This is a genomic window from Streptomyces sp. NRRL B-1140 (genome assembly GCF_001280065.1).
Taxonomy (GTDB): domain Bacteria; phylum Actinomycetota; class Actinomycetes; order Streptomycetales; family Streptomycetaceae; genus Streptomyces.
In genome coordinates, this window is sequence record NZ_LGEA01000099.1 from 57672 (window position 1) to 173014 (window position 115343).

93 protein-coding genes, 2 tRNA genes and 3 pseudogenes (2 of these 98 cut by a window edge) are annotated in these 115343 nt (G+C 72.2%); 49 read left to right on the forward strand and 49 right to left on the reverse strand.

Annotated features, from left to right (window positions below; translation table 11 throughout):
- Positions 1 to 574, forward strand: the 3' portion of a protein-coding gene (locus ADK65_RS19145; protein WP_234352913.1) for a flavin reductase family protein. It extends 56 nt beyond the left edge of the window; only the last 574 of its 630 coding nucleotides appear in the window; the start codon falls outside the window, past its left edge; its stop codon occupies positions 572 to 574.
- 113 nt (positions 575 to 687) lie between these two features.
- Complete coding sequence (locus tag ADK65_RS19150) at positions 688 to 2181, forward strand: 4-hydroxyphenylacetate 3-hydroxylase family protein (RefSeq protein WP_053671623.1); 1494 nt, start codon at positions 688 to 690, stop codon at positions 2179 to 2181.
- Between the two features lie 86 nt (positions 2182 to 2267).
- On the opposite strand, the gene ADK65_RS19155 is transcribed toward ADK65_RS19150, so the two are convergent.
- Positions 2268 to 2972 (reverse strand): O-methyltransferase, encoded by a 705-nt coding sequence (locus ADK65_RS19155; RefSeq protein WP_053671524.1) that lies wholly within the window; start codon positions 2970 to 2972, stop codon positions 2268 to 2270.
- A 192-nt stretch (positions 2973 to 3164) separates the two neighbouring features.
- On the opposite strand from ADK65_RS19155, the gene ADK65_RS19160 reads away from it, so the two are divergent.
- The 7 genes from ADK65_RS19160 to ADK65_RS19190 all read left to right on the forward strand — a co-directional run bounded on the left by ADK65_RS19160 (position 3165) and on the right by ADK65_RS19190 (position 11000).
- Positions 3165 to 3674 carry a VOC family protein gene (locus ADK65_RS19160; RefSeq protein WP_234352914.1) on the forward strand — a complete coding sequence of 170 codons (510 nt, stop codon included), beginning with the start codon at positions 3165 to 3167 and terminating at the stop codon, positions 3672 to 3674.
- Positions 3671 to 4627, forward strand: a complete 957-nt coding sequence (locus tag ADK65_RS19165) for a hypothetical protein (RefSeq protein ID WP_053671525.1) — start codon at positions 3671 to 3673, stop codon at positions 4625 to 4627. Before ADK65_RS19160 ends, ADK65_RS19165 begins: the two co-directional genes overlap by 4 nt.
- A gap of 75 nt (positions 4628 to 4702) precedes the next feature.
- Positions 4703 to 5662 carry an LLM class flavin-dependent oxidoreductase gene (locus tag ADK65_RS19170; protein ID WP_107092330.1) on the forward strand — a complete coding sequence of 320 codons (960 nt, stop codon included), beginning with the start codon at positions 4703 to 4705 and terminating at the stop codon, positions 5660 to 5662.
- Entirely contained in the window at positions 5659 to 6519 is an 861-nt protein-coding gene (locus tag ADK65_RS19175; protein WP_053671526.1) for a PhzF family phenazine biosynthesis protein, read from the forward strand. The genes ADK65_RS19170 and ADK65_RS19175 overlap by 4 nt, the downstream gene beginning before the upstream one ends.
- Positions 6520 to 6586: 67 nt before the next feature.
- Positions 6587 to 8380 (forward strand): gamma-glutamyltransferase family protein, encoded by a 1794-nt coding sequence (locus ADK65_RS19180; protein WP_053671527.1) that lies wholly within the window; start codon positions 6587 to 6589, stop codon positions 8378 to 8380.
- Between the two features lie 63 nt (positions 8381 to 8443).
- A complete protein-coding gene (locus ADK65_RS19185) occupies positions 8444 to 10747 on the forward strand; it encodes an ATP-binding cassette domain-containing protein (RefSeq protein ID WP_053671528.1) in 2304 nt (767 codons plus the stop codon).
- Positions 10748 to 10799: 52 nt separating this feature from the next.
- Positions 10800 to 11000, forward strand: a complete 201-nt coding sequence (locus tag ADK65_RS19190; protein WP_053671529.1) for a tautomerase family protein — start codon at positions 10800 to 10802, stop codon at positions 10998 to 11000.
- A gap of 68 nt (positions 11001 to 11068) precedes the next feature.
- On the opposite strand, the gene ADK65_RS19195 is transcribed toward ADK65_RS19190, so the two are convergent.
- Complete coding sequence (locus ADK65_RS19195; RefSeq protein WP_053671530.1) at positions 11069 to 12253, reverse strand: FAD-dependent monooxygenase; 1185 nt, start codon at positions 12251 to 12253, stop codon at positions 11069 to 11071.
- Between the two features lie 167 nt (positions 12254 to 12420).
- On the opposite strand from ADK65_RS19195, the gene ADK65_RS19200 reads away from it, so the two are divergent.
- On the forward strand, positions 12421 to 14325 hold the full coding sequence (locus tag ADK65_RS19200; RefSeq protein ID WP_053671531.1) for a chorismate-binding protein: 1905 nt from the start codon (positions 12421 to 12423) through the stop codon (positions 14323 to 14325).
- A gap of 25 nt (positions 14326 to 14350) precedes the next feature.
- Here the strand turns inward: ADK65_RS19200 and ADK65_RS19205 are convergent, their stop codons facing one another.
- Positions 14351 to 15799, reverse strand: coding sequence for a flavin monoamine oxidase family protein (locus ADK65_RS19205; protein WP_053671532.1), 1449 nt, complete (start codon positions 15797 to 15799; stop codon positions 14351 to 14353).
- 650 nt (positions 15800 to 16449) lie between these two features.
- Between ADK65_RS19205 and ADK65_RS19210 the strand changes: the two genes are divergently transcribed.
- Both ADK65_RS19210 and ADK65_RS19215 read left to right on the forward strand, forming a co-directional pair.
- Positions 16450 to 18657, forward strand: a complete 2208-nt coding sequence (locus ADK65_RS19210; protein ID WP_159038803.1) for a hypothetical protein — start codon at positions 16450 to 16452, stop codon at positions 18655 to 18657.
- Positions 18658 to 18766: 109 nt separating this feature from the next.
- The gene (locus tag ADK65_RS19215; protein ID WP_053671534.1) at positions 18767 to 19171 is read left to right on the forward strand and encodes a hypothetical protein; all 405 of its coding nucleotides are present in this window, start codon (positions 18767 to 18769) and stop codon (positions 19169 to 19171) included.
- 186 nt (positions 19172 to 19357) lie between these two features.
- On the opposite strand, the gene ADK65_RS19220 is transcribed toward ADK65_RS19215, so the two are convergent.
- Positions 19358 to 19945 (reverse strand): TetR/AcrR family transcriptional regulator, encoded by a 588-nt coding sequence (locus ADK65_RS19220; RefSeq protein WP_053671535.1) that lies wholly within the window; start codon positions 19943 to 19945, stop codon positions 19358 to 19360.
- A 58-nt stretch (positions 19946 to 20003) separates the two neighbouring features.
- Between ADK65_RS19220 and ADK65_RS19225 the strand changes: the two genes are divergently transcribed.
- Entirely contained in the window at positions 20004 to 20948 is a 945-nt protein-coding gene (locus ADK65_RS19225) for a patatin-like phospholipase family protein (RefSeq protein WP_053671536.1), read from the forward strand.
- Entirely contained in the window at positions 20945 to 22417 is a 1473-nt protein-coding gene (locus tag ADK65_RS19230; RefSeq protein WP_053671537.1) for a flavin-containing monooxygenase, read from the forward strand. Before ADK65_RS19225 ends, ADK65_RS19230 begins: the two co-directional genes overlap by 4 nt.
- A gap of 48 nt (positions 22418 to 22465) precedes the next feature.
- Here the strand turns inward: ADK65_RS19230 and ADK65_RS19235 are convergent, their stop codons facing one another.
- On the reverse strand, positions 22466 to 22918 hold the full coding sequence (locus ADK65_RS19235; RefSeq protein WP_053671538.1) for a DUF1569 domain-containing protein: 453 nt from the start codon (positions 22916 to 22918) through the stop codon (positions 22466 to 22468).
- 116 nt (positions 22919 to 23034) lie between these two features.
- Positions 23035 to 23247 (reverse strand): MbtH family protein, encoded by a 213-nt coding sequence (locus tag ADK65_RS19240; protein ID WP_053671539.1) that lies wholly within the window; start codon positions 23245 to 23247, stop codon positions 23035 to 23037.
- Between the two features lie 93 nt (positions 23248 to 23340).
- On the opposite strand from ADK65_RS19240, the gene ADK65_RS19245 reads away from it, so the two are divergent.
- On the forward strand, positions 23341 to 24447 hold the full coding sequence (locus ADK65_RS19245) for an alpha/beta hydrolase-fold protein (RefSeq protein WP_053671540.1): 1107 nt from the start codon (positions 23341 to 23343) through the stop codon (positions 24445 to 24447).
- 105 nt (positions 24448 to 24552) lie between these two features.
- Here ADK65_RS19245 and ADK65_RS19250 read toward each other — a convergent pair whose 3' ends face one another.
- From ADK65_RS19250 to ADK65_RS19285, 8 genes are all read right to left on the reverse strand, one after another.
- Positions 24553 to 26253, reverse strand: coding sequence for an ABC transporter ATP-binding protein (locus ADK65_RS19250; protein WP_053671541.1), 1701 nt, complete (start codon positions 26251 to 26253; stop codon positions 24553 to 24555).
- Positions 26243 to 37150: a non-ribosomal peptide synthetase gene (locus ADK65_RS19255; RefSeq protein WP_053671542.1), complete on the reverse strand. Its 10908-nt coding sequence runs from the start codon at positions 37148 to 37150 to the stop codon at positions 26243 to 26245. Before ADK65_RS19255 ends, ADK65_RS19250 begins: the two co-directional genes overlap by 11 nt.
- Positions 37151 to 37207: 57 nt before the next feature.
- Positions 37208 to 38995 carry an ABC transporter ATP-binding protein gene (locus ADK65_RS19260; RefSeq protein ID WP_053671543.1) on the reverse strand — a complete coding sequence of 596 codons (1788 nt, stop codon included), beginning with the start codon at positions 38993 to 38995 and terminating at the stop codon, positions 37208 to 37210.
- A gap of 4 nt (positions 38996 to 38999) precedes the next feature.
- A complete protein-coding gene (locus ADK65_RS19265; RefSeq protein ID WP_053671544.1) occupies positions 39000 to 40058 on the reverse strand; it encodes an iron-siderophore ABC transporter substrate-binding protein in 1059 nt (352 codons plus the stop codon).
- Positions 40059 to 40149: 91 nt separating this feature from the next.
- On the reverse strand, positions 40150 to 41004 hold the full coding sequence (locus ADK65_RS19270) for an ABC transporter ATP-binding protein (RefSeq protein WP_053671545.1): 855 nt from the start codon (positions 41002 to 41004) through the stop codon (positions 40150 to 40152).
- Positions 41005 to 41044: 40 nt separating this feature from the next.
- The gene (locus ADK65_RS19275) at positions 41045 to 42106 is read right to left on the reverse strand and encodes a FecCD family ABC transporter permease (RefSeq protein ID WP_053671546.1); all 1062 of its coding nucleotides are present in this window, start codon (positions 42104 to 42106) and stop codon (positions 41045 to 41047) included.
- On the reverse strand, positions 42103 to 43164 hold the full coding sequence (locus ADK65_RS19280; RefSeq protein WP_053671547.1) for a FecCD family ABC transporter permease: 1062 nt from the start codon (positions 43162 to 43164) through the stop codon (positions 42103 to 42105). Before ADK65_RS19280 ends, ADK65_RS19275 begins: the two co-directional genes overlap by 4 nt.
- Before the next feature lie 128 nt (positions 43165 to 43292).
- Positions 43293 to 44648: a lysine N(6)-hydroxylase/L-ornithine N(5)-oxygenase family protein gene (locus ADK65_RS19285; RefSeq protein WP_053671548.1), complete on the reverse strand. Its 1356-nt coding sequence runs from the start codon at positions 44646 to 44648 to the stop codon at positions 43293 to 43295.
- A gap of 250 nt (positions 44649 to 44898) precedes the next feature.
- Here ADK65_RS19285 and ADK65_RS19290 point away from each other — a divergent pair, with 250 nt between their 5' ends.
- Both ADK65_RS19290 and ADK65_RS19295 read left to right on the forward strand, forming a co-directional pair.
- Positions 44899 to 45846 carry a methionyl-tRNA formyltransferase gene (locus ADK65_RS19290; RefSeq protein ID WP_053671549.1) on the forward strand — a complete coding sequence of 316 codons (948 nt, stop codon included), beginning with the start codon at positions 44899 to 44901 and terminating at the stop codon, positions 45844 to 45846.
- 160 nt (positions 45847 to 46006) lie between these two features.
- Positions 46007 to 46486, forward strand: a complete 480-nt coding sequence (locus ADK65_RS19295) for a MarR family winged helix-turn-helix transcriptional regulator (protein ID WP_053671550.1) — start codon at positions 46007 to 46009, stop codon at positions 46484 to 46486.
- Here the strand turns inward: ADK65_RS19295 and ADK65_RS19300 are convergent.
- The 4 genes from ADK65_RS19300 to ADK65_RS19315 all read right to left on the reverse strand — a co-directional run bounded on the left by ADK65_RS19300 (position 46468) and on the right by ADK65_RS19315 (position 51383).
- The gene (locus ADK65_RS19300; RefSeq protein WP_053671551.1) at positions 46468 to 47169 is read right to left on the reverse strand and encodes a response regulator; all 702 of its coding nucleotides are present in this window, start codon (positions 47167 to 47169) and stop codon (positions 46468 to 46470) included. The genes ADK65_RS19295 and ADK65_RS19300 overlap by 19 nt on opposite strands.
- Complete coding sequence (locus tag ADK65_RS19305) at positions 47166 to 48794, reverse strand: sensor histidine kinase (protein ID WP_107092331.1); 1629 nt, start codon at positions 48792 to 48794, stop codon at positions 47166 to 47168. The genes ADK65_RS19300 and ADK65_RS19305 overlap by 4 nt, the downstream gene beginning before the upstream one ends.
- A gap of 95 nt (positions 48795 to 48889) precedes the next feature.
- Entirely contained in the window at positions 48890 to 49393 is a 504-nt protein-coding gene (locus ADK65_RS19310; RefSeq protein WP_078956053.1) for a hypothetical protein, read from the reverse strand.
- A gap of 94 nt (positions 49394 to 49487) precedes the next feature.
- Positions 49488 to 51383: an ABC transporter ATP-binding protein gene (locus ADK65_RS19315; RefSeq protein ID WP_107092332.1), complete on the reverse strand. Its 1896-nt coding sequence runs from the start codon at positions 51381 to 51383 to the stop codon at positions 49488 to 49490.
- A gap of 216 nt (positions 51384 to 51599) precedes the next feature.
- Between ADK65_RS19315 and ADK65_RS19320 the strand changes: the two genes are divergently transcribed.
- On the forward strand, positions 51600 to 52583 hold the full coding sequence (locus ADK65_RS19320) for a lysylphosphatidylglycerol synthase transmembrane domain-containing protein (protein ID WP_420709052.1): 984 nt from the start codon (positions 51600 to 51602) through the stop codon (positions 52581 to 52583).
- 240 nt (positions 52584 to 52823) lie between these two features.
- Positions 52824 to 53882: pseudogene (locus ADK65_RS19325) on the forward strand (mechanosensitive ion channel family protein); the annotation flags it as partial.
- Between the two features lie 141 nt (positions 53883 to 54023).
- Here ADK65_RS19325 and ADK65_RS37255 read toward each other — a convergent pair.
- Positions 54024 to 55433, reverse strand: a pseudogene (locus tag ADK65_RS37255) (M1 family metallopeptidase); the annotation flags it as partial.
- Positions 55434 to 55620: 187 nt separating this feature from the next.
- Here ADK65_RS37255 and ADK65_RS19340 point away from each other — a divergent pair.
- From ADK65_RS19340 to ADK65_RS19365, 6 genes are all read left to right on the forward strand, one after another.
- On the forward strand, positions 55621 to 57840 hold the full coding sequence (locus tag ADK65_RS19340; RefSeq protein WP_053671555.1) for an NADP-dependent isocitrate dehydrogenase: 2220 nt from the start codon (positions 55621 to 55623) through the stop codon (positions 57838 to 57840).
- Between the two features lie 147 nt (positions 57841 to 57987).
- Positions 57988 to 58776 carry an N-formylglutamate amidohydrolase gene (locus ADK65_RS19345; RefSeq protein ID WP_053671556.1) on the forward strand — a complete coding sequence of 263 codons (789 nt, stop codon included), beginning with the start codon at positions 57988 to 57990 and terminating at the stop codon, positions 58774 to 58776.
- Between the two features lie 426 nt (positions 58777 to 59202).
- The gene (locus tag ADK65_RS19350) at positions 59203 to 60453 is read left to right on the forward strand and encodes a cation:proton antiporter (RefSeq protein WP_053671557.1); all 1251 of its coding nucleotides are present in this window, start codon (positions 59203 to 59205) and stop codon (positions 60451 to 60453) included.
- Between the two features lie 55 nt (positions 60454 to 60508).
- Positions 60509 to 61507, forward strand: a complete 999-nt coding sequence (locus ADK65_RS19355) for a hypothetical protein (protein WP_053671558.1) — start codon at positions 60509 to 60511, stop codon at positions 61505 to 61507.
- On the forward strand, positions 61504 to 62589 hold the full coding sequence (locus tag ADK65_RS19360; RefSeq protein WP_053671559.1) for an ATP-binding protein: 1086 nt from the start codon (positions 61504 to 61506) through the stop codon (positions 62587 to 62589). The genes ADK65_RS19355 and ADK65_RS19360 overlap by 4 nt, the downstream gene beginning before the upstream one ends.
- A gap of 47 nt (positions 62590 to 62636) precedes the next feature.
- Positions 62637 to 64913, forward strand: coding sequence for a hypothetical protein (locus tag ADK65_RS19365; RefSeq protein ID WP_053671560.1), 2277 nt, complete (start codon positions 62637 to 62639; stop codon positions 64911 to 64913).
- On the opposite strand, the gene ADK65_RS19370 is transcribed toward ADK65_RS19365, so the two are convergent.
- From ADK65_RS19370 to fxsA, 3 genes are all read right to left on the reverse strand, one after another.
- Positions 64891 to 65892 carry a hypothetical protein gene (locus ADK65_RS19370; protein ID WP_053671561.1) on the reverse strand — a complete coding sequence of 334 codons (1002 nt, stop codon included), beginning with the start codon at positions 65890 to 65892 and terminating at the stop codon, positions 64891 to 64893. The genes ADK65_RS19365 and ADK65_RS19370 overlap by 23 nt on opposite strands.
- 41 nt (positions 65893 to 65933) lie before the next feature.
- Positions 65934 to 69560 (reverse strand): FxSxx-COOH system tetratricopeptide repeat protein, encoded by a 3627-nt coding sequence (fxsT, locus tag ADK65_RS19375; RefSeq protein ID WP_053671562.1) that lies wholly within the window; start codon positions 69558 to 69560, stop codon positions 65934 to 65936.
- Positions 69561 to 69685: 125 nt separating this feature from the next.
- Positions 69686 to 69880: an FxSxx-COOH cyclophane-containing RiPP peptide gene (gene fxsA, locus ADK65_RS19380; protein ID WP_053671563.1), complete on the reverse strand. Its 195-nt coding sequence runs from the start codon at positions 69878 to 69880 to the stop codon at positions 69686 to 69688.
- A gap of 257 nt (positions 69881 to 70137) precedes the next feature.
- Between fxsA and ADK65_RS19385 the strand changes: the two genes are divergently transcribed.
- A complete protein-coding gene (locus ADK65_RS19385; RefSeq protein ID WP_053671564.1) occupies positions 70138 to 71361 on the forward strand; it encodes an FxsB family cyclophane-forming radical SAM/SPASM peptide maturase in 1224 nt (407 codons plus the stop codon).
- Positions 71358 to 72725, forward strand: a complete 1368-nt coding sequence (locus tag ADK65_RS19390; protein ID WP_053671565.1) for an aKG-HExxH-type peptide beta-hydroxylase — start codon at positions 71358 to 71360, stop codon at positions 72723 to 72725. Before ADK65_RS19385 ends, ADK65_RS19390 begins: the two co-directional genes overlap by 4 nt.
- Before the next feature lie 103 nt (positions 72726 to 72828).
- Here ADK65_RS19390 and ADK65_RS39945 read toward each other — a convergent pair whose 3' ends face one another.
- The 3 genes from ADK65_RS39945 to ADK65_RS19400 form a co-directional block, all read right to left on the reverse strand.
- Complete coding sequence (locus tag ADK65_RS39945) at positions 72829 to 72906, reverse strand: 50S ribosomal protein bL37 (protein WP_370443954.1); 78 nt, start codon at positions 72904 to 72906, stop codon at positions 72829 to 72831.
- Between the two features lie 230 nt (positions 72907 to 73136).
- Positions 73137 to 73210 (reverse strand) — tRNA-Pro (locus ADK65_RS19395).
- A gap of 73 nt (positions 73211 to 73283) precedes the next feature.
- Positions 73284 to 73535, reverse strand: a complete 252-nt coding sequence (locus tag ADK65_RS19400) for a hypothetical protein (protein WP_159038804.1) — start codon at positions 73533 to 73535, stop codon at positions 73284 to 73286.
- A 266-nt stretch (positions 73536 to 73801) separates the two neighbouring features.
- On the opposite strand from ADK65_RS19400, the gene ADK65_RS19405 reads away from it, so the two are divergent.
- A complete protein-coding gene (locus ADK65_RS19405; RefSeq protein ID WP_053671567.1) occupies positions 73802 to 74146 on the forward strand; it encodes a cupin domain-containing protein in 345 nt (114 codons plus the stop codon).
- Positions 74147 to 74159: 13 nt separating this feature from the next.
- Here the strand turns inward: ADK65_RS19405 and ADK65_RS19410 are convergent, their stop codons facing one another.
- Positions 74160 to 75158 (reverse strand): LacI family DNA-binding transcriptional regulator, encoded by a 999-nt coding sequence (locus tag ADK65_RS19410; RefSeq protein ID WP_053671568.1) that lies wholly within the window; start codon positions 75156 to 75158, stop codon positions 74160 to 74162.
- Between the two features lie 111 nt (positions 75159 to 75269).
- Between ADK65_RS19410 and ADK65_RS19415 the strand changes: the two genes are divergently transcribed.
- Entirely contained in the window at positions 75270 to 76433 is a 1164-nt protein-coding gene (locus tag ADK65_RS19415; protein WP_053671569.1) for a Gfo/Idh/MocA family protein, read from the forward strand.
- Here ADK65_RS19415 and ADK65_RS19420 read toward each other — a convergent pair.
- The gene (locus ADK65_RS19420; protein WP_078956054.1) at positions 76417 to 77043 is read right to left on the reverse strand and encodes a TMEM175 family protein; all 627 of its coding nucleotides are present in this window, start codon (positions 77041 to 77043) and stop codon (positions 76417 to 76419) included. The two genes, ADK65_RS19415 and ADK65_RS19420, sit on opposite strands and share 17 nt — an antisense overlap.
- 63 nt (positions 77044 to 77106) lie before the next feature.
- Positions 77107 to 78138, reverse strand: coding sequence for a LacI family DNA-binding transcriptional regulator (locus ADK65_RS19425; RefSeq protein WP_053671570.1), 1032 nt, complete (start codon positions 78136 to 78138; stop codon positions 77107 to 77109).
- A gap of 108 nt (positions 78139 to 78246) precedes the next feature.
- Here ADK65_RS19425 and ADK65_RS19430 point away from each other — a divergent pair, with 108 nt between their 5' ends.
- The 3 genes from ADK65_RS19430 (at position 78247) to ADK65_RS19440 (ending at position 81296) form a co-directional block, all read left to right on the forward strand.
- Complete coding sequence (locus ADK65_RS19430; protein ID WP_053671571.1) at positions 78247 to 79404, forward strand: phytanoyl-CoA dioxygenase family protein; 1158 nt, start codon at positions 78247 to 78249, stop codon at positions 79402 to 79404.
- An 8-nt stretch (positions 79405 to 79412) separates the two neighbouring features.
- On the forward strand, positions 79413 to 80189 hold the full coding sequence (locus ADK65_RS19435) for an SDR family oxidoreductase (protein WP_053671572.1): 777 nt from the start codon (positions 79413 to 79415) through the stop codon (positions 80187 to 80189).
- 102 nt (positions 80190 to 80291) lie between these two features.
- On the forward strand, positions 80292 to 81296 hold the full coding sequence (locus ADK65_RS19440) for a Gfo/Idh/MocA family oxidoreductase (RefSeq protein WP_053671573.1): 1005 nt from the start codon (positions 80292 to 80294) through the stop codon (positions 81294 to 81296).
- A 153-nt stretch (positions 81297 to 81449) separates the two neighbouring features.
- Here ADK65_RS19440 and ADK65_RS19445 read toward each other — a convergent pair whose 3' ends face one another.
- The 6 genes from ADK65_RS19445 to ADK65_RS19470 all read right to left on the reverse strand — a co-directional run bounded on the left by ADK65_RS19445 (position 81450) and on the right by ADK65_RS19470 (position 87081).
- A complete protein-coding gene (locus ADK65_RS19445) occupies positions 81450 to 82055 on the reverse strand; it encodes a GOLPH3/VPS74 family protein (protein ID WP_053671574.1) in 606 nt (201 codons plus the stop codon).
- A 71-nt stretch (positions 82056 to 82126) separates the two neighbouring features.
- Entirely contained in the window at positions 82127 to 83146 is a 1020-nt protein-coding gene (locus ADK65_RS19450) for a Gfo/Idh/MocA family protein (protein ID WP_053671575.1), read from the reverse strand.
- Between the two features lie 18 nt (positions 83147 to 83164).
- Entirely contained in the window at positions 83165 to 84067 is a 903-nt protein-coding gene (locus tag ADK65_RS19455) for a sugar phosphate isomerase/epimerase family protein (protein WP_053671576.1), read from the reverse strand.
- Position 84068: 1 nt separating this feature from the next.
- A complete protein-coding gene (locus ADK65_RS19460; protein ID WP_053671577.1) occupies positions 84069 to 84980 on the reverse strand; it encodes an ATP-binding cassette domain-containing protein in 912 nt (303 codons plus the stop codon).
- Positions 84981 to 84985: 5 nt separating this feature from the next.
- A complete protein-coding gene (locus ADK65_RS19465) occupies positions 84986 to 86062 on the reverse strand; it encodes an ABC transporter permease (RefSeq protein WP_053671578.1) in 1077 nt (358 codons plus the stop codon).
- Complete coding sequence (locus ADK65_RS19470) at positions 86062 to 87081, reverse strand: sugar ABC transporter substrate-binding protein (RefSeq protein WP_053671579.1); 1020 nt, start codon at positions 87079 to 87081, stop codon at positions 86062 to 86064. Before ADK65_RS19470 ends, ADK65_RS19465 begins: the two co-directional genes overlap by 1 nt.
- 320 nt (positions 87082 to 87401) lie before the next feature.
- Between ADK65_RS19470 and iolC the strand changes: the two genes are divergently transcribed.
- From iolC to ADK65_RS19500, 6 genes are read left to right on the forward strand one after another with little or no spacing between them, the layout of a single operon-like run.
- On the forward strand, positions 87402 to 88379 hold the full coding sequence (iolC, locus tag ADK65_RS19475) for a 5-dehydro-2-deoxygluconokinase (protein WP_053671580.1): 978 nt from the start codon (positions 87402 to 87404) through the stop codon (positions 88377 to 88379).
- A gap of 13 nt (positions 88380 to 88392) precedes the next feature.
- Positions 88393 to 89271, forward strand: coding sequence for a Cgl0159 family (beta/alpha)8-fold protein (locus tag ADK65_RS19480; protein WP_053671581.1), 879 nt, complete (start codon positions 88393 to 88395; stop codon positions 89269 to 89271).
- Positions 89272 to 89284: 13 nt separating this feature from the next.
- Entirely contained in the window at positions 89285 to 90178 is an 894-nt protein-coding gene (gene iolB, locus ADK65_RS19485) for a 5-deoxy-glucuronate isomerase (RefSeq protein WP_053671582.1), read from the forward strand.
- Positions 90175 to 92046: a 3D-(3,5/4)-trihydroxycyclohexane-1,2-dione acylhydrolase (decyclizing) gene (gene iolD / locus ADK65_RS19490; RefSeq protein ID WP_053671583.1), complete on the forward strand. Its 1872-nt coding sequence runs from the start codon at positions 90175 to 90177 to the stop codon at positions 92044 to 92046. The genes iolB and iolD overlap by 4 nt, the downstream gene beginning before the upstream one ends.
- 42 nt (positions 92047 to 92088) lie before the next feature.
- Positions 92089 to 93582, forward strand: coding sequence for a CoA-acylating methylmalonate-semialdehyde dehydrogenase (locus tag ADK65_RS19495; protein ID WP_053671629.1), 1494 nt, complete (start codon positions 92089 to 92091; stop codon positions 93580 to 93582).
- Positions 93583 to 93603: 21 nt separating this feature from the next.
- A complete protein-coding gene (locus ADK65_RS19500) occupies positions 93604 to 94389 on the forward strand; it encodes a GntR family transcriptional regulator (RefSeq protein WP_053671584.1) in 786 nt (261 codons plus the stop codon).
- Between the two features lie 25 nt (positions 94390 to 94414).
- On the opposite strand, the gene ADK65_RS19505 is transcribed toward ADK65_RS19500, so the two are convergent.
- The 3 genes from ADK65_RS19505 to ADK65_RS19515 form a co-directional block, all read right to left on the reverse strand.
- Positions 94415 to 95239 carry a DUF427 domain-containing protein gene (locus tag ADK65_RS19505; RefSeq protein WP_053671585.1) on the reverse strand — a complete coding sequence of 275 codons (825 nt, stop codon included), beginning with the start codon at positions 95237 to 95239 and terminating at the stop codon, positions 94415 to 94417.
- A gap of 55 nt (positions 95240 to 95294) precedes the next feature.
- Complete coding sequence (locus ADK65_RS19510; protein WP_053671586.1) at positions 95295 to 96278, reverse strand: aldo/keto reductase; 984 nt, start codon at positions 96276 to 96278, stop codon at positions 95295 to 95297.
- A gap of 146 nt (positions 96279 to 96424) precedes the next feature.
- Positions 96425 to 96498 (reverse strand) — tRNA-Pro (locus ADK65_RS19515).
- Between the two features lie 98 nt (positions 96499 to 96596).
- Between ADK65_RS19515 and ADK65_RS19520 the strand changes: the two genes are divergently transcribed.
- Together ADK65_RS19520 and cobF are read left to right on the forward strand one after the other, a co-directional pair.
- Positions 96597 to 97157 carry a DUF309 domain-containing protein gene (locus tag ADK65_RS19520; protein WP_053671587.1) on the forward strand — a complete coding sequence of 187 codons (561 nt, stop codon included), beginning with the start codon at positions 96597 to 96599 and terminating at the stop codon, positions 97155 to 97157.
- Positions 97158 to 97205: 48 nt separating this feature from the next.
- Positions 97206 to 97976, forward strand: a complete 771-nt coding sequence (cobF, locus tag ADK65_RS19525; protein ID WP_199825665.1) for a precorrin-6A synthase (deacetylating) — start codon at positions 97206 to 97208, stop codon at positions 97974 to 97976.
- Here the strand turns inward: cobF and ADK65_RS19530 are convergent.
- A complete protein-coding gene (locus ADK65_RS19530) occupies positions 97936 to 98787 on the reverse strand; it encodes a cobalt-precorrin-6A reductase (RefSeq protein WP_078956055.1) in 852 nt (283 codons plus the stop codon). The genes cobF and ADK65_RS19530 overlap by 41 nt on opposite strands.
- A gap of 86 nt (positions 98788 to 98873) precedes the next feature.
- On the opposite strand from ADK65_RS19530, the gene ADK65_RS19535 reads away from it, so the two are divergent.
- Positions 98874 to 99674: an HAD-IIA family hydrolase gene (locus ADK65_RS19535; RefSeq protein ID WP_053671589.1), complete on the forward strand. Its 801-nt coding sequence runs from the start codon at positions 98874 to 98876 to the stop codon at positions 99672 to 99674.
- Here the strand turns inward: ADK65_RS19535 and ADK65_RS19540 are convergent.
- A complete protein-coding gene (locus ADK65_RS19540) occupies positions 99660 to 100433 on the reverse strand; it encodes a sulfite exporter TauE/SafE family protein (protein ID WP_053671590.1) in 774 nt (257 codons plus the stop codon). The genes ADK65_RS19535 and ADK65_RS19540 overlap by 15 nt on opposite strands.
- Before the next feature lie 73 nt (positions 100434 to 100506).
- A complete protein-coding gene (locus ADK65_RS19545; protein WP_053671591.1) occupies positions 100507 to 101694 on the reverse strand; it encodes a thiolase family protein in 1188 nt (395 codons plus the stop codon).
- A gap of 183 nt (positions 101695 to 101877) precedes the next feature.
- Between ADK65_RS19545 and ADK65_RS19550 the strand changes: the two genes are divergently transcribed.
- From ADK65_RS19550 to ADK65_RS19565, 4 genes are read left to right on the forward strand one after another with little or no spacing between them, the layout of a single operon-like run.
- Entirely contained in the window at positions 101878 to 102135 is a 258-nt protein-coding gene (locus ADK65_RS19550; RefSeq protein WP_053671630.1) for a WhiB family transcriptional regulator, read from the forward strand.
- Positions 102132 to 102608 (forward strand): Dps family protein, encoded by a 477-nt coding sequence (locus ADK65_RS19555; RefSeq protein WP_053671592.1) that lies wholly within the window; start codon positions 102132 to 102134, stop codon positions 102606 to 102608. Before ADK65_RS19550 ends, ADK65_RS19555 begins: the two co-directional genes overlap by 4 nt.
- 49 nt (positions 102609 to 102657) lie before the next feature.
- On the forward strand, positions 102658 to 103002 hold the full coding sequence (locus ADK65_RS19560) for a DUF3140 domain-containing protein (RefSeq protein ID WP_053671593.1): 345 nt from the start codon (positions 102658 to 102660) through the stop codon (positions 103000 to 103002).
- A 24-nt stretch (positions 103003 to 103026) separates the two neighbouring features.
- Positions 103027 to 103653, forward strand: coding sequence for an endonuclease (locus tag ADK65_RS19565; RefSeq protein ID WP_420709053.1), 627 nt, complete (start codon positions 103027 to 103029; stop codon positions 103651 to 103653).
- Positions 103654 to 103672: 19 nt separating this feature from the next.
- On the opposite strand, the gene ADK65_RS19570 is transcribed toward ADK65_RS19565, so the two are convergent.
- Genes ADK65_RS19570 through ADK65_RS19600 form a run of 7 tightly spaced genes read right to left on the reverse strand, consistent with a single transcriptional unit; the run spans position 103673 to position 110858 of the window.
- Positions 103673 to 104362 carry an SDR family oxidoreductase gene (locus ADK65_RS19570; protein ID WP_053671595.1) on the reverse strand — a complete coding sequence of 230 codons (690 nt, stop codon included), beginning with the start codon at positions 104360 to 104362 and terminating at the stop codon, positions 103673 to 103675.
- Positions 104359 to 105240, reverse strand: a complete 882-nt coding sequence (locus ADK65_RS19575) for a cupin domain-containing protein (RefSeq protein WP_053671596.1) — start codon at positions 105238 to 105240, stop codon at positions 104359 to 104361. Before ADK65_RS19575 ends, ADK65_RS19570 begins: the two co-directional genes overlap by 4 nt.
- Complete coding sequence (locus ADK65_RS19580) at positions 105237 to 106598, reverse strand: amidohydrolase family protein (RefSeq protein ID WP_053671597.1); 1362 nt, start codon at positions 106596 to 106598, stop codon at positions 105237 to 105239. The genes ADK65_RS19575 and ADK65_RS19580 overlap by 4 nt, the downstream gene beginning before the upstream one ends.
- A gap of 40 nt (positions 106599 to 106638) precedes the next feature.
- On the reverse strand, positions 106639 to 107619 hold the full coding sequence (locus ADK65_RS19585; protein ID WP_053671598.1) for an alpha-ketoacid dehydrogenase subunit beta: 981 nt from the start codon (positions 107617 to 107619) through the stop codon (positions 106639 to 106641).
- Positions 107607 to 108584, reverse strand: coding sequence for a thiamine pyrophosphate-dependent dehydrogenase E1 component subunit alpha (locus ADK65_RS19590; RefSeq protein WP_053671599.1), 978 nt, complete (start codon positions 108582 to 108584; stop codon positions 107607 to 107609). The genes ADK65_RS19585 and ADK65_RS19590 overlap by 13 nt, the downstream gene beginning before the upstream one ends.
- Positions 108584 to 110059, reverse strand: coding sequence for a M24 family metallopeptidase (locus ADK65_RS19595; protein WP_234352915.1), 1476 nt, complete (start codon positions 110057 to 110059; stop codon positions 108584 to 108586). Before ADK65_RS19595 ends, ADK65_RS19590 begins: the two co-directional genes overlap by 1 nt.
- 52 nt (positions 110060 to 110111) lie before the next feature.
- Positions 110112 to 110858: a helix-turn-helix domain-containing protein gene (locus ADK65_RS19600; protein ID WP_053671600.1), complete on the reverse strand. Its 747-nt coding sequence runs from the start codon at positions 110856 to 110858 to the stop codon at positions 110112 to 110114.
- Positions 110859 to 111051: 193 nt separating this feature from the next.
- Here ADK65_RS19600 and ADK65_RS19605 point away from each other — a divergent pair, with 193 nt between their 5' ends.
- Positions 111052 to 111867: a hypothetical protein gene (locus ADK65_RS19605; protein WP_053671601.1), complete on the forward strand. Its 816-nt coding sequence runs from the start codon at positions 111052 to 111054 to the stop codon at positions 111865 to 111867.
- A gap of 148 nt (positions 111868 to 112015) precedes the next feature.
- On the opposite strand, the gene ADK65_RS19610 is transcribed toward ADK65_RS19605, so the two are convergent.
- Both ADK65_RS19610 and ADK65_RS19615 read right to left on the reverse strand, forming a co-directional pair.
- Positions 112016 to 112216, reverse strand: a complete 201-nt coding sequence (locus tag ADK65_RS19610) for a hypothetical protein (protein WP_159038805.1) — start codon at positions 112214 to 112216, stop codon at positions 112016 to 112018.
- A gap of 97 nt (positions 112217 to 112313) precedes the next feature.
- A complete protein-coding gene (locus ADK65_RS19615; RefSeq protein WP_053671603.1) occupies positions 112314 to 113300 on the reverse strand; it encodes an alpha/beta fold hydrolase in 987 nt (328 codons plus the stop codon).
- Positions 113301 to 113471: 171 nt separating this feature from the next.
- Between ADK65_RS19615 and ADK65_RS19620 the strand changes: the two genes are divergently transcribed.
- From ADK65_RS19620 to ADK65_RS19630, 3 genes and pseudogenes are all read left to right on the forward strand, one after another.
- On the forward strand, positions 113472 to 114257 hold the full coding sequence (locus tag ADK65_RS19620) for a hypothetical protein (RefSeq protein ID WP_159038806.1): 786 nt from the start codon (positions 113472 to 113474) through the stop codon (positions 114255 to 114257).
- A 181-nt stretch (positions 114258 to 114438) separates the two neighbouring features.
- Positions 114439 to 115251, forward strand: a complete 813-nt coding sequence (locus ADK65_RS19625; RefSeq protein ID WP_053671605.1) for an SAM-dependent methyltransferase — start codon at positions 114439 to 114441, stop codon at positions 115249 to 115251.
- A gap of 43 nt (positions 115252 to 115294) precedes the next feature.
- Positions 115295 to 115343, forward strand: a pseudogene (locus ADK65_RS19630) (glutamine synthetase); it runs 1356 nt beyond the window's last position.

The following is a 115343-nucleotide window of genomic DNA, read 5'->3' on the forward strand; positions in this document are numbered from 1 at the left end:
GCGCAGCTGCATGGGCCAGTTCGCCACCGGGGTCACGGTGATCACCTGCCGCCGCGGCGACCTCGTCCACGGCACGACGGTCAACGCGTTCACCTCGGTGTCGCTGGACCCGCCGCTGGCCCTGGTGGCGCTGGACCGGCGCAGCCGGGCAGGCGCGCTGCTGCGGGAGGACGGCGACTACGTCGTCAACATCCTGGACGCCTCACAACGCGACCTGGCCATGCACTTCGCCGGGCGGCCCATGGCGGAGCCGGTGCGGTGGGTGGACGAGGACGGGCCGCACCCGCGGCTGGCGGGCACGGTGGCCCACCTGGTCTGCCGGCCCTGGCAGATACACGACGGCGGCGACCACACGCTGCACATCGGGAGCGTCCAGGAGTTCGAGAGCCGCCCGGGACGGCCGCTGCTGTTCCACGGCGGCGCCTTCCCGGAGCTGGCGCCGGACGACTCCGCGGTCGCCTGGTCGCTGTGCCTGGACGGCATGAACCCGGTGGCGCACCTCCCGGTGCACGACGAGCCCGACCGGACCGATCGCACCGACCGAACCGGCAGGACCGACAGGACAGGGGACTGACGCACATGACGGACACGACGCACACCGCGGGCACGCCGGGCTCCCCCGGCTCCGGCATCGCCGACGGTACCGGGGCCGCCGGGGGCACCGGACCGCGCCGCACGACCCGCCCGATGACCGGCGACGAGTACCTGGAGAGCATCCGCGACGGCCGGGAGATCTGGGCGTACGGGGAGCGGGTCGACGATGTCACCAAGCACCCGGCGTTCCGCAACACGGCACGGATGACCGCGCGGCTGTACGACGCGCTGCACGACCCGGAGCACCACGACACGCTGACCACGCCCACGGACACCGGCAGCGACGGCTACACGCACAAGTTCTACCGGGTGCCGCGCAGCGTGGAGGACCTGGTCGGCGACCGGGACGCGATCGCCCGGTGGGCCCGGATGACGTACGGCTGGATGGGGCGCAGCCCGGACTACAAGGCCAGTTTCCTGGTGACGCTGGGCGCGGACCCGGAGTACTACGGGGAGTTCGCGGACAACGCGCGCCGCTGGTACGCGGAGGCGCAGGAGCGGGTGCTGTTCTGGAACCACGCGGTGATCAACCCGCCCGTGGACCGCCACCGGGCGCCGGACGAGGTCGGCGACGTCTTCGTGCACGTCGAGAAGGAGTGCGACGACGGCCTGGTGGTCAGCGGCGCGAAGGTGGTGGCCACGGGGTCGGCGCTGACCCACTTCAACTTCGTGGCGCACTACGGACTGCCGGTGAAGAAGAAGGAGTTCGCGCTCGTGGCGACGCTGCCCATGGACGCGCCGGGGGTGAAGCTGGTCTGCCGTCAGTCGTACGAGCTGGCCGCGAACCGGATGGGCAGCCCGTTCGACTACCCGCTGTCGAGCCGCCTCGACGAGAACGACACCGTCTTCATCCTGGACAAGGTGAAGATCCCCTGGGAGAACGTCTTCATCTACGGGGACACGGCGAAGGCCGGGACCTTCCTGAACACCTCCGGGTTCACGCACCGGCTCACCTTCCACGGCGTGACCCGGCTCGCGGTGAAACTGGACTTCCTCGCCGGTCTTCTGCTCAAGGGGCTGGACGTCACCGGGACGAAGGATTTCCGGGGCATCCAGACCCGGGTGGGCGAGGTGCTCGCCTGGCGGAACATGTTCTGGGGTCTCAGCGACGCGATGGCGCACAATCCGAACGCGTGGCACGACGGCGGGCTGCTGCCGAACCTGGATTACGGCATGGCGTACCGCTGGTTCATGACGATCGGTTATCCGCGCGTCCGCGAGATCATTCTGCAGGACCTCAGCAGCGGTCTCATCTACTTGAATTCACACGCCAAGGACTTCCAGAACCCCGAACTGCGGCCGCACCTGGAACGGTACATGCGGGGGTCGAACGGATACGACTCGGTGGAGCGGGTCAAGCTGATGAAGCTGATCTGGGACTCGGTGGGCACGGAGTTCGCGGGCCGGCACGAACTGTACGAGCGCAACTACTCGGGCAACCACGAGAACGTGCGCATCGAGCTGCTCATGGCGCAGACGGCGTCCGGTCTGGTCGACGGCTACCGGGGCTTCGCCGAGGAGTGCATGGCGGAGTACGACCTGGACGGCTGGACGGCGCCGGACCTGATCGGGCCCGACCAGGCATGAGCGGCCGGGCGGCACGGCGACGGGGGCGGCGGGCGGCCGGTGTCCGGTCCGCCGCCGCCCCCGCGGGGCCGCCCTCCCGCCGGACGTCAGGGCAGGTCGGCCGCCTCGGGCCGGTCGTCCCGACCGGGCAGGACCACGGCCAGAGTGAAGCCGTCGTAGCCCTTGGCGCCCACCGTCTGGATCGTGGTGGCGCTCACCCGGGGCTCCGCGGCGACCTTCTCGTGGAAGCGCCGCATCCCGCGGACACCGCCGTCGGGGTTGCCGGCGTCGGCGACCGCGCCGCCGAGCACGACGTTGTCGACGACGATCACGCCGCCGGGCCGGGAGAGTTCGAGCGCCCAGTCGAAGTACTCGGGGGTGTCGGGCTTGTTGGCGTCGATGAAGACCAGGTCGAACGGCTCCTCGGCGGTCTTCGCGAGGTCGGGCAGGATGTCGAGGGCGCGGCCCACCCGCTGGTCGACACGGTCGGCGACGCCGGCCCGCGCCAGGTGGCCGGCGGCGGTCTCGGCGAACGAGCGCTCCCACTCGATGGTGACCAGTCGGCCGCCGGGCGGCAGGGCGCGGGCCAGCCAGATGGAGCTGTAGCCGCCGAAGGTGCCTATCTCCAGAATGCGCTCGGCACGCTGGACGAGGGCCAGCAAGTGCAGCAGCTTTCCCTGGGAGCGGGAGACCCCGATATCGGGGAGGTCGAATCCGATGTGTGCCTCGGCGGCGGCGGCCAGAGCGGGGTCCTCGTCACCGAAAACCGCGTCGAAGTAGCCGTCCACCGCGCTCCACTGATTCTGTGTCATGACTCCAGTGTTCCCTGTGAGGAGGAAATTCGACACCCGGAAGGATGAAATTCCAGAAAGTCGACGGATTCATTTCGTCCACTTATACCTGTCGGTTAGAGAACCGAGTTTCCGGGAAATCGCCTGCCTGAACGAGAAAGATAACGCCTTTTCATCTCCCTGGCACGACCGCACCGAGAGGAGCGCAGAATCTTGCCCCGAACCGGGACCACGACAGAGCGAACGACGGACCTCGATCTCGATCTCGTACCGGAGCTGCACCACGTGGGCGTGCAGACGGACGACCTCGACAACTGCGCCGCCTGGTACGAGGAGTTCTTCGGCTGCCGGACCAACTGGACGCTGGACACCTTCTCCGACCTGACGCTGAGCCGCCTGCCCGGCATCACCCGGCTGACCGAGGTGATGGTGGCCGGACTGCGCTTCCACCTCTTCGAGCGCACCGGGCACGACGGCGCCGTCCCCGGCGCCAACACCCGCCAGTTCCAGCACGTCTGCCTGGCGACCGGCTCCCCCGAGGAGCTGCGGGCCTGGCGCGAGCGCTGGTTCCGGCTGTACGAGTCCGGCCGCTTCACGTTCGCCGGTGACGAGAAGCCCACCGACATCGTCATCGACGCGGACGGCGTCCAGAGCTGTTACGTCCTCGACGTCAACGGCCTGGAGTTCGAGTTCACCTATGTGCCGCCAGGAGGAGACCGATGAGCACGCGCATCCACCGCACCGTCACCGAGCTGCCGGTTCCCGACGGCTGGGACTTCGGGGACTTCCCGTACGGCCTGGAGCCGCTGACGCTGCCCGAGCCGCCGACGCCGGGGACCGAGACCGCGATATCCGACGTGCTGCCCGCCGACGCGTACCGCGCGGACCGCGACGTCCCGTGCCCGCGGACCGGGCCGGCCCTCGCCGCCGAGGAGATCGCCCACCAGCTGTTCTGGTTCCGCTGGATCACGGGTCACCAGGCCACCTTCGCCATCTGGCAGCTGACGGCGCACGCCCTGCATCAGGCCCGCTCGCGCTCCGACCCGGCGCCCTCCCTGCGGGCGATGACGGACCTCACCGACGCCTACACGGCGATGCTGCTGTACACCAGCTCCTGCCCCGCCGACGTCTACGGCACGGTCATCCGGCCCTCGATGTACCTCCAGCACCGCAGCTTCAGCGGGACCTGGGCCCCGGACTTCGTCCCCGTGCGCTCGCTGCTGCGCGGGAAGAAGACCGAGTGGGAGGGGACACCCGAGGCCGAGCGGCTGAAGCAGGCGGTGCGGATGTACCACACGGTGCACGCGGGGGTGGCGGCCAAGCTGGTGCCGGGCGGCCGCTCGCTGCTCCAGGAGTCGGCCGCGGAGGTCACGCCGACCCGCCCCGAGACCCAGGCCCTGATCTACGACCACTACTTCCTCACCCTGCGGGCGCCGGTCGACGCGTCGGAGCTGGTCGGCCAGCTGCGGTGCCGGCTGCGCGCGATCACCCAGGACGTGGCGACCAACGGGCTGTACCCCGGCCTCACGCCCGAGGACGAAGCCGTCTTCCCCGAGGAACTGCGGGGCGAGGAGGTGCGGCGGAAGTACGAGGAGGGCTTCGCCGCCGTCCTGGAACGGATCGACGCCGCCGCCCGGCGGCTCAGGCCGAGGGTGCTGCACCACAGCGCGCCCTGACCGGCCGGCGGCCGGCGCGACCGAGCGCCGACGGACGGAACGAGCACGGACGAGCACGAACAAGGAGGAGTACGCGTGCGGCACGGAGTGGTGATCCTGCCCGAGCGGCGCTGGTCGCGGGCGCGCGAGCAGTGGGTCCTGGCCGAGCGCCTGGGCTTCGACCACGCCTGGACCTACGACCAGTTGATGTGGCGGTGGCTGCGGGACGATCCCTGGTTCGCCTGTGTGCCCACGCTGGCGGCCGCGGCGGCCGTCACCTCGCGGATCACACTGGGCACGATGGTCGCCACGCCCACCTACCGCCATCCGGTGACGCTGGCCAAGGAGGTGATGTCGCTGGAGGACGTCGCCGGGGGCCGCTTCGTCTGCGGACTGGGCGCGGGGGCGGGCGGCCTCGACGACCGGGTGGTGGACCCCACCGAGCGGACCCCGCGTCAACGAGCCGAACGGTTCGCCGAGTTCGTCGAGGCGCTGGACCGGCTGCTCACCGAGCGGACCGCCTCGTACGCGGGCGAGCACTACGCCTTCGAGGACGTGCCGGTGAACCCGGGGTGCCTGACACGGCCCCGGCTGCCGTTCGCGATCGCCGCGACCGGCCCGCGCGGGATGCGGCTCGCGGCCCGGCGGGCGGACACCTGGGTCACGGCGGGTCCGCCGGGCCGCTTCGACGCACTGCCCTACGAGAAGGCGCTGCCGGACATCGCCCGGCAGCTGGACGAGCTGGACGCCGCCTGTGAGGCGACCGGCCGCGATCCGGGAACGCTGAACCGGCTGCTGCTGACCGGCGCCCTGGTCGGCGGTGTGCTCGACTCCGTCGAGTCCTACCGGGACGCGGTGGGCCGCTTCGGTGAGCTGGGCGTCACCGACCTGGTGGTGCACTGGCCGCGCGCGTCCTTCCCCTACCAGGGGGACCCGCGCGTGCTGGAGGCGGTCGCGGAGGAGGTGCTGCTCCCCGCGCGGGAGGCGGCGCCGGGGACCGGGCCCGCGCCGGTGCGGCCGGGCGGCGTACCGGGCAGCGAAGGAGAGGGACGTTGATCGCGTACGAGATCGTCGACATGTTCACGGACACCCCCTACGACGGCTGCGCCCTCGGTGTGGTCCCTGACGCGGCGGAGCTCTCGTCGGCCGACATGCTGGCCGTCGCCCGGGAGATCGCCCTGACCGAGACGGCGTTGGTGGTGCCGCCCCGTCTGCCCGGATCGACGTACGGGGTGCGGGTGATGACCCCGGACGGAGAGTCGCCGTTCGGCGGCCACAGCGCGGTGGGCACGGCCAGCGTGCTGGTACGCGCTGGGCGGCTGGCGGCCGGGGAGGCGGTGCAGGAGTGCGGCGGGCGGCAGCTCGCCCTGACCGCCGGCGCCGACGGCTCGACCCTGTGCGTCGCGGGCGAGCCGCTTCTGCACCCCGAGTGGGACCCCGGCCCGCTGCTGGCGGCCTGCGGGCTGACGGACGCCGACCTGGCGGGCACCCCGCACCTGACCGGCTTCGGGCCGGCGTTCCACGTCCTGCCGGTGGACTCGCAGGCCCTGGCCCGCGCCTCGGCTCACCTGACCGACCCGGTCTGGGCGGACTGCGCGGACGCGGTGCTCGTCGCCTGGGACCCCGCGAGCGGCACCGCCGCCGTCCGCGTGTTCGCCCCGGGCTACGGCATGCCCGAGGACCCCGCCTGCGCATCCGCCGCGCTGGGCCTGGGCGCCTGGCTGGCGCGGGAGAAGGCGCTGCCCGGCACCGACGGCCGCTACTCCTACCAGGTCCGCCAGGGCGAGGACATCGGCCGCCCGGCCACCCTGTCCTGCACAGTCGACCTGACCGAGGGCCGGGCCACCGCCGCCACGGTCCACGGCCGGGTCACCGCCACCGCCTCCGGCCGAATGACACTCCCCGGGCGGTAGGTCGTGTCCCGTACGCGTGACGACCGCGGACGACCGGATGACCGGATGACCAGAAAGGAATACCTCGGTGCTCTTCCGACCGGAACTGCACGGCACCCGTGGTGCCGTTGCCTCGACCCACTGGCTGGCCTCCTCGGCAGGCATGTCCATGCTGGACCGCGGCGGCAACGCCTTCGACGCCGCGACCGCCGCCGCCTTCGTCATCCAGGTGGTGGAACCGCATCTCAACGGGCCGGGGGGCGACGTGCCGATCCTCGCCCACCGCTCCGGGACCGGCGCGGTCGACGTCGTCTGCGGGCAGGGACCGATGCCCGCTGCGGCCACCGTGGAGGCCTTCACCAAGCGCGGTCTGGCCGTGATCCCCGGTTCCGGGCTGCTGCCCGCTGTCGTCCCCGGCGCCTTCGGCGCCTGGCTCCGCCTGCTGAAGGAGTACGGCACGCTGCCCCTGGAGGACGTGCTGGAGCCCGCCATCGGCTACGCGGAGCGCGGCTACCCGGTGTTGCCCAAGTGCGCCGCCATGATCGGCGCCCTCACGGAGCTGTTCCGCGACACCTGGACGGAGTCGGGCCGCACCTACCTGCGAGGCGGGGTCGCCCCGCGCCCCGGGGAGCTGGTCACCAACCCGGCGCTGGCCCGCACCTACCGGCGGCTGCTCGCCGAGGCGAAGGCGTCCGGCCGGGACCGTGAGGGACGGATCGACGCGGCGACGGAGGCGTTCTACACCGGCTTCGTGGCGGAGGCGATCGACACCTACCTCGCCAAGGCCGAGGAGATGGACTCCACCGGGCGGCTCAACGGCGGCCTGCTCACCGGCGCGGACCTCGCGGCCTGGCGGCCGGGCCTGGAGCGGCCTCTCAGCCTCGGCCACCGGGGTTTCACGGTGCACAAGGCGGGCCCCTGGTCGCAGGGCCCCGTCTTCCTCCAGCAGCTCGCCCTGCTGGCCGACGCCGACCTCACGGCGACGGGCCCGGAGAGCGCGGACTACGTCCACACGGTGGTCGAGGCCGCCAAGCTCGCCTTCGCCGACCGCGAGGCCTGGTACGGCGACCCGGATCACGCGGACGTCCCCGTCGACGCCCTGCTGGACCCGGCGTACTCCGCCGCGCGTCGGGCGCTGCTGGGCGCGGAGGCCTCCCACGAGCTGCGGCCGGGACGGCCCGGCGGGCGGGAACCGCTGCTGCCGCCGCTGCACGACGAGAGCGGTGCGCCCGCCGACCCGGCCTGGCTGGGCGAGCTGGAACAGGGCATCCCGGCGATCATGAAGCTGACCGCGGCGACCGGCGACACCTGCTGCGTCAGCGCCACCGACGCCGCGGGCAACATGGTGGTGGCCACGCCCAGCGGCGGCTGGCTGAAGAGTTCCCCGGTGGTGCCGGGGCTGGGCTTCCCGCTGGGGACCCGGGGGCAGATGGCCACCCTCACCCCCGGCCACCCCAACACGGTGGCACCGGGCAAGCGCCCGCGGACCACCCTCAGCCCGACCCTGGTTCTGCGGGACGGCCGGCCGTACCTGGCGTTCGGGACGCCGGGCGGCGACCAGCAGGACCAGTGGACGCTCAGCTTCTTCCTGCACCACGCGGAGCACGGGATGGGCCCGCAGGCGGCGATCGAGGCGCGCACCTTCCACACCGACCACGTGCCCACGTCGTTCGCCCCGCGCCGCTTCCGCCCGGGGACCGTCGTCCTGGAGGGCGGCTGGCCCGCGGAGGAGGTCGAGGCGCTGCGGCGGCGCGGGCATCAGGTGGACCTGGTGGCGGACCGTTCGCTCAGCAAGGTGTGCGCCACCGGGCTGACCGGGGACGGGCTGGTGCTCGGCGCGGCGAGTCCGCGCGGCGCGCAGGCGTACGCGGTCGCGGGGTAGGAGGGAAGGACATGGAATGATTTCCCACAGGAAACCACCCGTCCTATCGCGGAAGGTGCTGACATGGAGGCTCACCGGAAGAACCACGCCGAGGACTTCATCGTGCTGGGCGAGGCCCGTCAGAACAATCTCAAGGGCGTCGACCTGCGCATCCCCAAGGGAAAGCTGACCGTCTTCACCGGGGTCTCCGGGTCGGGGAAGTCCTCGGTGGTCTTCGACACCCTGGCGATCGAGTCGCAGCGGCAGCTCAACGAGACCCTGCCGGCCTTCGTCCGCCACCGGATGCCGAAGTACGAACGGCCGGCGGCGGAGGTGATGGAGAACCTCTCCACGGCGATCGTCGTCGACCAGCGGCAGGTCGGCGGCAACGCCCGCTCCACGGTCGGCACGATGACCGAGATCCTGCCCATGCTGCGGGTGCTGTTCTCCCGCGCGGGCACCCCCAGCGCGGGCCCCTCCCACATGTACTCGCCCAACGACCCGCGCGGCATGTGCGAGGAGTGCCAGGGCCTCGGCACGACGGTCCGCCTCGAACTCGGCAAGCTCCTCGACGAGGACAAGAGCCTCAACGAGGGGGCGATCCGGTTCCCGTCCTTCGCGGTCGGCACCTTCCAGTGGCAGCTGTACGGCGAGTCCGGGCTCTTCGACCCCGACAAGCCGTTACGCGATTTCTCCGCCGAGGACCGCGAACTGCTGCTGCACGGCAAGGGGTTCACCGTCGACCGGCAGGGCCGCAACGGCGTCTACAAGAACGAGTACGAGGGCATCGTCGAGCGCTTCACCCGCCGGCACATCACCCCCGGCCTGGACAACGCGAAGAGCAAGGAGCGCGCGGAGATCGAGCGGGTGGTGACCCAGGGCCCCTGCGCCGTCTGCCACGGCGGACGGCTCAACAAGGCCGCCCTCGCCTCACGCATCGACGGCGACAACATCGCGGACTTCTCGGCGATGGAGATCACCGACCTGATCGAACGGCTCGCCCGGATCGACGCGCCGGCCGTCAAGCCGGTGGTGGCGGGCGCGCGGGCCGCGCTGGAGCGCATCCGGGCGGTCGGCCTCGGCTATCTGAGCCTCGGACGGCAGACGAGGACCCTGTCCGGCGGCGAGGCCCAGCGGCTCAAGATGGTGCGCCACCTGGGCAGCAGCCTGACCGGGCTGACGTACATCTTCGACGAGCCCAGCGTCGGCCTGCACCCGCGCGACGTGCGGCGGATGAACGACATCCTGCTCGCCCTGCGCGACAAGGGGAACACCGTACTGGTCGTGGAGCACGACCGGGACGTCATCGCGATCGCCGACCACGTCGTCGACATGGGCCCGGGAGCCGGCCGCGACGGCGGCGAGGTGACGTTCGAGGGCACGCCCGCGGGGCTGCGCCGCTCCGACACCGTCACAGGGAAGCAGCTGCGGAGCGTGACCGGGCTCAAGGAGGAGGTCCGCTCCCCCACCGGCGAGCTGACGGTGCGGGCGGCGAAGCTGCACAACCTGCGGGACGTCACGGTCGGTTTCCCCACCGGCGTGCTCACGGCGGTGACCGGCGTGGCCGGGTCCGGCAAGAGCACCCTCGTGTCGAAGGTGTTCACCGCGCAGTACCCCGAGGCCGTGGTGATCGACCAGTCGTCGGTGGGCATCTCCGCGCGCTCCAACCCGGCGACGTACACCGACATCATGGACAGCCTGCGGCAGCGGTTCGCGCGTGCCTCCGGCGAGAAGCCGGGACTGTTCAGCTTCAACTCGGAGGGCGCCTGCCCGGAGTGCGGCGGCAAGGGCGTCATCGAGACCGACCTCGCCTTCATGGACCCGGTCACCACGGTGTGCGAGCGCTGCGACGGACGCCGGTTCAACGAGGAGGCGCTGCGCCACACCGTGCGCGGCCGGACGGTCGTCGACGTCCTCGCCATGACCGCCGAGGAGGCGTCGGACTTCTTCGACGACGCGCCCGTACGGCGCAAGCTGGCCCTCCTCACCGAGGTGGGGCTCGGCTACCTCACCCTGGGCCAGCCGCTGTCCACGCTCTCCGGCGGCGAGCGGCAGCGGCTGAAGCTGGCGCACCGCCTGAAGGAGACCGGCACCGTCTACGTCTTCGACGAGCCGACCACCGGCCTGCACATGAGCGACACACGCCGGTTGCTGAACCTGTTCGACCGGCTCGTGGACGGCGGCAACACGGTGCTGGTGATCGAGCACGACCTCGACGTCGTCAAGCACGCCGACTGGGTCGTGGACCTGGGCCCGGAGGCGGGCAGCCAGGGCGGCCGGGTGGTGTTCGAGGGCACGCCCGCCGAGCTGGCCCGGTCCAAGGACTCGCACACGGGCCGCTGTCTCGCGGCCGATCTGCGGGCCGCGCGCAAGCACACCTCGTCCTGAGACGCCGTGCCCGGGGCGCACCGTCCCGGGCACGCAACGGAAGGAGTCGGAGATGCCCCTCATCCGCGTCACCCTGCTGCAGGGCCGGACGCCGCAGGAGGTGGCCGCCCTCGGCAGGGCGCTCACCGCCGCGGCGCACGAGGCCCTCGGCGCCCCGGCGGAGGCCGTCCGCGTGATCGTGGAGGATACGCCGCCGGACCGCTGGTTCGTGGGCGGCCGGTCGGTGGCCGAGCGTCGCGCCTCCCCCTCGTGACCTGCCCCGGAGCTGCCGGGGCCGGCGCGAGCGGCCCCGGGGTTCCCGGGGCGGCCGGGGCCGCCGGTTCAGCGGACGGCGCTTCCGCGCGGGCTGCGGTCGGCGCGGGCGAAGCGCTCACGGACGTGTTCGACGCGCTCCGGGGACCAGGACGCGAGGTCGTCGCGGGTGAGGCGGCCGCTGCGGGTGATCAGGTGGGCGTTGAACGCCTCCGGTTCGAGGTCGACGTACTGCTCCAGTTCCTCGAACCACTCCTGGCTCGTGCGCGCGGTGCGCTGCATGGCCGCGACCTCCGGCAGACGCGCCGCCTCGTACGCGGCGAGCGCCTCGGGGACCGACCCGTGGTCGTCCAGGGCCAGGGCGAGGGCCAGGCCGTCCTCCATGGCGAGACGGGTGCCGGAGCCGACGGAGAAGTGCGTGGTGTGGGCGCTGTCGCCGAGGAGGGCCACGCGACCGTGGCTCCAGCGGCGGTTGTGCACGGAGACGAAGCGGCCCCAGCGCGACCTGTTGGTGCGCAGATCGTGGCCGTCCAGGACGTCGGCGAAGAGGTCCGCGAGCCGGTTCGTGTCGCTCCGGCCGGAGCCGTCCGGCGTGCCGGCGTCGCCCTCGGTGAACCCGGCCGCCTCCCACACCCGGTCGTCGACCTCGGCGATGAAGGTGCTGAGGCCGGGGGCGTAGGGGTAGGCGTGGGCGTGCAGCGTGCCGTACTCCGTCTCGGCGACGGCGAAGGTCAGCGCGGTGAAGGCCCGGTCGGTGCCGAGCCACAGGTAACGCGAGCCGCGCCGGGTGGTCTCGGTGCCGTACTCCTCCCGACGGGCCTCGCGGGTCGCGGAGTTGACGCCGTCGGCGGCCACCACCAGGTCGTACGTCCGGGCCAGCGCGCCCGCCTCGGGCGCGCGGGTGCCGTGGCGGACGGTGACGCCGAGGTCGGCGCAGCGGGCGCGCAGCATGCCGAGCAGGGCACGGCGGCCGATCGCGGAGAAGCGGTAGCCGCCATTGCGCGTGGTGCGTCCCCGGTGGTGGACGTCGATCCTCGACCAGTGGGTGCACTCGGCGCCGAGCGCGGCGAACAGCGAGGGGTCGGCCGCTTCGATGCCGCCGAGCGCCCCCTCGGAGAAGACGACGCCGAAGCCGAAGGTCACGTCGGGGGCGTTCACCTCCCAGACGTCTATCTCGCTTCCCGGCCTCAGCCGCTTGACGAGCGCGGCCGTGTAGAGGCCGCCGGGTCCGGCTCCGATGATCGCGATTCGCATGACACCTCACGGGGACTCGGTCGAGTGACGGGGTGGCGCGACCGGGGGGTGGCAAGTGGCCCCTCCGACGGGCTACTTATTGCCCGTCAGGCTGAAAGTATTATCCGCAGGGAAACCAATCGCCTCGGGCGGGCCGCCGCGCGGCCGGCCGGGAGGGAGCGCGGTCGATGAGGCCGACGGCGGACGCGGGTGCGCTGGAGCGGCTGTACGGGGCGGACGTGCCGCCCTTCGCGCTGCTGCGCAGGCAGCACCCCGGGGCACCCGGACCGGCCCCGGTGGAGCTGCTGTTCGGGGCGGTCGAGACCGCGGAGTCCATCGAGGCCGTGCAGACCGTCCGGTCACCGGACGGGGCGGGTGCGACCGGTGCAGCGCCCGGTCCCGGTCTGCTGGCGCTGCTGCCGTTCCGGCTGCTGACGGAACACGGTCTGCCGTGCCACGACGACGGTACGCCGCTGCGGGTGCTGCGGGTGCGCGAGCACCACGTCCTGCCGGAGGACGCGTTCACCGGCCGACACGCGCCGGCGCAACAGCCGGTGGAGTGGCAGGACGCCGGGTTCACGACGACCGACGCGCAGTACGAGGACCTGGTACGGGAGTTCGTGGCGTCGGACGCGGCGCGGGACGGGCTGAACGTCCTGCTGCGCCGGGACTGGACCGCGCGGCTTCCGAATTTCCGACCCGCGGCGGCGGTGGAGCTGTTCCGGCGGCTGCTGACCACGGAGTCGGGTGCGTACTGGACCTTCGTCGTACACACCGGGGGCACGCGGCCGGTCACCCTGGTGGGCGCGAGCCCGCAGGGGCATGTGGGCGTCGAGCGCGGCCGGGTGGTGATGAACCCGCTGTGCGGCACGTACCGGCGTCCGCCCGAGGGGACGCGCGCCGGGGACCTGCTCGCCTTCCTCGCCGACCGCAAGGAGTCGGAGGAGCTGGCGACCACGGTCGACGCGGAGCTGGCGGTGCTGTGCGGGCTGGCCGGGCCGGGGGTACGGGTGGAGGGGCCGTTCCTGCGCGAGATGGCGCACCTGGTGCACACCCAGTGCCGCATCAGCGGGCCCGCGGCGGCCGGGGCCCGGGAGACCCTCGCGCGGGCCCTGTTCGCGTCGACGGTGGTGGGCAGCCCGTACGCGCGGGCGTGCCGGGCGATCCACCGGTACGAGGCGACCGGGCGCGGCTACTACGGCGGTCTCCTCGCGCTGATCGGCCGCGACGGGGCCGGCGAGGAGGAGCTGGACACGGCGGCGGTGATCCGGACCCTGATCGTGGACCACCGGGGCGAGGCACGGCTGTCGGTGGGGGCGACCGTGGGCGGCCGGTCGTCGCCGGAGGCGGAGGCGGCCGAGACGCGGGCCAAGGCACGGGCGGTGCTGAGCGCCCTCACGGCGGACGTTCCCGCCGCCGGGCCGGCGCGCACGCCCCGCGCCCGCACCGACCCGGACCTGGACGCGGCGGTACGGGACGCCCTGGCCCGGCGGCACGCGGCGCTGTCGTCGTTCTGGACGCGGGGCGCCGCCGCACCGCCCATGGACGCCGCCCCGGTGCTGGTGCTCGACCCGGGCGGCGAGGCCCCCACCGAACTGGCGGCCCTGTTGCACCTGGTGACCGCGGTGCACGGCCCGGCCGAGGTGGTCCGCCACGACACCCCCGGCGTGGCCGGCATCCTGGTCCGGCACCCGGCGCCGGTGCTGCTGGCGTCCGGGCCGGGCCGCCCCGACGACCCCGGGTGCGCACGGATGGCGGGACTGCGCCGCACTGCGGCGGCCCTGGTCCGGGAGCGGCCGCCCGACGGGCCCCCGGTGGCGGGAGTGGGCCTCGGCTTCCAGGTGCTGGCGCTGGCCGCCCTGCCGGACGCCCGGGTCGTGCCGAGGAAGGGCGGGGCCGGGCCGGCGCGGGAGGTGGAGGTCTTCGGACGGCCGGTCACCGCCGCCTTCCGCAACGCCCACACGATCGTGTCGGGCCCCGACGGGCGCGAGGTGATCGCGCTGCGCGAACGTGCCGTGCGGGGCGTGCAGTTCCGCCCGGAGTCGGTGCTGACCACCGACGGGGCCGGGGTGCTGCGCCGACTCCTCGGCTGACTCCCCCGGCCCCGCCGGCGCGGGCTCAGGACTCCCCGGCCGCCGCGCCGAGTTCCACCAGGGTGCGGGCCGCGGACTCCAGCGCAAAGGTCATCGAGCCGCCGTTGGGCTCGAAACCGGCGTGGTCGCCGGCGAAGTGGATGCGCCCCTCGGGCCTGCGGATCACCGGCATGAGGGCGCTGTGCCCGCGCTCGGGCAGGATGTACGCGCCCTCGGCGTACGGGCGCTGGTCCCAGCAGACGGACGTGCCGGTCTCGAAGTGCTCCCGGGCACCCGGCAGCATCCGTTCGACCTCGTCGAGCACGAAGCCGAGGCGCTCCTCCTCGGTCATGACCGACACCGCCCGCGCCCGCCACCCCGTCATCAGGCACTCCAGGATCTTGCGGGGGCCGGGGAGCCGGGGCGTGGCGTCGCGTATCCAGCGGATGGGCAGGTCGGTGGAGAAGCTGGCGTTGTGCTGCGGCCAGAACTGGCGGCGCATCTGGAGGTAGACGCGGACGATCGAGGCGTACTTCACCCGGCGCATCACGTCGTGCTTGGCGTCGGAGAGGCCCGCTTCGGTGAAGTCGATGTGCCGGATCGCACTGAACGGGACGGTGACGACGACCCGTTCGGCCTCCAGGGTCTGCATCCGGCCGTGGGCGAGGACAGTGACCCGGGCCCGCTCGGCGTCCTGCTCCACGCGGACCACCGGACGGCGGTAGTGGACGCGGCTCTTGAGCCGCTCCGCGAAGGCCTGCGGGAAGCGGTCGGTGCCGCCCTTCACCTTGGCCCAGCGCGGGTCGGCGTTGCCCAGCGAGTGCGGGCTCGCCTCGTGGCGCAGCCAGGACAGCGCGGACGCCGACTTCAGGTCGCCGCCGCGCATCTCCAGGAAGAGGGGCTCCATGAGGTCGATCGCCGCCTGGGAGGCACCCCGGTCGGTGAGGACCTCGTGCACGGAGAGGTGGTCGTAGGGGGCGAGGCGCTGGGTGACCGCCCAGTCGGGGGCGCTCAGGTCGGGCTGGAGGCTGTCGGCGACAGCCGAGACGTACCGCTCGATCATGCCGGCGACGCCGAGGTCCTTCTCGTGCGGGTGCAGGTCGAGCCCGGCCTCGGCGACGGACTCCGGGTCCGGGGTGAAGAAGCGGCCCCGCGCGAAGTAGGAGAAGGTGGTGCCGAGGAGGTCGGCGGTGTCCGTCTCGACGCCGAGTTCGCGCAGGTAGTGCATGGCGTAGTGGCAGTGCGGGGTGAGCGTCATCGCGCCGGCCTCGGCGTGCAGGCCGTCGGCGAACGGCGCCCTTAAGGTATACGCGCGCCCGCCGGGCCGGTCGGACGCCTCCAGGACGGTCACCTCGCAGTCCCGCGCGGCGAGTTCGTGGGCGACGGCCAGTCCGGCGAGTCCGGCGCCGACGACGATGACGGATCGCGGGGGCCGCAGCCCCGGCAGTCCGCTGTCGAAGGCATGTCGTACCTCGGTCTGAGTGGCTTCCCGCATGGCGTGCTCCGTTTCCGTGGTTCGGTGGCTCGACGGCTCCGTGCTGCGGTGGTTCAGCGGCCCGATGGCCGAATACCCGTACCTGTGCCGCTACTTGTTCGTCTACCACCTGCCGCCGGGGCCATGTTCCGGCCGGCACGCCTGTGCGGAAGCCCGGTACGTTGCCGGACAGCCCCTCAGACGGAGCTGCGGGAGTGCCGGAAGGGTCGACGGCCCGTGATCCTCGACTCGGACGCCGTAGCGCGGGTCTCAGGTGGCTGACCTGGGCAGTCGTTGAGGCTCTCCTGAGGTTCTGAGTGATTGAATCGAGTCAACATCATTCAACCTTCACAGGTCCCCCGCAGGGCATCCATGGGTTCAAACTCTCTATTTGCCCGGTTCGACCCTTCCGAATTCGGCACATGCCGGGAACGATCAAATTCGGCCAGCCCTCGAAGCATGTCTGCCTCGAATGATCACCCGCGCGTTACTGTTCGTGCCCCCTCGGACGCTCGTTCGACGAGTCGGGTCAACACCCCCAACCACCTGTGGTTCTCAAGCGAACAGTGTGCGTCTGGAGGGCAGCGACCCGCCCGGTGTACCAGAAGGACATCTCAGTGACTCATCCACATGCGCAGGGGGCACCTCCTGCACGCCGTACTCGGCTTGCGGTGCACGCCGCCTGCCTGACGGCCCTCCTCGCAGGCGGGATCACGATCCCGAGTCCGCTCTTCTCGCCCGTCGCGCAGGCCGCCGAATCGTGCCGAAGCCACGTTGCCGCATACGTGATGGAAGCGACCCCCGGTACGGGCTGGACCAACGTCGCCAAGCCGCGCCTGCTGCGGAAGTACGTCGACTGGGATCCCAAGAACGGCGATACCAACGGCACGATGCTCGACACCGGCAAGACGGCGCAAATTCCTTACGGGAGCCGAGTGTTCACCGGTGGGCAGGGCGTGATCTACGAGATCACCAATGAGGGCGTCCTGAAGTCCTACAAGGACAAGACCGACACCGGTGGCAGCTTGCTGGCCCCCGCGCGCACGTACGACGTGAACTGGACCACCCGCAAGCGGGTCTGGTCCAACGGCAGCCGCATCTTCTCCGTCCATGAAGGCGGCAAGCTTGAGGTGTTCAAGCAGAGCGATCCGGCCACCGGAGCAGGAACGGTGAGCCTCCTCGGTACGCTGCCGTCCGACAGACCGGGCGTCCTCGCGTTCAAGAACGCCGATGACGTCTGGGCGGCCGGCAATCGGATCTTCACGCTGAAGGACGGAGAGATCCGCGCCTGGGACTACCGTGAGGAGGGAACCATACCGGTCCTGCCGGACAGCGGCGTTCTCCTCGCTTCAGGTCTGACTGACGCGGTCAACGGATGGAGCCCGGGACCGGGCTCCGTCTACACCGCCACCAGCGCGAGGGACTACTCCGGCATCGTCAGAAGCTACACGGGAACCACCGCGCTGGCCTTGGCCAACGATGATGTCATGACCGGCCTGTACGGCGACGTGTTCGCCGATACCGCCTCGTGCCTGGTGGATGCGCCGGACACCAAGCCCCTTCTCGGCAGCATGCCGACCGAGACGGAGACTCCTCCACCAGCCGTTACGGATGACACCGCGGGCTCCGAGCCCGTGGACCCCGCGCAGTTCTCGGGCAAGTTCGTCCTGGGCGACGGTCGGCCGGCCGCCGGCATGACCGTTCGAGTGGAGGCCGACAACGTCACTGAGGAAAGCGCCACGGAGAGCGAGCTGACCACGCTCGGTACCGCGACCACAGCGTCGGACGGCACGTGGAAGCTCGAGCTCCCGGCCACGCTTCCTGCCTCCGTGAGCAGCGCGGCCGCTGAGAACGGCGGGGCCGTCAACGCCATGGCCAGCGTGATGGGGAAGACCTCCACCGGCGTGCCGATGCGCGGTGTGGACCATGTGACCGCAGCGCCGGCCACCGCCCCCGCCACCGCTCAGGCGCTGGCCGCAACGGCGGCGGAGGACTCCGCGAAGCCGGCACCGGTCCTCCCCCTCGTCGAGGACACCGCACCACAGCCGACCGAGCAGGAGTACACCCAGAGCTGGGGCGCGCAGCAAGAGGCCCTGGCGCAGGACACCCTCGGCGACAGCCCGCTGCCCATGTGGCAGAGCGATGTGGGCAACCCCTCCAACGCCGACCCGTACATGGTCGGTGGTGTGGACACGAAGCGGATGTCCATCGAGCCGTATGACGGCGGATGCGACAAGACCAGTGAAAAGGTCGTCGACAAGAAGACCTACTACACGACCGTCGCGGAAGGACATGCCTACTGGGACGCCAAGGCCAGCGTGGACTACGACCAGAAGCTCGCCTCCAACATGGAGGTCGCGGTGAAGACCGGTTCGAACTGGTCGATCCAGGGCTCGGTGACGCTCGGTTCCTCGATGTCCGTCACTACCGGATACACCAACCGGGGGCCGCACTTCGCCAAGCAGTGGAAGGTGCCCATCCAGTACAAGAAGATCAAGATGATCTGGAAGTGCGGTGGTGGCAACACCTTCACCCAGTACAAGATTCAGGCCGGGAAGTACCATGTCCCCGCCGGCGGCGCCACCGGCAAGTACGGCAAGGACGTGCGCAACAAGGACGGTATGACCGCCTACTACAACTCCCCGAAGTCCCATCGGGCCTACGTGGAACGCGGAGCGTACTTCCAGCTTTCCAAGAACCGGAGCATCAAATGGTCCGGGGCGGTCACTGCCTTCGGTGTCACCCTGGGCGGCTCCACGCAGTTCGACAGGGAACACAAGCAGCGCATCACCGCGGGAATGAAGACGGGGTCCCGGCACGACATCTGGGGGAAGAATGACAGGGTCTCGGGCAAGCCGGGCATTTTCTTCTCGTTCTAGCCTGCTGGTCGCGATCGCTGTCGTTGCGCTCAGTGCCTGCTCGTCCCCGACAGACTCGGTCAAGTCCGGCCGGGCACTGGCGAGCGAGGGCGCCCAGTCCAGCGGCGTCGTGGGGACCGAGCATGCCAAGGTCGGTGAGACGTGGTGGTTCGCGCTGCCCGTACCGGCCAACACCACCTCGCACCCTATCGAGATCACTGACGTGGCAGTGATCCACGTTCCCCACGGAATCAAGGTGCTGAAGTACGGCGCGTACAGCAAGGTGGACACCGAGGGCGTCCCCCTTCTGGTACGTGAAGGCGGTGACGCCCCCGACTTCGCCAGACTGACCAACCACATCGACAAGCCGGTGAAGGTAGCCCCCGGCGCCGAGAGCGACATCTTCTACCTTGCCAAACTGAAGATCACCTCTCCCCCTCGGGGAAGCGCCCGAGAGTGCCGGTTCGACTACCGGCAGGGCGACCAGGACTACACACAGACCCTCGACTGTGAAGTGGAACTGAAAACCGGCTAGGCACTGCGGGCCGGTACGGCACGCGGACAAGGGCAACGGACGCCAGGTCCTGCTTCGAACCACGAAGCAGGACCTGCGCGCGTTCACGGAGCGGCAGTTGGGGACGGGCAAGTGGTGCCGCTCGAGTCCCACACCAGGCACCAGGCCCCGGCGCAAGCCCCGTGCCCGCGGTCTGCCGCGCCGGGGTCAGCCGGTCATGAGCCGGCGGAGCAGGTCGACGAGAGGCTGAACGGGGACGGTGGGGTCGAACGCGCGCTGGACGCCGATGCCGATCCCGAGGCTGAGCAGGGTCAAGGCGGCGGTGTCCGCGGGCATGTGGGGCGTGCGGCCCAGTTCCCGCATCTGCACCCGGATGAGGTCCGCGAGGGTCTCGGTGACGGCGCGCCGTCGGTGGGCGAGTTGTTCGCAGACCTGTGCGTCGTGGCGGTTGGCGGTGGCGAACTCGACTTCCAGCGCGGTCCACGAGCTGTCACCGATGTGCTGCTCGGCCCACCGCGCGAAACCAGCGATCCGGTCCTCCAAGCGGGGCGCTTCGCCCATCGCGGCGGCGATGTAGGCCACTTGCTGCAGGGCGATGCGGTCAAGGACGGCCAGGCAGAGCTCGTTCTTGGTCGCGAAGTTGGAGTACACCGCACCCTTCGAGTAGCCGGCGGCCTCCGCTACCCGCTCGATGGAGGTCGTCGTGAAGCCGTCGCGCAGGAAGAGCTCGTGAGCGGTGTCGAGGACGTGTTCGCGGGTGCGGGCCTGGCTCTCGGCCCGGGTCAGTCTTGCCACGCCTGCACATTACCGCTAGCTTCCGGATTCCATTGATATCTGAATTCCGGGAGAATCCATGGCCTTACGGCGTGCGCTGGTGGTCGGGTGCGGCGGCACGCTCGGCTTCGCCTGGACGGTCGCCGCGCTCACCGCGGTGGAAGAGCAACTGGACTGGGACGCGCGGACCGCCGAGGTGTGCGTGGGGACGTCCGCCGGAGCGGAGGTCGTGTCCGCTCTTGGCTCCGGGCGGTCCGTGTCCGATCTGCTCGCGGCCGTCCGGGGAGAGCCCGGTGCGGACCCGGTGCTGCTCGGACATGTCCGCGCCCATCCGGGTGCGCTGCCTCCCTTCCCGTGGCCCGGGTTGCCGGGGGCCGGACTGACGGCGGCTGCCGTACGCGGCCGGGTCTCGCCGGGTGCCGGGCTGGTGGGCCTGCTACCGCGCGGCCGGGGTGATGCGGAGTGGCTGCGTCGATTCGGGGCCGCGCTGGCGAAGGACCGCCCCTGGCCGCGGTCCACACGCACGTGGCTCGTCGCGGCCGACGCGCGCTCGGGCCGGCGGGTCGCGTTCGGGGCGCCGGGAGCGCCGGACACCGACCTGGGCAGCGCGATCGCCGCGTCCTGGGCGATCCCGGGCTGGTTCCCACCGGTGCGGATCGACGGGCGGACCTACCTCGACGGCGGGGCGGTGTCCCCGACCTCGGCGGATCTCCTCGCCCCCCTCGGACTGGACGAGGTGGTGATCGTCGCGCCCATGTCCTCCTCCGGGGGCGCACCCGCCACCGGCCTGAGCCGTCTCGAACGGGTCCTGCGCCGCTGGATGACCCGGACCGTCGACGCGGAGGAGCGCCTGTTGCGGGCGGCGGGCTGCCGTGTCGTCCGGATCGAGCCCGGCGTGGAGGAACTGGCCGTGATGGGGGCCAACTTCATGGACCCGCGACGGCGTGGGGCCACCCTCGACGTCTCCCTGCGCACCGCACCCGGCCGCGTCGAGCGGGCCATCGACAGGAGCATCACGGTATGAGCACCCACTTCGAGGTCATCGTCATCGGCGCCGGCATCTCCGGGGTCGGCGCCGGGGCCAGGCTCCGCGGCGCCAGCATCCGGGACTTCCTGATCATCGAGGCGGCCGACGACTTCGGCGGCACGTGGCGGGCCAACACCTATCCCGGGTGCCAGTGCGACGTACCGTCCCGCCTGTACAGCTACTCCTTCGCACCGAACCCGGACTGGACGCGGGTGTACGCGCATCAGCCGGAGATCCTCTCGTACGTGCGGCGGGTCGCCGACACCCACCGGCTGCGCGAGCACACCCGGTTCGGGGTGCGGATGACCGGAGCGCGATGGCAGCCCGGCCCGGCCCGCTGGCTCGTCCGCACCGATGCCGGGGAGTTCACCGCCCGGTTCCTGGTCGCCGGCGCCGGCCCGTGGAACGAGCCCCTCGTCCCGGACCTCCCCGGCCTCGACGGTTTCGCCGGCGAGGTGTTCCACTCCGCGCGCTGGAACCACGGCTACGACCTGCGGGGCAAGCGGGTCGCGGTGCTCGGCACCGGCGCCTCGGCCGTGCAGTTCGTCCCGGCGATCGCCCCCGACGTCGCCCGGCTCCATCTGTTCCAGCGCACCGCGCAGTGGGTGCTGCCCAAGCTGGACCATCACATACCGAAGGCCGAACGGTGGGCCATGCGCCACCTGCCGGGCGCGCGAGCCGCGGTGGCGGGCCTGGAGTACCGGGCCATGGAGATACTCGGGCGCGGATTCCGGCGCCCCGGGCTGATGCGTGGCGTCCAGGCCGTCGCACGGGCCCATCTGCGGGCCACCGTGCGCGACGCCGCACTGCGCCGCAAGCTGACCCCCGACTACACCATCGGCTGCAAGCGCATCCTGTTCTCCAACCGCTACTACCCCGCGCTGAACCGGGCGAATGTCGCCGTGCACGCCACCGCGGTGCGCGCCGTCGAGGGCAACACGGTGCACGGCGCCGACGGCAGCGCCGCCGAGGTGGACGCGGTCATCCTCGGCACCGGCTTCCGTATTCTCGACACGCCGCTCGCCGGCCTGGTCCGCGACGGGGCCGGCCGCTCGCTCGCCGACCGCTGGCAGGGCTCCCCCGAGGCATATCTCGGCACCGTCGTGGCGGGCTTCCCCAACGCCTTCATGCTGCTCGGCCCCGGCCTGGGCACCGGGCACTCGTCGGCGTTCGCCATCCTGGAGGCACAGCTCGACCTCGTCCTGGGCGCCATCGGCGCCGCACGGGAGGGGAATTGGGCGGCGCTGGAGGTACGCGGCGACGTGCAGGCCGCGTACAACGCCCGGCTGCAGTCCGCGCTGGCCGGCACCGTGTACAACTCCGGTGGATGCAGGAGCTATTACCTCGACGCCAACGGCCGCAACAGCTTCAGCTGGCCCTGGTCCACCGGGCGGCTCCGCACCGACGTCGGTCGGTTCGATCCGGAGGACTTCACCGCGTCCCCCGTGGAAGGCCGAGCGCGGTAGGGAAGCCGTCGCCGGACACCGCGCGGGCGTGGATGGCCCGGAGCGGCCTCAGCCCTCGGTCAGTCCGGGAAGGTGCTCGGCGAGGTGCAGGGCGTGGAGCCGTGCGAACTCGTCGTGCGAACAGCGGCCGTAGGCGGGGTGGAGGGCGTGCTCAGCGGTGTGGCCGGTGAACAGGGCCACTGCCTCGGCGAGGCCGGCCGCCGCCTCGGGCACCGGCAGCGCCGGGTCCAACGGGGGCGCGCCGTCGATCTCCGCACCGAGCGGATGCTTCATCGCTCCGCGGCGCAGGAAGACCCGTTTGGCCAGCGAGCCTGCCGTCGCCCGGAACAGGGCGGGCTTGAGCACGGGATATCCGGTCACGGAGTAGCGGACGGTCTGGGCACAGTGCTGCACGGTCTGGGAGAGGTTCCAGGTGCTGCCGGGGGCCAGCAGGTCCCGCTCCGGGCGGTCGAGGTTCTGGTGGAGCCGCTCGACGAGCCGGGCGAGGTCGGGGGAGGACATGCCGCGAGCCTACTCAGGGCGGGAACCCGCCAGTCCCCCGCCCCGGCGCTTCCCCGGTCCGCCCCGCTGTGGACACGGGGCGCTGTCGGTCGGCCTGGTGTGCGGCCTCGGCGGATTCAGGCGTCCTGGGACGCGGCGAGGGACGCGGGGCGCAGGTCCGTCCAGTGGGTCTCGACATACTCCAGGCAGGCCTCGCGGGTGTTCTCCGCGAAGGCGATCGCCCATCCCCCGGGCACCTCTGCGAAGGACGGCCAGAGGGAGTGCTGGCCCTCGTCGTTCACCAGGACCAGGAAACGGCCTTCGTTGTCGTCGAAGGGGTTGGTGCTCATGCGCGCTGCCTCCTCTGAGGGCCAAGATTAGGTTAGGCTCGCCTAATTGATGGAGCTTAGCCTTTGGCCCTTCCCCCTCACAAGGAGACGTTCATGCGCGTGGCCGCGGCCGACGGGGAGGATGTGTTCGCCGGCTTCGGGGTGCCCGGGGTGCCCGGCACGGAGGCGTTCTGGGCCGGAGCGGGAGCACCGGCGGCCGTACCGGACGGTGACGGCGGCTGGACGGCCCTGTTCCTGTGGCGCGGGTCGTCGCCGGTCAGGATCGAGTTCGAGAGCTGGTCGGATCCCGTGCCCCTGCGGCGCTGGGCCGACTCGGACTGCTGGTACGCCGAGGTGCGGATGCCCGCGCGGCTGCGGGTGACGTACCGGTTCGTGACGGAAGACGCCGTGCACGCAGACCCGTTCAACCCGGCCGGTGCGGGCGGGGACCGGTCCATCGTGGCGACGCCGGACGCCCCGGAGCAGCCGCACTGGCCCGTCGTCGGTCCCGACGCGGTGCTGCCGGTGCCGCGGGCGCGGATCCGCTGGGCGAGTGAACGCCTGGGTGGGCGGCGTACGGTGCGGCTTCATCCGGCGGGGGGTGGCGGGCCGGTGGTGCTGCTGCTCGACGGGGACGACTGGTTGTATCTGCATCCGGCCGTGACCGCCTTCGACTCGGCCGTGGCGGCGGGTGAGATGCCGCCGGTCACGCTGGTCTTCCTGCCGGCCAAGGACCGGGTCGCCGAGTTCGCCTGCCGGCCCGGCCTGTGGGAGGCCGTGCGCGAGGAACTGCTGCCGCTGGTGGCGGAGTCGGACGTACCCGCCGACCTGGAGCGGCTGGTGGTCGCCGGGCAGAGTCTCGGGGGGCTGAGTGCGGTGTACGCGGCGCTGGAGTTTCCCGGGTTGGTGTCGCGGGTGGCGTGTCAGTCGGGGTCGTTCTGGTGGACGCCGGATGCCCTGCGGGCTGCCGATCCGTTGGGGGGTCCGGTGGGGGGTGCGATCGCCGAGCGGTTGCGGGCGGGGGTTGATCTGTCGGGGCTGCGGGTCGCGTTCGATGTCGGGGAGCACGAGGACCGGATGCTGCCGCATGGTGAGGTGACCGAGGGGCTGGTGGAGCGGGCCGGGGCGACCGTGCGGGTGTCCCGGTCCGCGTCGGGGCATGATCGGGCGGGGTGGCGTCATGCGTTGCTCAGGGATGTCGGCTGGGCGCTTCGCGCGTAGCGCCGTTGTCGGGTGCGGGTGGGTGGGGGCTGATCGCGCAGTTCCCCGCGCCCCTGAGGGCATCTCCCCCCCCCGGCCCCTTGACCCGCGCCCCTGAAGAGAAGGTCAGCGTGCCACTGCCGAGCAGTAGGCCTGGTCTTGTGCCAGCAGGTTGCGGTGGGTGTCCTCGGCTGTGATCGTGCCGTTGTCCAGGACCAGGACCCGGTCCGCCGCGTCCAGGAACGCCGGGCTGCTGGTGATCACGATCGTCGTGCGGCCCCGGCGCAGCTTCGCCACGTTGCGGGCGATGAGTTGTTCGGTGACCGCGTCCACCGCCGTCGTCGGATCGTGCAGGACGAGGACCTCGGTGTCGGCGGCCAGGGCGCGCGCCAGGGACAGGCGTTGGCGCTGGCCGCCGGAGAGGTTGGCGCCCCGGTCGCGGACGCCGTGGTCGAGGCCCTCGCGGTGCAGGGCGACGACGTCGGTCAGCATGGAGGCCTCCACGGCGTCGGGGACGGTCCGGCTGGTGCCCGTCGGGTCGATGTTGGTGCGGAGGGTGCCCGCGAAGATCTCCCCGTCGTACGGGTTGACCAGCAGGTGTTCACGGACCGCCTCGACGGAGAGGTCGCCCAGTTCCCGGCCGCCGATCCGTACCGTCCCCTCGTACGCGGTGGGCGGGACCCGTACCGCCAGGACGGCCGCGAGGTCGGCCGCCGCACGGGGCTGGTAGGGGGCGACGGCCACGAACTCCCCCGCCTTCACCCGGAATTTCAGGCCGGTCAGGGTGCCGTGGCGGACGGAGTCGATCTCGAGGTCGCTGCCCGGTGACGGGCGGGCGGAGCCCGGCGTCATGACCGGCGGAGCCGACAGCACCAGTGCCATGCGTTCGGCCGACGCGCGCGCGATCATCACGTACTTGGGCATCTCCGAGAACAGCTTCAGCGGCTCCATGATGAACTGCGCCAGGCCCACCGCCATGACGAGTTCGCCGATGGTGACGCGTCCCTCGAACGCCAGCCAGCCGGCCGTCAGGGTCACGGCGCCGGCGAGGACCGCGTTGAGGGCCAGTGCGGTGCCCGCGTAGGCACCGTTCACCTTGGCGACCGTGATCGACTGGTGCTTCGCCTCGGTGCTCACCTTCCGGTACGACAGGAACGCCGCGTGGTTGCCGCCGAAGCCGTGCAGCGGGCGCAGGCCGGTGATCAGGTCGGCGACCTTCGCCCCCGCCCGCGCCACCCGGGCCTGCTGTTCCTGGGTGCTGCTGCCGATCCGCTTGGACATCACGCTGAGCACGGACAGGATCGCGACGGTGCCCACGATCACCAGCAGACCGAGCCGTACGTCGGCCAGGCCCAGGGCCACCGCCGCGACCAGCACCGCGACCAGCGAGCTGATCAGCAGCGGCACCACCTCGATGATGTCGGCGGTCTGGTCGGCGTCCTCGGTGGCGATGGTCAGCACCTCGCCGGACTTGAGGTCGACGTCCCGGGCCACCGGTTGCAGACCGCAAGCGGCGACGTTCACCCGCCAGCGGTGCGCCTCGGTCGTGTTGGCCTTCTGCAGGATCCTCATGCCGAACCGCCACGACAGCGAGACGGTCGTGATGATCACGGCCAGCGCGCCGATCGACAGGGCAAGCGCCCGGAGGCTGCGGCCGTCCCGCATCGTGTGCTCGACGATCAGGCCGAGTGCGATGGGGAAGGCCGTCTCACCGGCCTGGTAGAGGCCCATGAGGAGGGTGCCCCAGGCCATGGCGCCGATGTTGCGGCGCAGGGCGGTCCGCAGGATGGCGGCCCCTCGGCGGGGCCGCTGCGTGTCAGTTGTCATCGAGGTGGCGGGCAATCGCTTCCGGGGTGCGCAGGGTGAACAGATCGCGGATGGTGATGACAGGACCGTACTCGCGGCGGAGCAGTCCGATGAGCCGTACCGCCAGCATGGAGTGTCCTCCCAGGGACACGAAGTCGCTCACCGCGCTCACCTCGTCGTCCTCCAGGTCCAGTGCCTCGGCGAAGTACTCGCACACCACGGTCTCGGTCTCGGTCCGCGGGCCCCGCTCCCCCGCCGTGGTCAGCGCGCCCAGCGGCTTGGCCTCGGGCAGCGCCTTGGTGTCGGCCTTCCCGTTCACCGTCAGCGGGATGCCGTCGACCTGGGCGTAGTGCGTGGGCCGCAGGAAGTCCGGCAGTCCGGCGCCCACCTCGGCGGCGACGGCCGCCAGGTCCGCGCCGTCCAGGACCAGGTAGGCGGCCAGCCGGTGGGCGCCGTCGACCTGCGGGTCGGGCTGGGCGACCGCGGCGACGAACCGCACGGCCGGGTGCGCGGCGAACACGGCCTCCACCTCGCCGAGTTCGACGCGATGGCCGCGGATCTTGACCTGCTGGTCGGTGCGGCCCAGGTACATCAGGTTGCCGTCCGGCCGACGGACCACCAGGTCGCCGGTGCGGTACATGCGCTCCCCTGGCTCGCCGAACGGGCAGGCGACGAAGCGGTGCGCGGTCTGCGCGGGCTGTCCGAGGTAGCCGCGCGCGATGCCGATGCCGGACACGTACAGCTCGCCGGGCACCCCGTCCGGCAGCGGCCGCAGCCAGGGGTCCAGGACGTACACGTCCGTGTTGTCGATGGCGACACCCACCACCGGGTCCTGGCAGTCGAAGGTGCCGACGCCGAGGGTGTTGATGGTGTACTCGGTGGGCCCGTACAGGTTGTATCCGACCGTGCCCTCGGTCCCGGCGAGCCGCTGCCACAGCGTCGGGGTGACGGCCTCACCGCCCAGCAGCACCAGCGCGGGCCGCCGTGCCGGGTCGTCGAGCAGGCCCTCGGCCACCAACTGCTGGGCGTAGGTCGGGGTCACGTTGACGACGTCGATCCCGTGCTCCCGGCAGTACTCCACCAGCCGGGGCGCGTCCCGCCGCAACTCCTCGTCACAAATGTGCACTTCATGGCCGTCGGCGAGCCACAGCAGCTCCTCCCACGACATGTCGAAGGCGAACGACACGGTGTGGGCGATCTTGAAGACCCGGTGACCGTGCTCGGCCAGCACCGGCTGGAAGATCCGGCGCTGATGGTTGATCAGCATGTTGGTGAGACCGGCGTACTCGGTCACCACGCCCTTGGGCTTCCCGGTGGAGCCGGAGGTGTAGATCGTGTACGCGGGGTGGCGCAGGCGGTGGGGGTCGTCCGGCGCGAACGTCACGAACGGCTCCGCCTCCGGAAGCGGCCGGTCCAGTTCGATCAGGTCGCCGGTCAGCCGGGGCGAGACGGCACTCACGGTGAGGATGACGTCGGGGTGGGCGTCGCCGACGATGGCGGCGATCCGCTCGTCCGGATGGTCCAGCTCCAGCGGCACGTACGCGGCGCCGACCCGCAGGACGGCGAACAGCGCCGCGACCCAGTCGAGGGAGCGCGGGATCGCGAGGCCCACGGTGGTCTCCGGCCCGATGCCGCGTGCGGCGAGCACGCCGGCCACGGCCCGGCTGCGGTCGCGGAGTTCGGCGAACGTCATCGTCGAGCCGTGGGCGACGAGCGCCACGCGCCGCGGGTCGCGGTCCGCCGCCCGGTCGAAACGGTCGACGACGGTGTCCGTGCCGACGTCGGTGCGTACGGCCGGCTCGGGCAGCGCGCCCGGTCCCCGCAGCGCGCCGACCGGCCCGCTCGCCCGGGGCAGGTCCTCCAGCACGCGCAGATAGTCGTCGAGGAGACGGCGGGCGTTGCCGGTGTCGCCCTCGCGGTACTCCAGCTTGACCGTGAGCCGCTCCCCGGGTGTGACGACCCAGGTGAACGGATAGTGGGTGGAGTCGTCGGCCTGCACCGAGGTGATGCCGTGCCGGGCGTTCATCTCTGCGAACGCGTCCATGTCCAGGAAGTTCTGCAGTACGAACAGGTTGTCGAACAGGGTGTCGTGGCCGCTGGCCCGCTGGATCTCGCCGAGTCCGAGGTGCTCGTGCTCCATCGCCTCGACCCGGGCGCTCTGGACGGCCGAGAGGTAGGCACGGACGGTGTCGTCCGGGCGGGCCCGGGTCCACATCGGCACGGTGTTGAGCAGCACGCCCACGATGCCGGAGAGTCCCTCTCCCTCGCGGCCGGAGACGGTCACGCCGAACACGGCGTCGGCGCGGCCTGTGTGCGCGCCGAGCAGCAGGCCGAACGCGCCGGTCAGCACCGAGTTCAGGGTGACGCCGTGCACCCGTGCCGCCTCTCGCACCAGCTCGGACCGTTCGGCCGACAGCGTGTGCACGAGGGCCTTCGGCAGGTCGTCCGAGAAGGCCGGCGCCGGTCCGGCGAGCAGGGTGGGGCCGGGGAGGGCGGCCAGCTGGTCCGCCCAGAAGCGTTCCGATGCGGCGGAGTCCCGCGCCGCGAGCGCCCGGGTGTACTCCTCGAAGCCCGGCGTGGCCGGTGCGTTGTCGAGCGGCTCGCCGGCGAGGAGGGCACGGTAGGCGTCGAACAGGTCGCGCAGGACGATCTCGCGGGACCAGCCGTCCCACAGCAGCAGGTGGTAGCTGAGGAGCAGACCGTCCCGGCCGCCGGGCAGGCGCACGACCGTCAGCCGGATCAGGGGCGGCTCGCCCGGGTCGAACCCGGTGTCGCGGTCCCGGGCGCGCAGGGCGTCGACCTCCGCGTCCGTCGCCAGGTCGACCGTACGCACCCCGACGCGCCGGCCGGCCTTGAGGACCTGCACCGGGTTGCCGTCGTCGTCGGTGGTGAAACCGGCGCCGACGACCGGGTGCCGGGCGATCACGTGCGCCATCGCCTCGGCCAGCGCGCCGGTGTCCAGGCGCCGGTCGAAGGTGAACCAGTTCTGTGCGACGTAGTGTCCGGCCGGGCCCGTCAGCTGGGCCTGGAAGAACAGGCCGCGCTGGAGCGGGGTGACCGGGGCGGTGCGCTCGGCCGTCGTCGCGGCGTCCGCGAGGTGCTGCAGGGCGCTGCGCCAGTGCTCGGTGATCTCGTCGGGAACGCCCTCGGCGAGGACGAACTCGGCGAGCAGGCTTCCGGTGGCCTCGTCGGTCCACGCGTTGACCTCGACGGCGTACGGGCTGCCCTGGTCTCCGGGCGTGAGGTGCAGCGCCTGGGACTCGCTGCCCCGGCCGAGGTAGTTGAACAGCACCTGTGGGCGGGCGGTGAGCAGGGGGGCCGTCTGCGCATTGAGGTACCTGAGCAGGCCGTAGGCGACGTGCTCGTCCTCGTCCGGCAGGCGCTCGGCGACCTCACGCGCGGCGGCGACGGGGTCGGTGTGCGGGGTGAGCCGTACGGGTGCGATGGAGGTGAACCAGCCGACGGTACGGGTGTAGTCGTGCTGTGCGCGGGCCGGGACCCTGCCGTGCCGCTCCAGGTCGATCGCGAGGTCGGTGGGCGAGGGCTGGATCCTGGTCAGCGCGATGCGCAGGGCGCCGCAGAGCAGCTCGGTGAGACCGACGCCGAGGGCGGCGGGAGCGGTGCGGGTGAGGCGGTCACTCACGTCGGCGGCGAGTACGACCGTCGTCCGACGCAAGGGGCCCGGGGTGGGCAGCGGTTCGGGGGCCTGGAGCGTGGTGACCCAGCGGTCGAGGCCGCCGACGGCCTGTGCCGACCGGAGCGTCAGGGTTTCGGCGTACTCGGCGTAGGGGGTGGTCGGCGGGGCGAGTGGCCCACCGCGCAGGGCCGCGGCCAGATCGTCCAGCAGGATCAGCCAGGAGACCGAGTCGACGGCGAGGTGGTGGACGGTGACGACGAGGGTCCTGCTCGCCTCCAGCCACGCGAACGCGACGACGTCACCCGACTCGGGATCGAGCCGTCCGGCGGCCTCGTCGGCCACGGCCGTCGCGTCGGTCGTGTCCGGGCGTACGACGGTGATCTCGTGGGCGGGGCCGGTGCGGAGGGTCCAGACGCCGTGGGCGGTTTCGAGGCGCAGCCGCAGGGCCGGGTGCGTGGCGACCACGGCGTTCGCGGCGCGTACGGCGTCGGCGTAGCCGGTGCCTTCGGGGGTCTGGAGGGACCTGGCCTGGGCGAAGCGGGTGAGGGAGCCGCCGAGTTCGCGTTGGCGGAGGATGATCGGGGTGGGGGGCAGTGGGCCGTCTTCGCGGTGGGTGGTCTCCGGAGCGTTCCGGGAGGTGTTCGTCTGCGTTCCCAGGTGTGCGGCCAGTGCGCGGGGGGTCTTGAGCAGGAAGACGTCCCTCGGGGTCAGGGGCAGGCCGTGGGCGCGGGCCCGGTTCACGACCGTGATGGCGATGATGCTGTCGCCTCCGGCGCGGAAGAAGTCGGTGTCGGCGGTCACCTCGGTGCCGGGGAGTGCCGACGTGAAGATCTCCATGAGCGTGGCGAGCGCCGAGGGCTCGCCGGCGGGTGCGTCGTGGCGTGGTGCGCAGTTCCCCGCGCCCCTGAGGGGACGTTCCGCCAAGGCCCGTCGATCGAGCTTGCCGTTGATCGTCAGCGGTAGGGCATCGATCGTCAGCACTCTGCCCGGGATCATGTGGACGGGCAGCCTGGAGGACAGACGGTCGGTCAGGTCGTCCGGCGCGCTGCCCACCACGTGCGCCACCAGGTGGTCCCCGGTGTCCGCCACCGTCACGGCCACGTCGGTCACGCCGTCGAGGTCCCTGATCGCGGACTCCACCTCACCCGGCTCGATGCGGAAGCCCTTGAGTTGCACCTGGTCGTCCGCACGGCCGGTGAAGACCAGTTCGCCGTCGAGGGTGCGGATGGCGAGGTCGCCCGTGTGGTACATGCGGGAGCCGTCGGCCGCGAACGGGTCGGCCACGAAGCGGCCCGCGGTCAGCCCGGGCCGGCCCAGGTAGCCGAGGGACACCTGGTCACCGGCGACGTAGATGGCGCCCCGGCGGCCCGGCGGCACCGGGCGGAGCCGTTCGTCGAGGAGGTGGGTGACCAGGCCGGGGATCGGGCCGCCGATGGGGCTGACGTCGTTTCCGGGGGTGAAGTCCTCGTCGGTGAGCACCCGGTGGGTGACGTGGACGGTGGTCTCGGTGATGCCGTACATGTTGACCAGCTCGGGGGCGGCCGTGCCGTGCCGCTCGACCCAGCCGCGCAGCCGCCCGAGGTCCAGTGCCTCACCGCCGAAGACGATACGGCGCAGTGCGGGCAGCGGTTCGCCGGCCAGTCGGTCGGCCTCGATGAACTGGTAGAAGGCCGAGGGGGTCTGGTTGAGGACGGTGACGCCGCGCTCGCGGACCAGCCGGTGGAAGTCGACCGGGGAGCGTGTCAGGCCGTACTCGGGCAGCAGCAGCTCCCCGCCGTGGACCAGCGCGCCCCACAACTCCCAGACCGCGAAGTCGAAGGAGAAGGAGTGGAACTGGACCCAGACGTCGTCGGGGCCGAAGCCCATGGCGGGTCGGGTGCGGGCGAGCAGGGTCACCACGCTGGAGTGCGGGACGACGACGCCCTTGGGGCGGCCGGTCGAGCCGGAGGTGTAGATCACGTAGGCGGGGGTGTGCCAGTCGGGCTCGGCGGCGGGCTCCGTGAGGGCGCCCGGGGGCTCTTCGCCCCGCACCAGCACGCGCGCGGGCGCCCCCGCCCGGGCCAGGAGCCGCGTGAAGCGGTCGCGCTGGTCGCGTTCCACCAGCACGACCTGGGGGGCCGCGTCGGCGAGGACGTACTCCAGCCGTTCGTCCGGGTAGGCCAGGTCGAGCGGAACGTACGCGCCGCCCGCGGTGACGGTCGCGACCAGGGCGACGACCTGTTCCACGGAGCGCGGTACGGCCACGGCGACCCGCTTGCCCGGGCCGACACCTGCCGCGCGCAGTACGGAGGCCAGGTCGTTCCTGGCGTCGGACAGCTCGCCGTAGGTGAGCGAGCGGGTCGCGCCGTCGAGGCCGCACTGGGTGACGGCGGTGGCCGCCGGGTCGCGGCGGGCCGCGAGGTCGAACAGTGCGCCCAGGGTGATCGGGACGATGGGGGCGGGGCGTCGTCCGGCTCCCGCCGCCAGGCCGTCGACCGGGGTGTCCGGGTGGGCGAGCAGGCCGGTCAGGGTCCGGCTGAACGTGTGCAGGATCGACCGGGCGGCCGTCTCGCGCAGCAGTTCACCGTCGTAGATGAGGTTGAAGCGTGGCCGGCCGTCGCGGGTGCGCTCGACCACGAGGGTGAGCGGGTAGTGCGGGGCGCCCTCGTTGGCGAGGCCGGTGATGGTCAGCGTGTCACCGGGGCGCCGGAGCGAGGCCACGTCGGTGGCCACGTCGAAGACGACGAGTGTGTCGAAGAGGGGGCCGGAGCCGGTCCGGCGGCCGATGCGGGCCAGGGAGACGTGCTGGTGCGGCAGGACGGCACTCTGGTGGTCGCGTACGGCGGTGAGCAGGTCGGCCGAGGTGGACTCGGGGGTCCAGCGGGCGCGTACGGGGATGGTGCTGATGAACAGGCCCACCATCTCCTCGATGCCGGGCACATCGGCGTCACGGCCGGAGACCGTGGAGCCGAAGACGACGTCCCGGCCCTGGAGGATGCCGCCCAGGGTGACGGCCCAGGCGCTGTGCACGGCGACGCTCAGCGGCACTCCGGCCTCGCGGACGGCGGCGTCGAGGTCGCCCTCGGGTTCCACGGCGGTGTCGGCGAACCGGTCGGAGGGAGTGTGGCCTTCGGCGATCAGTGAGGGGCCGGGCAGTTCCGCGAGTTCCCGACGCCAGACGCGGTCGCTCTCGTCGGCGTCGCGTCCGGCGAGCCAGTGCACGTAGTCGGCGAAGCCGCCGAGTGGATGGACGGTGCCCGGCGCGTGGTACTCGGTGAGCAGCGCGCGGAGCATGGGCGGCACCGACCAGCCGTCGGCGATGATGTGGTGCACGGTCTGCACGAGGACGCTGCGGCCGAATCCGGTGCGGATGAGCGTGTACCGCATGAGGGGGCCGGTGGCCAGGTCGAATCCGGTGCGGCGGTCCCGTTCGGCGAGGGCGTGTATCTCCTCGGCGGTGATGCCGGGACGGTCGAGCGTGGTGAAGGGGGCCCGAAGTCCGTTCTCCAGGACGGAGACCACGCGGCCGTCGGTGAGGGCCGTGAAGCGGGCGGTCAGGTTGGGGAACACGGTGAGCAGCCGGGTGGCCGCCGTCGCGAGCCGGTCGGCGTCCACGTCGCCCTCCAGGGTGAGCAGTTGCTGCTCGACGTAGGCACCCGCGGAGTCGTCGTCGAAGACGGAGTGGAAGTAGAGGCCTTCCTGGAGCGGGGTCAGCGGAAGGATATCCCTCAGTTGGGGGCCGTCCAGGGCGTCGACGTCGGCTTGGGTGAGCGGGACGAGGGGGAAGTCGCTGGGCGAGTGGCCGCCCTGGTCGAGCGCGGCGAGTCCGGTCAGGGCCGTGCGGAAGTGGTCGGCGAGTGCCGTGATGTCGGCGTCGGTGAACAGGCCGTCGGGCCAGGAGATGGTGGTGACCAGCTCGTACGCGCCGGACGCTGCCGGCTCGGCGATCGCGTTGAACTCCAGGGCGCGCGGCAGGCGCATCCGCGGGTCGCGCTTCTCGCCCAGCTGCCCGGTGGTGCCGGCGAGTTGCCAGTCGCCGGGCGCGCCGGCGGCGAAGCGGCCGAGGTAGTTGAAGAGCACCTGGGGTGCGGGGGCGTCGAACTCGCTGTGGGCGAGGTAGCGCAGGGCGCCGTAGGAGATGCCGTTGTCCGGTACCCGGGCGAGGTCCTCCTTGACCGCCTTGAGGGCGGCGGTCAGGTACGCGGGGGTGGTGAGGTCGGATGCCGGGCCGGGGTCCACGGTGACCGGGAACAGGGTGGTGAACCAGCCCACCGTCCGGGACAGATCCGGTTCGAACCCGGCCGGGCCCGCCACGAAGTGCCCTTCCCGGCCGTGGCCTTCGAGCTCGATGTGGGCGAAGGTCTGGTCCTGGCCGAGGTCGCGGCGCCACCGGGCGAGGGCGACGGCGAGGGCGGTGAGGAGGACGTCGTTGACGCCGGCGTGGAACCTCGCGGGGATCTCGCCCAGCAGCGCGGTCGTGGCCTCGGGGCCGACCGTGACGGTCCGCCGGCGTTCGCCGGCGACGGTGTCCGTCTCGGCCAGGGCGCGGCGGGCCAGCGGCTGGTCCTCGCCCGGCAGGGGGCGCCGGTAGGAGGAGCTGTCGGCGTCGAACGCGGCGCGCTCCAGCAGTTGCGTCCAGCGCCGGAACGACGTTCCCGGCGGGGGGAGTTCGACGGGCTCACCGGCTCTGAGACGCCGCCAGGCGGTGGCCAGGTCCTCCATCAGGATGCGCCAGGACACGCCGTCGACGACCACGTGGTGGGCGACGAGGACGAGGTGACGCGCCCGGGGGCGCCAGACGGCCCGGAGCATCACGCCGTTCGCCGGGTCGAGCCCGGCCGTCGCGAGGGCGATGCACTCGTCGAGCGGCCGGTCGCTGCGCTGCCAGCCGGGCTCGGCCGGCTCGGCTCCGGGGATGTCGAAGCTCCAGCGGCTGCCGCGCACGAGCTTGGCGCGGAGCATGTCGTGCCGGACGAGGAGGGCGGTGAGGATCGTGTCGAGGGCGTCGGCGGTGAGGTCCGCGGGGGTGTTCAGGACGACCGACTGGACGAAGCCGTCGACGGCGTCCGTGGTTTCGCCGAGCCACTGCACGATGGGCGAGCCGACGACGGTGCCGGTGGCCACGTCGGCGTGGTCCACGGCGGGCGCGTCCTCGCGGCTTGCGACGGCGGCCAGCGCGCCCAGGGTGGTGTGGGTGAAGATCTGCCGTGCCGTGACGTGCAGGCCCTGCTCGCGCAGTGCGCTCAGCAGGGAGACCGCCAGGATGCTGTCGCCGCCGAGCTGGAAGAAGTCCTGGTCGACGCCGACCTCTTCGAGGCGCAGCACCTGCGCGACCGCGGCACAGACCGCCCGCTCGTCGTCACTGCTGGGGCGGGTGAGTGAGCCCGTCTCGAGGACGGGCTCGGGCAGGGCGTTGCGGTCGAGCTTGCCGTTGGCGGTGAGCGGGAACTCCTCCAGCACCACGAGGTGGGCGGGCACCATGTACTCGACCATGTGCGCCGCGGCCCAGGCCTTGACCTCCTCCGCGTTCAGGTCCTCGGCGCCGGCGGCCGGTATGACGTAGCCGACGAGGTAGGTGCCGCCGGCCGTGTTCTTCTTCGCGACGACGCAGGTGTGCCGGACCCGGGGGTGTTCGGCGAGCCCGGCCTCCACGTCCTCGATCTCCAGCCGCATGCCGCGGATCTTGATCTGGTTGTCGGCGCGGCCGAGGAAGTCCAGTGATCCGTCGGGGGCGAAGCGGGCGAGGTCGCCGGTGCGGTAGAGGCGGGAGCCGTCGTTCGCGAAGGGGTTGGCGACGAAGCGGGAGGCGGTCAGGCCGGGCGCGCCCACGTAGCCGCGGCCCAGGAGGAAGCCGCCGACGTAGAGTTCACCGCCGACGCCGACCGGGACCGGGCGCAGTTCGTCGTCCAGGACGTAGAGCTGGGTGTTGGGGTTGGCCTTGCCGATGGACGTCGACAGGCGCTCCGCCGCGCCCCGGTAGATGACGTGGGAGACACCGATGGTGGTCTCGGCGGGGCCGTAGCCGTGGTACATGGGGATGTCGAGCTTGGTCCGGAAGCGCTCGTACAGCTCGGGGGTGAGGACCTCGCCGCCGCACCACACGTGCCGCAGGCTGTCCAGGCGGCCGGAGTCGCCGGCCATCTCCAGCAGTACGTCCAGCATGGACGACACCAAGTAGGTGAAGGTGACGCGTTGTTCGGCGATGACGCTCAGCAGGTGGTGCGGGTCGCGTTCGCCGCCGGGCCGCAGGACGACGAGCCGGCCGCCGGAGACCAGCGGCAGGAAGATCTCGTTGACGGAGATGTCGAAGGACAGCGGCGCCTTGAACAGTGAGGCGTCGTCGTGGCCGAAGCCGAGGATCTCGTTCACCTGCCACAGCAGGCGCTCGCTGATCGCCTCGTGCCGGATCATCGCGCCCTTGGGCCGCCCGGTGGAACCGGACGTGAAGATCACGTAGGCCAGCGCGTCACCGAGGACGGTGACGTCGGGCCCCTGCGCCGGGTACGAGCCGTACCGCCAGTCGCCCAGGTCGACGGCCAGGGCGTCCGGTTCGGCCGGATCGTGCTCGCCGGAGGCGTTGAGCTGCACGACGACCCGGGCGTCCTCGATGACGACGGCCCGGCGTGCGGCGGGCCACTGCGGATCGAGCGGTACGAAGGCGCAGCCGGCCTGGAGCACGGCGAGCAGCCCGACGACCATGTCGGCGGAGCGGGTGAGGGAGATGCCGACGACCTGTTCGCAGCCGAGGCCGCGGGCGCGCAGGTGGTGGGACAACTGGGCGGTGCGTTCCGCGACTTCACGGTAGGTCAGCGACCGGTGCTGGTCGACGAGCGCCACGGCGTCGGGTCGTGCGCTCGCCTGCTCGCGGAACATCTCCACGATGGTGGGGCGGTCCCGGTCGGCCCGGTTGTCGTTCCACTCGGCGAGGGTCCGCAGCCGGGCCGCGACGCCGGAGGGGCCGATGGTGCCCAGCGGCCGGTCCGGGAAGTCGGCCAGGTCGTCCAGCGCGAGCTGCGCGTCCTCGGGTGTGACGCCCTCGGGGACGGTGATGCCGCGGCCGTCCGGGGTGACCCCGAAACCGCCGGACGCGGTACCGCCGTTGCCGACGAAGCCGAGGACGTCGGCGAAGAGCGTGCCGGGGGTGAGGTCGATGCCCTCGGGGCTGTGGCCCGTCGCCCAGTACGACAGGCCGAGGGCGCAGGCCTCGGTGATGGTCCGGTCCGGGTAGTCGCCGATCCGCCGGCGCACATCGGCCAGGCGCGTGGGTGAAAGCGGTACGAGACGAGCACGCGGTTCCATCATCGAAGACTCAGCGTCCCTTCCAGAATGTGGAGTTAGGCTAGCCTAAATAAGGGTTACCTAACTACCCTCTCGCCAGGCCCGCCACAGTCGTGCGTACCGGCCGCCCAGAGCCACCAGTTCCTCGTGCGTCCCCTGCTCCACGAGGCGTCCCGCGTCGAGCACGGCGATCCGGTCCGCCGCCATCGCCTGGGTCAGCCGGTGCGCCACGAACAGTGCGGTCCGCCCCGCGCACGCGGCCCGTACGGCCCGCTCCAGCTCGGCGGCGCCCTCACTGCCGGCCTCCGCCGTCGACTCGTCGAGCACCACCACCGGCGCCCTACCCAGCACCAGCCGCGCCAGGGCGATCTGGGCGACCTTGGTGACGTCCAGGCGCTCCCCGCCCTCACCGACCGGGGTGTTCAGCCCGTCGGACAGCGCGGCGACCCAGCCCTCGGCACCGACCGTGCGCAACGCGTCCATCAGCTCCGCGTCGCTCGCCCCGGGCGCGGACAACCGCAGGTCGTCGGCGAGCGGGCCGGAGAAGACGTGCGTCTCCTGCGTCAGGATGCTGACCAGGCCCCGCGCCCCGGCCTCGTCCAGGTCGGCCAGATCGGTCGTCCCGACACGCACCGACCCGGCCTGCGGCGTGCCGATCCCGGCGATCAGCGCGGCCAGGGTCGTCTTGCCCGCGCCTGTGGCGCCCACCAGCGCGAGGGACCCACCGGCCGGGATCCTCAGGTGCACGTCCCGCAACACCGGCTCCTCGGAGCCCGGGTAACGGAACGTCAGCCCCTCGACCGTCACCGGGTACGCCCCCGCACGGGCCTGCGTCACGGAGTCGTCGCCGACCAGCCGCTCCTCGGGCGACTCCCCCAGCACCCCGACCAGACGGGTCAGGCTCGCGCCCGACTTCTGCGCCTCGTCGAAGGTGAACATGATGGCGCCGAGCGGGGTGAACAGCCGGTGGAACAGCAGCGGAGCCGCCGACACCTCGCCCAGGGTGGCCGCGTCGGCCTCCAGCAGGGCGTACCCCACCACGAGGATCAGGACCAGACCGATGAACTCGGCGCGGTTCTCCCGGCCGACGAAACGGCCGAAGAACCGGAACACCTCGATGCCGAGCTCGCGCACCCGCCACGACTCGGTGGTGACCTTCTCGCGGAAGGCTCCCTCCAGGCGGTAGGCCCGGACCGTGTCGATGCCGTTCAGGCCGCTGATGAACGCCTGGGCCCGGTCGGCCTGGGCGACGCGCTGCCTCCGGTAGAGCGGGGCGGACCGGGGCAGATACCAGCGCAGCGCGAGCGCGTAGGCGGGCAGCGCGCCCGCGCCGGCCAGGCCGAGCCGCCAGTCGAGCCCGAACATGCCGAGGGTGGCGATGACGACCAGCACGCCCGCCGAGAACACCGTGGGGACGGCCGTGCGGATGCCCTTGGAGATGACGGCCACGTCGTCTCCGACCCGGGAGAGCACGTCACCCCGGCCGACCTGCTCGATGCGTGCGCTCGGCATGCCGAGCACCGCGCGGACGGCGCCTTCGCGCAGCCGGGCGAGCAGATCCGCGCCGAGCCGTCCGATGAGGTAGGTGGACACCGCGGTGGCCGCCGCGCCGAGCAGCGCGGCAGCCCCGATGAGCACCCCGATCGTGACCAGGACCGAACGGTCCTCGCCCCCGACGACCCCGTCGACCACCCGGCCGAGCAGGAGCACGGGGAGCACCTGGAGCGCCGCCCCCGCGACCGTGGTGAGCACGGTCGCGAGCGTCAGCCCGGGCATCGCGCGGCAGTGCTCCGCGACCCAGCGGGCGGCCTCGCGTCCGGTCGTCGTGCGCAGGGCCGCCGGGGCGACGCGCGTGTCGGTGGCGCTCACTTCCCTACTCGACCGACTTGACGAGCTCGCCGATCGCGTACGGCATGGACAGCAGGGTGCCCTGGGAGATGGCCGCACCGACCGCCGGTCCCTCGCTGTCGAGCAGGTAGGACACGTTGCCCTTCTTCACGGCGTCGAGGTTGGCGAACAGCTTGAACTTCTTGAGCGCTTCGGTGTCGGCCTTGTCGTTGATGACGAAGACGTGGTCGACGTCGACGAGGTCGATACGCTCGGGCGAGAGCGTGGTGTAGAAGTTGCCGCCCGCGACCTTGTCGATCCCGGTCTGGTACTTGTAGCCGATGCCCGTGACGAGCCGGCCACGCACGTCGGTGGAGGTGAAGGGTGCCACCGAGTTCTTGTACCAGGACAGTGCGACGGCGGTCTGCTTGCCGAGCTCGGGATGCGCCTTCTTGGCCGAGTCCAGTCGCCCCTGGATGTCGTCGACCATCTTCTGGCCCTCGTCCGCCTTGCCGAGCGCCTTGGCGATGTGCAGGGCGTTGTCCTGCCAGGGAGCGCTGAAGGGCTCCTTCTCGCCCTTGGTGCGGGCCACCGTCGGGGCGATCCTGGAGAGCTTGTCGTAGGCGGCCCGGTCGATCTCGGAGTACACCGCGACGATCAGGTCGGGGCGAAGGGCGGCGATCTTCTCGTAGTTGGGGCCGGAGTCGCCGTTCTCCATGACGACCTCGGGCTTGGTGTCGCCCCACTTGTCCTTCACCCAGGGCCACTGGGTGTTGATGTCGGGGCTCTTGCCGGGCGGGTTCGGATACTGGTCGACCATGCCGACGGGCTTGATTCCGAAGGCCAGGACGGTCTGGTCGTCGGTGTAGCCGACGGACACGACCCGCTGGGGCGCCTTCTCGACCGTCGTGGATCCGAACGCGTGCTCCACGGTGACCGGGAAGTCACCGCCGGCCGCGGCCTGAGTGCCCTCACCCTTGCTGCCGGAGGCATCCGACGAGTCGGAACCGCACCCCGCGAGGAGACTGACGCCGAGGGCGGCCGCGGACAGGACCGCTGCCAGCCGCCGCCATGGCTTTCCGGGCGTCGTTCGATGGAGGAGCATCCAAATCCCCTTGCTGTCGCGCCAGTTCGCTGCACCCTCGCCTAAGGGCAGCCAAACCTTACCGCGCCAGAGTGAGGTTAGCCTAGCCTTACTAGTTCTCCTGTGCCGGTGGGTGTCCCGGCCGCACATGGGCCCGTCCGATCGGCACGATGAGCGGCCGGTCGCCGACCGGGTCGTCGATGACCCGGGCACGCAACCCGAAGGCCTCCTGGAGCAGTTCGGCGGTGACGACGTCCCGCGGATGCCCCTGCGCCAGGATCGAGCCCTCCCGCATCACCACGAGATGGTCGCTGTAGCGCACGGCCAGATTGAGGTCGTGCAGCACCATGACGACGGTGCAGCCGGACTCGTGCAGATCGTCGACCAGGTCGAGGACGTCGAGGGCGTGCGCCAGGTCCAGATAGGTCGTCGGCTCGTCCAGCAACAGCAGATCGGTGCCCTGAGCCAGCGTCATCGAGATCCAGACGCGCTGGCGCTGGCCGCCCGACAGCGCGTCGACCGGACGGTCGGCGAGGTCGGACACGCCGGTCATGGCCAAAGCGCGTTCCACCACGTCGGCGTCGTCGGAGGACCACTGCCGCAGCCAGCTCTGGTGCGGGTGGCGTCCCCTGGCGACCAGGTCGGCCACGGTCAGCCCCTCCGGCGCGACCGGCGCCTGCGGCAGCAGCCCCAGCTTCTTCGCCACGTCCCGGGTCCGGAGCCTGCCGATGTCCTCGCCGTCCAGGACGACCGTCCCGCCGGCCGGCTTGAGCAGCCGCGACAGGGTGCGCAACAGGGTCGACTTCCCACAGCCGTTGGGGCCGATGATCGTGGTGATCACGCCGGGCGGTATCGCCACGTCGAGCTTGTCGATGACGACCCGGCCGCCGTAGCCGACCGTGACGCCTCGGGCTGCGAGCCGCGACGTGCCGACGGCCGTGGCTTCGGTGACGGACTGTACGACCACGGGTCGCCCCCCTTGCTCCGGTTCACTGACTCTTGTACATCTACCGCAGGTTCGCCCGCACCAGCAGAAAGACGAGGAAGGGCCCGCCGATCGCGGCGGTGACCACCCCGACCGGGAGCGAGACCGGCAGCGCCGTGCGGGCGACGAGGTCCGAGCCGGTCAGCAGCAACGCTCCCGTCAGGCCCGAAGCCACCATCGGCGGTGTGGGGCAGCGCGCCAGACGCATCGCCACCTGCGGTGCCACCAGCGCGACGAAGGGCACCGGGCCCGCCGCGCTCACCGCCACACCGGCCAGCAGCACCGCGCACAGCAGCAGGACCGCCCGCACCCTCGCGTACCGGACGCCCAGGCCCGCGGCGACCTCGTCGCCGAAGTGCATCGGCCTGAACTGGAAGGCGACGCAGGAGACGACGGCCAGGAGGACGATTCCGCACCCCAGGGCCGTCCGGACCTCGCCCCAGGAGCGGTCCTCCAGCGAGCCGACCAGCCACGCCTGGGCCCGGGCCACGTCCCTGATGTCGGCCGTGACCAGCAGCCAGGTCGTGATCGCCTCCATCACGGCGCTCACCGAGATGCCGATGAGGATGAGCCGGAAGCCGTCGACACCCCGCCGCCAGGCCAGGAAGTACACCAGCAGACCGGTGCCGAGACCGCCCGCGAGCGCCGCGGCCGGCAGACCGACGGAGCTGACGATCGCCGCGGCGGCCCCGCCCGACACCGTCACCAGGAACACCGCGACGGCACTGGCCCCCGAAGTGATCCCCAGGACGTCGGGGCTGGCCAGCGGATTGCGCGCGATGGACTGCGTGAGCGCCCCGGACACGCCGAGGGCGACGCCCACGACGAGCCCGGCCAGGGCGCGCGGCATTCGCAGGTCCATGATGACGAACTCGTCGACCTGTTCACCCCGCCCGAAGAGCGTGGCGATCACCTGCGGGAGGCCGATCGGGAAATCCCCGACGCCGATGGACACGCAGAACACCAGGAAGGTCGCCGCCGCCAGCAGCAGCGTGACGCACAGGAGCCAGGGCCGCCAGACGAACGACACCCGGCCGAGCCGTACGCCCGGCGGCAGGGACGGCTTCACTTCGGTCATGTTCATGCTTTCCTGAACTTTCCGCGCCACACGAGAACCGCGAAGAAGGGGGCGCCGAGCAGCGCCACGAGGACGCCGGCGTCCAACTCGCCCGGCCGCACCACCAGTCGGCCGACGATGTCACACAGCAGCAGCACGACGGCCCCGAGCAGACCGGCGAAGGGCACCAGCCAGCGGTAGTCCGGGCCGGTCAGGTACCGGGCCACATGGGCGACCATGAGGCCGAGGAAGGCGATGGGGCCGCACGCGGCCGTCGCCGCGCCCGCCAGCAGGGTGATGGCGGTGATGCCGGCGGTCCGGCTCAGCGCGATGTTCACACCCAGCCCCCGGGCCACGTCGTCGCCCAGGTTGAGCAGGTTGAGGGAGGGCAGCGTGGTCAGGGCCAGCACGAGACCGGCGCCGATGAACGCGGTCACCGGCCAGATGACGTCGAACCCGGCCCCGGCGAGGGAACCGGCGTTCCAGAACCGCAGGGCGTTCAGCGCCGCCTGGTCGGAGAGCGCGACGGCGGTGGTCATCGCCGCGAGGAACACCGTGACGCCCTGACCGGCCAGGGCGAGGGTCAGCGGGTTGCCGGCGCCGCGCCCGATGCTCGAGAGACCGAACACCACGACACCGGCGACGGCCGCCCCCGCGAAGGCGAACCAGACGTACTGGAGCGGGTCGCCGAGCCCGAACACGGTGATCGCCACCACGACCGCGAACGAGGCGCCGGAGTTCACGCCCAGCAGGCCGGTGTCGGCGATCGGGTTGCGGGTGAAGCCCTGGATCAGCGCCCCGCCGACGCCGAGGGCGATGCCGGCGACGATCCCGAGGACCGTGCGGGGCACCCGTACGGTCTCGACGATGAGTCTGATCTCCGTGAGCCGCCGGTCGGGGTCCGGGGCGCCGGACAACGCGTGCCACACCTCGGCGGGGCTCAACGCGCGTGCGCCGACGGCCAGCGACAGGACCACGGCGATCACGAGGACCGTCACCAGGGTGCCCAGACCCGCGACCCGTCGCCGGCGGGTCGCTGTCGCGCCCTTGGCCGGGGGGCGCTCCACTGCAGCAGTCGTGCCCATGTCGACGTACGTTATCCCTTGTGCGGTGGGCGAGTTGACCGGACGGCGCCTGCGACGCCCGAAGTGCTGCCGGGGGTCGGCACGATCGGCCAGGGCGGCGCTGGGGGCCGATCGGTGACGAGGAATCCCTAGCGGGCGTTGCTGCCCGTGCCGTCGGCCACCGTGCGCGTCCGGTCGGCGGCCGGCTCGGCGCCGCGGCCGAGGAGGGAGTCCAGGATCTCGCCCACCCGGACGGCGGTGTTGGAGAGCAGCGACGAGGTGATGCCGTGCGTGTGCTCCGTGCCGCCCTGCAGGTAGATGCCGCAGCGCAGAGCGGGGTCGGCCGCGATGCGCCAGTCGCGCTCGACGCGGACGCGGCCCTCGTCGTCGCGCAGGCAGCGGTCGGCGACCTCCCCGAGCAGGCTGGTGGGGTCGACGGAGCTGTAGCCGGTGGCGAAGACCACGACGTCCGCGTCCAGATCGGTCTCCTCACCGGTGACCAGGGACGTCACCGTGGCGCGGACGCTCGACGAGGTCTCCTTGACACCGGTGAGCCGGGACACGTTGAGGAACCGCAGCCGCTCGGCGCCGAGCACCTTCTCCTGGTACGACTGCCGGTAGAGGTCGTCGATGAGGTCGATGTCCACCACGGAGTAGTTGGTGTTGCCGTGGTAGTCCATCAGCCGGCGCTTGACGTCCTCGGGCGCGGCGAAGTACTCGTCGACGGCCTGCGGGTCGAAGATCCGGTTGGCGAAGCTGCTGTCGTCCGCCGGGCTGTAACCGTAGCGGGAGAAGACGGCACAGACCTCGGCACCGGGGAAGCGGCGGTGCAGGTAGGCGACGTTCTCGGCGGCACTCTGACCGGCGCCCACGACGACGAAGCGCGAGGGCGAGGTGCCCTCCAACTCATCTACCCTCGCCAGGAGTTCCGAGTTGTGCCAGACGCGGTCGCCGCGTTCCACACCCTCGGGCATGAGGGGGCGCAGGCCGGTGCCGATGACCAGGTTGCGGGCCCGGTGGACCTCGAGGCCGCCGCCCGACCGGACGGTCACTTCCAGGTGGTCCACGACGCCGTCCCGGGCCACGGGCGCGACGCCGACGACCTCGTGGCCGTAGGAGACCATGTCCCCGACCTGGGCCGCGGCCCATTCGAAGTAGTCGTGGAACTCGACGCGCAGCGGGAACAGGTTCTTGTGGTTGATGAAGTCGATCAGCCGGCCCTTGCTCTGCAGGTAGCAGAGGAAGCTGTACTCGCTGGCCGGGTTCCGCAGGGTCACCAGGTCCTTGAGGAAGGAGACCTGCATGGTGGCGTCCTCGATGAGCATGCCGCGATGCCAGCCGAAGCGGGGCTGCTGCTCGAAGAAGTGAGCGGTGATCGCCCCCTGCCCGCCGACGCGGGTGTTGTGCTCGCGGAGCGCGATCGCCATGGCCACGTTGGACGGCCCGAAGCCGATTCCGATCAGGTCGTGGACCGGTGATGCGTCATCGGGAAGAACCTGCGACATGTCACTCCCATCGTGCGGGGCAGCCGCGCGTGTCAGGTGTGAAAGGAAGGGGAGACGGGCATGCCGACGACGCGACACACCAACGAACTTAGGTGAGCCTAAGCTAAACAAATGGAGGTGTCGACAGGACAAAACGGACGTCACCCAAAGGCGCATCGCGTCAACTGGCGCCGCCTGCAGACCCGTTGCGGACTAAGGTAAGCCTTGCTTTACTTGCCTCGGCCAACACCCTGCGTCGAGGAGGAACCCCATGCGGGTCGTCATGTTCGGTTACCAGACCTGGGGGCACCGCACCCTGCAAGCCCTCCTGGAGTCCGAGCACGACGTGGTGCTGGTGGTGACCCACCCCAAGAGCGAGCACGCCTACGAGAAGATCTGGAGCGACTCGGTCGCCGACCTCGCCGAGGAGCACGGCGTCCCGGTCCTGATCCGCAACCGCCCCGACGACGAGGAGTTGTTCGAGCGCCTCAAGGACGCCGACCCGGACATCATCGTGGCCAACAACTGGCGTACCTGGATCCCCCCGCGCATCTTCGGCCTGCCGCGCCACGGCACGCTGAACGTGCACGACTCGCTGCTGCCGAAGTACGCCGGCTTCTCCCCGCTGATCTGGGCGCTCATCAACGGCGAGCCCGAAGTGGGCGTCACGGCGCACATGATGAACGACGAACTCGACGCCGGCGACATCGTCCGGCAGGAGGCGGTGCCGGTCGGCCCGGCGGACACCGCGACCGACCTGTTCCACAAGACCGTCGACCTCATCGCACCGGTCACCATCGGCGCGCTCGGTCTGATCGCCTCGGGGCAGACCGAGTTCACCGCGCAGGACCGCTCCCAGGCGTCGTTCTTCCACAAGCGTTCCGACGACGACAGCCGCATCGACTGGAGCTGGCCGGCGGAGGCCCTGGAGCGCCTGGTGCGCGCCCAGTCCGAGCCGTACCCCAGCGCCCACACCTTCCACCGGGGCAAGCGGCTCGACGTCCTGGCCGCGTTCGTCTCCGAGGGCCGCTACGGCGGCACGCCCGGCCGGATCTTCTACCGCGAGGGCGACGGCGTGGTGATCGTCGCCGGCGCCGACGCCCGCACGGGACGCAACCACGGCCTGGCCCTCACCCGCGTACGCACCGAGGACGGCCGGGAGCTGCCGGCGGCCGAGTACTTCACCTCCATGGGCGGCTACCTCACCGGCCGCCCCTGACCCACCGGCCCCGGCACCGCCCCAGGGCCGGCCGGCAGCGTCGCCGTACGGACCCGCCCCGCACGGCGGCGATTGTGGGAAGTACTGCCGTCGGGGTCGCCAAGTGCCCTAATTTTGAACCGTGTTCACAGAAAAGGCACAGCCGGACCACCGTCCACGCATGACGCCGCCCAGCGTGCTGGACCTCAGCGCGTACCTGATGTACGCGACGGGAAAGGCAGCCCGCCGCACCTTGTCGGAGAAACTCACGGCCAGGGGGCTGCGGTTGTGGCATCTGACCGTCCTGACCCTGGTCGCCGACCTCGGTCCGCAGCCCAAGGGCGTGCTGGCCGCCCGGCTGGACATGAACGCCAGCGACGTCGCGCGCATCGTGAAGGACCTGGCCGACGCCGGACAGGTCGAGTGCGTCCGCAGCCTCGCCGACCGCCGCCGCGTCGACGTCCGCGTCACCCCGCGAGGCAGAACGGCCCTCGACCATCTCAACGCCGACATCGCCTCCGCGGACGACGACCTGCTGGCTCCGCTGAGCGATGCCGAACGGGAGCACCTGGCCTCCCTGCTCCGGCGCGTGCACGCCCACCACGAGGAACAGGGCCCCGCCGCGGGGTTCCGGGAGGCGGCTCAGGCCCGCCAGCCGTAGCGGCGTTCGGGCCGGCCTGCGGCGCCGTAGCGCAGGGACACCTCCGCACTGCCGGTGCCGTGGAAGTACTCCAGGTAGCGGCGGGCGCTCACCCGGGACACGCCGGTGACGGCGGCGCACTCGGTGGCGGAGAGGGTGCCGTCCGCCTCGCGCAGGGCCCGCTCGACCAGTTCGGCGGTCTCCACGCTCATGCCCTTGGGCAGGGTGGGGGCCGGTGCCGGGCCGAACGCTCCGGCCAGGACACGGTCCACGTCCGCCTGGCCGCGGACCACCGTCGTGAGCAATCTCCCCCGCTGAGTGGCGTAACGCTCCAGGCGCAGGCGCAGGTCCTCGAAGTCGAAGGGTTTGAGGAGGTAGTCGACCACACCGCGGCGGACGGCGCCGCGTACCGTCTCGGCCTCCGCCGCCGCGCTGATGACCATGACGTCGCAGTCGTGCCCCGCGGTGCGCAGCCGGGGGATGACGTCGAGCCCGAACAGGTCGGGGAGGTACAGGTCGAGCAGGATGAGGTCGGGGCGCAGGGTCTCGACCGCCTCGATGGCCTGTCCTGCGCTGTGGGCCGTGCCGACGACGCGGAACGGCTCGACGCGTTCGACGAACGCGCGGTGGACCCTGGCCACCATGAAGTCGTCGTCGACCACGAGGACGTCGATCGCGTCCGCCTTGTCGCTCGCCTCGGTCATGGGGCCGCTCCTTCCGCCACCGCGCCGGTGAGGTGGCCGACGGTCATGCGTGCGGTGAACACGGCCCCTTCCGGCGTGTTGGACACCGAGATCTCTCCCCCGTGCCGCTCGCAGACCAGTTTGGTCAGGGCCAGTCCGATGCCGCGCTCGCCCTCGCGGGCGGCCTTGGTGGTGAAACCGTGGGAGAAGACCTCGCGGGCCAGTTCCGGGGCCACGCCCGGCCCCGAGTCGCGGACCACGATCTCCACGCTGGAGGCGTCCTGCCGCAGCGCCACCTCCACCCAGGCGTCGTCCCGGGCACCGGCGGCGTCGACGGCGTTGTCCACGAGGTTGCCGACCACCGTCGCCACATCGGCGGCGTCCTCGGGGGCCAGCCGCTCCAGCGCGGTGTCGTCCGAGATCCGCAGGCTGACCTTCCGTTCCGCCGCGAGCGAGGCCTTCGCCATCAGCAGCGCGGCGACCGCGGTGTCCCGGACGCGGCGGCTGAGGGTGACGTCCAGCGACTGACGGTGGCGGCTCAACGCGCGGATGTAGGCCACGACTTCGTCCTGCTCACCGATCTGGATCAGCCCGGAGATGGTGTGCAGCTGGTTGGCGAACTCGTGCGCCTGCGCCCGCAGCAGCTCGGAGGAGCTGCGGAAGGATCCGATCTCCCTTTCCAGCCGGGCCAGTTCGGTGCGGTCGCGCAGGGTGGTGACCGAGCCGAGGGGCCGGCCGTCCTTGGTGACGGTCATCCGGTTCATCACCAGGACCCGGCCGTGGCGGACGACGACCTCGTCGCGCTCGCCGGCGGCTGTGCCGGACAGCACGTCGCGCAGCCGCCCGTCGATGCCGAGGCCTTCGAGGCTCTGGCCGACGCAGTCCCCGGGCAGGTCGAGCAGGCGGCGGCCCATGTCGTTGACGAGGGTGAGCCGGTGCTGCGGGTCCAGGGCGATCACGCCCTCGGCGATCCCGTAGAGCATCGCCTCCCGGTGCTCGGCGAGCCCGGCGATCTCGCCCGGCTCCAGCCCCAGGGTCTGGCGCTTCACCCGCCGCGCGAGCAGCCAGGAACCGGCCACGCCCAGTCCGCTGGCGATGCCCAGATAGGCGAGCAGATAGGAGGAGGCACCGCTGAGCCGCTGCCACACCGTCGGATCGGCCTCACCGATCATCACTGTGCCGAGGATCCGGCCGAGGTTCTCCTCACTCGCCCCGAGGACGGGCACCTGGGCGGCGAGCTCGCGGTTGCCGTCCAGGGTCAGCTGCCCGGACCAGCCGCGCCCCCGGGCCGTGCCCGGCCCCAGCCGCATCCGGTCCCCGAGGACCGTGGGGTTCGTGGAGCTGACGATCCGCCCGGTCGCGTCGGCCACCGTCACCGAGGTCACCCCCGACTGCGCCTGGGTGGCGAGCACCAGCGGGGCGAGCGCCTCCCCCGGCGCCGGGCGCACCAGCTGGCTGCGCACCAGGGGGTTGGCGGCCAGCTGTTCGGCGAGCGCGCCCACCCGGCGCCCTTCGACACGGTTGAAGGTGGCCTGGGACTGGGCGAGGGAGACCGCGGCGACGGCCAGCAGCACCACCACGACGATGGCGAGCTGGAGCACCAGCATCTCGCCCGCGAGCGAGTGGCGACGAAAGGTGGCGACCACGACGAACTCAATCTGCGATGCCGCCGCGAGCGGGGCGGCTCATGTGCCGAGCCGCACCATCATGACGCCCACCAGCCGAAATCGAAAGAGAGCCGTCACCGCCCGCCCGGCTTGGGGCCGATGCCCCGCAGCTCCCTGATCGTCCCGCCGAGCTTCGCGCGGAACGACTCCAGCAGCGCCGGCTTCACACTGACCACCCAGCGCGTGCCGACGAGGTACTTGCCTCCGTAGACGCGCGCCTCCTCCAGCCAGGTCTCCTTGAACCTCTCCTCGGGGAAGGTGGTGATGAGGTAGTCGGCCTTCTCGGTGTGGCACAGGCCCTGGCGCAGTTCGTCGGCGTCGATGCGGATCTTCGCCTTGCAGCCGGTCAGCCCGGCGATCACCTCCACCTTGGCCGGTGCGACGACCCCGGCGGCGGGAGCGGCGGTCACACTCGGCGCGGCCTTGCCGCCACCCGCGCCCCCGGTGTCGTCACCGCCGCCGCAGGCGGCGGTGAGGGGGAGGACGACCAGGGCACCGGCCGCCGTGACGGTCCGCAGCCGGTCGGCACGGGAGAGGTTCCGGCGGGTGGATCGTACGGGCGCTTGCTGCTGGGACACGTCGCCTCTCCGGATACGGGCTGTCGGGCTCTGGTCGGAGCGTCTTCGGAGTGCTCGTGGAGGAGTACGCACAGGTCCGACCAGGCGTTCACGCCTACGCGGCCTCCCCCACCGCCTCCCCCACCGCCTCGCCGGCCGGTGCGCCGAACTGGGTGCGGTACAGCTCCGCGTAGCGCTTTCCGGCCGCCAGGAGTTCCTCGTGCGTGCCCCGTTCCAGGATCCGGCCCGCCTCGACGACCAGGATCTGGTCGGCCGCGCGGACGGTGGAGAGACGGTGGGCGATCACGACGGCCGTGCGGCCTTCGAGGGCTTCGGCGAGGGCTTCCTGGACGGCGGCCTCGGAGGTGTTGTCGAGGTGGGCCGTGGCCTCGTCGAGGATGACGACGCGCTGGCGGGCCAGCAGCAGCCGGGCGATGGTCATGCGCTGGCGTTCGCCGCCGGACAGGCGGTAGCCGCGCTCGCCGACGACCGTGTCGAGTCCGTCGGGCAGGGACCGGACGAGTTCGTCGAGGCGGGCCCGGCGCAGGGCGTCCCACAGGTCGCTCTCGGTGGCCTCGGGCCGGGCGAGCAGCAGGTTGGCGCGGACGGTGTCGTGGAAGAGGTGGCCGTCCTGGGTGACCATGCCCAGGGTCTGCCGCAGCGAACGCGCCGTGAGGTCGCGGACGTCGACGCCGCCGATGCGCACGGCCCCCTCGTCTGCGTCGTACAGGCGCGGCATCAGCTGCGCGATGGTCGACTTGCCCGCGCCGGAGGAGCCCACGAGCGCCACGGTCTGGCCGGCTTCGGCGCGGAAGGACAGGCCGTGCAGGACCTCGTCACCGCCTCGGCCGTCCAGGGAGGCGACCTCCTCCAGGGAGGCCAGGGAGACCTTGTCGGCGGCCGGGTAGCCGAAGCGGACCTGCTCGAACTCGACCGCCACGGGCCCGTCGGGCACCGGGCGCGCGTCCGGCTTCTCCTCGATGAGGGGCCGCAGGTCGAGCACCTCGAAGACCCGCTCGAAGCTGACCAGGGCGCTCATCACCTCGACGCGCGCCCCCGCGAGCGCCGTCAGCGGCGCGTACAACCGGGTCAGGAGCAGCGCGAGCGACACGACCGCGCCGGGTTCCAGGGCCCCTCGCAGGGCGAACCAGCCGCCGAGGCCGTAGACCAGGGCCAGGGCGAGGGCCGAGACGAGGGTGAGCGCGGTGATGAAGGCCGCCTGGGCGGTCGCGGTCCGGATCCCGATGTCGGCGACCCGGCGGGCTCGTTCGGCGAACTCCCGCGACTCCTCCTCGGGACGTCCGAAGAGCTTGACCAGGGTGGCGCCGGGGGCGGAGAACCGCTCGGTCATACGGGTTCCCATCGCTGCGTTCAGCGTCGCCGCCTCCCGCTGCATCCGGGCCATGCGGCTGCCCATGCGCCGGGCCGGGACCACGAACACCGGCAGCAGGACCAGCGCCAGCAGGGTGATCTGCCAGGACAGCGTGAGCATCACCACGAGGGTGAGCAGCAGCGTGACGAGGTTGCCGACCACTCCGGACAGGGTGGTGCTGAACGCACGCTGGGCGCCGATGACGTCGTTGTTGAGCCGGGAGACGAGGGCGCCCGTACGTGTGCGTGTGAAGAACGCGACCGGCATGCGCTGCACATGGTCGAAGACGGCCGTGCGCAGATCGAGGATGAGATGCTCACCGAGCGTCGCGGACAGTCTCCGGCCGAGGATGCCCAGGGCCGCCTCCGCCACCGCGATCACCGCGATGAGCAGGGCGAGGCGTACGACTCTGTCCTCGTCCCCGTGCGACACGATCGTGTCCACGACCCACCCGGCCAGGACGGGTGTCGCCACGGCCAGCAGGGCGGTACCCACGCCGAGCAGGACAAAAAGGGCGATGCGGCGCCGGTGCGGGCGGGCGAACACGCCGATGCGGCGCAGGGTGGCCAGGGCGAACGGACGGCGCTCCTGTTCGGCGTTCATGACGCTGTGCAACTGCGTCCACGCTGTGGTCTCCATACTCATGACGGAGACCGTAGAACCTCAAGCAATCTTGAGGTCAAGGAGCTCGCACCATTCCACGGCATCCCGCACAATCTCCCCCATCCCCCTCTTCCCCGTCCCCTTCACGCAAAGGCCCCGATGACGCTCCCCACCCAGCCGCTTCCCGCGCGCCATCCCCAGTCCCCGATCCCGCAACCCGCAGTTGGCACGGCCTGGACAGCCTCTGCGGACGTGACTGCGGTACAACTCCCCGAACTCCGGCCGGGCCGACTCCCCCGTCGCGTCCCGGTCCGCCGTCTGCGGCAGATCCTGTGCCTGCTCCCCCTCCTCCTCGTCACCGTGGTCGCGGTGCGGCACCGGTCGGTGCTGGCGGAGGGTTTCGCGCACCTGGGCACCGCCGAGTGGCCCTGGCTGCTGGCTGCCGTCGGTGCGACCTGCCTGACCTGGGTCGCGGCCTCCTGCACCCGGCAGGGGGCGGTCGTCGAACGACTGCCCCGACGACGGCTGCTGGCCACGCAGTTCGCGGCCGGAGCGGCCAACCACCTGCTGCCCACCGGGCTGGGCGCGAGCGCGGTCAACCTGCGGTTCATGACGGTCTGCGGACTGCCCCTCGCCCGCTCCTCGGCCGCCCTCGGCCTGTATCTGCTCGCCGAGAGCGCCGGCCGGGTCCTGCTGCTGGGGGCCCTGCTCGTCGCGTTCCCCGACGCGCTGCGGCTCGGCACGCTGGTGCCCGAGACGGCGTTCGGTCCGCTGCTGGCCGGCGCCGGGGTGGTGCTGGTGATCGCCGCGACCGTGCTCGTCCTCGTACGGCGGCTGCGCTCGGCGCTGGTGTCCTTCCTGCGGACGGCGCTCGGCGAAGCACGCTCGGTGCACGCCCGGCCCGCCCGCGTCCTGGCGTTGTGGGGCGGGTCCTTCGCCTTCCCGGCCCTGCAGGCATCGGTCCTGGTGCTGGTGGGGCGGGCGTTGGGGCTGGACATCCCGGCCGCGCACATGGCGGTGGCCTACCTGGCGGCGACGGTGGCCGTCGCGCTGGTGCCCACGCCGGGCGGGATCGGCTCGGTGGAGGCGGCGCTGGTCGTGGCACTGGTGGCGGCGGGCGGCCCGGCCGCGGTGGCCACCGCCGTGGTCCTGGCCTTCCGGGTCATCACCGTCTGGCTGCCGCTGGTGCCGGGCGCGCTCACGCTGGCGGCGCTGGTGCGGCTGAAAGTGATCTGACCAGGGCGCGACGGGACGTGACGGTGTGTCATGTGAAGGGACTCACCCTTCGCTCACCCCCGTCTCCGGTACGGAACCCCGTACGGGATACGGCAGGATGAACGATCGTGCCGACCGCTGGTCAGGGTGGTCGGGCACCTTCGGACATCCCGGAAAACGAGCAGGTGACGACGTGACGAGACTTCACATCCGGCCGCCGGTGGCGGCGTTCGCCGCGGTTCCCCGCCCCGGAGGTGACCGGTGAACCGGGCGCTCACCGTGGACGATCTGCTGTTCGCCGGCATCGCCCTCGGCTCGGGCCTGCTGGCGGCGTTCGCACTGCGCGTTCTGCTGCGCTGGCTGGGCCGGCACGCCGACCGCACTCGCTGGAGCGGCGACGACGTGATCGTGCACGCGCTGCGGGCCGTGGTGCCCTGGGCCGCGGTCGTCGGCGGCGTGGCGGGCGCGGCGGCGGTGCTGCCGCTGACCCGGACGGTTCAGCACACCACCAACCAGGTGCTCACCGTGCTGCTGATCTTCGTCGCGACGGTGTCGGTGGCCCGGGTGGTGACGGGGCTGGTGCGCACGGTCACCCAGTCCCGCTCCGGGGTCGCCGGATCGGCCACCATCTTCGTCAACATCACCCGGATCCTGGTCCTGGCGATCGGCTTCCTGGTGGTGCTGCAGACCCTGGGCATCTCCATAGCCCCGCTGCTCACCGCCCTCGGTGTCGGCGGTCTGGCGGTCGCACTGGCGTTGCAGGACACCCTCGCCAACCTCTTCGCGGGCATCCACATCCTCGCCTCCAAGACCGTCCAGCCCGGTGACTACATCCGGCTCAGCAGCGGTGAGGAGGGCTACGTCGAGGACATCAACTGGCGGCAGACGACGATCCGCAACCTGTCCAACAATCTCATCGTGCTCCCCAACGGCCAGCTCGCGCAGGCGAACATGACCAACTTCATGCGCCCCGAGGAGCAGCTGACCGTCCTCGTGCAGGTCGGGGTGGCCTACGACAGCGATCTGGAGCACGTGGAGCGCGTGACCAACGAGGTCATCGCCGAGACGATGACCGAGGTCGACGGCGCCGTGCCGGACCACGAGCCCATCATCAGGTTCCACACCTTCGGCGACTCCCGCATCGGCTTCACCGTCATCCTGGGCGTCGGCGAGTTCAGCGACCAGTACCGGATCAAGCACGAGTTCATCAAGCGCCTGCACAAGCGCTACCGCGCGGAGGGCATCCGCATCCCCGCCCCGGCGCGCACGGTGGCGCTCCAGCAGGGCGGGGCCGTCATCCCGCAGCAGCGGACCGGCGAGATCGAGGCGGGGGGGGTGCGCCGCGCCAGGGGAGGACCCGCTTCCACAACGAGCCCTCCGCAACCCCCGGGCGGGGGGCCTAAGAGAGGGGGGGCGGAGCGGTCCCCTCCCGCCTCGATCTCGCCGGTCCGCTGCTGCGGGACGCAGGAAGCCGGTCAGATCCTGCCCGGAGACCTCCGAGGCGACGGCGATGTAGTCCTCGGTGGAGGCGGTGGAGTCGCGGTACCGCTCCAGGAACGTGCGCTCCAGGGCCGTGAAGGCCTCCTCGCCGACCTGCTGCCGCAGCGCGTACAGCACGAGCACGCCGCCCACGTAGCGCTGGCTGTCGAACAGGTTGGCCGCGTTGGGCGCCGCCACCGGCCCGGAGTCGCGACGCCACTGGTCACCCAGGGCGTAGGTGTACTTCATGCGCGCCTCTAGCGTGGTCATGCCAAGCGAATCGGTCCATCCGCGCTCGTAGCGGTAGAGCAGGCCGTAGAAGTCGGCGTGGCCCTCGTTCAGCCACAGGTCGGCCCAGGTGGCGGGGCTGACGCTGTTGCCGAAGTAGGAGTGGACCAGCTCGTGCATCATGTGCGAGCCGATCTTGCTCTCCTCCTGGAGGAGGTAGTTCGGCTTGTAGAGCGTGAGGGTCTGGGTCTCCAGGCCCGTGAAGTCGAAGGCGTTCGAGGCGTCGTTGTTGCAGGGCAGCAGGCCGTACGTCTCGAAGGGGTACGCGCCGAGCCGCTGCTCGACCCACGACACCAGCGCGGGGGTGAGCGCCAGGGCCGGCTCCAGGGCGGCGGCCCGGGCGACGGGGACGACGTCGCGCAGCGGCAGGCCGTGCGGGCCCTGCCGGTCCTTGATCACATAGTCGCCGACGGTGATCTGCACCACCTCGGTGGCGATCGGCGAGCGGGAGCGGTACGTGTACGCGGTCCGGCCGCCGGACAGCTGCTCGGTGCACATCAGCCGGCCGCTGGCGACGCCCCGCAGCCCGTCGGGGACGGTGAGGCGGAAGGTGAAGTCGGCCTTGTCGGAGGGGTGGTCGTTGCAGGGGAAGACGGTGTGCGCCACGTCCGGCTGGCAGCACACCGCGAACCCGTCCGGGGTGGCCACCCAGCCGCCGGCGGGCGGCGGGGTCCGGCGGGGATCGGCGCCGTAGGCCACCACCACCTTGACCCGGGCCTTCGCCGCGAGCGGACGGGCGGGGGTGATCCGCAGCTTGTCGGCCACCTGCTCGAAAGCGGCGGTACGGCCGCCGACGCGGACGGAGCGTATGTCCAGGCCGCGCGCGTCCAGGGAGAAGCGGCTCAGGGCCTGGGTGGTGCGGATGGTCAGGGCCGCGGTGGCCTCGACGAGCTTGGTCGTGGCGTCGTAGGCGAAGTCGAGGTGGTAGGCGGAGACCCGGTATCCGTCGTTGCCGAGGGCGGGGTAGACGGGGTCACCGAGGGTCTCGGCGCCCGGGGTGGCTCCGGTGCCGGGGGCCGCCTGGGCCGGGATCCCCGTGGTCAGTGCCGCCGCCGTGCCGAGAAGGGCGGCCGCGGGGGCCGTCACTCTGGTGCGATATCTCATGGTCAGCCTTCGCTCATACGGCCGGGTGGTCAGATCCGGCCGTGGCTTGGAGTGAGTGATCTCTCTCCAGGACTCGGGAGCGGGGCGATCGGTTGCACGAAACCGGTCGCGGACCCCTGTCGAGACGAGGTCGCTCACGAGATATCTTGATGTCGAGCAATGTTGCAGACGTGGAGCGGAGCACCCGGTGACTGACTCGACCATCATCTATACGCACACTGACGAGGCCCCCGCCCTGGCGACGTATTCCTTCCTGCCGGTGGTCCGGGCGTACGCCTCGCAGGCGGGTGTCGCGGTGGAGACCCGCGACATCTCGCTGGCCGGGCGCATCATCGCCGTGTTCCCGGAGTACCTCACCGAGGACCAGCGCATCCCGGACGCCCTCGCGGAGCTCGGCGAGCTGGCCAAGACGCCCGCCGCCAACATCATCAAGCTGCCGAACATCTCGGCGTCCATCCCCCAGCTCAAGGCGGCCGTCGCCGAGCTGCAGGGCCAGGGCTACGCGCTGCCGGACTACCCGGACGACCCGAAGACCGACGAGGAGCGCGAGATCCGCGCCCGCTACGACAAGGTCAAGGGCTCCGCCGTGAACCCGGTCCTGCGTGAGGGCAACTCCGACCGGCGCGCCCCCGCCTCGGTCAAGAACTACGCCAAGTCCCACCCGCACCGCATGGGCGCCTGGACCCCCGAGTCCAAGACCAACGTGGCGACCATGGGCCAGAACGACTTCCGCTCCACCGAGAAGTCCGTCGTGATCGCCGAGGACGGCGCGCTGCGCATCGAGCTCGTCGGCGACGACGGCACCACCACGGTGCTGCGCGAGTCCGTCCCCGTCCTCGCCGGTGAGGTCGTCGACGCCTCCGTGATGCGCGTCGCCGCCCTGCGCGAGTTCCTGACCGCGCAGGTCGCCAGGGCCAAGGCCGAAGGTGTGCTGTTCTCGGTGCACCTGAAGGCGACGATGATGAAGGTCTCCGACCCGATCGTCTTCGGCCACGTGGTGCGCGCCTTCTTCCCGAAGACGTTCGCGCGGTTCGGCGACAAGCTCGCCGCGGCCGGCCTCACCCCGAACGACGGCCTGGGCGGCATCTGGAAGGGCCTGGACGCCCTGCCGGAGGGCGCCGAGATCAAGGCCTCCTTCGACGCCGAGCTCGCCGAGGGCCCGGAGCTGGCGATGGTCGACTCCGACAAGGGCATCACCAACCTGCACGTGCCGTCCGACGTCATCATCGACGCCTCCATGCCGGCCATGATCCGCACCTCCGGCCACATGTGGGGCCCGGACGGGCAGGAGCACGACGCCCTCGCGGTCATCCCGGACTCCTCCTACGCAGGCGTCTACCAGGCCGTGATCGAGGACTGCCGGGCCAACGGCGCCTTCGACCCGTCCACCATGGGCACGGTGCCGAACGTCGGTCTCATGGCGCAGAAGGCCGAGGAGTACGGCAGCCACGACAAGACCTTCGAGATCGCCACCACGGGCACGGTGCGCCTGGTCGACGCGGGCGGCACCGCCGTCATCGAGCAGACGGTCTCGGCCGGTGACATCTTCCGCGCCTGCCAGACCAAGGACGCGCCGATCAAGGACTGGGTGAAGCTGGCCGTCACCCGCGCCCGCGCCACCGGCGACCCGGCGGTGTTCTGGCTGGACGAGACCCGCGCGCACGACGCCAACCTGATCGCCAAGGTCAACACCTACCTCGCCGAGCACGACACCGAGGGCCTGGACATCCGGATCCTCAACCCGGTCGAGGCCACGAAGCTGTCGGTGGAGCGCATTCGCCGCGGCGAGAACACGATCTCGGTCACCGGCAACGTCCTGCGCGACTACCTGACCGACCTGTTCCCGATCCTGGAGCTGGGCACCAGCGCCAAGATGCTGTCGGTCGTGCCGCTGATGGCGGGCGGCGGCCTGTTCGAGACGGGTGCGGGCGGCTCGGCGCCGAAGCACGTGCAGCAGCTCGTCAAGGAGAACTACCTGCGCTGGGACTCCCTCGGTGAGTTCTTCGCCCTGGTGCCGTCCTTCGAGCAGCTCGCGAAGGTGGCGGGCAACAGCCGCGCCCAGGTCCTGGCCGACACGCTCGACCGCGCCACGGCGACCTTCCTCGAGGAGGACAAGTCCCCGACCCGCCGCGTCGGCGGCATCGACAACCGCGGCAGCCACTTCTACCTGTCCCTGTACTGGGCGCAGGAGCTGGCCCGGCAGACCGACGACGCGGACCTGGCGAAGGCCTTCTCGCCGCTCGCCGAGACGCTCGCCGCGAACGAGCAGCGAATCGTCGACGAGCTGGTCGGCGCTCAGGGCAAGCCGGTCGACATCGGCGGCTACTACCAGCCCGACCCGGCGAAGGCCGAAGCGGCCATGCGCCCGTCCACCACGTGGAACGAGGCCCTGGCGTCCCTGAGCTGACGCCCCGGGCCCGACGGCCCACCCCCTCCGCCCCGGCCGGCGCCACGCCCGGCCGGGGCGGAGCCGTGTGCGGCCCCTGTCCCGGTCTCGTATGGCACGTTGGTTCCTTCGGACACACCATGGGAACCAAGCCCCCGGAGCCGCCTCATGACCGACGCGTCGCACTCCTTCGAGCTGCTGCCCGGGGACGGGCAGTCGCCCGTGATCCTCCATGTGCCGCACGCCGCGCGGGAGATACCGGACGCCGTGCGGGCGGGGATCATGCTCGGCGACGAGGAACTGGCGCGGGAGCTGGACCTCATCACGGACGCGCACACGGACCGGATCGCCGAGGTGGCGGCCGGACTGGCGGGCGTCACACCCTGGCGGTTCGTCAACCGGCTGTCGCGGCTGGTCGTCGATCCGGAGCGGTTCCCGGACGAGCGGGAGGAGATGCTCGCCGTGGGGATGGGCGCGGTGTACACGCGGACCACGCACGGCGGGGTGCTGCGGGCCGAGGCCGTCGATGCCGGGCCGCTCGTGGAACGGTACTTCCTGCCCTACGCGCGGGCGATGACCGAGGCCGTGGCGGACCGGCTGGAGACGACCGGGCGCGCCGTGATCATCGACGTGCACTCGTACCCGAGCCGGAGGCTGCCCTACGAACTGCACGGGGAGGGGCCCCGCCCACCGGTCTGCCTCGGTACCGACTCCTTCCACACGCCCCCCGCGCTGCTGGACGCGGCCCGGGAGGCGTTCGGGGAGACCCGGCTCGACACCCCGTTCGGCGGGACGTACGTCCCTCTGGAGTTCCACGGGAAGCGGCCCGAGGTGAGCGCCCTCATGGTGGAGATCCGGCGGGACAGTTACATGACGGAGCCGGGCGGCCCCGCCGGTCCCGGGCTGGGGCGGCTCGGCGGGGCGCTGGCCGGGCTGGTGGACGCCGCGTCCCGCTGAACCGCCCGCGCGGGCAAGCCGCCTTTCTGCGTGGTGCGTCGAGGCTGGGGGCCACCGGCTCGTGCGCACCGGATGCGGCCCACCAGCGCGTGCGCCGCCATCCGCTCGTGCACTCCGACGTCCGGCCGGGGCCGGGGGCGCACGCTCCCTGGACGCGCTGCCGTCCGGCGCTCCGTCGAGGGCCGCGGGGCGGACGCGGGGCGCACCGGCCGGGGCGCCGTGGATCCATCCCCGGGGTGAGGAGCGTTCAGCGGCGGTCGCCACCGGGCATCGTGCAGAGGAACGGCCGCAAATGGTGTTACGCCGTTCGAGTGTTCACATCTACGCTTGATTGCTCTCGCGGTTGCACGTCCGTATCGATCGGCGCACGAGGTGCCTACGGCCGGACTACGCTCGCGGCGTGACACCGGGGGATGGGGGGAGCAGGTGGACAGGTCCCGACGCGACCGTGGCCGGCGGCGGAGGCTGCCGGCTGTTCCGGCCGTTCTGCTCGGAGCGCTGGGCGCACTGGCTCTGGGGACGTCGATCGGCCTGGCGGCGGACCCGACACGTCTCGTCGGCACCACCGGGTACGTGGTCGCCACCGGCCTTCTGCTGGCCGTCGGGCTTTACGGCAGCACGTACGGCATCGATCTCGCCGATCTGCGTCGTGACCTGCGGGGCGTGGTGGCGGCCGTCACGCTGGGAGTCGTTCTCAAGGCGGCGATGATCTCGGCCGTGATGGTCTGGGCCTTCGACCGGCCGGAGTACCTGGTCCTCGGCATCGTCGTCGCGCAGATCGACCCGCTGTCGGTGACCGCGCTCAGCAAGGACGGGCACATGTCACGGCGTGCCCGCTCGCTGCTCACCGCGTGGGCCTCGTTCGACGACCCGATGACGGTGCTGCTGACCCTGTACGTCGCCGGGTACGCCTACACGGCCGCCGGGCACACGGGCGCGCCCTCGGTGGTGGGCGGCGGGGCCCGGGGATACGCCCTCGGGCTGGCGCTGAACGCGCTGTTGACGGCCGGCGCCCTTCTGGCGTGGTGGGCGGGCGGCAGGCTGTGGCCGGCCCGGCGGGCCGGGCGGCCCGCGCGCCCCCGGCGCCCGGCGACGGTGCTCGCCGCCCTCCTGGTCGTGGTCATGCTGGTGCTCGCCGCCGCGAACATGCTCATGCTGGCCGTGGCGGTGGCCGGACTGTTCCTGCGGACGGAGCCGTTCGCCCGCCCTCTGACGCGGGCGGTGACCAGTGCCTTCCTGCTCGCCACGGTCCTGCTGGGCCTGTTCGTCGCCCAAGGGGTGTCGATCACGCCGGGGCTGCTGCTGGGAGGTTCGGCGTTCCTCGCGCAGGCCGTGGTGGCCATGCTGCTGATGCCGCTCTTCGTCCGCGGCCTGTCCGGGAGGGACCGGATCCTGCTGGGAATCGGACAGCAGAACGGGCTCACGGCCGTGCTGCTCGCCCTCACCCTGGAACGCGACTTCCCCAAGACGGTCGGCATCGTCGCCCCGGCCGTGGTGACGGTGAATCTGCTGCACTACGGGGCGCGGATCGCGTTCGGCTGCTGGTCGCGTCACCGGGCCGGAAAGCGTCGGCAACCCGCGGCCGGGCAGAAGCGTCTCCCCCGGCATCCGGCGCCCGGTGACGGCACACCGGGCGGGGCACCGGCCGCGGCCGACGGACTGCGGTCCTCCGCATAGCCGAAGGATGTGCGGCGTCCCGAACGGGTCGCGGCCAGGGGAACGGGGAGGCCGGATGGGTGAGCGGGAAGGGAGCGGCGGGGGGTGTCCCCGCCGCGGCGGACGCGTCCGCGGCCTTCTGAGCCGCCCCGGCGTCCTGCGCCCGCTCCGCGGCCGCACCCTTCACGACGGCTCGCAACCGCCCCCCGCCCCGGGCCGGAAGCGTGCGTCGCACTGGAAGTCCGTCCTGCTCGGCGCCCTGCTGCTCCTGTCCGCCACCGCCGCTCAGGCCGTCGCCGACACCGGCAGGAGTGATGTCCGTCTGGTGTACTGCCTGGCCGACGAGCACCGGGACGAGCTCCGGGACGCCGCGCTACAACTGGAGGTGGTGCGGCGCCCCTTGACACCGGCCGCCGGTGTGGACGCCGTCCGGGTGCCCGGCCCCGAAGGCGGCGTGATGTCGCTCGACGACTGGGCCGACAAGCACCGGGGCGACTTCGAGCGGGTCTGCGAGGCGGTTCTGGCCGCGGCGGGGGATCCCCCGGGGGCGTCCGCGGACCAGGGCGGCTCCGGCGGACTGGGTGGTTTCCTCGACGGGGTGTACCTGCTGGCGGCCGGCGCGGCCCTGACGCTGGTCGGACAGACGACGGAACGGATCTCGGCCGAGCGGCGCACGCGCGACCGGCAACTGGCGGCGGCCGTGCAGGAATTCCGGAGGATCGCATGGCTGTATCTCACGGCGTACGAACAGGATCCCGAGACGGACCACGCCGAGGCGTTACGGGCCCGGGAGGCGCTCTCCGGTCTCCTCGCCCAGGTGCCCGGCCCGGCCCCCCGCCGCGAGGCGGCCCGGCGGCTGGCCGATTCCCTCCCCCTGACGAACAGACTGCCGGGCAGCAGGGACGGGCAACCTCTGCTGCCGCGCCAGAGAAAGAGCGAGGCGGACGCCGTGCGCACGACCCTGGACCTGCAGACCCGCGAGGTGGCGGATCTGCGACGCCCGGCGCCCCTGTGGTGGCTGCCCGGAGCACGCGGCAGCGACCGTCCCACCAGCGCCGGAGGACCGCACGCATGATCAGCTCCGACTGGGCCAACCCCTACGGAGTGCGCAAACCGTACGGAACGAACGGCGCGTACCACGGTGACCACGGCGGCAAGGGCCGAGCGGCGCTCAGCGCCGACCATCCCCTCGTGCCGTGGAAGCAGCCGGACCACCTGCACCAGTGGGTCGACGTGGATCACTCACGCGAGGAACTGGACCGCTTCAGCACCGGTTGGCCCCCGCTCGGTGAACTCCTCGACGGGAGCTCGGGGCACGGCCGCGTGGTGGTCGTCAGCGGACCCCCCGGCATGGGCAAGACCAGTCTCATCCACCGGTGCATCCACGAGGTGAAACAGCAGGTAGCAGCGGCGGCGGCCTGGGCGGGCGACCCGCTCGCCGTCTGCGTGCCGACCGCGGGCCTGGCGAACGACGGCCGTCGCATCAGCGTCGACCCGGACGGGGCGTTCGCTCCGACCAGTCTGATCAACGCCCGCATACGCCGGGAGATCGCGAAGAGTCTGCGGTTCCACGACTTTCCCGAATCCCGTGTGCAGTCGATCGTCGCGGAAGAGGATCCGTTCCAGGCCTACAGCGACATGAGCGAACTGCTGGTGCAGCACAACGCACTGCTCCTGGCGGTGATCCCGCACATACGGTGGAACGACGCCGATCTGCGGGCGAGGTTCCTGAGCACCTGCCTGAGCAATGCGCACACCCGGATCGTACTGTTCGTCGAAGTGAGCCACGGTGCGGCGGAGACGGCGAGGGAAGTGGCCGCCACGCTGAGCGACTCGGCGGCGGTCACCCACCTCGCGCTGCGTGAACTGAACTCCGAGGACATCTGGCGGTTCAGCCACAGTGCCCGGGCGTCGGACGACGGCGCGATGGGCCTGGTCGAGCCGGACAGGAGCTCGTTGATGGCGGCACACTCCGAGTGGCGACCGTCCGACGTGCGCGAACTGCGGACCGTGTTCCACTCGGCGGCGGACGCGCTGCGCAGCGCGCCGCACCCCTGGCCGATCGACGCCGACGCGCTCAGACCCCACTGGGAGCGGCGGCGAGCCGGCCGCGACGCCCTGCTCCGTGCTCCCGTCCCGCCCCGCTCCGGCGGCTGACGCCCACCCCCGACCGCGCCCTCACAGGACCCGCAAGGAGTGCCATCGTGGCCGCAAGCAGTGCAGACACCTGGTACAGCAACCCCTTTCCCCTGGTGCCGGTCGTGCGGCTCGGCCCGTCGGCGGACCTCGGCGACGCCCCGGTCGAGGCCGCGGACTCGGGCAACGCCCATGTCCCGACCCGGACCCTCGGGGAACTCCAGGGCCTGGTGCGCGACTACCTCCGGGACCGGCCCCGGGGCGGGCGGCGCGGCCGGGCGATCGCCGTGGTGGGCGAGTTCGGGCTCGGCAAGTCCCATGCGGCCCGGGAGGTCTGCAACGCGCTGGCCCGCCCGGACGGCCCGGCCCTGTGGATCGTCGACGAGCCGGCGCAGGACTTCGGCCGGATGTACCGCGACCGGCTGCGCGGCCCCGCCGACAGCCCGGAGGGGCGTGCCGCGTTCGAGGAACTCGTCCGTGACTACTACGCCTACGTGACGGCGGTGCGGGTCGGCGAGCAGAGCTCCGAGTCGCGCCCGGGCCGGCCGGACGACATCCCGCTGGGCGACATCGCCCTCGACGACATCGCCACCGGACTGCGCGACCGCGTCCTCGACCCCGACAAGGTGGTCTCCGCCCTGCGCTACGACCCCGAGGTGATGCACGCCGATCTGCGCGTCACCCTCGGCGAGGTGACGGAGCACCGGCGGTTCGCCACCGCGCTCGCCCTGCTCCAGGACCCCCGGTTCACGTCGATGGTGTGGGCGTGGCTCAGCGGCGACGAGCCCGCGCAGCAGTTGCGGGAACGCGGCATCAAGGACGCGGTCTCCGGCATCGACCCGGTCTTCGACGCGCTGGCCGTCCAGGGCTTCCTGCACGGCCGGGTGGGCAAACCGTACGTGCTGCTGATCGACTCGCTGGAGAAGGTCTTGGACTGGCCGGAGGATTCCCGGCGCACGTTCGTGGACGCCTTCGAGCGGCTGGTCAACGTGTATGTGAGCCGGGGTGGCCTGCTGGTGTTCTGCACCTCGCCGCGCGGGCTCAACGCGTTCCGGCCGTCCCTGCACGAGCGGGTGGTGCAACTGTGGCCGACGCGGTTCGGCGCGGAGCTCACCGGGCGGCTGGTCGCCGAGTACGTCGGTTCGGGGGCCCGGCCGGACGCGTCCGAAGGGGCGGAGGCGATCGAGCGGTGGCCCGCGCCGTTCGGCTCCGAGTCGGTCGGGATCCTCCAGGAACTCACCGGCGGGGTGCCCCGGGAGATCCTCAAGACCTGCCATCATGCCTGGCAGTTGAGCGAGGACGGCGGGGGCGCGGTCCGGGAGGTGAATGCCGCGACCGTGCTGCGGGCGGTGCGTGAGCTGCACGACAACGTCTCCGGGGACCAGGTGGTGTCCACGATCCACGACGCGCTGGCCGAGGGCCAGTGGCGCATCGCGTCGCACGACCCGGTCCCGGCGCGGGGAGCCGACGCCGACCGGCCGCTGGCGGTGGCGTACTGGCTGGAACCGGTCCCCAACGCCTACATCGCGGTCGTGGTCACCGCGTCGGTGCTCGTCGCCGACGACGAGGAACGCATCACGGCGCGGGTCCGGGCCCTGCGCGGCGCCCTGCACCCGGCGCAGGCCGAAGTGCTGCTCGTGGTCAACGGCCATGTGTCACGGACCATGCGGGACCGGCTGGCGCGCTCAGTGGGCTCACAGCCCCTGGTGTACCGCCCCGGAGACTTCGCACAGGCCGTGAACCAGGCCCTGGACCGGCTGCGCGCACGTCTCACCCAGCTGCGCCGGGAGGCCGATCTCGCGGAACTGACCACCGAGTTGCGCAGTGCCCTCGGTGAGCACGGTTCCCAGCTGGGACAGCTGCGGCGGACGGTGAACGATCTGGCCCGACGTGATCTGGTCGCGGCCGCGCCCGGGCCGGCGCGTTCGGCGTTGCCGGAAGCCGTCGAGGGGCGGTTCGAGGAGGTGTTCGCGCTGCTGGACGCATCCGTGGAGCGGCTGGCCGGGCGCCCGCCGGGCGGTGCCGCGACCGGTGGTCCGGCCCTTCGGGTGGGGCCGTCCGATCTGGCGGCACTGGGCTGCGCCACGTTGGTGCGGCAGTTGACGGAGACCTTCCGTTCCGGAGCCGACACCTGGTTCCGCGCCGTCTCGGCCGACGTGCCGAGTGAGGAGCAGTGGGCGCGGCTGCGCGGGGTGTGCCGGGAGTACGAGACGGCGGTGGAGGTGCTGCCCGTGCAGGCTCTCGGCGGGGCGGGCCCGGTGCACCGGCCGACCGTCGCGCGGGCGGTGGAGGCACTCGCCGACGAGGTGTGGGGCGCCCTGGTCAGTGCCGTGCGGTCCGCATGACCCCGCCCACGGCGTCCGCGAGCAGACGCAGCCGGCTCTCGGCGTGGGTGACCTGCCGCTGGTCCAGCGTCACCCCGAGGACATAGTCCCGCGGCGACAGCCAGATCACGTACACGGCGCCCTCCTGGACGTCCAGGACGAGGCGGTCGGCGGGTGGCGGCACCACCAGCCGCAACGCGTCGGTCAGCCGGGCGAGATGGCCGCGCAGGCTGCGGGCGAGGTCGCGGTAGGAGGTGCGGCGGGAGCGCACGCTGGTCTCCAGGAAGCGCGGGCCGAGCTCGGGACTCTCGAAGACGTCGCCCACGCAGACGAGCTTCCAGTCCCGGTAGTAGGCGGCGTACTGCAGGTCCAGGGTGTTGACGTGGGTGCCCCACAGGGCCCGCAGCCGCATCTCGGAGGGGCCGTCGTGCTCGGCCGCCGCCGTCCCGAAGTCGATCCGCAGCCTTCCCTTGTCCTCCGGCAGGGGTTCCAGGGTGTCCGTGAGGCCGCCGGGCAGCTCGTCGGGCAGGTGGTGCACCTGGGTGCGGATGGCGGAGACGAGGCGGTTCATGGCCTCGTCCACGGCGGGCGTCCCACCGGGCGTGTCGGTGTGCGCGGACAGGTACTCCCCCGGCTTGACGCGGCCGCCCCACAGTCCGCCGTGCGCGTTGGCCAGCACGACGCGCATCAGCTCACCCGTGCCCAGCGGCCGCGTCAGCGCGCCCAGGTCCTGGGTGCACAGCAGCAGCCGGCTGCCGGGCAGCGCCTCGTTGGCGATGTCCTCGCCGCCCACGGTGACCATGCTGCTCAGCGGCGGGCAGTCGCGCCGGCGGACCACGAAGTCGATGATCCCGTTGCTGTAGTGCGACACCGACCTGAGGGCGGGGACACCCGCGAAGGCCCCTCGGCACAGCGCTGTTATTCGGCCGTGGCCCTCCGGGGACCAGTGGGACTCCGTGAAGAGCTCGGTATCGGTCTCCGCGTGCGGGGCTGTCGCCACCTGCGCTCACCTTCCGTCGGGGAACCACCCGGGCGCCGGCCCTAGATACCGGGCAGTTCCAGATCGATGTCGAAGTCCCTGGCGGGCGCGGTGGAACCGGTGGCCCGGGAGGTGAGCCAGGCGTGGTGCGCCCCCACGCGCCGCCCGTCGGGGCGATGCCCCATGTCCAGGTCCCGCAAACGGCGCAGGGCGCTCTCGACGAGCCGGGTCGCCTCCCCGGGCCGCCCCGCCGCCGCGAGGGTGGCCGCGAGGGAGTTCTCCGCGGCGGACACCCAGGCGTGGCTGTCGCCGAGCCGGTCGGACAGCAGGTTCAGCGCGGCCCGGCCGATGGCCTCCGCGTCCTCGACGGCGCCGGAGGCCCTCAGGTACACCGCGTGCCGGACCCCGGCCAGGGCGGCGTAGGGGTGCCAGGCACCGAGGGTGCTCTCCAGGGCCCGGCCGCACAGGCGGGCCTCGTGTTCGGCCTCGTCGTGCTTGCCGAGTGCGTGCAGGTCGGCGGCGAGGCTGAAGCGGCAGCGCAGGGTGTCCAGATGGCCTGCGCCGAACCGGCCGGTGGACTCGGCGAGCACCCGCCGGTCCCGTTCGAGGGCCTTCTCGTAGCCGTAGACCCGCTCGTGGGGGCGGGCGGAGTTGTAGGTGATGCGCCGTTCGCTGACGGCCAGGCCGAGTTCGATGTTCAGCCGCGTGCCGGTGGCGACGTCGCCGTGCCGGTGCAGCCACTGCCGCAGCAGGTCCTGGGACTCCGCGTCGCGGCCCAGGGTCCGGTACACCCAGGCGAGCAGGTCCGCGGACCGCCAGACGGCCGGGTCGTCCTCGCCGCCGACTCCTTGGCGGTAGCGGAACCGGGCGAGGAGCCTGGCCAGGGCGTCGGGGGCTCGTCCGCTCAGGGCCTCCGTGAAGGCGAGGTTGTGCTCGGCCTGCACGGTCGCGGCGTGCTGCGGCCCGAGCAGCAGGGTCAGGCCCTCCAGGACCGGCCGGGCCTGGAACAGCGCGTCGGAGAACCTTCCGAGGGAGCGCAGGTTGGCGCCGTAGGAGTCGGCGGACAGCAGGGTTCGCGGGTGCAGGGGGCCGAGCAGCCGGCGGTGGCCGCGCAGGGCCTGCTCGGACAGCCGGCGGGCCGGTTCGTAGGCGCCGGTGAGGCGGTGGGCCCGGGCGGTGAAGTTGAGCAGGCGCAGGTACTCCGGGGAGGGGTCGTCGCCGTCCGCCGGCGCCCAGGAGGCCTGTGCGCGCTCGGAGATGTCGAGCAGGCGGGCCAGGTCGGCACTCTCGCCGCGCTGGCTGAGGGCGTTGAGGTGGCGCAGCAGGGAGCGCCGGACACGGGGGCGGTGGTCCTCCCACAGGCGCAGCGAGTACACCTCGCGGGCCCAGTCGGCGCTCAGGCCGCGGTTCTCGTCCGGGGTGTACTCGGCGAGGGTGCCGCGCAGCACCTGCTCGATGTGGGTGCGCTCGGCCGGATCCATGCCGGCGCGCAGGGCGTCCCGTACGGCGTGGTGCTGGCCGAGGGGCTGGTCGGGCCGGTCGAAGTCGACCTCCAGGAGCCCGACCCGGGACAGGGCCCACAGGGCGACGCTCACCATGTGTTCGTCGGGCATCCGCGTGTCGGGCGGAATCCGGCGCACCGGCGCGCCGTCCGCGCTGTCGTCGCGGGCGAGTTCGGAGAGGATGCGCCGCGATCGCAGCAGCTCCAGACCCATGCCCCGGCCGGTGAGCAGGGAGGCGGCGTTCAGCAGCCAGCCCAAAGCGTCGCTGGTACGGCTCTCGGCGCGCCAGGCGGCGGCGCCCGGGGTGTGCAGCACGGTCTGCCGTGCCACCCGCACCATGACCGGCACCGGCGGGGCGGTGCCCTCCTGTTCGAGCAGGGCCTGCTGGGCGGTGCGGTACTCGGCGAGGAGGTACGCGACGGCGGCCCGGGCCGCGGCCTGGTCGCCCATGCTGTCGTCGCGCCGGTGGGCCGCGGCGCGTTCGGTGAGGCAGAGGGCGGCGATGCGCAGGGCGAGCGGGACGAAGCCCAGGACCTGGCCGACCCGCTGGGCCTGCTCCTCGTCGATCTCGGTGAGCCGTTCACCGAGGACGGCCCGGCATTCGGCCGGTGACATGGGCGGCAGGGAGAACGCGGCCATGCCGGGCGTCGCCGGGGCGCTGCGGCTGGTGATCAGTACGTGCCCGCGGGAGTGCGGGGTGGGCAGCAACTCCTGCAGTCCGTCGGGGGAATCGGCCCCGTCGTAGACGAGCAGCCAGCTCTGTGTGTCGGTGCGGGAGAGGTGCTCGAACAGGGCCGGGGAGGCCCCGTCGCCGGTGGTGACCAGGTCGAGCCGGCCGGCGAGCCGGGTCAGGCCGCGGCGTGCGCGCGGGATCTCCCAGGAGCGCACCCACCACACGACGTCGTAGGCGGAGCCGAAGCGGTGGCACAGTTCCCGGACGATCTCGCTCTTGCCCCAGCCGCTCGCGGCGTGCACGACCAGCGGGGTGCGGTCCCGGCCCGCCGCGTGCAGTTCTTCGAGGAGACCGCCGAGGACGTCGTCGCGGCCGACGAAGCCGCTGTAGCGGGGGGCCACGTTGGTGACGGCGGGCAGCCGGGGGAAGCGGGCGCCGGGCGTGCCGTCGGTCGGGGGCGGTGCGCCGAGGCCGAGCCCGGCGTACAGGCGTCGTACGGCCTCGTCCTCGTCGGTGCCGCGCAGGTCGATGCGCTCGTGGTGGGCGGCGCCCGGGTCGGGGAAGGGCTCGTCGGCCAGGACGATCCGGACGTCGGGGTGGGACAGGGCGGCGAGCTGGGCGAGGGCGGCGTGGTCCATGTCCGCCGGGGAGAGGAAGAGCAGCGCGGTGCCGGGGGCCGGCCGGTCACCGGAGTAGGCGTCCAGGGGGCGCAGTTCGGTGCGGATGCCGCCGCGCCGGAACTGGTCCTCCAGCCAGGCCGCCCAGGGCGCGTGGCGCTGGGAGTGGACGAGGGTGACCCGGCTCAGCGGCAGCGGACGCCGGTTGCGGAGCCAGTCGGCGAGCCGCTCGTAGTAGGGGCGCAGCCCCGTCACGGAGCCCTCCGGCTCGCTCTCCACGGCGAGTTGCCGGGCGTCGAGGTAGAGCGGGTGGTACGGGACCTCCAGGAAGGCGACCTCGGAGGTGCGGGAGGCCCGCATCAGGGGACCGAACTTGCGGCGCACCCGTTCGCGTGCGCCGCGCAGCCGGTCGTGCGACTCGACGTTGCTCTTCAGGCCAAGGGCAAGCAGCCGCACGGGCCGGCCGGACCGGCCGCCGCTCATCTGCTCGGCCAGGGCGGCTGCGCCGTCGATGGACCAGGCGGTCATGGCGAAGCAGAGCACGAGGGAGTCGGCCAGGGCGCCGAGTCTGCCCTCGGTCTGCGCGCCGATCGCGTCGGGCAGCGGGGCTTCGACGAGGACGTGGTCGTAGGCGAGGGCCCCGGGGTCCGAGGTGAGGGCGAGAAGGGAGGCGGCGTCCGGGCGGGCGGCGGAGTGGACGCGTCCGGGTTCGGGTTCGGGCAGCGGGGCACCGCCCGGCGTGCCGGTCGCCCGGCCGTCCACGACCAGGACGCTGCGGTTGCCGGCGGCCAGCAGGTCCGCGACGTTGTGCACCGTCGTGCTGACGCCGAGGTTCTCCGCGGTGGAGCAGAAGAGGGCGAACCGTCCCGAGCGGTCGGCTGCGTGGATGTCGGGCATGGCCACTCCGCTTCGGACGGCAGGTGCTGGACGGTGGGGGCACGACAGTCAGGGACGGTCAGTATAGGACGGGTTGCCCCTGATCAGACGGTTTCGCGTGAGGGCCGCGTCGGCGCGTGGGCCGGTCATTGGCTCTCGTTGTGGCCGGTGACGAAGGGTTCGTCCGGGTCCCCGCCGGTGCGCAGCCGGCGCAGCGTCTCGCCCAGCGCGGAGGGCGGCAGCGCGGCGAGGTCGTCGAGCGGCACGCCGGTGAGGTCCAGCACGACGGACTCCAGTGCGGCCTCGTCCCGCTCGGCACCCGCTTCCTCGAGCTCTGCCATGGCCCATCCTCCGCGGTGCCCGACGGACCGCCGTCGTGGCGGCTCTCCACGCCCGGCGCCTGGGTGTCCCGGGACTCGGTGTCCAGTGTTGACGTCCCCACGGGCCGCCGCGGGAAAACGGCGACTTTCGGGCGGTGGCGGCCCGGACGACGGATTCTCGATGTTGACGGTCTGTCACCGGCCCCGAATACTGGGCCCACTGGCGTGGACCGGCCGGACGGGCACGGGCCGGGCGGCATGCGAACCGGGGGGTGCGTATGAATCGGCTGCGCCATGCGGAGCCGCCGTGGCCGGTCGCGGCCGACGTCGCGGCCAGGGAGGCGGCCGGCTGGGTGCCCGCGCCGCTGCACTCCTTCGTCCTGAAGGTGCACAGCCGGTGCGACCTGGCCTGCCGGTACTGCTACATGTACCGCGCGCAGGACCGGAGTTGGCGGGAGCAGCCGCGCACCATGGCGCCGGAGACGGTGGACCGCACGGCCGGGCGCATCGCCGAGCACCTCACGGCGCACGGGGTGCGTGAGGCCGGTGTGGTGCTGCACGGGGGTGAGCCGCTGCTGGTGGGTGAGGCCGCTCTGGGACGCGCCGCCTCGGTGCTGCGGGCCGCGGCAGGTCCCGGCGTGCGGCTGCACCTGACGCTGCAGACCAACGGGGTACGGCTGACCGAGCGCTGGCTCGACCTGTGCGCCGAGCACGGCATCCGCGTCTCGGTCAGCCTGGACGGGGATCGGGCGGCGCACGACCGGCACCGCCGTGGCGCGGACGGGCGCGGCAGCCACACCCGGGTCGCCGACGCCGTGCACCGGCTGGCCGAAGGACCCCATCGCGAGCTGTTCGCGGGCCTGTTGTGCGCCATCGACCTGCGCAACGACCCGGTGCGCGCCTACGAGCACCTGCTCACCTACCGCCCTCCCGCCGTGGACTTCCTGCTGCCGCAGGGCAATTGGCACACTCCCCCGCCCGGGCTCGGCCCGGGCACCCCGTACGCGGACTGGCTGTGGCGGGTGTTCGAGCGGTGGTACGGGGCCGGGCGGCGGGAGACCCGGGTGCGGCTGCTCGAGGACATGATGGCGCTGCTGCTCGGCGGTTCCCCGGAGACGGAGGCGCTGGGCGTGGCCCCGGTGCGGTACGCGGTGGTCGAGACGGACGGTTCACTCGCCCAGGACGACACGCTGCGCACCGCGTATCACGGCGCCGCCCGGACGGGACTGCACATCCGCCGCGACTCCTTCGACGCGCTGCTGCGGCATCCAGGTGTGGCGGCCCGGCAGTGGGGCGTCGACGGCCTGTCCGCGCAGTGCCGCGACTGCCGGCTGCGGCTGGTGTGCGGGGGCGGTCACTACGCCCACCGCTACCGCGCGGCCACCGGGTTCGCGAACCCCAGTGTCTACTGCGCGGACCTGGCCGCTCTGATCACGCGGGTGCGGGGGCGGCTGGCCGCGGACCTGGACCGGCTGCGCACCGCCGCGGCGGAAGCGGCATGAGGCGGCCCGTGCCGCTGCGTGTGCCCGGCAGGCTCTTCACCGCGCTCGCGACGGGCGGCGGCGGGGCCGGCGCCCTGCGCCTGCTGGCCCGTGCCGAGCACAGCCGCCGACTGGCCTGCGCACTGGCGGTGAGGCGGGCCGCCGGTGCGGCCGGCGGGGACGTGGCCGACGCGGCCGCGCGGGCGTGGGACCTGCTCGCGACCGCACATCGGACCGATCCCGGGGCCGTGCGCGCGGTCCTGTCCCACCCCTCGGCGGGCACCGCCCTGACGTCCCTGCTGGCCCGGCTGGACCGGGCCGTCGAGGGCGGGAGCGGCGCGGCGTGCGCGCCGCCAATCCACTGGTTCAGCGCCCTGGCCGCGGCCGCCGCGGTCCGCGCGGGCGTGCCCGGCCGGGTGCGGTGGCCGATGACGACGGACCAGGTGTTCCTGCCCTCGCTCGGCGGGGCGCGCTTCCCGGGCGCCGGGCCCGGTGACCTGGCCGAGGTGGTGGTCGACGCCGTGGGCGCGGCCCGGATCGGGGTGGCGGGGCGCGCTTCCCCGCCCGGCCCGGTCGAGGTGCCGCCGGCTCCCTCCGGGCCGTCGGGGCGGTGGCGGGCGGCCCACCCGCTCGTGGTGTCCGGCACCGGCGCGCCGCTGTTCCTGGACGACGCCGACCCCCTGCGCTTCCCCGGCGTCCCGGAAGGGCCGCTGGGGCTCACCCCGGGCGACCTGCACCGGTGGGAGGCCACGGCACAGGGAGCCTGCCGTCTGCTGCGGGACCACCATCCGGGGACGTACGCCGAACTCACCGCCGGTCCACGCACGTTGGTCCCGGTCGACCGCCCGGGCAGCTTCAGCGGCAGCAGCGCGGAGGCGTTCGGCGCCATGGCGTTGTCCCGGCCGCGCTCCGCGCGGGGCCTGGCGCTGTCCATGGCCCACGAGATGCAGCACGGCAAGTTCGCGGCGGTGCTGCACCTGTTCGACCTGTTCGAGGCGGACGGCGAGGAGCTCTACTACGCTCCCTGGCGCCCCGATCCGCGCCCCCTGCTCGGCCTCTTCCACGGAGCGTACGCACACCTGGGCGTGGCGGAGTTCTGGAACCGGTGCCGGGACGTGGAGCAGAACCCCGGGGAACTGGCCCTGGCGGAGGCTCAGTTCGCCCGTTGGCGGACGGGCGCCCGGGAGGCCACGGAGGTCCTGCTGACGTCGGGCCGCCTCACCGCCCTCGGGCAGCATTTCGCGCAGACGATGCTGAGCACGCTCGACGCCCTGTGCCGGCTCCCGGTCCCGGCCGAGTCCCGCCGCCGCGGCATGGCCCTGGCCGCCGAACACCGCGCGCAGTGGGTCCGCAGGAACGGGGTGCCGCAGGCGCAGCTGATCTGACCTGACCGCGCCGGACGGGAGAGGCCGTGATGGGCCTGCGAACGCACCCGGGTGAGTGGCAGATGCCACTCACCCGGGTGCGTCGGCGCGCTCGCAGAACCTCTCAGGACTGCGGACGGCTGCCGTGGTTGGCGCCGTTCTTGCGGCGGGCCTTCTTCTTGCGACGTCGCTTCGAGGACATCGAACCTCCTCTTTCCGGCTCTCGGTCACCATCCACCGGATTGCCGCGTCCGGTGACTACAGAGCCACTTTCCAGCCGACGCGAACGCAAACACACACGCTGCGGATACACACGGGTGGCCTATGTCACGGCCGCGGAGCAGCAGCACGCCCGCACGCGTGAACCCGGACATACCGCAGGGCCGCTTCCGGATACCTCCGAAAGCGGCCCTGACGTGCGACTCACACGAGTCGGGACGACAGGATTTGAACCTGCGACCCCTTGACCCCCAGTCAAGTGCGCTACCAAGCTGCGCCACGTCCCGATGCGTCTCGCGCGGGTGAAACCGCGTGATCACGCAGGTCAACCCTACCGCATGGGGACCCGCTACCGACCCGCTACCCGACCCGCTCCACGACTCGTTCCCCGTCGCGCCCACCGATTGGTTCCCCGGCCCGCGCCGCCGGCCGGTCCGGGCGCCGGGTCCACCCCGAGAGACCCACCGTCGAGACGGCCACGGCGAGAACGGCCCACCAGGGGAGTCCTGCCGTGGTGGCCAAGCCCGCGAAGGCCGCCACCGCCAGGAGGGCCGTGACGACACCTCCGGTCAGTTCGGCTCGCCGGGCGGATCGCTCTCGCGTCTGGTCCACGTCCTGCTCCCCTTCGCCCACACGCCGGCACGCCCCGGCCATCCGCACCGCAGGGCATATGCCGCAAACAATACGCGAGTCCGCGGGAACTCCCGACCAGGGCATAGGGGTTGAGACGGACAACGGGGGCGGGGCCGGTGCGATGCCGGCCGGCGTCGGGGCCGGCCCCCGGCGCGAGCCGGATCGACGAAGTGTCCGCCCGACTCCGCCGGCACCCCACACTCTGTCCAGACCGTTCCCCCGTCGGCCAGGGCTAGGTTCGCCGCATGACGCACAGCTTCGTACTCCACATCCCCGACGCAGAGCTCGAATCCGAGCCCCTCGCGCCCGAGCAGATCGTCTCCGGGACGCCCGAGGTGACCGGGAAGGTGGTCTGGGAGTCGGAGGACGGCCGTCAGGTGCGGGGCATCTGGCAGATCACGCCGGGCGTGGTCACCGACACCGAGGCCGACGAACTGTTCGTCGTGATCAGCGGGTCGGCGACGATCGAGGTCGAGGGCGGGCCGACGCTCACGGTCGGGCCGGGCGACATGGCCGTGCTGCGCGAGGGCGACCGCACGACGTGGACGGTGCACGAGACCCTGCGCAAGGCGTACGCGATCAACCTCTGAGCCGGATGCGTCATCAGGACGCCGGCGCCGTGGTGCCCCGGATCTCCAGCGTGGGCGTGGCGAGTTGGACCCGGCCCGCGCCGCCCGCGTCCTCGAAGCGCTCCAGGAGGCAGCGGGCCGCGCGGCGGCCGATGTCGTGGCTCGTGTTGTCGACCGTCGTGAGCCACACGTGCCGCAGGCGGGCGATGCTCGTGTTGTCGTAGCCCACGACGGACAGGTCGTGCGGGACGCGCAGACCCAGTTCCCCGGCCGCCGAGAGCGCGCCGATCGCGGCGATGTCGTTGACGGCGAAGACGGCAGTGGGCCGGTCGGGGCGGCCGAGAAGCCGGACGGTCGTGCGGTAGCCGCCCTCCTCGGTCATGTCGCTCGGCTCGACCACCGCCTGGTCCGCGAGGCCGTGCCGGCGCATCGTCGCCTCGAAGCTCCGGCGCCGCAAGTCGCCGACCGCGCCGTATCCCGCGATGTGCGCGATGCGGCGGTGCCCGAGGCCGATCAGGTGCTCAGCGGCCAGCCGGGCGCCCCGTTCGTCGTCGCCCGCCACGATGTCGACACCCGGCGGCGCCGGTTCGCGGGAGCCGGCCAGGACGACCGGGATCCGCGCGGCCACGTCGCCGAGGGCCGCCGGGTCGGGCAGTGTGCCGACCACGACCAGGCCGTCGACGCGCAGGTCCAGCAGCGGGTCGGCCGGGTCCTGGCCGGAGCGGCGGTTGAGACGGGCGTCGGCCAGCAGCATGCGCAGGCCGTTGGCGTGCAGCAGGGAGTTGAGGCCGTCGAGGAGGTCGACGAACCAGGGGTTGCGCAGGTCGTTGAGGAGGACACCGATGGTGCGGGTGCGCTGTTCACTGAGGCTGCGGGCGGCGGCGTTGGGCCGGTAGCCGAGCTCCCGGGCGGCCCGGAGCACGGCGTCCCGCTTCTCGGGGCGGACCTGGTCCGAGCCGCGCAGCGCGAGGGAGACCAGCGACTTGGAGACACCGGCCCGCTCGGCCACGTCCCGGATCGTCGGCGGTCTCATGGGATGGACCGTTCCATGAGGCGGCGCGGCTTGTCAAAGGGTTGACAGCGTCGGTGAACCCCGCTCAGGGTGGCCTGGACAGGTTCTGGAACGGTCCAAAGAGGGGCTCTCATGGTGGACACGCTCGGCGTCGCCGTCATCGGATTCGGCTGGATGGGGCGGGTTCACACCCAGGCGTACGCGCGTGTGCGGCACCACTATCCGCGGCTGCCCCTCGTCCCGGAGCTGGTCACGGTCGCGGAGGAGGTGCCGGGGCGGGCCGAGGAGGCCGCCGCGCAGTTCGGATTCGCCTCGACGACCCGGGACTGGCGCGAGGTGGCCGCCGACCCCCGGGTGCGGGCGGTCAGCATCACCGCGCCGAACTTCCTGCACCGCGAGATCGGCGTCGCCATGGCCGAGGCGGGCAAACACATCTGGATCGAGAAACCGGTGGGTCTGACCGCCGAGGACGCCGGCGCGGTCGCGGACGCGGTGGCGAAGGCCGGCGTGCAGGGCACGGTGGGCTTCAACTACCGCAACGCGCCCGCTGTCGAAACGGCCCGCGAGCTGATCGCGAACGGGGAGATCGGCGCCGTCACGCATGTGCGCATCCGGCTGTTCAGCGACTACGCGGCGCACCCCGAAGGCGCACTGACGTGGCGCTACGAGCGGGAGCGGGGCGGCAGCGGGGTGCTGGGCGACCTGGCCTCGCACGGCGTGGACCTGGCCCGGCATCTGCTCGGCGACATCACCTCCCTGACGGCCGACACGGCGATCTTCCTCCCGGAGCGGGCCCGCCCGTCCGGCGCCACGGCCGGCCACAGCCGCGCCGTCGGCGGTGAGGTCGGCCCGGTGGAGAACGAGGACTACGTCGGCTGCCTGCTGCGCTTCGCCTCCGGGGCGCGCGGTGTCCTGGAGGCCTGCCGGGTCTCGGTCGGCGAGCAGAACAACTACGGCTTCGAGGTGCACGGCACGAAGGGCGCGGTGTTCTGGGACTTCCGGCGCATGAACGAGCTGGGGGTCAGCCGCGGTACGACGTACCAGGACCAGTCCGTCACGACGGTCTACGCCGGCCCGGGTGACGGGGAGTTCGCCGCGTTCCAGCCGGGGGCGGCGAACGCCATGGGGTACGACGACCTGAAGGTCGTCGAGGCGTACCGCTTCCTGCGGTCGGTCGCCGAGGGCACCCCGTACGGGGCGACGCTCACGGATGCCGTGCACAGTGCGAGAGCCCTGGACGCCATGGCGCGCTCGGCGCAGAGCGGGAGCTGGGCGGAGGTCACGGGGCGGGACTGACGCCCGGCCTCTGCAGCCGTCGGCCCAGGGCGACCTTCACCGGGACGAGGACGAGCCACAGCCACATGACCCTCGGGCCCGCCACCAGGGCCAGGGGGACGCTGGCGAGGAAGACCACCACCGACGTGGCACTGTCCAGGAGGTAGAGCCTCGTCGCCGCCTCGGACGGCGTGTCGTGACGCAGCCAGGGACGCTTCGCGAGGACGGCGGCCACCCCCAGATGGCAGGCGCCCAGCGCGGCGACGGCGCCCGAGTACACCGCCACCGACACCGGCTGCGTCCCGTACTCGGCGAGCAGCCGGGTCGGGAAGGGCACGAGGGCCGTGACGCCGAGGCCGGCCATCGAGATGCCGATCACCTGGCCGTCGATCTCCCGGACGTCCTGGAAGATCCGCCGGTGGTCCCGCCAGAAGGTCCCCAGCACCGCGACGCTCAGCGCGTACGCCCCGATGTCCGGGAGCAGGTCGCGCAAGGCCCTGCGGTATGCGGCGGGGTCGAGCTCCCGGGGCACGGAGAGGTCCAGGACGAGCAGGGTGACGGCGATGGCGAACACGCCGTCGACCAGGGTCACCAACCGCTCGGGGCCGCCGTCCGGGCGTGAGGTCCACATGGGCCCGACGGTAGAGGCGGGGCAGGGCGTCCCCCCGCACCCACGCCCGGCGCCGCCCACGGATCACACGGCCGCCTGCGGTGGCATGTTGTACGGCGTCACCACCTGGATCGCCGAGGGCAGGGTCACTCCCGCCGGGGGCAGCGCGTCATGGGCCCGCATGACGGTGTGGCAGGCCTCGCGGACGTCCTGGCGGAGGTCGTGGTGGAGCACGGCGGACAGGCGGTGCTCGCGCAGCAGGCGCGTGTTGTCGTGGTCGAGGTCGTGGGCGACGAACACCGCGCAGTCGCGGCCGAGGTCGTCGAAGGCCCGCAGCGTGGCGATGTTGCCGCCGCCGATCGAGTACACCGCGCGGATGTCCGGGTCGCGTTCCAGCGCGGCGCGGACGAGGTCGTACTGGGTGGTGTCCAGACCCTGCCCCTCGGCGATCTCGACCAGGGTGCGCTGCGGGTGGCGGGCCCGCATGGCGCTGCGGAAGCCCATCTCGCGTTCCTCCTCGTTGCGGAAGAACCCGCTGCTGAGGCTGGTGAGGATGTTGCCCGGGCGCTCCCCCAGCCACTGGCCCATCAGGTACGCGGCCGTCGCGCCGGCCGCCCTGTCGTCTATGCCGACGTAGGCGAGGCGGGCACTGGCGGGCAGGTCGGTCACCAGCGTCACGACCGGGACGCCGGCGGCTTCGAGCCGGCCGACCGCGGCGGTGACCTCGGGGACGTCCGGGGCCTTGAGGATCACGCCCTGCGAGCCACGCCGGGCGATCCGGTCGAGGGTCCGCACCAGCTCCGCCGCCGGGCCGGTCTCGCGGAAGTGGAAGCGGGAGCGCAGCACCGCCGGACGCAGGGACGGCAGCTCGGCCTCCAGGGCCGCGCGGATGGCGGTGGTGAACCGCTCGGGCGCCTGCATCACGAGGTCGACCATGAACGTCCGGCCGACGAGCCGCACCTGGGTGCGCTGCCGGTCGAGATCGGCGATGGCCTGGCGGACCTCCCGCGCGGTGCTCTCCCGCACCCCGCCCCTGGCGTTCAGCACCCGGTCGACGGTCGCCTCGCTCAGGCCCGCCTGACGGGCGATCTCCCGGATCGGGAACGGATGTCCCATGCGCCGACTCCTTGAGGGGTTTTTGATGGCTCACTGCTGGTTGTTCGAGGGGTTTGTACTGACAAGAATGACAGGGCTGCGTCGCTCCGTGACCCCGAAGGGACGACGATGTCCTTCACTTCCGTCCACCACCGCGCCTGGCTGTCCGAGCAGGAGTGCGATCTCGACACGTTCCGCGCGCTGGTCGAGCAGACCACCGATCCCGCCGACTATCCGCACGCCTCCGCGGTCGAGCACAACGTGCCCGTCTACGACTGCGGACTGCTGGAAGGCGACCGGGTGGTCCAGGCCGAACTGGTTCGGGCGCTCGCCGAAGGACCCGGCATCGTGGTCTTCCGCGGCGCCTTTCCCGACCCCGGGATCGTGGACCGGGTCACCGGCGTCTTCGAGGCGCTGGTCGCCGAGCAGCGCGCCTCGGGCTCGGCTGCCGGTGACCACTTCGCCGCGCCGGGGGCCAACGACCGGGTGTGGAACGCGCTGGAGAAGACGGCCCTCTACGACCCGGAGGCGTTCGCCGACTACTACGCGAACGACATCCTGGCCCTGATCGCCATCGCCTGGCTGGGCCCCGGCTACCAGGTCACCTCCCAGCTCAACGTGGTCAACCCGGGCGGTGCCGCGCAGATGGCGCACCGCGACTACCACCTGGGCTTCCTGTCGAACGAGGCCGCCGCCGCCTATCCGGCGCACGTGCACCGCCTCTCCCCCGTGCTGACGCTGCAGGGCGCGGTGGCGCACTGCGACATGCCGGTGGAGTCGGGGCCGACGATGTATCTGCCGCATTCGCAGAAGTACGAGCCGGGCTATCTCGCGTGGCGGCTCCCGGACTTCCGGGCGTACTTCGACGCGCACCGGGTGCAGCTGCCGCTCGCCAAGGGCGACGCCGTGTTCTTCAACCCGGCCCTCTTCCACGCGGCCGGCACCAACCGTTCGGCCGGCATCCGGCGCATGGCCAACCTGCTGCAGGTGTCGTCCGCGTTCGGCCGGGCGATGGAGACGGTGGACCGGGAGGCGGTGGCGGGCGCCGTGTACCCGGTGCTCCTCGCGCGCAAGGCCGCGGGCGCCGACCCTGCGTGGCTGGAGCAGGTGATCGCGGCGAGCGCCGAGGGCTACCCCTTCCCCACCAACCTCGACAGCGACCCGCCGGTCGACGGCCTGGCCCCGCCCTCGCAGGCGGACCTGGTACGGCGGGCACTGCGCGAGGCGTGGACGCCGGAGGCGCTCCGGGCGGAGCTGCGGGCCGGTGCCGAACGGCGAGAGAGCTGAGGAACTCGATGGGACTTCTCGACGACAAGGTCGTCCTGGTCAACGGGGGCAGCCAGGGGGTCGGCGCGGCCATCGCCCGGGCCGCGGTCCGCGAGGGGGCGGTCGTGGCCGTCACCGGGCGGCGCCCTGAGCCCGGCGAGGCGCTGGTGGAGGAGCTGACCGCCGCGGGCGGCAAGGCCCTGTACGTCCGGGCCGACCTGTCGGACGCCGCGCAGGCAAAGGACGCCGTGGCCCGGGTCGTCCAGACGTACGGCCGGGTGGACTGCCTCGTGAACTCCGCCGGCCTGACGTCCCGGGGGACGCTGCTGGACACCACGCCCGAGCTGTTCGACCAGCACATCGGGGTCAACCTCAAGGGCCCGTTCTTCGCGATGCAGGCGGCGGTGGCGGACATGGTGGGGCGTGAGACACCCGGCACGATCGTCAACATCATCACGTCGTCGGCGCACGGCGGGCAGCCGTTCCTCGCGCCCTATGTCGCCGCCAAGGCGGGGCTGATCGGCCTGACCCGCAACGCCGCGCACGCACACCGGTGGGACCGGGTGCGGATCAACGGCCTCAACATCGGCTGGACGGCGACCGAAGGCGAGGACGCCACGCAGAAGACCTTCCACGGGGCCGGGGACGACTGGCGCGACGAGGCTGCCGCGAAGCTGCCCATGGGAAAGCTCGGCCAGCCCGACGAGATCGCCGACTTCGTGGTCTTCCTGCTGTCGGACCGGTCCGGGGTGGTCACCGGGTCGGTCATCGACTGGGATCAGAACGTCCTGGGCGGACTCGACTAGAAATCCGCCGCGCTTTGTCCGTCTGTCGCGTGCGGCGCCGTCGTGGCTGGTCGCGCAGTTCCCCGCGCCCCTGAGGGCGTGCACCACACCAAGGAGCAATTCATGCGTATCGGAATCCTCGGCCTCGGCCGTATCGGCGCCTTCCACGCCGAGACCCTCTCCGGACTCGACGCCGTCGACTCCCTCGTCCTGACCGACCCGTTCGCGGACGCCGCCAAGGCCGCCGCCGAGCGGTTCGGGGCCGAGGTCGTGGACTCGCCGGAGGCGCTGCTGGCCGCCGGTGTGGACGGCATCGTCGTCGCCGCCGCCACGGACGCCCACCCGGCGCTGATCCTGGCCGGTGTCGAGGCCGGTGTCCCCGTCTTCTGCGAGAAGCCCGTCGCCAGGACCATGGCCGAGGGGGTCGAGGTGCTCAAGGCCGTGGCCGGCCGGGACGTGCCGATCCAGATCGGTTACAACCGCCGTTTCGACACCGGGTTCGTCAACGCCCGCGCGGCCGTGCAGAGCGGTGAGCTGGGCACGCTGCACACGGTCCGCTCGACCACGCTGGACCCGGCGCCCCCGCCGGCCGGGTACATCGCCGCCTCCGGGGGCATCTTCCGCGACTGCTCGGTGCACGACTTCGACATCATCCGCTGGGTGACGGGCCGTGAGGTGCGGGAGGTGTACGCCGTCGGCGGCAACCGGGGCGCCGAGTACATCAAGCAGGCCGGTGACGCCGACACCACCGGCGCGATCCTCACCCTCGACGACGGCACGATCGCGGTGGTCTCCAACTCCCGTCACAACGGCCGGGGTTACGACGTCCGTATGGAGATCCACGGCTTCGACGACTCCATCGCGGTCGGCTTGGAGGACAAGCTGCCGCTGCGCTCGGTCGAGCCGGGCGTGACCTTCCCGGCGGGCACGCCGCACGACTTCTTCATGGACCGCTTCACCGAGGCCTACCGCGCCGAACTGACCGCGTTCACCGAGGTCGTGGCCGGCACCCGCCCCTCGCCCTGCACGATCGAGGACGCCCTGGAGGCGGGCTGGATCGCCGACGCGTGCACGCTGTCGCTGCACGAGCACCGGCCGGTGACGATCGAGGAGGTGCGGGCGGTCTGACCCACCGTGTGCGCGGCGGGCGGGCCGGGGAACCCCGCCGCGTCATCACTGTCATGCCGCCCTGGCTCAGGCGTGGAAGCCGGCAGGCAACAGGTCCGGCCGACGCCCCCGTTCCGCGGACCCCAGCCGTGCGCCCCAGGCGGGACGCACGGTTCACGCACCCCGCCAGACGTTGGCGAACGCCGCGTTCTCGACGGCCCGTCGCCGGCGGACGGCGTCCAGCTCCGTCACTGCGCCGACCACTGCGGCGAACACGGTCTGGGTGGCGCCGTGGGGCACGGCAAGGTCCTCGGGCACGTCGTCGCGCGCTCCGACGGCGGCGGCGAGTGTGGTGAGCACCGGCTCGTCGGCCGCACGGCGGTCCCTGGCGCGCTGCCGGGCGGGAGAATTGACCGGCACCGGCCCGGCGGTGCCGCGGAAGGGGAGCCAGGAGGCGCGGGGCCGTGCGACCAGTCCCTCCTCGGTCAGGACGGTCAGGTACCGCTCGGCCAGTCCGCGGCCCCTGCGCCACAGCCAGTCCTCGACCGTCTCGTAGGGCTTGTCACGCACGAGCCCGGACGCGGCCTGCTCGAGCAGAGGGTCGTCGAGGGGCGGCGTGAGGCGGGGGACGATGCGGTCGTCGTCCAGCGCCACCGCTTCGACGGCGAGGAAGTCGAAGACCTCGGCCCCGGCCAGTCCGAGCGACAGGTCACCCTGCGTCACCGGACGGCTGGTCGTCCCGTCCAGCGCCACGATCATCAGGTCGCGTGCCGTGCCCATCACCGCTCCCCTCTACGACACTGTTCACGCTACATGCGGCGAGAGGCCGGGGCTGCGTCCGGAAACCCTCGTCACGCGTACAGCGCCGGCTTCTCCGCCAGCTCGATCTCCACCCGGCCGCCGTTCTCCAGCGCCCTGACCCCCGCCTCGCACACCGCCGCCGCGGCGTAGCCGTCCCAGGTGCTCGGGCCGGTGACCTCGCCCCGGCGGGTGGCGTCGACCCAGGCCTGGATCTGCCGGTCGTAGGCCGTCTCGAAGCGTTCGGTGAAGTCCTGGGCGATGGTGCCGCCCCAGCGGCCGGCCGTGTTGGTGACCAGGGCGTGGCCGTCGCCGATGCGGGCCGTGCCGCGTTCGCAGACGACCTCGGCCTGGACCTGGTAGCCGAAGCCGCAGTTGACGAAGATCTCGACGTCGCTGAGGGCGCCGCCGCCGGTCTCGAAGACGACGAACTGGGGGTCCTGAAGAGCGTCCGGGGCGCTGGCCGAGGGGGTGGGGCGCAGTACCGTGACGGCGGTGATCTCATGGCCCAGCAGCCAGCGGGTCGCGTCGGCCTCGTGGGCGACGGAGTCGCTGATCAGCATGGAGCTGGTGAAGAAGGGCGGGCTGGCGGCGTTGCGGTGCCGGTTGTGCACCATGAGCGGGCGGCCCAGCCGGCCCGTGGCCAGCAGCGCCTTCAGCTGCGCGTACTCGGGGTCGTAGCGGCGCATGAAGCCGACCTGGACCCGGCGGTGGCCGAGGCGCAGTTCGGCGTCGAGGACGCGCAGGGCGGAGGCCGCGTCGGGGGTGAGCGGCTTCTCGCACAGGACGGGCAGATCGTGCTCGAAGGCGGCGAGGAGGGTGGCTTCGTGGGCCGGGCCGGGAGAGGCGATCAGGACGGCGTCGACGCCGGGCACGGCCATCGCGGCGGCCGGGTCGGTGTGGGCGGTGCAGCCGTCGACACGGGCGGCGACGGCCTTCGCGCGCTCCGCGTCGACGTCCACCACGGCGGCCACCCGTGCTCCGCTGGTGACGTCGTGGATGCGGCGCACGTGGTCGGCGCCCATCCTTCCGGTACCGATGACCGCGATTCCCAGCGGGGCACGCTCCGTCATGGCCGTCCTCTCGGATCGTCAGGCGCCGCAGGACCTCAGGAACTTGCGGGTTCGCACCGCGATCGGCAGCGGCTTGTCCGGCTCGCAGGGATACATGTCCTGCTCGACGATGGCGAACAGGTCCACGCCGAGTTTCTGTGCGGCCGTGAGGACCGGACCCAGCTCGGGGACGCCCGCGGGCGGTTCGCACATCACACCGCGGGCCACCGCGGGGCCGAACGGCATTTCGTTCTTCACGACCTCGGCGAGGATCTCCGGGTCGACCTGCTTGAGGTGCAGGTAGCCGATGCGCTCGCCGTACGTCTCGATCAGCTTGACGCTGTCGCCGCCGCAGTAGGCGTAGTGCCCGGTGTCCAGGCACAGGTTGACGTGGTCGGAGTCGGTCGAGTCGAGGAACCGCTCGACGTGCTCCTCGGTGTCGATGTGGGTGTCGGCGTGCGGGTGGACGACGATGTCCAGGCCGTAACGGTCCTTCACCTCGCGGCCGAGGCGCTCCATGCCGGTGGTGAGGTTGCGCCACTGCTCGGTGGTGAGCTCCGGCGCCTCCAGGATCTCGGCGGTCTTGTCGTCGCGCCAGAAGGACGGGATGACGACGAGGTGCTTGGCGTCCATGGCCTGGGTGAGCGCGGCGACGTTGCTGACCTGCTCCCAGGTGGAGTCCCACTCGGCGGGGCCGCGGTGCAGGCCGCAGAAGATGGTGCCGGCGGACACCTGGAGGTTCCGCTTGGTCACCTCGTCGGTGAGCCGGGCCGGATCGGTGGGCAGGTAGCCGTACGGGCCGAGTTCGATCCAGGAGTAGCCGGCCTCGGCGACCTCGTCGAGGAAGCGTTCCCAGGGCACCTGCCGGGGGTCGTCGGGGAACCAGACGCCCCAGGAGTCGGGGGCGGAGCCGACCCGGATGCGGTCGAGCGCGAGGGCCATGTCAGGACTTTCCTTCCGAAGAGGAGGCTACGGGGGCGGTGAGGTCTCCCTCTTCGGGGAGCTCGTCGACGTCGACGCCGTGGACCTGCGACAACTCGTGCTTGAGCGAGGCCAGTTCGGCGCCGCCGGCCATGTGGTTGGTCAGTTCCTCGAGGGAGACGTCGCTGCGGGAGGCGGACAGTTCCAGGGTCCCGAGGCGCAGCACGCTGAAGTGGTCGCCGACCATGTAGGCGTGGTGCGGGTTGTGGGTGATGAAGATGACGCCCAGGCCTTTTTCGCGGGCGGCGGCGATGTACTTCAGCACCACACCGGACTGCTTGACGCCGAGGGCGGCGGTCGGCTCGTCCAGGATGAGCACGCGGGCGCCGAAGTAGACGGCGCGGGCGATGGCGACGCACTGGCGCTGGCCGCCGGAGAGCGTGCCGATGGGCTGCTCCAGGTCGTCCAGGACGATGCCCATGTTGCGCAGCTCTTCGTCCGCGGTCTTCTTCATCCGCTCGATGTCGAGACGGCGCAGCGGCCAGGGGCCCTTGGTCATCTCGGAGCCGAGGAAGAAGTTGCGCCACACCGGCATCAGCGGGACGACCGCGAGGTCCTGGTAGACCGTGGCGATGCCCTTGTCGAGGGCCTCGCGCGGGGTGGTGAAGCGCACCGGTTCGCCGTCGACGAGGAACTCGCCCTCGGTGTGCTGGTGCAGCCCTGAGATGATCTTGATGAGGGTGGACTTGCCGGCGCCGTTGTCGCCGAGGACGCAGGTCACCTTGCCGGGGTGGACCTCGAGGCTCACGCCGTGCAGGGCGCGGACGTTGCCGTAGGACTTGCCGGCGCCGCGGAGCTCGACGAGGGGACGCTCGCCTGCGGGCGGGGTGTCCTTCAGGACGGCACCGTGGGTGCCCGTTTCTTCGCTGGTCATCGCGGTCACCTCCGGGTCGCCGTGCGCTGGACCCACAGATTGATGAGGACGGCGCCGAGGAGCATGACGCCGAGGAAGGCCTTGAACCAGTCGGGGTTCCAGCCGGCGTAGACGATGCCCTGCTGCACCATGCCGAACATGAAGGCGCCGAAGACCGTGCCGATCGCGGAGCCGTAGCCACCGGTGAGCAGACAGCCGCCGATGACGGCAGCGGCGATGTAGATGAGCTCCTGGCCCACCCCCTCGCCGGACTGCACGGTGTTGAAGGAGAACAGCTGGTGCATGCCGACGAACCAGGCGCCGAAGCCGACCAGCATGAACAGTGAGATCTTGGTGAAGGTCACGGGGACGCCGACGGCCCGGGCGGAGTGCTTGTTGCCGCCGACGGCGAAGATCCAGTTGCCGTACTTGGTGCGCAGCAGCACCCAGGTGGCCAGGGCCGCGAAGACCAGCCACCACACCACGGTGATCTTGACGTTGACCCCGCCGACCTCGAACGTCGAGGCGAAGAGCTTCTGCGCCTGGGTGAAGCCGTCCATGTCGCTGATGTCGTCGGTGGCGACGTTGCCCGTGACCAGCTTGGTGATCGCGAGATTCACACCTTGGAGGATGAGGAAGGTGCCCAAGGTGACCAGGAAGCTCGGCAAGCCGGTCTTGACCAGCAGCCAGCCGTTGAAGGCGCCGATCGCGAGCGACACGAGCAGGGCGACGATCACGCCGACCCAGACGTTCAGGGTCAGCTGGTAGCTGAGCATCGACGCGGTCAGCGCCGAGGTGACCACGGCGACACCCGCGGAGAGGTCGAACTCGCCGCCGATCATCAGCAGGGCCACGGGCAGCGCCATGATGCCGATGGTCGACGACGAGTACAGGATGTTGGCCATCGAGCTGCCGTCGCGCACCGGCGGTGCCGCGAACAGGAAGAACACGAGCACGGCGACGGCGCCGAGGAACACGCCGACCTCGGGCCGGGCGAGCAGCCGCAGCGCCAGCGGGCGCTGCCGGGTGCGGCCGTCGGTCTCCTTCTGGCCGGGGGCCGGCGGTGTGTCCACCGCCGGCTCAGCCTGCTGGGTCATGCTCATCACCGGGTGCCCTTCGCGGCGAACTCCCCGATCTGGTCGACGTTGGACTTGTCGACGAAGGCCGGGCCGGTCAGCACGGGCTGCTCACCGCCGCCGCTGTAGTTGCCGTTGTTCTTGTAGAGCCACAGGCCGTCGACGGCCAGGTAGCCCTGCAGGTAGGGCTGCTGGTCGACGGCGAACTGGATGTCGCCGCCCTTGATGGCCTTGATCAGGTCCTTGTTGAGGTCGAAGGTGGCGACCTTCGCCTTGCTGCCGGCGTCCGAGACCGACTGCACCGCGGTCAGCGCGAAGGGGGCGCCGAGCGTGACGACGTAGTCGATGGACGGGTCCTGCTTGAGCTTGGCCGTGATCGTCGACTTCACGGACGGCATGTCGGTGCCGTTGACGTTCTGCGGGTCGACCTTGCCGTCGAAGGTCTTCGCGACGCCGTCGCAGCGCTGGGTGAGGCCGACGTTGCCCTGCTCCTGCATGACGCACAGGACCTTCTTGGCACCGACCTCGTTGAGCTTCTTGCCGAAGGCCTCGCCCGCGACGGACTCGTCCTGGCCGAAGAACTCCAGCAGGTTGAGGTTCTTCCAGTCGCTCAGACCGGAGTTGAGGCCGACGACGGGTATGCCGGACTTCTCGGCCTTGCCTATGACGCCCTTGAGGGCGTCCGGCTTGGCGAGGGTGACGGCGATGCCGTCCACCTTCTGGTCGATCGCGTTCTGCACCAGGTTGGCCTGGTTGCCCGCGTTCGGGTCGGCGGAGTAGACGAGCTTGATGTTGTCCTTGGCGGCCGCGGCCTCGGCGCCCTTGCGGACGGTGTCCCAGAAGGTGTCGCCGGGCGCCTGGTGGGTGACGAGGGCGACGGTCATGCGGGGCGTGGTCGCCTTGCCGGCCGAGGCGCCGGCGGCGCCTTCCTCGGACTTCTTGCCTCCGGAACTGCTGGAGCAGCCGGCGAGGGTCAGGGCCGCTGCCGCGGCCACGGCGACGACGGGCGCGAACCTGCGAGAGCGGGGGTGGGAAGAGCGGTCCATCTTTCCTGGCACCTCACTGTGCTACTGCGGGGGAAAGGAAGGGATCACGAAGGGATCCGTGGTCCCGGAGCCTTACGGAGTCCGGATCATGATGCCGCAAGCGGACTGTCGTGATGCCACGGGATACAAGTCCCTGCCGCGCCCGCTGTCAATACTTTGTTAAGACATCATTTCACGAGCAGGTCCGAATGTAAGTACAAACTATTGACAGAGCCGCCCTCCGGGACCTACACCTGGGGGCGGCAGGTCCCGTGGAGCCACGCCCCACCGTGTCAGGGCGCCCCAGGACCCGCATCCCCAGCTTCCCGAGGAGGTCGCGCATGGCCGAGCCAGCCCAGTATTTCGATGTGATCACGATGGGCCGCATCGGGGTCGACCTCTACCCCCTGCAGACCGGCGTCCCCTTGGAGAAAGTGGAGACGTTCGGGAAGTTCCTGGGAGGTTCCGCGGCCAATGTGGCGGTCGCCGCCGCCCGCCTCGGACGCCGTACGGCGGTGATCACGCGCACCGGCGACGACCCCTTCGGAACCTATCTGCACGAGGCACTCAAGGGCTTCGGCGTCGACGACCGCTGGGTCACCCCGGTCGGGGCCTACCCGACGCCGGTCACGTTCTGCGAGATCTTCCCGCCGGACGACTTCCCGCTGTACTTCTACCGCCGCCCCAAGGCGCCGGACCTGGAGATCCACACCGACGAGCTGGACTTCTTCGCCGTCCGCGACGCCCGGATCTTCTGGATCACCGGCACCGGCCTGAGCGAGGAGCCGAGCCGCTCCGCGACGCTCGCCGCCCTCAAGGCACGCGACAAGTCGGGGACCACCGTCTTCGACCTCGACTGGCGCCCGATGTTCTGGCGCGACCCCGAGGAGGCCCGCCCGTACTACCGCGAGGCCCTGCGGCACGCCACGGTCGCGGTCGGCAATCTCGACGAGTGCGAGATCGCCACCGGCGTCCGGGAGCCGCAGGCCTGCGCGGACGCGCTGCTGGAGGCGGGGGTGGAGCTGGCCGTCGTCAAGCAGGGTCCCAAGGGCGTCCTGGCCGTGCACCGCGACGGCACCCGGGCCGAGGTGCCGCCGGTCCCGGTCGAGGTGGTCAACGGCCTCGGCGCGGGCGACGCCTTCGGCGGCTCCCTCTGCCACGGTCTGCTCGCCGGCTGGGACCTGGAGCGGACCATGCGCCACGCCAACGCCGCCGGCGCCCTCGTCGCCTCCCGCCTCGCCTGCTCCTCCGCGATGCCCACCGAGGCGGAGGTCGCCGACCTCCTCGCCGGGGTGCCGTCGCCGAGCACGAGCCACTGAAACGGAGCCTTCCTTGAACATCGGCATCCCCGACCTCACCACGGTCAGAGCCCGCAATCCCGAGGCCGTCGCCGAGGCGGCGGCCCGCCGGGTGCGGCGCCCGCTGATCGGCGACAGCGGTCGCCTGATGATCGTGGCCGCCGACCACCCGGCCCGCGGTGCCCTCGGGGTCGGGGACCGGCGCCTGGCCATGGCCAACCGCGCGGACCTGCTGCAGCGGCTGTGCACCGCGCTGTCGCGACCCGGCGTCGACGGGGTGCTCGCCACCGCCGACATCCTGGAGGACCTCCTGCTCCTCGGCGTCCTCGACGACAAGGTCGTCATGGGCTCCATGAACCGCGGCGGCCTGGCCGGAGCCTCCTTCGAGATGGACGACCGCTTCACCGGCCACCGCGCCGAGGACCTCGCCCGGCTCCGCTTCGACGCGGGCAAGCTGCTGGTCCGCGTCGACTACGACGACCCGGGCTCGCTGACCACCCTGGAGTCCACCGCGCGGGCGATCGACGCCATGGCGGCTCGGCGCCTCCCCCTGTTCGTCGAGCCGTTCATATCCCGGCGGGTCGACGGCCGGGTCCGCAACGACCTGTCCGCCGAAGCCGTCACCCGGTCGATCGCCATCGCCTCGGGTCTGGGCGGCACCTCCGCCTACACCTGGCTGAAGCTGCCCGTCACCCACGACCCGGACGACATGGCCGAGGTCCTGGAGACCTCGACCCTGCCCGTCGTCCTGCTCGGCGGCGAGGTGGGCGAGGACCAGGAGGGCGCCTACGAACGCTGGCGCAAGGCCCTGCGGCTGCCCACCGTCCAGGGCATGGTGGTCGGACGGTCGCTGCTCTACCCGGCCGGGGGCAGCGTGGAGGAAGCGGTCGACACGGCCGTCGGTCTGCTCTGATCCGGAGGATGCAATGACGTACCACCTTCCCGCCGGCAAAGCCCTCGGCGGCCCCTACACCGTCGACGTCACGCCCGAGAGGGCCGGCTGGGGTCACGCCGGCCTGCGCGTGCTGGAGCTGCCGCCGGGCGGCGCGCACTCCTTCGACACCGGTGACAGCGAGTGGATCGTCGTCCCGCTGAGCGGCGGCTGCACGGTCGCCGCGGCGGACGACTTCGGCCAGGACACCTTCGAACTCCAGGGCCGCGCCGATGTGTTCAGCGGAGTCAGCGACTTCGCGTACGTGCCGCGCGATGCCCGGGCGACCGTGACGTCCGCCGCGGGCGGCCGGTTCGCGCTGACCGGCGCCCGCTGCACCCGCCGGCTGCCCGCCCGCTACAGCCCGGCCTCCGAGGTGCCCGTGGAGCTGCGGGGCACCGGGAACTGCTCCCGGCAGGTCAACAACTTCGGCGCGGCCGGGGTCTTCGAGTGCGACAAGCTCATCGCGGTCGAGGTCATCACCCCGGGCGGCAACTGGTCCTCGTTCCCGCCGCACAAGCACGACGAGCACCGGCCCGGCGAGGAGTCGGTGCTGGAGGAGATCTACTACTTCGAGTTCGCCGGACACGACGGCATCCCCGGCCTCGGCTACCAGCGCGTCTCCCCGTCCGGCCCGGGCCGGGACACCGACGTGCTGGCCGAGGTCCGTGACGGCGACGTCGTCCTCATCCCGGACGGCTGGCACGGGCCGTCGATGGCCACGCCCGGTCACCACATGTACTACCTCAACGTCATGGCGGGCCCGGAGGCCGAGCGCGCCTGGCTGATCTGCGACCACCCCGACCACGCCTGGGTCCGCGACACCTGGCCCGACCAGCCGGTCGACCCCCGCCTCCCCCTCTACACCGCCCCGGAGACCTCCGTATGAGCGCCCCCACCCGCCGACTGACGACCGCCCAGGCCCTGGTGCGGTTCCTGTCCGCCCAGTACACCGAGCGGGACGGTGTGCGCCGCCGGCTGATCGCCGGGACCTGGGGCATCTTCGGCCACGGCAACGTCGCCGGCATCGGCCAGGCGCTGGTCGAGTACGCCGATGTGATGCCCTACCACCAGGGCCGCAACGAGCAGTCCATGGTGCACGCGGCCGTCGGCTACGCCCGGCAGCTCGACCGCCTCTCCGCGCAGGCGGTGACGACCTCGATCGGCCCGGGCGCCACCAACCTGGTCACCGGCGCCGCCCTCGCGACGATCAACCGGCTGCCGGTGCTGCTCCTGCCCGGTGACTACTTCGCCTCGCACGCCCCCGACCCGCTGCTGCAGCAGCTGGAGCACCCGGTCGAGGCCGACGTGTCGGTCAACGACACGCTGCGCCCGGTGTCGAGGTACTTCGACCGGATCAACCGCCCCGAGGCGCTGATCCCCTCGGCACTCCAGGCGATGCGGGTGCTGGCCGACCCGGCCGAGACCGGCGCCGTCACCCTCGCCCTGCCCCAGGACGTGCAGGCGGAGGCGTACGACTGGCCGGAGGAGTTCTTCGCCGAGCGCGTCTGGTACGTGCGTCGCCCCGCGCCCGACCCGGTGGAGCTCAAGGCCGCCGTCGAGGCGATCCGGTCGGCCGGGCGGCCGCTGATCGTGGCGGGCGGCGGCGTCCACCACAGCGAGGCCGAGGACGCGCTGAAGGCGTTCGTGGAGGCCACCGGCATCCCCGTCGCCTCCACCCAGGCCGGCAAGGGCTCGCTGCGCCACGACCACCCCGCCGACCTCGGCGGCATCGGGCACACCGGCACCGCGGTCAGCGACGAACTCGCCCGCACCGCCGACCTCGTGATCGGCGTCGGCACCCGCTACACCGACTTCACCACCGCCTCGGGCACCCTGTTCCGGAACCCGGACGTGCGGTTCCTCAACCTCAACATCACCGGCTTCGACGCGCACAAGCTGGCCGCGCGGACCCTGGTGTGCGACGCGCGGTCCGGCCTGGAGAAGCTCGCCGAGGAGCTGGCCGGGCACCACGTGTCCGAGGCCTACGAGGCCGAGTACCGCGCCGGCAAGGAGCGCTGGGACGAGGTCGTCGAGGCCGCCTACCGCGCCGCCGACGACCACGCCGTCCCCACCCAGACGCAGGTGCTCGGCGCGCTGGACGCGACCGTCGGCGACGACGACGTGGTGATCAACGCGGCCGGCTCGCTCCCCGGCGACCTGCACAAACTGTGGCGCTCGCGCAGCCCCCGCCAGTACCACCTGGAGTACGGCTACTCCTGCATGGGCTACGAGATCCCGGCCGGCATCGGCGTCCAGCAGGCGGCCCCGGGCACGCCGGTGTGGGCGCTCGTCGGCGACGGCACCTACCTGATGATGCCGACGGAGATCGTCACCGCCGTCCAGGAGGGCCTGCCCCTCAACATCGTCCTGATCCAGAACCACGGTTACGCCTCCATCGGCGGTCTGTCGCAGGAGACGGGCGGCGAGCGCTTCGGCACCGCCTACCGCTTCCGGGCCGCCGACGGCACCTTCACCGGTGCCCCGCTGCCCGTCGACCTGGCAGCCAACGCGGCCAGCCTCGGCATGGACGTACTGCGCGCCAAGACGGTGCGCGAGCTGCGCGAGGCGCTCGCCGCGGCCCGCGCCTCCGACCGGCCGACCTGTGTGTACGTCGAGACCGATCCGGCGGCCACCGCTCCCCCGGCCGAGGCCTGGTGGGACGTGCCGGTGGCCGAGACCGCCACCCGCGAGGCGGCCGTCGAGGCCCGCGAGCGCTACGACCGGCAGGTCGCCGACCGTCGCCGTCACCTCTGAACTCTCCCTGAACCAAGGCTCCACGAAAGGCGCTTGCGCACCATGAAGACCCTCACCCACTGGATCGACGGCAAGCCCGTCGAGGGCACCTCCGGCCGGTTCGGCCCCGTCTACAACCCGGCGACCGGCGCCCAGGAGAAGCAGGTCGCCTTCGCGTCCGTCGAGGAGGTCGACGCCGCGGTCGCCTCCGCCAAGGCCGCCTTCGAGAGCTGGGGCGAGTCCTCCCTGGCCAAGCGCACGGCGATCCTGTTCAAGTACCGCGAACTGCTGGACGCGCACCGGGACGAGATCGCGGAGCTGATCACCGCCGAGCACGGCAAGGTGCACTCCGACGCGCTCGGCGAGGTCGCGCGCGGCATGGAGATCGTGGAGCTGGCGTGCGGGATCTCCGTCCAGCTCAAGGGCGAGCTGTCCACCCAGGTCTCCACCCGGGTGGACGTGGCCTCGATCCGCCAGCCGCTGGGCGTGGTCGCGGGCATCACTCCGTTCAACTTCCCGGCGATGGTGCCGATGTGGATGTTCCCGCTGGCGATCGCCTGCGGCAACACGTTCGTGCTGAAGCCGTCGGAGAAGGACCCGTCGGCGTCCCTCAGGCTGGCCGAGCTGGCCGCCGAGGCGGGTCTGCCGGAGGGCGTCCTGAACATCGTGCAGGGCGACAAGACGGCCGTGGACCGGATCCTGGAGCACCCGGACATCGAGGCGGTGTCCTTCGTCGGCTCGACGCCCATCGCCAAGTACATCCAGCTCAAGGCCGTCGAGCACGGCAAGCGGGTGCAGGCGCTCGGCGGTGCCAAGAACCACATGCTCGTACTGCCGGACGCCGACCTGGAACTCGCCGCCGACCAGGCGATCAACGCCGCGTACGGCTCGGCGGGCGAGCGCTGCATGGCCGTGTCGGTGGTCGTGGCCGTCGGTGACATCGGTGACGAGCTGGTCGGCAAGATCGCCGAGCGCGCGAAGAAGCTGAGGATCGGCCCCGGTGACGACCCGGCGTCCGAGATGGGCCCGCTCATCACCCGCGAGCACCGCGACAAGGTGGCGTCGTACGTGGCGTCGGCAGCCGAGCAGGGCGCCGAGGTCGTCGTGGACGGCACGGGCTTCTCGGTCGACGGCCACGAGAACGGCTTCTTCCTCGGCGTCTCCCTGCTGGACCGGGTGCCGCTGACGGCGGACGCGTACCGGGACGAGATCTTCGGCCCTGTGCTGGCGGTCGTCCGTACGGAGACGTACGAGGAGGCCATCCAGCTGATCAACTCCTCGCGCTGGGGCAACGGCACGGCGATCTTCACCCGGGACGGCGGCGCGGCCCGCCGCTTCCAGCTGGAGGTCAAGGCGGGCATGGTCGGCGTCAACGTGCCGATCCCGGTCCCCGTCGGCTACCACTCCTTCGGCGGCTGGAAGGACTCCCTCTTCGGCGACCTGCACGTCTACGGCAACGACGGCATCGCCTTCTACACCCAGGGCAAGGTCATCACCACCCGCTGGCCCGACCCGTCCGATAGCGGCATCAATCTCGGCTTCCCGAGCAACTCCTGACACCCGTAAGGGGGTTCATCCATGGCGAAGTCCGGTGACCGGTCCCGCACCACGGCCGCTCCGGTGCTCGGCGCGCTGGACTTCGCCCTGGACCGGAGCAGCCCCGTACCGCTCTACCACCAGCTCGCGCAGCAGCTGGAGGCGGCGATCGAACGCGGGGTCCTCGCCCCGGGGAACCTCCTGGGCAACGAGGTGGACCTGTCGGTCCGCCTCGGCCTGTCCCGTCCCACCGTCCGCCAGGCCATCCAGTCCCTCGTCGACAAGGGGCTGCTGGTCCGGCGGCGCGGCGTGGGCACGCAGGTGGTGCACAGCCAGGTCAGGCGCCCGCTGGAACTGAGCAGCCTCTACGACGACTTGGAGGCGGCCGGGCAGGGGCCGACCACCGAGGTCGTGCGCAACGAGGTCGTCCCGGCCGCCTGCGACGTGGCCGCCGCCCTCGGTGTGCCGGAGGGGGCCGAGGTGACCGTCCTGGACCGGCTGCGCCGCACCCACGGCCGGCCGGTGGCGCTGCTGCGCAACCACCTTCCCGCGTCCCTGCTGGACCTCGACAGCGCGCGCCTGGAGTCGACCGGCCTGTACCGCGTGATGCGTTCGGCGGGCATCACCCTGCACAGCGCCCGCCAGACCGTCGGGGCCCGCGCGGCCACGGCGGACGAGGCGTCCCGCCTGGACGAGGAGGAGGGGGCGGCGCTGCTCACCATGCGGCGCACGGCGTACGACGACACGGGGCGCGCCGTCGAGTACGGAGCGCACGTCTACCGGGCCTCGCACTATTCGTTCGACTTCCAGTTGCTGGTGCGGCCGTGAACGGTGGCCCGCCCCCTCGAAGGCTTCACGAGCGGCTCCGCTGCCGCAGCATCCGGCTGAACGGTGTGTCGGGCCGCTCCAGGCGCTCGCCGTCCAGCGTGATGTCGACGACCTCGTTGAAGAAGGCGACGCGGCCCCGGATCGCCGTCACCGCGGGCAGCGGCTCGGGATAGGTCCACACGAGGTTGGGCGGCACGTCGGCCTCACCGCGCCAGGACCAGTAGGAGGCGGTGCCCTTGTAGGGGCATGCGGTGTGGTGGTCGGTGGCGTCGAACAGGTCGAGGCGGACGTCCTCTCGGGGGAGGTAGTACCGGGTGGGCAGGGACGTCTCGAAGAGCAGGACGGGGGCGCGGCTGTCCGCGACCGCCTGCCCGTCGATCTCGACCCGCACGTGCCGGCTGCTCGGCAGCGCGTCGACGCGTTTGTGCGGGTCGCGGGGGTGGACGAAGATCTCCTCGTCCTCCTCGTACCAGTGGTCGAGGCCGGTGTCCTTGCGCAGGAACCATTCGAAGGCGATGTGGCCGGCCAGGTCGTCGGCGGGGAACGTCCAGGCCGCGTTCTCGCGCACCTCGCCGTCGGCGTCGAGGTCGTAGAAGACCCGGGAGCCGGTGTGGGTGCCCAGGGGCGGGCTCGCGGCCGGGCGGAGCAGGTCGGTGCGGACGTCCGCCTCGGGGAAGGCGTACTGCGGCACGGGCAGGTGGGGCTCCCAGACGAGCACCGGGTGCCGGCTGTCGACGACGGTGACGTCGCCCTTGCGGCCGCGCACCCAGCGCTCACTGGGCTCCCACATGAGGCCTTCCGGGGTGGTCCTGATCGAGCGGTCGGCGGGGTGGGCCGGGTGGGTGGTCATGGCCGGTGCTCCTTCCGGAGGTCCGGATGCCGTTCCCCTCCACGGTCCCACGATGTCAGTGCACGGCGTCCAGCCGGGCGCGCTGCTCCGGGGTCAGCTCGAGGTCGACGGCGGCCAGGTTCTCCTCGAGCTGGGCGACCGAGGAGACCCCGGCCAGCGGCACGACGGGCAGGTCGCCGCCGATCTGCCAGGCCAGCACGACCTGGTTGACGGTCGCGCCGGTCTCCCGGGCCACGTCCCGCAGCACCGCGAGCCGGGCCGGGGTGCCGGGGTGGTCGAACTCGGCGGGCATGCGGTCGGGGCGGGTGTAGGCGCCCCTGAGCAGCGGCGAGTACGCGACCAGGGTCAGGCCGGGCTCGGCCCTCAGGTAGCCGAGCAGGTCGGGGCCCGCGTAGCCGAGGCTGCCGTCGGGAAACAGGCCGTCGGGAACGTCGGCGCGGGGGCGCAGATGGGTGTGGGCGTACTGGAGGACCTCGTAGCCGGGAAGTCCGGCCGCTGCGGCGAGGGCCCGGGCCCGTTCCACGCGCCAGGTGGCGTGGTTGCTCACGCCGAGCAGTCCGACGGTGCCCTCGGCGACCAGGGCGCCGAAGGCCTCGACGGTCTCCCGCGGCTCGACGGTGTGGTCCTCTATGTGCGCGTACAGCAGGTCGACTTTGGCGAGGCCGAGCCGCTCGCGGCTGCGTTCGGCGGCTTCGCGGATCACCTTCGCGGACAGGCCCTCGGGGTTGTCGACGTAGCCGGTGCCGGGGGCCAGGGGGCGGGCGCCGAGCTTGGTCGCGATGACGATCTCGTCGGCTATGCCGCGGCTGCGCCGCCAGCGGCCGAGGAGTTCCTCACTCTGACCGCCCTGACCACCGTCGGTCCAGAAGGCGTAGTTGTCGGACGTGTCGATGAAATTCCCGCCGGCTTCGACGTAGCGGTCGAGTACGGCGAAGGACGTCGCCTCGTCCGTCACCGAGCCGAACAGCATCGCGCCGAGCGCGAGGACACTCACCTCGCGGCGGGTCGTGGGGTTCGTGCCGATCGTGCGGTACTTCACGGGTGTCGCTCCCTCCGGTGCTCCGGGTCTCGGGCACGCGGGGGAGTCTTCATCTTGGAGTGCTCTAGAGGTCAAGGGCCTGCGCACCACTCGTGCGCACAACGAAAGGGTCCCGCAGGCATCGGCCTGCGGGACCCTTCGCACCGTCGGGACGACAGGATTTGAACCTGCGACCCCTTGACCCCCAGTCAAGTGCGCTACCAAGCTGCGCCACGTCCCGGTGCGCGCCACCCGCGGTGAGCCGCGTGATCGCGCGAACAGCACCTTACCCCACACCCCGGGCCGCGCCGAAAACGGGCCGGGCGGGACAATCGGTCCATGGGCAGCACAGGAGAGACCGGCTCGGACCGGCCGGGCGGCGCACGGGACCGCGACGACGAGGGGCGGGCGCGCAACGCCCGGCCCCGGGACGGGCTCGGGCGGCCGCTGCCGTACGGCGCGGACGGTGTGCCCCGGCAGCCCGAGGGCGTCGTCCGTACCCCCGGGGAGACCGTCGAGGAGGCACAGCGGCTGCTGGACGAGGGAAAGCCGTTCCACGCGCACGAGGTCTTCGAGGACGCCTGGAAGTCGGGGCCCGACCGGGAGCGCGAGCTGTGGCGCGGGCTCGCCCAGCTCGCCGTGGGGCTCACGCACACCGCCCGGGGGAATCTGACCGGCGGAGCCCGGCTCCTGCGCCGCGGAGCGGGAGCGGCCGAGGCCTGGGTGTCCGCGGCCGGGCAGGCCCTGCCGCACGGGATCGACGTCGCAGGCGTGGCCGCGTGGGCACGGGAGCTGGCCGGGGAGGTGGAACGGGACGGCCGGGCGGTGGACGCGGGGGCGCGGGCGCCGCGGCTGCGGGGTGGGGCGGCCGGGAGCCGGCCCGCGCACGGGGAGGGCTGAACCCGGGCCCGTGATCAGGCCGTCGAACCCGTGCGGCAGACTCGGGGCGTGCGAAAGATTCATGTCATCGGTATCGGCGCGGGCGACCCCGACCAGCTCACCCTGCAGGCGGTCAGGGCGCTGCGGAACACGGACGTGTTCTTCATCCTGGAGAAGGGCGAGGTGAAGGCGGACCTCACCGGGCTCCGCCGGGACATGCTCGACGCACACGTGCCCGAGGGGACGTACCGCGTCGTCGAGGCGCGTGACCCGGAGCGGGACCGGAGCGCCGGCGGCGCGGCCTACTCCCCCGCCGTCGGGGACTGGCGCAGCGCCCGCGCCGACATCTACGAGCGGCTGATCGCCGAGGAGCTCGGCGAGGAGCAGACCGGCGCGTTCCTGGTGTGGGGGGACCCGTCGCTGTACGACAGCACGCTGGGGATCCTGGAGGAGGTGCTGGAGCGGGGCGCCGTGGCGTTCGAGTACGACGTCGTGCCCGGCATCAGCAGCGTCTCGGCGCTCGTCGCCCGGCACCGCACGGGCCTCAACCGCGTCGCCCGGCCGGTGCAGATCACCACCGGCCGGCGCCTGGCGGAGGGCTTCCCGGAGGGCGTGGACGACGTGGTGGTCATGCTCGACGCCCATCAGACCTTCCGGCAGTACGCACAGGAGGACGTCGACATCTACTGGGGCGCCTACATCGGCACCCCGGACGAGCTTCTCGTCTCCGGCCCGATCTCCGAGGCGGGGCCCCGCATCGAGCGGTTGCGGGCGGAGGCCCGTGAGCGCAAGGGCTGGATCATGGACACGTACCTGCTGCGCCGGCGTCCCCGCGACTGACGGGACCGGCGGGCCCGTCACCGGTCACCCGTGCGGACGTTGCGGCCTGGGCACGCAGCCCACCCGGGCCCGGCCCGAGCCCCAATCGGTCCAGCACGCCCTCCACGTCGGGCACGGCCGTCACGCCGTCCGGCAGCGGCGGCCGCCGTACGACCACGACCGGCAGCCCGAGGTCCCGGGCGGCGGTCAGTTTGGCCGCCGTGGCCGCTCCTCCGCTGTCCTTGGTGACCAGGACGTCGATGCGGTGCTCACGCAGCAGGGCGGTCTCGCCGGGAACCGTGAAGGGGCCGCGTGCGAGCAGCACGTGGGTGCCGGGGGGCAGCGGCGGCTCGGGGGGGTCCACCGAGCGCGCGACGAAGTGGAGGCGCGTCAGGTGGGCGAAGGAGGCCAGGCCGAGGCGCCCGGTGGTGAGGAACACCCGGCGGCCGAGGCGCGGGAGCAGGTCCGCGGCGGCGTCCAGGGTGGGGACCGGGTGCCAGTGGTCCCCGGGGCCGGGCCGCCATCCGGGGCGGCGGAGCACCACGGCGGTGACGCCGGTCTCGGTGGCGGCACGGGCGGCGTTGGCGGTGATCGACTCGGCGAAGGGGTGGGTGGCGTCGACGAGGGCGTCCACGCCCTCCTCCCGCAGCCATCCGGCCAGTCCCCGGGCCCCGCCGAAGCCCCCGACGCGCACCTCCCCGTCGAGTGCGCCCGGCTGGGCGACGCGCCCCGCCAGGGAGGTGGTGACGCGGACGCCGGGGCGGCTGGACAGGGCCGTCGCCAGGGCACGGGCCTCGGTCGTTCCGCCGAGGATCAGGACGTGAGGGGACACGAGGCCGAGCGTACGAGGTCCGGTTCCTCCCGGGGTGGAGCGGGTGCCGACCGGCGAGCACGGCCCCCGGTGGATATCGTCCTGGCATGAGGTCCGTGCGTGCCGTGCTCGTGGACATCGACGGGGTGCTCACCGTCTCGTGGCGGCCGTTGCCCGGGGCCGTCGAGGCGTTGCGGGAGATCCGGGAGGCCGGGTTCGGCGTCCTGCTGGTCACCAACACCACCTCCCGTACCCGCGCTTCGATCGCCGGGACGCTGGCGGAGGCGGGGTTTCCCGTGTCCGCCGAGGACATCCTGACCGCGCCCGCCGCCACCGCCGCGTACCTCGCCGAGCACTGTCCCGGTGCCCGGTGCGCGCTGCTGAACAGCGGCGACATCGCGGAGGACCTGGACGGTGTCACCGTCGTCGAGGCGAGCGACACCGGCAGCGTGCCGGATGTCGTGCTGGTCGGCGGTGCCGGCCCCGAGTTCGGCTACGCGGCGCTCGATCGTGCCTTCGGGCATCTGCAGCGCGGGGCCCGGCTGGTCGCGATGCACCGCAACCTGTACTGGCGTACCGCCGAGGGGCTGCGGCTGGACTCCGGGGCGTTCCTGGCCGGGCTGGAGCGGGCGGCGCGGGTGGAGGCCGAGATCACCGGCAAGCCGGCGCGGGCGTTCTTCGACGCGGCGCTCACCCGGCTGGGCGTCGGCGCGGACGAGGCGGTGATGGTCGGCGACGACGTCGAGTCCGACGTGCTGGCGGCGCAGCGGGCCGGGGTCACCGGGGTGCTCGTGCGGACGGGGAAGTTCCAAGAGGAGACCCTGCGGGCCGCCGACGGCACTCCCGACCACGTGATCGGCTCCTTCGCGGACCTCCCCGCGCTGCTGCCGGAGTCAGCGCAGCAGTAGCTGCAGACCGCCCACGATCGTCGCCGCGATGACGAGCTGCTCGAACAGCCGCTGGTTGATGCGGTGCACGGCCCACTTGCCGAACAGCGCCCCGGGGACGACGAACACCACGAGCGCCAGGTCGAGCAGGAGCGAGCGGCCGTCGATGAGGCCGAGGCCCGCGCTGAAGGGCAGCTTGGAGACGTTGACGATCAGGAAGAAGAAGGCCGAGGTGCCGAGGAAGCCGAGCTTGCGGAAGCCCGCGGAGAGCAGGTACATCGACATCACCGGCCCGCCCGCGTTGGCCACCATGGTGGTGAAGCCGCCGAGGACACCGTAGGAGCGGGCCTTGAGGCGGCCCGAGCGAGTGGTGACCGAGTCGGGTTCCTCCTCCCTGTCGGCCGTGCGCCGGCGCCAGACCGTGACCGCCGCCATCAGCAGCAGGATCGCGCCGATCGAGGTCCGTACGATCGAGTCGTCGGCCCACAGGAGGAACACCGTGCCAACGACCACGCCGGCGGCGACCGCGGGGAACAGCCGCCACAGCGTGGGCCAGTGGGCGTGCCGCCGGTAGGTGGCGACGGCCAGGAGGTCGCCGGCGATCAGGATGGGCAGCAGTACGCCGGTGGAGGCGCGAGCGGGGAGCACCGCCGCGAAGACGGCGAGGCTGACCGTGTTGGCCCCGCTCACGGCGGTCTTCGAGAAACCGACGAGCAGGGCCGCGAAGGCGAGGGCGGCGAACTCCCAGCCGGTGATGTGCCAGAGCGTCATGGTGTTCATGCGAACACCGATGCTATGTGCAACGAACCGGTGCTGTAAGCGCTGTCTCGCCTGGTGGGCCGGGCCGGGGCCGTCAGGGCCGCTCGACGAGGACCGCGCTCCCCTGGCCCACCCCGACGCACATCGTGGCCAGTCCCCGCCCCGCGCCCGTACGCCGCATCCGGTGCAGCAGCGTCGTCAGGATGCGTGCTCCGGAGCAGCCCAGGGGGTGGCCCAGCGCGATGGCGCCGCCGCTCGGGTTGACCAGCTCCGCGTCGATGCCGAGCTGGTCGACGCAGGCGAGGGCCTGGGCGGCGAAGGCCTCGTTGAACTCGGCCTCCTGGAGGTCGCCGACGCTCCAGCGCGCGCGGGCGAGCACCTTGCGGGTGGCGGGGACGGGGCCGATGCCCATGACGTCGGGGTGGACTCCGGCGGAGGCGCCGGCGACGTAGCGGCCGAGGGACTCCAGCCCCAGCTCGTTCAGGGCGTCCTCGCTGACGAGGAGGAGACCGGCGGCGCCGTCGTTCATCGGCGAGGCGTTGCCCGCGGTGACCGTGCCGCCGTCGCGGAAGACCGGCTTGAGCCGGGACAGCTTCTCGGCCGAGGTGTCCTCGCGGACGCATTCGTCGGTGTCGACGACCACCCCGTCGGGGCGTTCCACGGGGAGGAGCTCGTCGTCGAAGTGGCCGTTCTTGCGGGCCAGGGCGGCGAGCTGGTGGCTGCGCAGGGCGAAGGCGTCCTGGCGTTCGCGCGTGATGCCGTACCGTGCGGCGACCTCCTCGGCGGTCTCGCCCATGGCCAGCAGGCCGTGCAGCTCGCGCATGACGGGGTTGACCAGGCGCCAGCCGAGGCGGGTGTCGGCGGTTTCCATACGGTGCGGCAGGGCCTCGTCGGGGCGGGGCAGGACGAAGGGGGCGCGGCTCATCGACTCGGAGCCGCCCGCGACCACGATGTCGGCCTCGCCCGCGGCGATGGTGCGGGCAGCCGTGGTGACGGCTTCCAGACCCGACGCGCAGAGCCGGTTGACGGTGGCGCCGGGCACGGAATCGGGGAGACCGGCGAGCAGCGCGGCCATGCGGGCGACGTTGCGGTTGTCCTCGCCCGCCTGATTGGCGGCGCCCCAGTAGACGTCGTCGATCCGTGCCGGGTCCAGCGCGGGCACGCCGGTGACCAGGGCGCGGACCACGGTCGCGGCGAGGTCGTCGGGGCGGACCGAGGAGAGGGATCCCCTCAGCTTGCCGATGGGGGTGCGGCGGGCGGCCGCGAAGTGGACGGGACGCACGAAGGGCTCCTCACGCCGCGCATCAACGCGCATTAATTAGCACTGCTAGTTTCGGACTATAGTCCTTCGGTCCGCCGCGTGTGAAGATGGTGCGCCTCTCGCGGCTCCCCGCAGCCGTACCGCAGGTCGGACGATGCGCATGCGTCGCGTTTGCACCGTTGCGCCCGGGGCACCCGCGCGTTCATGGAGTGGTTGCGCAGCGCCGCCTGCGTGGGCGAGGACCCCGAGCTGTTCTTTCCCGTGGGCACCGCCGGCCCCGCCTTGCGTGACGTGAGCGCCGCGAAGCGGGTCTGCGCGCGCTGCCCCGTGACCGACCAGTGCCTGCACTTCGCGCTGAGCAGCGGCCAGGCCGCGGGCGTGTGGGGCGGCACCGGTGAGCAGGAGCGCGACGCACTGCTCCGGACGACCAGGAACGACGCGAGAAGGAGAAGCGCCCTATGACGACTGTGAGGAGCACTCTGCCCGACGACGCCCGAAAGGTCGCCTGCGAGGCACTCCAGGACACCTTGGTGGATCTGCTCGGGCTCTCGCTGGTCGGGAAGCAGGCGCACTGGAACGTCGTCGGACCGCGGTTCCGGTCCATCCACCTCCAGCTCGACGAGGTGGTCACATCGGCCAGGGACTTCGCCGACACGGTCGCTGAGCGGTCGGCGGCGCTGGGCGTCCCGCCGGACGGCCGGCCGGAGACCGTCGCCAAGGCCTTCACGCTGCCCGCCCCGCAGGAGGGCTGGGTGCGCGACTCGGACGCCGTACAGGTGATGGTCGACGCACTGCAGGACGCCGTCGCCCGGCTGCGCGAGCGCATCGACGCGACCGAGAAGGCGGACCCGGTCACCCAGGACCTGCTGATCGGCATCACCGCGGAGCTGGAGAAGCAGCGGTGGATGTTCGACGCCGAGAACTTCCCCCGCTGACCCGCGGGCGGACGGGCACGGAGCACCCACGTACGGAAAGGGGCAGGCGATGACCGACGCCCTCGAACTCGACGCGCTGTGGGAGGACTTCCACCGCGTGGTGAACATGACCTCGCAGGAACTCGCGGCGTGGCTGCGGGTCCGCGACGCCGACGAGGACACCGAGCCGCTGCCGGACCAGGCGGGCCCGGCCACCGGGCAGCACGTCCTGGCCATCCTCCAGAAGCGGCGCACCGACCTGACCGAGGACGACCTGCGCGTGATGCGGAAGGTCGTGGACAAGGTCACCGACGAGGTGGACCTCGAGAACGAGCCCGTGCCCGAGGTGACGGCCGAGGACACCCGTCGCCGGCACCGGCTGATGACCGTCGGGCACGACCCGCTGAAGGGGTAGTCCGTGGACCGCCCGGAGCGCGTCATGCGGGAACTCATCGGCGCGCATGGCCGGACGTACGCCGAGGAGGCGGGCATCGGGCTGAAGGACACACCCCAGCCGCTGTACCGGCTGCTGGTGCTGTCCCATCTGCTCAGTGCCCGCATCCGCGGTTCGATCGCGCTGGCCACCGCCCGCGCTCTGCACGAGGCGGGGCTGCGCGATCCGCGGCGCATGGCGCGGGCTTCCTGGCAGGAACGGGTCGACGCGCTGGGCCGGGGCGGTTACCGGCGCTACGACGAACGGACCTCCACCCAGCTCGGTGACGCCGCCGAGCTGCTGACCGAGCGGTGGGGCGGCGACCTGCGGCGGCTGCGGCGGGAGGCGGACGGCAAAGTCCCCGAACTGCGCCGCCTCCTCCAGGAGTTCCCCGGAATCGGGCCCGCCGGCGCCGACATCTTCCTGCGCGAGGCGCAGGGCGTCTGGCCGGAGGCTGCCCCCTACCTGGACGCCAAGGCCCTCCAGGGTGCCGAGCGGCTGAACCTGCCCGGGGATCCGGAGCGCCTCACCGAACTGGCCGGCGACACCGGCCCGGCCGTCCTCGCCGCCGCGCTGGTGCGGGCGGCGGTGGACAAGGAGGTGGCGCAGGACGCACTGCGCCGCGCCGGCTGACACGGCCCTCGCACCCGGCTCACCCCAGCAACCAGCCCCCGTCCACCGTCAGTTCGACGGCGTTGACCGACCGGTTGCGCAGCAGGAAGTCCACCGCGTCCACCACGTCCGCCATCGCGGCGAGCCGCCCCGTGGGTGTCTCGGTGCGCAGGGCCGCGAGCACCTTCTCGGGTTTGGCCTGCCAGTACGGGCTGTCGCCCACGACGCCGGGATGCACGGCGTTGACCCGGACGGGGGCGAGCTCGACGGCCAGGGAGTTCATCAGGCCCCGCACGCCCGCGTTGACCGTCGCCACCGTGGTCGCGCCCGGGTAGGGGCGTTCCTTGGCCTGGCCGCCGAAGAGCACGATGGCGCTGTCGTCGTGCAGACGGCCCCGCAGCGCGTGCACGACCTCCGTGTACCCGACGAGTTTGAGGGTGACCAGGCGCAGGGCGGCGTCGATGTCGTAGTCGGTCACCTTGTTGTCGTCCCGGGAGACGCCCGCGATCACCAGATGGTCGACGCGCCCCATACCGGCCAGGGCCGCCGCGATCTCCAGCGGCCGTGCCAGGTCGAGGGCGAGTCCGCGGGCGCCGACCTCCTTGGCGATGGCTTCGGACCGCTGGGTGTCGCGGCCGGTGAGAACCACGTCGTCTCCGTTTCCGGCGCACGACCGGGCGAACTCGAGCCCGATCCCGGACGTGCCGCCGACGACGAGCACACTGCTCATGACTTCTCCTCCAGTGCCGCGCGCAGGTACTCCCAGTCCCGCGTGAACCGGTACGAGTGCCGTGACGGCGGTTGCGGCGCCTGTGTCTCCAGCCAGCGCAGCGGTTCGTGCCCGGCGTTGACGAACCCGTGCACGCATCCGGCACCCGCCCAGGCCACGTCGCCGGGCTCCAGCCGGTACCGCTCGCCGTCGAGGGTGGCCTCCGCGACGCCCTCCAGGATCAGATACGTCTCCTCGAAGGGGTGGTCGTGGGTGCCGATGACCCCGTCGGACGCGTACTGCACCATGAACATGGTCGAGGCGACCGCGCCCAGATCGCCGTCGATCATCATTTTCACCGTGATCCCGCTGTAGACCAGCAGCGCGGTGCGCATGCTCGCCGTGACGGCCAGCAGATCCTGGGACTGCCTGCCGGGATCCATCTGGGCGGGCTCGAACCGGCCGAAGCCGCGGGTGCGCGGATCGCGTACGTCCACCCGGACCGGTTCGCGCGCGGGCAGGGCCGGTACGGCCAGGGTGTCGTGCCCGTAGCGGGCGCGCGGCACCGGGGCCAGCATCTCCGCCCAGCGGCCGCCGCTGTCCCCGGCTCCGCGCCAGGCGTGCGGGACGCCGGTCGGCAGCAGGCCGTAGTCGCCCTTCTCCAGCCGGTACGAACCCTCGGGCAGGTCGAGGATCGCGGACCCGTCGAGGAGGTGGAAGCTCTCCTCGTACGAGTGCACATGGGCGGGCACCCCGCCGTCCGGGAGCAGTTCGCACAGCCCGAAGCCGGTGTGGACGCTGCCGTCGTCCTCGCCGACCAGCGCCCGGCGCCGGTGCCCGTGGCCGTCGTAGGGCGGCTCGGGCAGGCCGGCGGCGTGGCGCACCAGGTGACTGGTCATGCCGGAGCCTTCGCTTTCTTGGCCTCCTTCGCCGCGAGGAGCCGGTCGCGGGACTCGCCGACGAGCCGCAGGGCGCGGGCGGTGTCGCCGAGGAGCCGGCCGTCGCGTTTGCGGATCACGCCGTCGACGAGGACGGTGTCCACGTTGGAGACGTCGGCGCACAGGGTCACCGCGGCCACCGCGTCGTGCACCGGGGCGACGTTGGGAGCGGTGGCGTCGATGGCGACGACGTCGGCGCGTTTGCCGGGCGTCAGGGAACCGGTACGGTCCTCCAGACCGGCGACGTGGGCGCCGTTCACGGTGGCGGCCTCCAGCATCTGACGCACTGTCAGCATGGTGCTGGGCACCGGCATGTTGGCCTGCCAGCAGTCGGCGTTGACGCGGGCGCGTTCGGCGCCGAAGGCCGCCCGGATCTGGGTGAACATGTCGCCGGGCACGGTGGTGACGACGTCGACGCTGAGCGCGGGCCTCAGACCGTACTCCAGGGCCTGCATCACGGGCGGCCAGCCGTGCCCCATCTGAAGCTCCACCTGCGGCGCGACCGAGATCATGCCACCGCTGTCGGCGACCATCTGCCACTCCTCCCCGCTGAGGTGACAGCTGTGGACGTAGGTGGTGTCCGGGCCGAGCAGCCCCAGACCGTGGAGCTGCTTGACCATGCCGAAGCGGCCGGCGAGGCGCCCCATGGCCACGTGCACGGTGATCGGCAGGTCCAGTTCGCGCGCCATGGCCCACTCGGCGGTGACGACCTCGTCGACGCAGAATCCGGGGCCGCGGGTGGCGAGCCCCATGGTCAGCAGACCGTCGTCGGACGCGAAGTACGTCGACCGGATCCGCCGTACGTCGTCCGCGGGGATCGCTATCGTGCTCTCGAACCAGTACTCGGCGAGGGAGGTGTTGGCACTGCCGTACGCGTACTGCGCCCGGATGCCGGATTCCCTCAGGCCCTGGATCGCCGCGTCCGGGTGCTCGGGGGTGTTGTTGATGTGCGACCAGTCGACGAGGGTGGTGATGCCGGCGTTGAGGCACTCCAGCGCGCCCGCGAGGTTGCCTGCGTACACGTCGTCCGGGGTGTACAGGGGGGCGAAGGTGTCGAGGATGTCGACGAAGTAGTCGTCGAGGGTGGCGTCGGGGGCGACGCCCCGGATGGGGGCCTCCCAGGTGTGGCGGTGGGTGTCGACGAAGCCGGGGATCACGATGCGGCCGCTCATGTCGAGGGCCTCGGCGTCGGCGCTGATCTCCGGTTCGACGGCCGTGATCCTGCCGTCCTCGACGAGGACGTCCCCCTGGGGCAGGTCCCCGATGCCCGGGTCCATCGAGATCACGTGACCGGAGCGCAGCAGTGTCCTGGTGGTCATCGCGCTTCCTCCCATGGGGTGTTCGGTGCGGGTGGGCGGCTCAGTACGCGGCGAGCCGGCGCACCTCCGTGACGATCTTGTCGACGGTGGGAATGACCTGCTCCTCCAGTGCGTCCGCGAACGGCAGCGGGACGCACTCCCCCGCCACCCGCCGCACCGGCGCGTCCAGCAGGCCGAATCCCTCGTCGGCGACGACCGAGACGACGGTGGCGCCCCAGCCGCCCTGGTACGGGTTCTCCTCCACGGTGACGAGCCGGGAGGTCTTGCGCAGCGAGGCGAGGACGGTCGCGGCGTCGAGCGGGACCAGGCTGCGCAGGTCCACCACTTCGGCCTCGATGTCCTCCCCTGCCAGGACGTCGGCGGCCTTGAGGGCCAGGGGGACCGTGGAGGCGAGCGCGACGAGCGTGATGTCGCCGCCCTCGCGGACGACCGCGGCCCGGCCCAGCTCGACGACGTGATCGGGTGGGGGCGGCGGGCCCTTGGCCGCCAACAGTCCCTTGTGCTCGAAGAAGACCACCGGGTCGTCGCTGCGGATCGCCGCGGCCAGCATGCCGACGACGTCGGCGGGTGTCGCCGGCGCCGCCACCTTGAGCCCGGGGACGGTCAGGGCCCAGTTCTCGGTGGCCTGGGAGTGCTGCGCGCCGAAGCCGAGTCCGCCGCCGTTGGCGGTGCGCACGACGAGGGGCACGGTCACCTGGCCGCCGGTCATGTAGCGCACCTTGGGGATCTCGTTGGCGAGGTAGTCCCAGCAGCAGGCCAGGAAGTCGGAGAACATGATCTCCGCGACGGGCCGCATCCCGGTCATGGCGGCGCCCATCGCCGCTCCCACGATGGCCTGTTCGGAGATGGGCGTGTCCCACACGCGCTCGGGTCCGAACTCCTCCAGCAGGCCCGAGGTCGTCTTGAACACCCCTCCGGCGGCGCCGATGTCCTCCCCGAGGCACACCACCGACGCGTCCCGCCGCATCTCGCGGGCGATGCCCTCGGCCACCGCGTCCCGGTAGGTGATCACGTCCGCCATGTGGCACCTCCGTCCGCCCACACGTCCGTCAGTGCCTCACGCGGATCGGGCGGCGGGGCGGCCTTGGCGGCCTCCACGGCCCGCTCCACCACGGCCCGGGCCCGCCCGTCGGCCCCGGCGACCGTCTCCGCACTCACCCCGAGCTCGGCCAGGCGCCCCCGGGCGAGGTCCAGCGGGTCGTGCTTCAGCCAGCGTTCGACCTCCTCGGCCGGACGGTAGGCCGCCGGGTCGGAGCGGCTGTGCCCGAAGTGGCGGTAGGTCTCGGCCTCCAGCACGGCGGGCCCGTCCCCGGCCCGGGCACGCCGTGCGAGCCGCCCCACCGCCTCCTCGACCGCCACGACGTCGTTGCCGTCGACGACCTCGCCCGGGATGCCGTGGGCGGGGGCCCGGTCGGCAGCGGGGCGGGGCACGGCCGTGACGTCGGCGATCGGCGTGTACTCCATGTACAGGTTGTTCTCGCACACGAACAGCACCGGCAGCTTCCACACGGCGGCCAGGTTGAGCGACTCGTGGAAGGCCCCGATGTTCGTCGCGCCATCACCGAAGAAGGCGACCGCCAGTTGCTCGGTGCCCCGCAGCCGGGCCGACCAGGCGGCGCCCACCGCCATCGGGAGATGGGCGCCGACGACGGCGTACGAGCCGAGCATGCCGGTGGCCGCCTTGGTCAGGTGCATGGAGCCGCCCTTGGCCCGGCAGAGCCCGGTCGCCCGGCTCATCAGCTCGGCGAGGCACTCCTCGGGGGTGGCGCCCCGGGCGAGGGCGTGGTGGTGGCCCCGGTAGGTGGCGAACACGTAGTCGTCCGGGCGCAGGGCGGCGCTCGCGCCCACGGCGATCGCCTCCTGCCCGGCGGCGAGGTGCGTGGTCCCCTTCACCAGTTGCTGCAGGAACAGGTCGTGGGCGGCCTTCTCCGTCCGGCGGATGACGGTCATCCGCTCGTACCGGTCGAGGAGCGCGGTGGCGTCCATCAGCGGTCCCCGTGGCTCGTCCGCCGACGCTCCCCGGTGTGCGCGTGTGAGCGCTCCCCGGTGTCCGCGCGTGAGCCGTGCCCGGTGTCCGCGTGCGCGCGCTCCCGGGTGGCCGCGGGTGAGCGGTCCTCAGTGACGGGGTCCGGCCGCACGCGGTCCCCCGTGTTGAGGTGGGACTGCGCCTCGCGCCGGGTGTTCAGTTCTCCGCCCACCGTCCAGTACTTGTGCCCGGCCACCAGCAGTTCCTCCGCGGGGAACTTGGTGATGACCTCGCAGCCCGCGGCGGTGACGACCAGTTCCTCCTCGATCCGGGCGGCGGACCAGCCGTCGGCGGCCGGCCAGTACGTCTCCAGTGCGAACACCATGCCCTCTTTCAGGACCTCGGGGTGGTCGAGGGAGACCAGACGGCTGAAGATCGGCTTCTCCCAGATCGACAGGCCGACGCCGTGGCCGTACTGGAGGGCGAAGGCGGCGGTCTCGTCGGCGAAGCCGAACTCCTCGGCGCGCGGCCAGACCCGCACGATGTCGGCGGTGGTGGCGCCCGGCCGGACCAGGGCGATCGCCTCGTCCATGTACGCCCGGCAGCGCACGTACGCGTCCCGCTGCGCCCGCGACGCGCTGCCCACGGCGAACGTGCGGTAGTAGCAGGTGCGGTAGCCGAGGTGGCTGTGCAGGATGTCGAAGAAGGCGGGGTCGCCGGGGCGGACCAGGCGGTCGCTGTAGACGTGCGGATGCGGTGAACAGCGCTCGCCCGAGATGGCGTTGACCCCTTCGACGTACTCGCTGCCGAGGTCGTACAGCACCTTGCTGACCACGCCGACGCACTCGTTCTCGCGCACCCCCGGGCGCAGGTACCCGTACAGCTCCTCGTAGGCCGCGTCGACCATGGCGCAGGCCTGGGTGAGCAGGGCGATCTCGTCGCCGGTCTTGATGCGGCGGGCCTCCAGGAACACCTGCTGCCCGTCGACGACGTCGATGCCCTCGGCGCGCAGCGCGGCGAGGACCGGCATCTCGGCGACGTCGACGCCGAGGGGTTCGCCCGCGAGCCCGTGCCCGCGCAGCTCGGCGGCGATCTTGGCCGCCACGTCCTCGGCGATCCCGGCGTCCGGGTGGAAGGCGCCGCGTAGGGTGGAGATGCCGGCCCGGGCGCCGGTGGGCGGTCCACCGCCGCCGTCGCCGTAGTCGAGCCACGGGTTGTACAGCTGGTGGTGACGGGCCGCGGAGCCGAAGTCCCAGACGACCGGTTCGCCGTCGCGGACCAGCAGGGCGAAGCGGATCAGCTTGTCCATCGCCCAGGTGCCGATGTGCGTGGCCGTCATGTAGCGGATGTTGGCGAAGTCGAAGCTGAGCACCGCGCCGAGCTCCGAGCGGTTCAGGGATTCGTGCAGCCGGGCCAGCCGCTGTCCCCGCAGCCGGTCCAGGTCGATGCGCTCTTCCCAGTCGACGGCGTTGGGGCCGTATGTGCGGATCGCCATGGCGACCACCCCCACTTCGGAGTGAACGCCCGTGCGCGATGGGTGTCAAGCGTCACTGAACATCGCCGGACACGAACCAGACGCCCACCGCCGGTACCTCTCCATCGTTGCGGTAACGGTGGGGGGTCGTCGACTCGAAGCAGACGGAATCGCCCGGCCGCAGCGTGTACTCCTCGAAGGCGAGGGTGAGGATCAGCTCGCCGGAGGTCAGATAGCCGTACTCGGTGCCGGGATGCCGCATCAGCGCTCCCGAGCCGGAGGAGGAGCCGCCGGGCCGGTACGTCACCAGCAGGAAGTCCGTCTCCGCGCCCGGCACCCTCCCGAGCCGCTCCCACACCACCCCCGAGTCCAGCTCCAGCCTCTCGCGCCCGCCCGCGGCCACCAGCGGCCCGATCCGCCGCCCGGGCCCGGCGGCGAACGCGGCGAGGGCCGGCGGCCCGGCGGGAGACGCAGTCACGGGAGCCGCGGCGGAGGAGGACTCGGCGGAGGAGGACTCGGCGACGCGGGACGCGGTGTGCTGCACCGCCCCGGCGCCCTCCCCGGCCCCCTCCCGCAGACTCTGGCGGATCATCGTCTGCGCAGTCTTCCGGGCGTCGAAGAGCGACTCCACGGAGATCCCCAGCGTCGTGGTGATCGCGTACAGCGTGCTGACGGACGGCTGGCTCTTGCCGGTCTCGATCTGCGACACGAGACTCGCCGACACCCCGATCTCCCGGGCCAGCGCGCGCAGGCTCGTCCCGCGCTCCAGGCGCGCCTGCCGGATGCGTGCGCCGACGGGCGGCACGACGGCGGGGGGCACGGGCGGCTCCTCTGCTGGGGGGAGACGTGCATGTGTGCAGCTTCATTGAACAGCGCGTGCGAGCCCTGACGCCAGAGCCCCGGCGTGCCCGGCCTTCCGGCGGCGCTCACCCGAACGGTCCGACGCCGGTGGTGGGCCGCCGGTGGCGGTGGTGCGCTGAGGGCACGCGTCACGTTCTCAGGAGGCACTCCCGATGGCCCGTCGTCCGTCCAGGCTCGTCCGCGTCCTGTCCTCCTCGCTGGCGGCGGGCACGCTGCTCGGCACCGCCGCCTGCTCGGACGACGGCGGCGCCGAGGGCTCGCGGGTCTCGGGCGTCACCGCGTCCCAGGTCGCCGGGATGCGGCAGACCCCCTCCCCCACCACCACCCTCTCCACCGACGCCGCGCGCACCGCGCTGATCACCGAGGCGGACATCGAGGACGACTGGACGCAGGTCAAGGACACGGAAGCGGAGAACTGGCACGACAGCCTCCTCATCGGCACGGTCGACGTGTCGGACTTCGTGTCCGGCAAGGCCCAGGCGGCCGACTGCCGGCGGCTCATGGACTCCCTGTTCGACGACGATCTGCTGGGCAGGCCGTCGGGCGCGTCCGAGCTGCGCGGCTTCGTGCAGGGCGACTCCCGCCTGCTGTACCAGGTCGCCTCCTACGACCGGACCGATCCGCAGGACTCCCTGAACTGGATGGCGACCCTGCCGGAGAAGTGCGACCAGTTCACCGTGACCGACGGCAAGGACAAGCGCACCGTCCAGGTCATCGAGACCTCGGTGCCCAAGGTGGGCGACGCCCGGCAGGGACTGCGCGTGACGGTGCAGGGCTCGGCCGGCGGCGACGACGCCACCCTGACCCTGGACGTCGCCGCCGTACGGGTCGGCGACGACGCGATCACCGTGACGGCGGGCGGGCTGGACGGAGGCGAGGACGACTCCATGAAGCAGGCGGTGCAACAGGGCACCCAGCGGCTGGAGGACGTCCTGGCCGGGAAGTCACCCGCCGCGAGCCCCACGTAAGGGCTGTCTCTCCAACCGGGGTTGCCGCGGCCCGGCCCGGCAGTGCCGCCCTGGGCCTGATAGGTCAAGACGCGGCGCCCCGCTGCCCGCATGCGGGCAGCGGGGCGCCGAGGGAGCCGGGCGATCCTCTGCGGACCGCTCGCGGGTATCAGCGCGTGATCCCGTAGTGCCTCAGGATGCCTTCCGCTACTGCCACGAGCTCGCTGAGGCCGGGCCCGGTGGGGCCGTCGGCGCGAGTGGCCGAGCCCTCCGGCTTCTGCTGGGTGGGGATGGGTGCGGCGTGGGCGGCCGGGCTGACCAGGGCGAGGGCGGCGGCGGTGAGCGCGGCGGCCGAAATGATCTTCTTCATGCTCTGCAAACGAGCCCAGCGGGTGCAGGGCACGGGCGGTGCGCCCGATCGGCCCACTCCGGACGTACCGCCGAGCCGGTCCGGGAATCCGCCTGGTTCAACCGTCGATGGTGGCCAGCCAGGCGGTCAGCAGGCGGTTGACCTCGTGGGGGCGTTCCTGCTGGATCCAGTGGCCGCAGCCGTCCAGGACGTGGGACGCGGACAGAGCGGGGAGGGTCGTGGGGTAGGCGTCGATGGCGTCGGACATCCAGGTGGTGGAGGCGTCCAGTGCGCCGCCGATGAACAGGGACGGCTGCTTGACAGGCGCTTCGCGGTAGGGGGCGAGGTCTTCCCAGTCCCGGTCCATGTTGCGGTAGCGGTTGAGTGCGCCGGTGATCCCCGTGCGCTCGAACTCTCCGGCGTAGAAGTCGAGATCGTCCTCGCTCAACCAGGCCGGGAGCGGGCCGGTGGGAAAGCGGTCGCGCAACCGGCGTCCCGGGGCGACGAAGTGCGGGTCGGGCTCGCCCTCGGCCGGCATGGTGTCGGCGGACAGGGCCGAGTAGAAGCCCGCGAGCCAGCCCCGGACATCGGGTTCGATCTCCGCCTCGGCGCGGCCGGGCTCCTGGAAGTAGGAGACGTAGAACTCCTGCTCGGGGCCGCCGATCCGGCCGAAGATGTCGGTCGGGCGGGGACCGCCGGGCGGCGCGTACGGGACGCTCAGCAAGCCCACGGCGCGGAAGACTCCGGGGTGAAGCAGGGCGGAGGCGGCGGCGATGTTGGAGCCCCAGTCGTGGCCGACGACCACCGCGCATTCCTCGCCGAGGGCGCGCACGACGGCGACGTTGTCCTCCACCAGTTGGAGCATGCGGTAGGCATCGGTCGCCGCGGGCCTGGAGGAGCGGCCGTAGCCGCGTACGTCGATCGCCACCGCCCGGTACCCCGCCGCGGCGAGAGCCGGGAGTTGGCGGCGCCAGGAGTACCAGGACTCGGGGAAGCCGTGCACCAGCAGGACCAGCGGTCCGGCGCCCTGCTCGGCCAGGTGCAGGCGTCCGGCCGGGGCCTCGACGACGCGGTGGCGGAGTGCTCCTGTCGGCTCGGATCGCATGGGCGACTCTCCTCGGTTAGCGGACGGCCGGCGGGTACCCCTCGATCATGCGGCCCGGCCGCCCCCCGGCGCGATCAGCGTTGCCGTTCCGGCAACCTGGCAGGACAGGGTGGTGAAGTGGCGCGGCAGGAGTGGCCGGTGCCAAGCCATCTGCGTGAAGGGGGCGGGACCATGGTGAGAGTGCGGCTGCGCGGGCGGCGTCGGCGGGAGCGGGGCGAGTTGGTCAGCCTCCACCGGGTGGACGAGCTGCACGCCGACCGGGGTCGTGCGCGGCGGACCGGGGTGTGCTTCATCGCGGCCGCGCGTCTTCTTGCGGCCGTCGCGGTGCTGCTGGGACTGCTGGCCGGGGCGTTGCTGTGGTGCCGGCCCGACCGGACGGGGCAGGAGCAGGCGTTGGCCACGGGCGGTGCGGCGCTGGGCTGCGGGGTGCTGTGGGTGACGGTGGTGTGGCGCGCGGCCTGCTGGCTGAGGCGCGGCATGATCACCGACAGGGATGGCGAGCCGATGGTCGTGGCCGGGCTGGAGCCGGACGATCAGGGGGAGCCCGACTGGCTGTGGAACGTGCTGCGGCTGTCGCACCTGGTGTTGCTGTGTGTCCCGCTGGCCGGGCTGGCGCTTGCGTTGGTCAGCGCGGTGATGCCTGCGGAGGCGGGAGCGTGGTCCGGCTGGGTGCGGTGGGGGATCTCCGGGTTCAGCCTGCTGATGACCGGGCTCATGGGCGGCATCATCGGTGGTCTGGCCTTCGGACTGGTGGCCTCGGGCGAGGAATGCTGGACGCCCCGCGGTGCTGTGCGGCGGCTGCTGATGTACGCGGTGCCCTTCCTGCTCGCCGTGCCGTTGCTGTCCGGTGTGCACGCCCCCTGGTCAGGTGCGCTCGCCGGTGCGGCCGCGCTCTGGCTTCTCATCGGACCGGTCAACCAGGTCGCGAAGCACATACCCGGTGTGGCCTCCGACTGACGAGCCCCGCGCCCCGCGCGGCCGCCCCGCCGGCCCCGCTACGCCGTTCGGCACGCCGGGAAGCTCCTTTCCGGCGCGACCGCACTTCCCGCTCCGCCGTTTCCCGGGACAGCTGATCATCGGAGCGGCACAATGACGGCGATGACCGGCTTGGGTCGTGCGTGCGAGGAGAGGACGAGTCGTGAGTGATGTCCACACCCCTTCGGGAGGGTCGGCGAGGCTGAACACCGGTGTGGCGCACAACGCGCGCGTGTGGAACTACTGGATCGGCGGCAAGGACAACTACGAGGTCGACCAGCGGGTCGGCGAGCACGTCGCCGGCATGTTCCCGATCATCCGGGACATCGCCCGGGCGGACCGCGACTTCCTCGGCCGGGCCGTGTCGTTCCTCGCCGGCGAGCGGGGAGTGCGGCAGTTCCTCGACATCGGCACGGGACTGCCGACGGCGGACAACACCCACGAGATCGCCCAGCGGCTCGCGCCCGACTCGCGCGTCGTCTACGTCGACAACGACCCGATCGTGCTGGTGCACGCCCGCACCCTGCTCACCGGCACCCACGACGGCGCGACCGCCTACATCGACGCCGATGTGCACGACCCGGACGCCATCGTCGAACGAGCCGCGCACACCCTCGACTTCACGGAGCCCGTCGCCGTGATGATGCTGGGCATCCTCAATTTCGTCCTGGACGTCGACAAGGCCCGGGACATCGTGCGCCGGGTGATGGCCGCGGTGCCCTCCGGCAGCTTCCTGGTCCTCACCCACCCGACCTTCGACGACGACCTGGGCGGCGCGGGCCAGATCCCCGCCATGGAATTCTGGAACGAGAACGCCACTCCCCCGATCACGGCCCGCAGTGGCGCGGACATCGCCGCGTTCTTCGAGGGCCTTCGGCTGCTCGAACCGGGCATGGTGTCGTGCGGGCAGTGGCGCGCCGAGCCGGGATCGGCCGTTGTGGTACCGCAGTACGGCGCGGTGGCCGTGAAGCCCTGACGCCGCCCTCGTCGCCGAAGTCCCGACAACCGCGGGAGGACGCATGACCACCCTGGCCGATCCCGTGCCCGGCGGCCGTCCCGGCGATGTCG

Excerpts from the sequence above, each read along its gene's own strand:
- ADK65_RS19150 (WP_053671623.1), top strand. The coding sequence starts at position 688 with ATGACCGGCGACGAGTACCTGGAGAGCATCCGCGACGGCCGGGAGATC.
- ADK65_RS19155 (WP_053671524.1), bottom strand. The coding sequence starts at position 2,972 with ATGACACAGAATCAGTGGAGCGCGGTGGACGGCTACTTCGACGCGGTT.
- ADK65_RS19165 (WP_053671525.1), top strand. The coding sequence starts at position 3,671 with ATGAGCACGCGCATCCACCGCACCGTCACCGAGCTGCCGGTTCCCGAC.
- ADK65_RS19185 (WP_053671528.1), top strand. The coding sequence starts at position 8,444 with ATGGAGGCTCACCGGAAGAACCACGCCGAGGACTTCATCGTGCTGGGC.
- ADK65_RS19190 (WP_053671529.1), top strand. The coding sequence starts at position 10,800 with ATGCCCCTCATCCGCGTCACCCTGCTGCAGGGCCGGACGCCGCAGGAG.
- ADK65_RS19195 (WP_053671530.1), bottom strand. The coding sequence starts at position 12,253 with ATGCGAATCGCGATCATCGGAGCCGGACCCGGCGGCCTCTACACGGCC.
- ADK65_RS19200 (WP_053671531.1), top strand. The coding sequence starts at position 12,421 with ATGAGGCCGACGGCGGACGCGGGTGCGCTGGAGCGGCTGTACGGGGCG.
- ADK65_RS19205 (WP_053671532.1), bottom strand. The coding sequence starts at position 15,799 with ATGCGGGAAGCCACTCAGACCGAGGTACGACATGCCTTCGACAGCGGA.
- ADK65_RS19225 (WP_053671536.1), top strand. The coding sequence starts at position 20,004 with ATGGCCTTACGGCGTGCGCTGGTGGTCGGGTGCGGCGGCACGCTCGGC.
- ADK65_RS19230 (WP_053671537.1), top strand. The coding sequence starts at position 20,945 with ATGAGCACCCACTTCGAGGTCATCGTCATCGGCGCCGGCATCTCCGGG.
- ADK65_RS19235 (WP_053671538.1), bottom strand. The coding sequence starts at position 22,918 with ATGTCCTCCCCCGACCTCGCCCGGCTCGTCGAGCGGCTCCACCAGAAC.
- ADK65_RS19240 (WP_053671539.1), bottom strand. The coding sequence starts at position 23,247 with ATGAGCACCAACCCCTTCGACGACAACGAAGGCCGTTTCCTGGTCCTG.
- ADK65_RS19245 (WP_053671540.1), top strand. The coding sequence starts at position 23,341 with ATGCGCGTGGCCGCGGCCGACGGGGAGGATGTGTTCGCCGGCTTCGGG.
- ADK65_RS19250 (WP_053671541.1), bottom strand. The coding sequence starts at position 26,253 with ATGACAACTGACACGCAGCGGCCCCGCCGAGGGGCCGCCATCCTGCGG.
- ADK65_RS19255 (WP_053671542.1), bottom strand. The coding sequence starts at position 37,150 with ATGATGGAACCGCGTGCTCGTCTCGTACCGCTTTCACCCACGCGCCTG.
- ADK65_RS19265 (WP_053671544.1), bottom strand. The coding sequence starts at position 40,058 with ATGCTCCTCCATCGAACGACGCCCGGAAAGCCATGGCGGCGGCTGGCA.
- ADK65_RS19275 (WP_053671546.1), bottom strand. The coding sequence starts at position 42,106 with ATGAACATGACCGAAGTGAAGCCGTCCCTGCCGCCGGGCGTACGGCTC.
- ADK65_RS19280 (WP_053671547.1), bottom strand. The coding sequence starts at position 43,164 with ATGGGCACGACTGCTGCAGTGGAGCGCCCCCCGGCCAAGGGCGCGACA.
- ADK65_RS19285 (WP_053671548.1), bottom strand. The coding sequence starts at position 44,648 with ATGTCGCAGGTTCTTCCCGATGACGCATCACCGGTCCACGACCTGATC.
- ADK65_RS19290 (WP_053671549.1), top strand. The coding sequence starts at position 44,899 with ATGCGGGTCGTCATGTTCGGTTACCAGACCTGGGGGCACCGCACCCTG.
- ADK65_RS19295 (WP_053671550.1), top strand. The coding sequence starts at position 46,007 with ATGACGCCGCCCAGCGTGCTGGACCTCAGCGCGTACCTGATGTACGCG.
- ADK65_RS19300 (WP_053671551.1), bottom strand. The coding sequence starts at position 47,169 with ATGACCGAGGCGAGCGACAAGGCGGACGCGATCGACGTCCTCGTGGTC.
- ADK65_RS19315 (WP_107092332.1), bottom strand. The coding sequence starts at position 51,383 with ATGGAGACCACAGCGTGGACGCAGTTGCACAGCGTCATGAACGCCGAA.
- ADK65_RS19345 (WP_053671556.1), top strand. The coding sequence starts at position 57,988 with ATGACCGACGCGTCGCACTCCTTCGAGCTGCTGCCCGGGGACGGGCAG.
- ADK65_RS19355 (WP_053671558.1), top strand. The coding sequence starts at position 60,509 with ATGGGTGAGCGGGAAGGGAGCGGCGGGGGGTGTCCCCGCCGCGGCGGA.
- ADK65_RS19360 (WP_053671559.1), top strand. The coding sequence starts at position 61,504 with ATGATCAGCTCCGACTGGGCCAACCCCTACGGAGTGCGCAAACCGTAC.
- fxsT (WP_053671562.1), bottom strand. The coding sequence starts at position 69,560 with ATGCCCGACATCCACGCAGCCGACCGCTCGGGACGGTTCGCCCTCTTC.
- fxsA (WP_053671563.1), bottom strand. The coding sequence starts at position 69,880 with ATGGCAGAGCTCGAGGAAGCGGGTGCCGAGCGGGACGAGGCCGCACTG.
- ADK65_RS19385 (WP_053671564.1), top strand. The coding sequence starts at position 70,138 with ATGAATCGGCTGCGCCATGCGGAGCCGCCGTGGCCGGTCGCGGCCGAC.
- ADK65_RS19390 (WP_053671565.1), top strand. The coding sequence starts at position 71,358 with ATGAGGCGGCCCGTGCCGCTGCGTGTGCCCGGCAGGCTCTTCACCGCG.
- ADK65_RS39945 (WP_370443954.1), bottom strand. The coding sequence starts at position 72,906 with ATGTCCTCGAAGCGACGTCGCAAGAAGAAGGCCCGCCGCAAGAACGGC.
- ADK65_RS19405 (WP_053671567.1), top strand. The coding sequence starts at position 73,802 with ATGACGCACAGCTTCGTACTCCACATCCCCGACGCAGAGCTCGAATCC.
- ADK65_RS19410 (WP_053671568.1), bottom strand. The coding sequence starts at position 75,158 with ATGAGACCGCCGACGATCCGGGACGTGGCCGAGCGGGCCGGTGTCTCC.
- ADK65_RS19415 (WP_053671569.1), top strand. The coding sequence starts at position 75,270 with ATGGTGGACACGCTCGGCGTCGCCGTCATCGGATTCGGCTGGATGGGG.
- ADK65_RS19420 (WP_078956054.1), bottom strand. The coding sequence starts at position 77,043 with ATGTGGACCTCACGCCCGGACGGCGGCCCCGAGCGGTTGGTGACCCTG.
- ADK65_RS19425 (WP_053671570.1), bottom strand. The coding sequence starts at position 78,138 with ATGGGACATCCGTTCCCGATCCGGGAGATCGCCCGTCAGGCGGGCCTG.
- ADK65_RS19430 (WP_053671571.1), top strand. The coding sequence starts at position 78,247 with ATGTCCTTCACTTCCGTCCACCACCGCGCCTGGCTGTCCGAGCAGGAG.
- ADK65_RS19435 (WP_053671572.1), top strand. The coding sequence starts at position 79,413 with ATGGGACTTCTCGACGACAAGGTCGTCCTGGTCAACGGGGGCAGCCAG.
- ADK65_RS19440 (WP_053671573.1), top strand. The coding sequence starts at position 80,292 with ATGCGTATCGGAATCCTCGGCCTCGGCCGTATCGGCGCCTTCCACGCC.
- ADK65_RS19445 (WP_053671574.1), bottom strand. The coding sequence starts at position 82,055 with ATGGGCACGGCACGCGACCTGATGATCGTGGCGCTGGACGGGACGACC.
- ADK65_RS19450 (WP_053671575.1), bottom strand. The coding sequence starts at position 83,146 with ATGACGGAGCGTGCCCCGCTGGGAATCGCGGTCATCGGTACCGGAAGG.
- ADK65_RS19455 (WP_053671576.1), bottom strand. The coding sequence starts at position 84,067 with ATGGCCCTCGCGCTCGACCGCATCCGGGTCGGCTCCGCCCCCGACTCC.
- ADK65_RS19460 (WP_053671577.1), bottom strand. The coding sequence starts at position 84,980 with ATGACCAGCGAAGAAACGGGCACCCACGGTGCCGTCCTGAAGGACACC.
- ADK65_RS19465 (WP_053671578.1), bottom strand. The coding sequence starts at position 86,062 with ATGAGCATGACCCAGCAGGCTGAGCCGGCGGTGGACACACCGCCGGCC.
- ADK65_RS19470 (WP_053671579.1), bottom strand. The coding sequence starts at position 87,081 with ATGGACCGCTCTTCCCACCCCCGCTCTCGCAGGTTCGCGCCCGTCGTC.
- iolC (WP_053671580.1), top strand. The coding sequence starts at position 87,402 with ATGGCCGAGCCAGCCCAGTATTTCGATGTGATCACGATGGGCCGCATC.
- iolB (WP_053671582.1), top strand. The coding sequence starts at position 89,285 with ATGACGTACCACCTTCCCGCCGGCAAAGCCCTCGGCGGCCCCTACACC.
- iolD (WP_053671583.1), top strand. The coding sequence starts at position 90,175 with ATGAGCGCCCCCACCCGCCGACTGACGACCGCCCAGGCCCTGGTGCGG.
- ADK65_RS19495 (WP_053671629.1), top strand. The coding sequence starts at position 92,089 with ATGAAGACCCTCACCCACTGGATCGACGGCAAGCCCGTCGAGGGCACC.
- ADK65_RS19500 (WP_053671584.1), top strand. The coding sequence starts at position 93,604 with ATGGCGAAGTCCGGTGACCGGTCCCGCACCACGGCCGCTCCGGTGCTC.
- ADK65_RS19505 (WP_053671585.1), bottom strand. The coding sequence starts at position 95,239 with ATGACCACCCACCCGGCCCACCCCGCCGACCGCTCGATCAGGACCACC.
- ADK65_RS19520 (WP_053671587.1), top strand. The coding sequence starts at position 96,597 with ATGGGCAGCACAGGAGAGACCGGCTCGGACCGGCCGGGCGGCGCACGG.
- ADK65_RS19535 (WP_053671589.1), top strand. The coding sequence starts at position 98,874 with ATGAGGTCCGTGCGTGCCGTGCTCGTGGACATCGACGGGGTGCTCACC.
- ADK65_RS19540 (WP_053671590.1), bottom strand. The coding sequence starts at position 100,433 with ATGAACACCATGACGCTCTGGCACATCACCGGCTGGGAGTTCGCCGCC.
- ADK65_RS19550 (WP_053671630.1), top strand. The coding sequence starts at position 101,878 with ATGGAGTGGTTGCGCAGCGCCGCCTGCGTGGGCGAGGACCCCGAGCTG.
- ADK65_RS19555 (WP_053671592.1), top strand. The coding sequence starts at position 102,132 with ATGACGACTGTGAGGAGCACTCTGCCCGACGACGCCCGAAAGGTCGCC.
- ADK65_RS19560 (WP_053671593.1), top strand. The coding sequence starts at position 102,658 with ATGACCGACGCCCTCGAACTCGACGCGCTGTGGGAGGACTTCCACCGC.
- ADK65_RS19565 (WP_420709053.1), top strand. The coding sequence starts at position 103,027 with ATGCGGGAACTCATCGGCGCGCATGGCCGGACGTACGCCGAGGAGGCG.
- ADK65_RS19570 (WP_053671595.1), bottom strand. The coding sequence starts at position 104,362 with ATGAGCAGTGTGCTCGTCGTCGGCGGCACGTCCGGGATCGGGCTCGAG.
- ADK65_RS19575 (WP_053671596.1), bottom strand. The coding sequence starts at position 105,240 with ATGACCAGTCACCTGGTGCGCCACGCCGCCGGCCTGCCCGAGCCGCCC.
- ADK65_RS19580 (WP_053671597.1), bottom strand. The coding sequence starts at position 106,598 with ATGACCACCAGGACACTGCTGCGCTCCGGTCACGTGATCTCGATGGAC.
- ADK65_RS19585 (WP_053671598.1), bottom strand. The coding sequence starts at position 107,619 with ATGGCGGACGTGATCACCTACCGGGACGCGGTGGCCGAGGGCATCGCC.
- ADK65_RS19590 (WP_053671599.1), bottom strand. The coding sequence starts at position 108,584 with ATGGACGCCACCGCGCTCCTCGACCGGTACGAGCGGATGACCGTCATC.
- ADK65_RS19595 (WP_234352915.1), bottom strand. The coding sequence starts at position 110,059 with ATGGCGATCCGCACATACGGCCCCAACGCCGTCGACTGGGAAGAGCGC.
- ADK65_RS19605 (WP_053671601.1), top strand. The coding sequence starts at position 111,052 with ATGGCCCGTCGTCCGTCCAGGCTCGTCCGCGTCCTGTCCTCCTCGCTG.
- ADK65_RS19610 (WP_159038805.1), bottom strand. The coding sequence starts at position 112,216 with ATGAAGAAGATCATTTCGGCCGCCGCGCTCACCGCCGCCGCCCTCGCC.
- ADK65_RS19615 (WP_053671603.1), bottom strand. The coding sequence starts at position 113,300 with ATGCGATCCGAGCCGACAGGAGCACTCCGCCACCGCGTCGTCGAGGCC.
- ADK65_RS19620 (WP_159038806.1), top strand. The coding sequence starts at position 113,472 with ATGGTGAGAGTGCGGCTGCGCGGGCGGCGTCGGCGGGAGCGGGGCGAG.